At 72.3% G+C, this 112,702-nt stretch carries 106 protein-coding genes, 6 tRNA genes and 2 pseudogenes (2 of these 114 only partly in view); 81 read left to right on the top strand and 33 right to left on the bottom strand.

What is annotated here, in order from left to right; genetic code table 11:
• The 6 genes and pseudogenes from arc to prcA form a co-directional block, all read left to right on the top strand.
• Positions 1-577, top strand: partial view of a proteasome ATPase gene (gene arc, locus ACLIN4_RS07115; RefSeq protein WP_100047299.1) — the end only. 1,190 nt of this gene lie to the left of the window's left edge; only the last 577 of its 1,767 coding nucleotides appear in the window; its start codon lies beyond the left edge, outside the window; its stop codon occupies positions 575-577.
• A gap of 232 nt (positions 578-809) precedes the next feature.
• Positions 810-2,321 carry a depupylase/deamidase Dop gene (gene dop, locus ACLIN4_RS07110; RefSeq protein WP_354671089.1) on the top strand — a complete coding sequence of 504 codons (1,512 nt, stop codon included), beginning with the start codon at positions 810-812 and terminating at the stop codon, positions 2,319-2,321.
• 176 nt (positions 2,322-2,497) lie between these two features.
• A complete protein-coding gene (locus ACLIN4_RS07105; protein ID WP_053128307.1) occupies positions 2,498-2,716 on the top strand; it encodes a ubiquitin-like protein Pup in 219 nt (72 codons plus the stop codon).
• Positions 2,717-2,869: 153 nt separating this feature from the next.
• A pseudogene (locus tag ACLIN4_RS07100) lies at positions 2,870-3,067 on the top strand (endonuclease VII domain-containing protein); the annotation flags it as partial.
• Positions 3,019-3,864: a proteasome subunit beta gene (prcB, locus tag ACLIN4_RS07095; RefSeq protein ID WP_100047301.1), complete on the top strand. Its 846-nt coding sequence runs from the start codon at positions 3,019-3,021 to the stop codon at positions 3,862-3,864. The pseudogene ACLIN4_RS07100 and the gene prcB, both read left to right, overlap by 49 nt.
• Before the next feature lie 63 nt (positions 3,865-3,927).
• Positions 3,928-4,698 (top strand): proteasome subunit alpha, encoded by a 771-nt coding sequence (gene prcA, locus ACLIN4_RS07090; RefSeq protein WP_381913603.1) that lies wholly within the window; start codon positions 3,928-3,930, stop codon positions 4,696-4,698.
• A 57-nt stretch (positions 4,699-4,755) separates the two neighbouring features.
• Here the strand turns inward: prcA and ACLIN4_RS07085 are convergent, their stop codons facing one another.
• Positions 4,756-5,772: a LacI family DNA-binding transcriptional regulator gene (locus tag ACLIN4_RS07085; RefSeq protein ID WP_179342325.1), complete on the bottom strand. Its 1,017-nt coding sequence runs from the start codon at positions 5,770-5,772 to the stop codon at positions 4,756-4,758.
• A gap of 105 nt (positions 5,773-5,877) precedes the next feature.
• On the opposite strand from ACLIN4_RS07085, the gene ACLIN4_RS07080 reads away from it, so the two are divergent.
• The 16 genes from ACLIN4_RS07080 to ACLIN4_RS07005 all read left to right on the top strand — a co-directional run bounded on the left by ACLIN4_RS07080 (position 5,878) and on the right by ACLIN4_RS07005 (position 22,200).
• Entirely contained in the window at positions 5,878-7,137 is a 1,260-nt protein-coding gene (locus ACLIN4_RS07080; RefSeq protein WP_107476810.1) for an MFS transporter, read from the top strand.
• 9 nt (positions 7,138-7,146) lie between these two features.
• Positions 7,147-8,508 carry a Pup--protein ligase gene (gene pafA / locus ACLIN4_RS07075; protein WP_043374854.1) on the top strand — a complete coding sequence of 454 codons (1,362 nt, stop codon included), beginning with the start codon at positions 7,147-7,149 and terminating at the stop codon, positions 8,506-8,508.
• 167 nt (positions 8,509-8,675) lie between these two features.
• The gene (locus tag ACLIN4_RS07070; RefSeq protein ID WP_411576742.1) at positions 8,676-9,677 is read left to right on the top strand and encodes an FKBP-type peptidyl-prolyl cis-trans isomerase; all 1,002 of its coding nucleotides are present in this window, start codon (positions 8,676-8,678) and stop codon (positions 9,675-9,677) included.
• Positions 9,678-9,738: 61 nt separating this feature from the next.
• Positions 9,739-10,110: an FKBP-type peptidyl-prolyl cis-trans isomerase gene (locus ACLIN4_RS07065; RefSeq protein ID WP_100047305.1), complete on the top strand. Its 372-nt coding sequence runs from the start codon at positions 9,739-9,741 to the stop codon at positions 10,108-10,110.
• 161 nt (positions 10,111-10,271) lie between these two features.
• Complete coding sequence (locus tag ACLIN4_RS07060) at positions 10,272-11,225, top strand: helix-turn-helix transcriptional regulator (protein WP_107476812.1); 954 nt, start codon at positions 10,272-10,274, stop codon at positions 11,223-11,225.
• An 18-nt stretch (positions 11,226-11,243) separates the two neighbouring features.
• On the top strand, positions 11,244-12,290 hold the full coding sequence (locus tag ACLIN4_RS07055) for a helix-turn-helix transcriptional regulator (protein ID WP_100047307.1): 1,047 nt from the start codon (positions 11,244-11,246) through the stop codon (positions 12,288-12,290).
• A 20-nt stretch (positions 12,291-12,310) separates the two neighbouring features.
• The gene (locus tag ACLIN4_RS07050) at positions 12,311-12,580 is read left to right on the top strand and encodes a hypothetical protein (RefSeq protein ID WP_043377226.1); all 270 of its coding nucleotides are present in this window, start codon (positions 12,311-12,313) and stop codon (positions 12,578-12,580) included.
• 10 nt (positions 12,581-12,590) lie between these two features.
• The gene (locus ACLIN4_RS07045; protein ID WP_100047308.1) at positions 12,591-12,785 is read left to right on the top strand and encodes a hypothetical protein; all 195 of its coding nucleotides are present in this window, start codon (positions 12,591-12,593) and stop codon (positions 12,783-12,785) included.
• 226 nt (positions 12,786-13,011) lie between these two features.
• Positions 13,012-13,299, top strand: coding sequence for a Sec-independent protein translocase subunit TatA (tatA, locus tag ACLIN4_RS07040; protein WP_107476813.1), 288 nt, complete (start codon positions 13,012-13,014; stop codon positions 13,297-13,299).
• A 47-nt stretch (positions 13,300-13,346) separates the two neighbouring features.
• On the top strand, positions 13,347-14,297 hold the full coding sequence (gene tatC / locus ACLIN4_RS07035) for a twin-arginine translocase subunit TatC (protein ID WP_107476814.1): 951 nt from the start codon (positions 13,347-13,349) through the stop codon (positions 14,295-14,297).
• 89 nt (positions 14,298-14,386) lie between these two features.
• Complete coding sequence (locus tag ACLIN4_RS07030; RefSeq protein ID WP_100047311.1) at positions 14,387-17,239, top strand: DEAD/DEAH box helicase; 2,853 nt, start codon at positions 14,387-14,389, stop codon at positions 17,237-17,239.
• A gap of 375 nt (positions 17,240-17,614) precedes the next feature.
• Positions 17,615-19,234, top strand: a complete 1,620-nt coding sequence (locus tag ACLIN4_RS07025) for a sensor histidine kinase (protein WP_411575588.1) — start codon at positions 17,615-17,617, stop codon at positions 19,232-19,234.
• 26 nt (positions 19,235-19,260) lie between these two features.
• Positions 19,261-19,638 (top strand): roadblock/LC7 domain-containing protein, encoded by a 378-nt coding sequence (locus tag ACLIN4_RS07020; protein ID WP_370466402.1) that lies wholly within the window; start codon positions 19,261-19,263, stop codon positions 19,636-19,638.
• The gene (locus tag ACLIN4_RS07015) at positions 19,635-20,048 is read left to right on the top strand and encodes a DUF742 domain-containing protein (protein ID WP_411575587.1); all 414 of its coding nucleotides are present in this window, start codon (positions 19,635-19,637) and stop codon (positions 20,046-20,048) included. The genes ACLIN4_RS07020 and ACLIN4_RS07015 overlap by 4 nt, the downstream gene beginning before the upstream one ends.
• Complete coding sequence (locus tag ACLIN4_RS07010) at positions 20,029-20,649, top strand: GTP-binding protein (RefSeq protein WP_100047313.1); 621 nt, start codon at positions 20,029-20,031, stop codon at positions 20,647-20,649. The genes ACLIN4_RS07015 and ACLIN4_RS07010 overlap by 20 nt, the downstream gene beginning before the upstream one ends.
• A gap of 54 nt (positions 20,650-20,703) precedes the next feature.
• The gene (locus tag ACLIN4_RS07005; RefSeq protein ID WP_411575586.1) at positions 20,704-22,200 is read left to right on the top strand and encodes a cytochrome P450; all 1,497 of its coding nucleotides are present in this window, start codon (positions 20,704-20,706) and stop codon (positions 22,198-22,200) included.
• On the opposite strand, the gene ACLIN4_RS07000 is transcribed toward ACLIN4_RS07005, so the two are convergent.
• Positions 22,194-23,174, bottom strand: a complete 981-nt coding sequence (locus ACLIN4_RS07000) for an RluA family pseudouridine synthase (protein ID WP_107476818.1) — start codon at positions 23,172-23,174, stop codon at positions 22,194-22,196. The two genes, ACLIN4_RS07005 and ACLIN4_RS07000, sit on opposite strands and share 7 nt — an antisense overlap.
• 169 nt (positions 23,175-23,343) lie before the next feature.
• On the opposite strand from ACLIN4_RS07000, the gene ACLIN4_RS06995 reads away from it, so the two are divergent.
• Positions 23,344-23,925, top strand: coding sequence for a GNAT family N-acetyltransferase (locus ACLIN4_RS06995; RefSeq protein WP_107476819.1), 582 nt, complete (start codon positions 23,344-23,346; stop codon positions 23,923-23,925).
• Between the two features lie 69 nt (positions 23,926-23,994).
• Here ACLIN4_RS06995 and ACLIN4_RS06990 read toward each other — a convergent pair whose 3' ends face one another.
• Positions 23,995-24,840 (bottom strand): siderophore-interacting protein, encoded by an 846-nt coding sequence (locus ACLIN4_RS06990; protein WP_107476820.1) that lies wholly within the window; start codon positions 24,838-24,840, stop codon positions 23,995-23,997.
• A 184-nt stretch (positions 24,841-25,024) separates the two neighbouring features.
• Entirely contained in the window at positions 25,025-25,930 is a 906-nt protein-coding gene (locus tag ACLIN4_RS06985) for a 5'-3' exonuclease (RefSeq protein WP_078949161.1), read from the bottom strand.
• A 241-nt stretch (positions 25,931-26,171) separates the two neighbouring features.
• Here ACLIN4_RS06985 and ACLIN4_RS06980 point away from each other — a divergent pair, with 241 nt between their 5' ends.
• From ACLIN4_RS06980 to ACLIN4_RS06965, 4 genes are all read left to right on the top strand, one after another.
• Positions 26,172-27,260 carry a quaternary amine ABC transporter ATP-binding protein gene (locus tag ACLIN4_RS06980; protein ID WP_100047457.1) on the top strand — a complete coding sequence of 363 codons (1,089 nt, stop codon included), beginning with the start codon at positions 26,172-26,174 and terminating at the stop codon, positions 27,258-27,260.
• Positions 27,253-29,868, top strand: coding sequence for an ABC transporter permease/substrate binding protein (locus tag ACLIN4_RS06975; protein WP_100047458.1), 2,616 nt, complete (start codon positions 27,253-27,255; stop codon positions 29,866-29,868). Before ACLIN4_RS06980 ends, ACLIN4_RS06975 begins: the two co-directional genes overlap by 8 nt.
• A gap of 453 nt (positions 29,869-30,321) precedes the next feature.
• Positions 30,322-30,891, top strand: coding sequence for a helix-turn-helix domain-containing protein (locus ACLIN4_RS06970; protein ID WP_100047459.1), 570 nt, complete (start codon positions 30,322-30,324; stop codon positions 30,889-30,891).
• A 25-nt stretch (positions 30,892-30,916) separates the two neighbouring features.
• A complete protein-coding gene (locus ACLIN4_RS06965) occupies positions 30,917-31,636 on the top strand; it encodes a helical backbone metal receptor (RefSeq protein ID WP_107476822.1) in 720 nt (239 codons plus the stop codon).
• Here the strand turns inward: ACLIN4_RS06965 and ACLIN4_RS06960 are convergent.
• The gene (locus tag ACLIN4_RS06960) at positions 31,563-32,720 is read right to left on the bottom strand and encodes a TDT family transporter (RefSeq protein WP_100047461.1); all 1,158 of its coding nucleotides are present in this window, start codon (positions 32,718-32,720) and stop codon (positions 31,563-31,565) included. The genes ACLIN4_RS06965 and ACLIN4_RS06960 overlap by 74 nt on opposite strands.
• Positions 32,721-32,790: 70 nt before the next feature.
• Between ACLIN4_RS06960 and ACLIN4_RS06955 the strand changes: the two genes are divergently transcribed.
• Positions 32,791-33,759, top strand: a complete 969-nt coding sequence (locus ACLIN4_RS06955; RefSeq protein ID WP_269958404.1) for a LysR family transcriptional regulator — start codon at positions 32,791-32,793, stop codon at positions 33,757-33,759.
• A gap of 149 nt (positions 33,760-33,908) precedes the next feature.
• Here ACLIN4_RS06955 and ACLIN4_RS06950 read toward each other — a convergent pair whose 3' ends face one another.
• Both ACLIN4_RS06950 and ACLIN4_RS06945 read right to left on the bottom strand, forming a co-directional pair.
• Positions 33,909-34,601, bottom strand: a complete 693-nt coding sequence (locus tag ACLIN4_RS06950) for a gamma-glutamyl-gamma-aminobutyrate hydrolase family protein (protein ID WP_107480581.1) — start codon at positions 34,599-34,601, stop codon at positions 33,909-33,911.
• 85 nt (positions 34,602-34,686) lie between these two features.
• A complete protein-coding gene (locus ACLIN4_RS06945; RefSeq protein WP_179350428.1) occupies positions 34,687-35,421 on the bottom strand; it encodes a FadR/GntR family transcriptional regulator in 735 nt (244 codons plus the stop codon).
• Between the two features lie 73 nt (positions 35,422-35,494).
• Between ACLIN4_RS06945 and glnA4 the strand changes: the two genes are divergently transcribed.
• The 4 genes from glnA4 to ACLIN4_RS06925 are packed head-to-tail and all read left to right on the top strand — an operon-like array spanning position 35,495 to position 40,064.
• A complete protein-coding gene (gene glnA4 / locus ACLIN4_RS06940; protein ID WP_411575585.1) occupies positions 35,495-36,856 on the top strand; it encodes a gamma-glutamylethanolamide synthetase GlnA4 in 1,362 nt (453 codons plus the stop codon).
• Positions 36,857-36,863: 7 nt separating this feature from the next.
• Positions 36,864-38,282, top strand: coding sequence for an aldehyde dehydrogenase family protein (locus ACLIN4_RS06935; RefSeq protein WP_381913610.1), 1,419 nt, complete (start codon positions 36,864-36,866; stop codon positions 38,280-38,282).
• A complete protein-coding gene (locus tag ACLIN4_RS06930; protein WP_100047465.1) occupies positions 38,279-39,061 on the top strand; it encodes a 3-oxoacyl-ACP reductase in 783 nt (260 codons plus the stop codon). Before ACLIN4_RS06935 ends, ACLIN4_RS06930 begins: the two co-directional genes overlap by 4 nt.
• Positions 39,062-39,098: 37 nt before the next feature.
• Positions 39,099-40,064, top strand: coding sequence for a DUF2510 domain-containing protein (locus tag ACLIN4_RS06925; RefSeq protein WP_381913639.1), 966 nt, complete (start codon positions 39,099-39,101; stop codon positions 40,062-40,064).
• Between the two features lie 14 nt (positions 40,065-40,078).
• On the opposite strand, the gene ACLIN4_RS06920 is transcribed toward ACLIN4_RS06925, so the two are convergent.
• On the bottom strand, positions 40,079-41,281 hold the full coding sequence (locus ACLIN4_RS06920) for an amino acid deaminase/aldolase (protein WP_411575584.1): 1,203 nt from the start codon (positions 41,279-41,281) through the stop codon (positions 40,079-40,081).
• A 976-nt stretch (positions 41,282-42,257) separates the two neighbouring features.
• Between ACLIN4_RS06920 and ACLIN4_RS06915 the strand changes: the two genes are divergently transcribed.
• Together ACLIN4_RS06915 and mycP are read left to right on the top strand one after the other, a co-directional pair.
• Positions 42,258-43,280, top strand: a complete 1,023-nt coding sequence (locus ACLIN4_RS06915) for a hypothetical protein (RefSeq protein ID WP_411575583.1) — start codon at positions 42,258-42,260, stop codon at positions 43,278-43,280.
• Positions 43,277-44,455: a type VII secretion-associated serine protease mycosin gene (gene mycP, locus ACLIN4_RS06910; protein ID WP_411575582.1), complete on the top strand. Its 1,179-nt coding sequence runs from the start codon at positions 43,277-43,279 to the stop codon at positions 44,453-44,455. The genes ACLIN4_RS06915 and mycP overlap by 4 nt, the downstream gene beginning before the upstream one ends.
• Here mycP and ACLIN4_RS06905 read toward each other — a convergent pair.
• A complete protein-coding gene (locus tag ACLIN4_RS06905; protein WP_411575581.1) occupies positions 44,440-45,426 on the bottom strand; it encodes a serine hydrolase in 987 nt (328 codons plus the stop codon). The genes mycP and ACLIN4_RS06905 overlap by 16 nt on opposite strands.
• A 117-nt stretch (positions 45,427-45,543) precedes the next feature.
• Here ACLIN4_RS06905 and ACLIN4_RS06900 point away from each other — a divergent pair, with 117 nt between their 5' ends.
• Complete coding sequence (locus ACLIN4_RS06900; protein WP_100048144.1) at positions 45,544-46,275, top strand: SseB family protein; 732 nt, start codon at positions 45,544-45,546, stop codon at positions 46,273-46,275.
• A 21-nt stretch (positions 46,276-46,296) separates the two neighbouring features.
• On the opposite strand, the gene ACLIN4_RS06895 is transcribed toward ACLIN4_RS06900, so the two are convergent.
• Positions 46,297-46,662 carry a DUF1844 domain-containing protein gene (locus ACLIN4_RS06895; RefSeq protein ID WP_019325186.1) on the bottom strand — a complete coding sequence of 122 codons (366 nt, stop codon included), beginning with the start codon at positions 46,660-46,662 and terminating at the stop codon, positions 46,297-46,299.
• Between the two features lie 386 nt (positions 46,663-47,048).
• Here ACLIN4_RS06895 and infC point away from each other — a divergent pair, with 386 nt between their 5' ends.
• The 9 genes from infC (at position 47,049) to ACLIN4_RS06850 (ending at position 56,951) form a co-directional block, all read left to right on the top strand.
• On the top strand, positions 47,049-47,702 hold the full coding sequence (infC, locus tag ACLIN4_RS06890) for a translation initiation factor IF-3 (RefSeq protein WP_100048158.1): 654 nt from the start codon (positions 47,049-47,051) through the stop codon (positions 47,700-47,702).
• A gap of 110 nt (positions 47,703-47,812) precedes the next feature.
• The gene (gene rpmI, locus ACLIN4_RS06885; protein ID WP_003977225.1) at positions 47,813-48,007 is read left to right on the top strand and encodes a 50S ribosomal protein L35; all 195 of its coding nucleotides are present in this window, start codon (positions 47,813-47,815) and stop codon (positions 48,005-48,007) included.
• A gap of 97 nt (positions 48,008-48,104) precedes the next feature.
• Entirely contained in the window at positions 48,105-48,488 is a 384-nt protein-coding gene (gene rplT / locus ACLIN4_RS06880) for a 50S ribosomal protein L20 (protein WP_004002577.1), read from the top strand.
• A gap of 179 nt (positions 48,489-48,667) precedes the next feature.
• Complete coding sequence (locus tag ACLIN4_RS06875) at positions 48,668-49,516, top strand: TrmH family RNA methyltransferase (RefSeq protein WP_382052309.1); 849 nt, start codon at positions 48,668-48,670, stop codon at positions 49,514-49,516.
• Positions 49,517-49,566: 50 nt separating this feature from the next.
• Positions 49,567-50,706, top strand: coding sequence for a sensor histidine kinase (locus ACLIN4_RS06870; RefSeq protein ID WP_107479296.1), 1,140 nt, complete (start codon positions 49,567-49,569; stop codon positions 50,704-50,706).
• 171 nt (positions 50,707-50,877) lie between these two features.
• Positions 50,878-51,999 carry a phenylalanine--tRNA ligase subunit alpha gene (pheS, locus tag ACLIN4_RS06865; RefSeq protein WP_100048146.1) on the top strand — a complete coding sequence of 374 codons (1,122 nt, stop codon included), beginning with the start codon at positions 50,878-50,880 and terminating at the stop codon, positions 51,997-51,999.
• A complete protein-coding gene (gene pheT / locus ACLIN4_RS06860) occupies positions 51,999-54,521 on the top strand; it encodes a phenylalanine--tRNA ligase subunit beta (protein ID WP_411575580.1) in 2,523 nt (840 codons plus the stop codon). Before pheS ends, pheT begins: the two co-directional genes overlap by 1 nt.
• Positions 54,522-54,954: 433 nt before the next feature.
• Positions 54,955-56,295, top strand: a complete 1,341-nt coding sequence (locus ACLIN4_RS06855) for a transcriptional regulator (protein ID WP_100048148.1) — start codon at positions 54,955-54,957, stop codon at positions 56,293-56,295.
• A gap of 116 nt (positions 56,296-56,411) precedes the next feature.
• Positions 56,412-56,951, top strand: a complete 540-nt coding sequence (locus ACLIN4_RS06850; protein ID WP_100048149.1) for an NUDIX hydrolase — start codon at positions 56,412-56,414, stop codon at positions 56,949-56,951.
• On the opposite strand, the gene ACLIN4_RS06845 is transcribed toward ACLIN4_RS06850, so the two are convergent.
• A complete protein-coding gene (locus ACLIN4_RS06845) occupies positions 56,948-57,205 on the bottom strand; it encodes a hypothetical protein (RefSeq protein ID WP_100048150.1) in 258 nt (85 codons plus the stop codon). The two genes, ACLIN4_RS06850 and ACLIN4_RS06845, sit on opposite strands and share 4 nt — an antisense overlap.
• A gap of 198 nt (positions 57,206-57,403) precedes the next feature.
• Positions 57,404-58,276, bottom strand: a complete 873-nt coding sequence (locus ACLIN4_RS06840; protein WP_100048151.1) for a 3-hydroxybutyryl-CoA dehydrogenase — start codon at positions 58,274-58,276, stop codon at positions 57,404-57,406.
• 178 nt (positions 58,277-58,454) lie between these two features.
• Between ACLIN4_RS06840 and ACLIN4_RS06835 the strand changes: the two genes are divergently transcribed.
• Complete coding sequence (locus ACLIN4_RS06835; RefSeq protein WP_289909208.1) at positions 58,455-59,738, top strand: glycoside hydrolase family 10 protein; 1,284 nt, start codon at positions 58,455-58,457, stop codon at positions 59,736-59,738.
• A gap of 9 nt (positions 59,739-59,747) precedes the next feature.
• On the opposite strand, the gene ACLIN4_RS06830 is transcribed toward ACLIN4_RS06835, so the two are convergent.
• Together ACLIN4_RS06830 and ACLIN4_RS06825 are read right to left on the bottom strand one after the other, a co-directional pair.
• The gene (locus tag ACLIN4_RS06830) at positions 59,748-59,942 is read right to left on the bottom strand and encodes a DUF1918 domain-containing protein (RefSeq protein WP_100048153.1); all 195 of its coding nucleotides are present in this window, start codon (positions 59,940-59,942) and stop codon (positions 59,748-59,750) included.
• 41 nt (positions 59,943-59,983) lie between these two features.
• Complete coding sequence (locus tag ACLIN4_RS06825; RefSeq protein ID WP_100048154.1) at positions 59,984-60,910, bottom strand: DMT family transporter; 927 nt, start codon at positions 60,908-60,910, stop codon at positions 59,984-59,986.
• Here ACLIN4_RS06825 and ACLIN4_RS06820 point away from each other — a divergent pair.
• The 3 genes from ACLIN4_RS06820 (at position 60,909) to ACLIN4_RS06810 (ending at position 63,586) form a co-directional block, all read left to right on the top strand.
• On the top strand, positions 60,909-62,354 hold the full coding sequence (locus ACLIN4_RS06820) for a PLP-dependent aminotransferase family protein (protein ID WP_289909207.1): 1,446 nt from the start codon (positions 60,909-60,911) through the stop codon (positions 62,352-62,354). The two genes, ACLIN4_RS06825 and ACLIN4_RS06820, sit on opposite strands and share 2 nt — an antisense overlap.
• A gap of 139 nt (positions 62,355-62,493) precedes the next feature.
• Positions 62,494-62,934 carry a GNAT family N-acetyltransferase gene (locus tag ACLIN4_RS06815; RefSeq protein ID WP_289909206.1) on the top strand — a complete coding sequence of 147 codons (441 nt, stop codon included), beginning with the start codon at positions 62,494-62,496 and terminating at the stop codon, positions 62,932-62,934.
• 73 nt (positions 62,935-63,007) lie between these two features.
• Positions 63,008-63,586 (top strand): histidine phosphatase family protein, encoded by a 579-nt coding sequence (locus ACLIN4_RS06810; RefSeq protein WP_257101814.1) that lies wholly within the window; start codon positions 63,008-63,010, stop codon positions 63,584-63,586.
• A 15-nt stretch (positions 63,587-63,601) separates the two neighbouring features.
• Here ACLIN4_RS06810 and ACLIN4_RS06805 read toward each other — a convergent pair.
• Positions 63,602-64,039 (bottom strand): annotated as a pseudogene (locus ACLIN4_RS06805) (DUF6314 family protein); the annotation flags it as partial.
• Positions 64,040-64,187: 148 nt separating this feature from the next.
• Here ACLIN4_RS06805 and ACLIN4_RS06800 point away from each other — a divergent pair.
• Positions 64,188-66,662, top strand: a complete 2,475-nt coding sequence (locus ACLIN4_RS06800) for an alpha-L-arabinofuranosidase C-terminal domain-containing protein (RefSeq protein WP_411576741.1) — start codon at positions 64,188-64,190, stop codon at positions 66,660-66,662.
• Between the two features lie 25 nt (positions 66,663-66,687).
• Here the strand turns inward: ACLIN4_RS06800 and ACLIN4_RS06795 are convergent, their stop codons facing one another.
• Positions 66,688-67,887 (bottom strand): hypothetical protein, encoded by a 1,200-nt coding sequence (locus ACLIN4_RS06795; protein ID WP_411575579.1) that lies wholly within the window; start codon positions 67,885-67,887, stop codon positions 66,688-66,690.
• Between the two features lie 142 nt (positions 67,888-68,029).
• Between ACLIN4_RS06795 and argC the strand changes: the two genes are divergently transcribed.
• From argC to ACLIN4_RS06770, 5 genes are read left to right on the top strand one after another with little or no spacing between them, the layout of a single operon-like run.
• Positions 68,030-69,058 (top strand): N-acetyl-gamma-glutamyl-phosphate reductase, encoded by a 1,029-nt coding sequence (argC, locus tag ACLIN4_RS06790; protein WP_307653067.1) that lies wholly within the window; start codon positions 68,030-68,032, stop codon positions 69,056-69,058.
• Positions 69,055-70,206, top strand: coding sequence for a bifunctional glutamate N-acetyltransferase/amino-acid acetyltransferase ArgJ (gene argJ / locus ACLIN4_RS06785; protein WP_307653068.1), 1,152 nt, complete (start codon positions 69,055-69,057; stop codon positions 70,204-70,206). Before argC ends, argJ begins: the two co-directional genes overlap by 4 nt.
• Complete coding sequence (gene argB / locus ACLIN4_RS06780; protein WP_100049127.1) at positions 70,203-71,105, top strand: acetylglutamate kinase; 903 nt, start codon at positions 70,203-70,205, stop codon at positions 71,103-71,105. The genes argJ and argB overlap by 4 nt, the downstream gene beginning before the upstream one ends.
• 32 nt (positions 71,106-71,137) lie before the next feature.
• Positions 71,138-72,346, top strand: a complete 1,209-nt coding sequence (locus ACLIN4_RS06775) for an acetylornithine transaminase (protein ID WP_107479478.1) — start codon at positions 71,138-71,140, stop codon at positions 72,344-72,346.
• Between the two features lie 7 nt (positions 72,347-72,353).
• A complete protein-coding gene (locus tag ACLIN4_RS06770) occupies positions 72,354-72,893 on the top strand; it encodes an arginine repressor (protein WP_100049129.1) in 540 nt (179 codons plus the stop codon).
• A 228-nt stretch (positions 72,894-73,121) separates the two neighbouring features.
• On the opposite strand, the gene ACLIN4_RS06765 is transcribed toward ACLIN4_RS06770, so the two are convergent.
• The 5 genes from ACLIN4_RS06765 to ACLIN4_RS06745 form a co-directional block, all read right to left on the bottom strand.
• Positions 73,122-73,859, bottom strand: coding sequence for an FAD:protein FMN transferase (locus ACLIN4_RS06765; RefSeq protein WP_381913645.1), 738 nt, complete (start codon positions 73,857-73,859; stop codon positions 73,122-73,124).
• Positions 73,860-73,914: 55 nt separating this feature from the next.
• The gene (locus tag ACLIN4_RS06760; protein ID WP_411575578.1) at positions 73,915-74,691 is read right to left on the bottom strand and encodes an FMN-binding protein; all 777 of its coding nucleotides are present in this window, start codon (positions 74,689-74,691) and stop codon (positions 73,915-73,917) included.
• A 27-nt stretch (positions 74,692-74,718) separates the two neighbouring features.
• Positions 74,719-76,101 carry a ferredoxin reductase family protein gene (locus tag ACLIN4_RS06755; protein ID WP_307653070.1) on the bottom strand — a complete coding sequence of 461 codons (1,383 nt, stop codon included), beginning with the start codon at positions 76,099-76,101 and terminating at the stop codon, positions 74,719-74,721.
• 117 nt (positions 76,102-76,218) lie between these two features.
• Positions 76,219-76,929, bottom strand: a complete 711-nt coding sequence (locus ACLIN4_RS06750; RefSeq protein ID WP_289909197.1) for a L,D-transpeptidase family protein — start codon at positions 76,927-76,929, stop codon at positions 76,219-76,221.
• A gap of 3 nt (positions 76,930-76,932) precedes the next feature.
• Positions 76,933-77,520, bottom strand: a complete 588-nt coding sequence (locus ACLIN4_RS06745; protein WP_100049133.1) for a pyridoxamine 5'-phosphate oxidase family protein — start codon at positions 77,518-77,520, stop codon at positions 76,933-76,935.
• 323 nt (positions 77,521-77,843) lie between these two features.
• Between ACLIN4_RS06745 and argH the strand changes: the two genes are divergently transcribed.
• The 4 genes from argH to ACLIN4_RS06725 all read left to right on the top strand — a co-directional run bounded on the left by argH (position 77,844) and on the right by ACLIN4_RS06725 (position 82,502).
• A complete protein-coding gene (argH, locus tag ACLIN4_RS06740; RefSeq protein WP_307653072.1) occupies positions 77,844-79,271 on the top strand; it encodes an argininosuccinate lyase in 1,428 nt (475 codons plus the stop codon).
• Positions 79,272-79,354: 83 nt separating this feature from the next.
• On the top strand, positions 79,355-80,326 hold the full coding sequence (locus tag ACLIN4_RS06735; RefSeq protein WP_107478372.1) for an aldo/keto reductase: 972 nt from the start codon (positions 79,355-79,357) through the stop codon (positions 80,324-80,326).
• 94 nt (positions 80,327-80,420) lie between these two features.
• Positions 80,421-80,966 carry a TetR/AcrR family transcriptional regulator gene (locus ACLIN4_RS06730; protein WP_257101672.1) on the top strand — a complete coding sequence of 182 codons (546 nt, stop codon included), beginning with the start codon at positions 80,421-80,423 and terminating at the stop codon, positions 80,964-80,966.
• A gap of 3 nt (positions 80,967-80,969) precedes the next feature.
• Positions 80,970-82,502, top strand: a complete 1,533-nt coding sequence (locus ACLIN4_RS06725; RefSeq protein ID WP_307653073.1) for an MFS transporter — start codon at positions 80,970-80,972, stop codon at positions 82,500-82,502.
• Between the two features lie 85 nt (positions 82,503-82,587).
• On the opposite strand, the gene ACLIN4_RS06720 is transcribed toward ACLIN4_RS06725, so the two are convergent.
• Entirely contained in the window at positions 82,588-83,259 is a 672-nt protein-coding gene (locus ACLIN4_RS06720) for a lysophospholipid acyltransferase family protein (protein WP_100049552.1), read from the bottom strand.
• A gap of 406 nt (positions 83,260-83,665) precedes the next feature.
• Here ACLIN4_RS06720 and ACLIN4_RS06715 point away from each other — a divergent pair, with 406 nt between their 5' ends.
• From ACLIN4_RS06715 to ACLIN4_RS06705, 3 genes are all read left to right on the top strand, one after another.
• The gene (locus ACLIN4_RS06715; RefSeq protein ID WP_107478375.1) at positions 83,666-84,841 is read left to right on the top strand and encodes a glycerophosphodiester phosphodiesterase; all 1,176 of its coding nucleotides are present in this window, start codon (positions 83,666-83,668) and stop codon (positions 84,839-84,841) included.
• A 74-nt stretch (positions 84,842-84,915) separates the two neighbouring features.
• A complete protein-coding gene (locus ACLIN4_RS06710) occupies positions 84,916-85,410 on the top strand; it encodes an RNA polymerase sigma factor (protein WP_100049227.1) in 495 nt (164 codons plus the stop codon).
• Positions 85,411-85,467: 57 nt separating this feature from the next.
• Positions 85,468-85,965 carry a GNAT family N-acetyltransferase gene (locus ACLIN4_RS06705; protein ID WP_107478376.1) on the top strand — a complete coding sequence of 166 codons (498 nt, stop codon included), beginning with the start codon at positions 85,468-85,470 and terminating at the stop codon, positions 85,963-85,965.
• Positions 85,966-85,990: 25 nt separating this feature from the next.
• Here the strand turns inward: ACLIN4_RS06705 and ACLIN4_RS06700 are convergent, their stop codons facing one another.
• Both ACLIN4_RS06700 and ACLIN4_RS06695 read right to left on the bottom strand, forming a co-directional pair.
• On the bottom strand, positions 85,991-86,407 hold the full coding sequence (locus ACLIN4_RS06700) for a hypothetical protein (RefSeq protein ID WP_107478377.1): 417 nt from the start codon (positions 86,405-86,407) through the stop codon (positions 85,991-85,993).
• Position 86,408: 1 nt separating this feature from the next.
• The gene (locus ACLIN4_RS06695) at positions 86,409-86,768 is read right to left on the bottom strand and encodes a hypothetical protein (RefSeq protein WP_100049224.1); all 360 of its coding nucleotides are present in this window, start codon (positions 86,766-86,768) and stop codon (positions 86,409-86,411) included.
• Positions 86,769-87,387: 619 nt separating this feature from the next.
• On the opposite strand from ACLIN4_RS06695, the gene ACLIN4_RS06690 reads away from it, so the two are divergent.
• The 8 genes from ACLIN4_RS06690 to ACLIN4_RS06655 all read left to right on the top strand — a co-directional run bounded on the left by ACLIN4_RS06690 (position 87,388) and on the right by ACLIN4_RS06655 (position 98,964).
• Entirely contained in the window at positions 87,388-88,440 is a 1,053-nt protein-coding gene (locus tag ACLIN4_RS06690; protein ID WP_179342517.1) for a methionine ABC transporter ATP-binding protein, read from the top strand.
• The gene (locus ACLIN4_RS06685; protein WP_290014134.1) at positions 88,437-89,174 is read left to right on the top strand and encodes a methionine ABC transporter permease; all 738 of its coding nucleotides are present in this window, start codon (positions 88,437-88,439) and stop codon (positions 89,172-89,174) included. Before ACLIN4_RS06690 ends, ACLIN4_RS06685 begins: the two co-directional genes overlap by 4 nt.
• Positions 89,175-89,241: 67 nt before the next feature.
• Positions 89,242-90,069, top strand: a complete 828-nt coding sequence (locus ACLIN4_RS06680; protein WP_100049222.1) for a MetQ/NlpA family ABC transporter substrate-binding protein — start codon at positions 89,242-89,244, stop codon at positions 90,067-90,069.
• A 126-nt stretch (positions 90,070-90,195) separates the two neighbouring features.
• Positions 90,196-90,834, top strand: coding sequence for a GNAT family N-acetyltransferase (locus ACLIN4_RS06675; RefSeq protein WP_307653074.1), 639 nt, complete (start codon positions 90,196-90,198; stop codon positions 90,832-90,834).
• 116 nt (positions 90,835-90,950) lie between these two features.
• Positions 90,951-92,171 carry a precorrin-6y C5,15-methyltransferase (decarboxylating) subunit CbiE gene (gene cbiE, locus ACLIN4_RS06670; protein ID WP_381913630.1) on the top strand — a complete coding sequence of 407 codons (1,221 nt, stop codon included), beginning with the start codon at positions 90,951-90,953 and terminating at the stop codon, positions 92,169-92,171.
• Between the two features lie 347 nt (positions 92,172-92,518).
• Positions 92,519-96,703: a nicotinate-nucleotide--dimethylbenzimidazole phosphoribosyltransferase gene (cobT, locus tag ACLIN4_RS06665; protein WP_411575577.1), complete on the top strand. Its 4,185-nt coding sequence runs from the start codon at positions 92,519-92,521 to the stop codon at positions 96,701-96,703.
• Positions 96,704-96,911: 208 nt separating this feature from the next.
• A complete protein-coding gene (gene cobA, locus ACLIN4_RS06660) occupies positions 96,912-98,144 on the top strand; it encodes a uroporphyrinogen-III C-methyltransferase (RefSeq protein WP_411575576.1) in 1,233 nt (410 codons plus the stop codon).
• Between the two features lies 1 nt (position 98,145).
• The gene (locus ACLIN4_RS06655) at positions 98,146-98,964 is read left to right on the top strand and encodes a TrmH family RNA methyltransferase (protein ID WP_107478380.1); all 819 of its coding nucleotides are present in this window, start codon (positions 98,146-98,148) and stop codon (positions 98,962-98,964) included.
• Between the two features lie 240 nt (positions 98,965-99,204).
• Here ACLIN4_RS06655 and ACLIN4_RS06650 read toward each other — a convergent pair whose 3' ends face one another.
• Positions 99,205-100,665: a serine/threonine protein kinase gene (locus tag ACLIN4_RS06650; RefSeq protein WP_411576740.1), complete on the bottom strand. Its 1,461-nt coding sequence runs from the start codon at positions 100,663-100,665 to the stop codon at positions 99,205-99,207.
• A gap of 588 nt (positions 100,666-101,253) precedes the next feature.
• Between ACLIN4_RS06650 and ACLIN4_RS06645 the strand changes: the two genes are divergently transcribed.
• The 3 genes from ACLIN4_RS06645 (at position 101,254) to ACLIN4_RS06635 (ending at position 103,167) form a co-directional block, all read left to right on the top strand.
• Positions 101,254-101,436, top strand: coding sequence for a hypothetical protein (locus tag ACLIN4_RS06645; protein WP_043375017.1), 183 nt, complete (start codon positions 101,254-101,256; stop codon positions 101,434-101,436).
• A gap of 391 nt (positions 101,437-101,827) precedes the next feature.
• Entirely contained in the window at positions 101,828-102,772 is a 945-nt protein-coding gene (locus ACLIN4_RS06640) for a phosphotransferase family protein (RefSeq protein ID WP_290014124.1), read from the top strand.
• 101 nt (positions 102,773-102,873) lie between these two features.
• Positions 102,874-103,167: a zf-TFIIB domain-containing protein gene (locus ACLIN4_RS06635; RefSeq protein ID WP_107479796.1), complete on the top strand. Its 294-nt coding sequence runs from the start codon at positions 102,874-102,876 to the stop codon at positions 103,165-103,167.
• 123 nt (positions 103,168-103,290) lie between these two features.
• Here ACLIN4_RS06635 and ACLIN4_RS06630 read toward each other — a convergent pair.
• From ACLIN4_RS06630 to ACLIN4_RS06610, 5 genes are all read right to left on the bottom strand, one after another.
• Positions 103,291-103,362: transfer RNA gene (locus ACLIN4_RS06630), tRNA-Val, on the bottom strand.
• Positions 103,363-103,387: 25 nt separating this feature from the next.
• A tRNA-Val gene (locus ACLIN4_RS06625) sits at positions 103,388-103,459 on the bottom strand.
• A 19-nt stretch (positions 103,460-103,478) separates the two neighbouring features.
• A tRNA-Val gene (locus ACLIN4_RS06620) sits at positions 103,479-103,550 on the bottom strand.
• 1 nt (position 103,551) lies between these two features.
• Positions 103,552-103,625, bottom strand: a tRNA-Cys gene (locus tag ACLIN4_RS06615).
• A 38-nt stretch (positions 103,626-103,663) separates the two neighbouring features.
• Positions 103,664-103,736: transfer RNA gene (locus ACLIN4_RS06610), tRNA-Gly, on the bottom strand.
• A gap of 177 nt (positions 103,737-103,913) precedes the next feature.
• On the opposite strand from ACLIN4_RS06610, the gene ACLIN4_RS06605 reads away from it, so the two are divergent.
• From ACLIN4_RS06605 to ACLIN4_RS06595, 3 genes are all read left to right on the top strand, one after another.
• Complete coding sequence (locus ACLIN4_RS06605) at positions 103,914-104,960, top strand: chorismate-binding protein (RefSeq protein WP_411575575.1); 1,047 nt, start codon at positions 103,914-103,916, stop codon at positions 104,958-104,960.
• Positions 104,957-105,778, top strand: coding sequence for an aminotransferase class IV (locus tag ACLIN4_RS06600; RefSeq protein WP_411575574.1), 822 nt, complete (start codon positions 104,957-104,959; stop codon positions 105,776-105,778). The genes ACLIN4_RS06605 and ACLIN4_RS06600 overlap by 4 nt, the downstream gene beginning before the upstream one ends.
• 72 nt (positions 105,779-105,850) lie before the next feature.
• Complete coding sequence (locus ACLIN4_RS06595) at positions 105,851-106,675, top strand: GNAT family N-acetyltransferase (protein WP_179342708.1); 825 nt, start codon at positions 105,851-105,853, stop codon at positions 106,673-106,675.
• 196 nt (positions 106,676-106,871) lie between these two features.
• On the opposite strand, the gene ACLIN4_RS06590 is transcribed toward ACLIN4_RS06595, so the two are convergent.
• Positions 106,872-107,396, bottom strand: a complete 525-nt coding sequence (locus ACLIN4_RS06590) for a DsbA family protein (RefSeq protein WP_411575573.1) — start codon at positions 107,394-107,396, stop codon at positions 106,872-106,874.
• 189 nt (positions 107,397-107,585) lie between these two features.
• Between ACLIN4_RS06590 and ACLIN4_RS06585 the strand changes: the two genes are divergently transcribed.
• Both ACLIN4_RS06585 and ACLIN4_RS06580 read left to right on the top strand, forming a co-directional pair.
• The gene (locus ACLIN4_RS06585; RefSeq protein WP_289909233.1) at positions 107,586-108,035 is read left to right on the top strand and encodes a hypothetical protein; all 450 of its coding nucleotides are present in this window, start codon (positions 107,586-107,588) and stop codon (positions 108,033-108,035) included.
• A gap of 175 nt (positions 108,036-108,210) precedes the next feature.
• The gene (locus ACLIN4_RS06580) at positions 108,211-108,390 is read left to right on the top strand and encodes a hypothetical protein (protein ID WP_043375030.1); all 180 of its coding nucleotides are present in this window, start codon (positions 108,211-108,213) and stop codon (positions 108,388-108,390) included.
• An 80-nt stretch (positions 108,391-108,470) separates the two neighbouring features.
• Here the strand turns inward: ACLIN4_RS06580 and ACLIN4_RS06575 are convergent, their stop codons facing one another.
• Both ACLIN4_RS06575 and ACLIN4_RS06570 read right to left on the bottom strand, forming a co-directional pair.
• Positions 108,471-109,031: a CGNR zinc finger domain-containing protein gene (locus ACLIN4_RS06575; RefSeq protein ID WP_100047134.1), complete on the bottom strand. Its 561-nt coding sequence runs from the start codon at positions 109,029-109,031 to the stop codon at positions 108,471-108,473.
• A 352-nt stretch (positions 109,032-109,383) separates the two neighbouring features.
• Positions 109,384-109,797 (bottom strand): SsgA family sporulation/cell division regulator, encoded by a 414-nt coding sequence (locus ACLIN4_RS06570; RefSeq protein ID WP_004002642.1) that lies wholly within the window; start codon positions 109,795-109,797, stop codon positions 109,384-109,386.
• A gap of 191 nt (positions 109,798-109,988) precedes the next feature.
• Between ACLIN4_RS06570 and ACLIN4_RS06565 the strand changes: the two genes are divergently transcribed.
• The 4 genes from ACLIN4_RS06565 to ACLIN4_RS06550 form a co-directional block, all read left to right on the top strand.
• On the top strand, positions 109,989-110,444 hold the full coding sequence (locus ACLIN4_RS06565; protein ID WP_100047133.1) for a TIGR02611 family protein: 456 nt from the start codon (positions 109,989-109,991) through the stop codon (positions 110,442-110,444).
• Between the two features lie 79 nt (positions 110,445-110,523).
• Positions 110,524-110,595: transfer RNA gene (locus tag ACLIN4_RS06560), tRNA-Val, on the top strand.
• 355 nt (positions 110,596-110,950) lie between these two features.
• A complete protein-coding gene (locus ACLIN4_RS06555; protein WP_107479801.1) occupies positions 110,951-112,240 on the top strand; it encodes an ABC transporter substrate-binding protein in 1,290 nt (429 codons plus the stop codon).
• On the top strand, positions 112,240-112,702 hold the start of the coding sequence (locus ACLIN4_RS06550; RefSeq protein ID WP_411575572.1) for a carbohydrate ABC transporter permease. 539 nt of this gene lie beyond the right edge of the window; the window shows 463 of its 1,002 coding nt (coding positions 1-463); it begins with the start codon at positions 112,240-112,242; its stop codon lies off the right edge, out of view. The genes ACLIN4_RS06555 and ACLIN4_RS06550 overlap by 1 nt, the downstream gene beginning before the upstream one ends.

The raw sequence follows: 112,702 nt of genomic DNA, 5'->3' as shown, positions 1-112,702 counted from the left end.
CATGATCGACCCCGCCATCCTGCGGCCCGGCCGACTCGACGTGAAGATCAAGATCGAACGTCCCGACGCCGAAGCGGCCAAGGACATCTTCGGCAAGTACCTCACCGAGCGCCTCCCGCTCCACGTCGACGACCTCGCCGAACACGACAAGGACAAGGCGGCCACCGTCCAGAGCATGATCCAGACGGCGGTGGAACAGATGTACGCCGAATCCGAGGAGAACCGCTTCCTGGAAGTCACCTACGCCAACGGCGACAAGGAAGTCCTCTACTTCAAGGACTTCAACTCCGGCGCCATGATCGAGAACATCGTGGGCCGCGCCAAGAAAATGGCGATCAAGGACTTCCTGGAAAAGAACCAGAAGGGCCTTCGCGTCTCCCACCTCCTCCAAGCCTGCGTGGACGAGTTCAAGGAGAACGAGGACCTCCCCAACACCACCAACCCGGACGACTGGGCCCGCATCTCCGGAAAGAAGGGCGAACGGATCGTGTACATCCGTACGCTCGTCACCGGAAAGCAGGGCGCGGACACCGGACGCTCCATCGACACGGTGGCCAACACAGGTCAGTACCTGTAAAAGGCAGGGCGGCTGCGGGTCCCCTCAGCGGGTACCCGCAGCCGACTGCTTTCCGGAGCCCCGACTGGAGCAAGGCAATGCCGCAAATGATCTCCCCACCAGCGCAAAGGCGTTCTAGGCTCTTCCATACCGCCGAGTCGCGCAGTGCGGGGACGGGCACCGCACACGCATCGGAGCGCCAGCGGTACGCGAGCGGCGCCCACCACGGGCACCGCCGGGCAAGGAGGGCCGCATGACCGTACGGCGAGTAATGGGCATCGAGACGGAGTACGGCATCTCCGTCCCCGGCCACCCCAACGCCAATGCCATGCTCACCTCATCCCAGATCGTCAACGCCTACGCGGCGGCGATGCACCGGGCCCGCCGGGCCCGCTGGGACTTCGAGGAGGAGAACCCGCTGCGGGACGCGCGAGGCTTCGACCTCGCCCGGGAGGCCGCCGACTCCAGCCAGCTCACCGACGAGGACATCGGCCTCGCCAACGTCATCCTCACCAACGGAGCACGGCTCTACGTCGACCACGCCCACCCCGAATACAGCGCTCCGGAAGTCACCAACCCGCGCGACGCCGTGCTCTGGGACAAGGCCGGCGAACGCATCATGGCCGAAGCCGCCGAGCGGGCCGCCCAGCTGCCCGGCGCCCAGCCCATCCACCTCTACAAGAACAACACCGACAACAAGGGCGCCTCCTACGGCACGCACGAGAACTACCTGATGAAGCGGGAAACCGCCTTCTCCGACATCGTGCGCCACCTGACGCCCTTCTTCGTCTCCCGCCAGGTCTTCACCGGCGCCGGCCGCGTCGGCATCGGCCAGGACGGCCACGAACACGGCTTCCAGCTCAGCCAGCGCGCCGACTACTTCGAGGTCGAGGTCGGCCTGGAGACGACGCTGAAGCGCCCCATCATCAACACCCGGGACGAACCCCACGCCGACGCCGAGAAGTACCGGCGCCTCCACGTGATCATCGGCGACGCGAACCTGTCGGAGATCTCGACCTACCTGAAACTGGGCACGACCGCCCTGGTCCTCTCCATGATCGAGGACGGCTTCATCGCCGTCGACCTCGCCGTCGACCAGCCCGTACGCACCCTCCACCAGGTCTCGCACGACCCGACGCTCAAGCGCCTGGTCACCCTCCGTAGCGGCCGCACACTCACCGCGGTCCAGCTCCAGATGGAGTACTACGAGCTGGCCCGCAAATACGTGGAGGAACGCTACGGCGCCGACGCCGACGACCAGACCAAGGACGTCCTCGGCCGCTGGGAGGACACCCTCAACCGGCTCGAGAACGACCCGATGAGCCTCGCCGGCGAACTCGACTGGGTCGCCAAGCGCGAGCTCATGGAGGGCTACCGACGCCGCGACGACCTCGACTGGGACGCCGCCCGGCTCCACCTCGTCGACCTCCAGTACGCCGACGTACGGCCCGACAAGGGCCTCTACAACCGACTGGTGGACCGCGGCCGCATCAAGCGGCTGCTGGACGAGAACGAGGTCGAGCGGGCCCGCACGAAGCCGCCGGAGGACACCCGCGCCTACTTCCGCGGACGCTGCCTGGAGCAGTACGCGGACGACGTCGCGGCGGCCTCCTGGGACTCGGTGATCTTCGATCTTCCGGGCCGGGACTCCCTCCAGCGGGTCCCAACCCTGGAACCGCTTCGCGGAACGCGTAATCACGTCAAGGAGCTGCTGGACCGTTGCCGTACCGCGGAAGACCTGGTCAGGGTCCTGACCGGCGGGTGAGCGGACGGAACGGTACACGAACGAGACCGCCGGACGGGGTGGAAACCCACCCCGTCCGGGAACCATCGAGATGGCCCCCGTTCGTTGGAGAAACGCGGGGCCGATGTCGGACCCGGCTTGTAGGGTCTGATCTTGACCGAGCAACTGTGTCGGGCGAACCGAGCGGGGTGAGGGTTATGGCGACCAAGGACACCGGCGGCGGACAGCAGAAGGCCACGCGGTCCACCGAGGAGGTCGAGGAGCAGGCGCAGGACGCGCAGGCTTCCGAGGACCTCAAGGAACGCCAGGAGAAGCTGAACGACGACGTGGACTCCGTCCTCGACGAAATCGACGACGTACTCGAGGAGAATGCCGAGGATTTCGTGCGCTCCTTCGTCCAGAAGGGTGGCCAGTAGGCCGCATTCGCCTTCGAAATGAAGGTGTGCTGTGGGGGTTCGCAGGTGCGGGAGGGGCACGTGAGAAGCGCTGCTCGCGGTGCGGAGAGGTCACACCGCGGGCGGCCTTCGCCGCAGACCGAGCCAGGGTGAAGACTCCCGAGCGGACAAGGTCTTGCGGCTCCCGCCGCGCATGTGGATCACTGCCACGAGACGGGTAGGGTCCGTGGCGTACTGTGCTTCAGCTGCAACGCAGCCCTGGGGCAGTTCAAGGATCGGCCCGATGCCATAAGGCGGGCTGCAGCTTACGTGGAAGGAATCGCGTGGAAGCCAACACTCGTAGCACCGGGCGTCTACCAGCTGCCTTCCTGACGCCTGGGTCCTCCTCCTTCATGGACTTCCTCGGCGAGCACCAGCCGGAGCTGCTCCCGGGCAACCGGCAGCTGCCCCCGGTGCAGGGTGTCGTCGAGGCGCCGCACGGGACGACGATCGTGGCGGTGACGTTCCCCGGTGGTGTGGTCCTCGCCGGTGACCGGCGGGCCACGATGGGCAACATGATCGCCCAGCGGGACATCGAGAAGGTCTTCCCGGCCGACGAGTACTCGGCGGTGGGCATCGCGGGTACGGCGGGTCTGGCCGTGGAGATGGTGAAGCTGTTCCAGCTGGAGCTGGAGCACTTCGAGAAGGTCGAGGGCGCGCAGCTGTCCCTGGAGGGCAAGGCGAACCGTCTGTCGACGATGATCCGCTCGAATCTGGGCATGGCGATGCAGGGGCTGGCCGTGGTGCCGCTGTTCGCGGGGTACGACGTGGACCGTGGCCGGGGGCGGATCTTCTCGTACGACGTGACGGGCGGGCGGTCGGAGGAGCAGAGCTACGCGACCACCGGGTCGGGGTCGATCTTCGCCCGTGGTGCGATGAAGAAGCTCTACCGGGAGGACCTGACCGAGGAGCAGGCCACGACGCTCGTGGTGCAGGCGCTGTACGACGCGGCGGACGACGACTCGGCGACCGGTGGTCCCGACGTCGCGCGCCGGATCTACCCGATCATCACTGTGATCACCGAGGACGGCTTCCGCCGGCTGAGTGAGGACGAGGCTTCGGGGCTCGCCCGTTCGGTGCTGGAGCGGCGGCTGGAGCAGCCGGACGGTCCGCGGGCCGCGTTGCTGTAGCGGGCGCGGTCGGTCGTGTTGTCAGGTGGTTCAGTGACTTCTCCAGAAAGGGACGGATAACCGGTGTCGACGCCGTTCTATGTCTCACCCCAGCAGGCGATGGCGGACCGGGCGGAGTACGCCCGCAAGGGCATCGCCCGTGGCCGCAGCCTGGTCGTGCTGCAGTACGCCGACGGCATCGTGTTCGTCGGTGAGAACCCGTCCCGTGCGCTGCACAAGTTCAGCGAGATCTACGACCGGATCGGTTTCGCGGCCGCCGGTAAGTACAACGAGTACGAGAATCTGCGGATCGGTGGTGTGCGCTACGCCGACCTGCGTGGTTACACCTATGACCGGGATGATGTGACGGCCCGCGGTCTGGCGAACGTCTATGCCCAGACGCTGGGCACGATCTTCTCCAGCCAGGCCGAGAAGCCGTACGAGGTGGAGCTGGTCGTCGCCGAGGTCGGTGACAGTGCCGACGGGGATCAGATCTACCGGTTGCCGCACGACGGTTCGATCGTGGACGAGCACGGTTCGGTCGCGGTCGGGGGCAACGCCGAGCAGATCAGCGGGTACCTGGATCAGCGGCACCGTGACGACATGACGCTGGCCGAGGCGCTGAAGCTGGCGGTGCAGGCGTTGTCGCGGGACACGAACGGCAGTGAGCGGGAGATTCCGGCGGAGCGGCTGGAGGTCGCGGTGCTGGATCGTACGCGGCCGCAGAAGCGGAAGTTCAAGCGGATCGTGGGGGCTCAGCTGTCGCGGCTGCTGGCTTCTGGTGCCGGTGCCGGAGCTGCCGAAGACCTGTCTCTGCCGGACGAGGACGAGGGCGGGGACAAGGGCGAGGAGTAGCGGGCGGCCGCTGCGCGAGAGCCTTGGAGCGGCGTCGGGCCTTGTGCCCGGCGCCGTTCAGTCTTGCGGTGGCGGTGCCGTGGAGCCTCGTACGACCAGGTGTACCGGGATGTCGCCCTCCTGGGGCGTCCGTCCTTCCATGACCGCCAGCAGGGCGTGCATCCCGCGTTCGCCGAATAGTTCCGCGTCGAGGCGCACGGTGGTCAGCTCGGGGTCGATGGCGGTGGCGAGGCCGAGGTCGTCGAGGCCGGTGACGGACAGGTCGTCGGGGATGCGGAGCCCGGCGCGGCGGGCTGCTTTGTAGGCGCCTGCCGCCAGTTTGTCGTCGTCGCAGACGAGTGCCGTGGGTCGGGGTCCGGGGGCCGCGAGGGCGGTCTCCGTGGCGGCCCGGGCGCCTTCGATGGAGATGGGGGCGTGGGCCGTGCGCAGGGTGGTGCCGGGGGTGTCGGCGAGGCGTGCGGCCAGTTCGCGGGCGCGGATGTCGAAGGTCCAGGACGGGACGTCGGCGGCGAGGTGGAGGAAGCGGCGGTGGCCGAGGGTGAGCAGGTGTTCCGCGACCTGGCGGATGCCGTCAGTGATGTCGAGGTTGACCGTGGCGGCGCCCAGGCTGCCTTCCGGGTCGCTGTCGAGCATGACGAGGGGGAGTTGGTCGCCGCGGATGGCGGTGAGTGCGTCGGCGGCCATGGAGGAGGCGATCACGCCGTCGAGGGCGGCTTGGGCGGAGGCGAAGGGGTCTCTGGCGGGGCCGACGCCTTCGGGGGAGGGGTAGAGGACTACTCCGAAGCCGTGTTCGGCGGCGACGCGTGCGGCGCCGGTGTAGACCTCCGCGAAGAACTCGGTGGTGAGTGCGGGGACGACCAGGAGGACGGTGCGGGTGCGGCCGAGGCGGAGGTTGCGGGCGGCGAGGTTGGGCCGGTAGCCGAGCCGGTGGGCTGCGTCGCGGACCCGTTGGGCGGTGGGTTCCGAGACGCGGCCGCGCCATTTGTCGCCGAGGACGAGGGAGACGGCGGCCTGGGAGACGCCGGCGGCTTGGGCGACGTCCCGGCTTGTGGGGCGGGTGCTGCCTCGTGCCACCGTTCGCCTGCGCTTTCGTCTGGACTCGTGAACAGCCGCCATGGTACGTATGACGGGACACGTTATACGTAAAACTTCGCGGGGTCCGTTCGGAAGGGGCTGGTCGTGGTCGCCGGGTACCTGGACATTCTTCGGGCGCGGCACGCCGTCCGGCTGCTCGCCGGGACGCTCGTGGGGCGGCTGCCGAACGCGACGGCGGCGATCGCGATCGTGCTGTTCGTGCGGGCGGAGGGCGGTTCGTACAGCCTCGCGGGTGCGCTTGCCGCGGTGTACGGCGTCGCCAACGCCGTGGGCCAGCCCGTGCTGGGGCGGCTCGTGGACCTGTACGGGCAGCCGCGGGTGCAGTTGCCGGCCGCGGTGCTGTCCGCGCTGGCCATGGGCGGCTTCGCGTTCGCCGGGACCGGTCAGGTCGCCGTCGCGTACCTCGCCGTGGGTGCCGCGGGGCTGTTCACGCCGCCGTTGGAGGGCGGTCTGCGCGCGCTGTGGCCCAGCGTCCTGCGCAAGGAGGACCAGGTGCACACGGCGTACGCGATGGACGCGGTGGCGCAGGAGGTCATGTTCACCGTCGGCCCGCTGCTCGTGACGGTGTGCGTGTCGCTGTGGTCGCCGCAGGTGGCGCTGCTGGTGCTGAACGTGGTGGGCGTCCTCGGGGCGCTGTCCGTGGTGGCGTCGCCCCCTTCGCGTGCGTGGCGGTCGGCGCCGCGCGAGGCGCACTGGCTGGGTGCGCTGCGTTCGTCGGGGCTGCTGGCGTTGCTGGGTGCTTTCCTGTTCATCGGGATGGCGCTCGGTTCCATCACGGTCGCCTCCGTGCCGTATGCCGACGAGCACGGTGGCGACGCCGTGTACGGCTGGCTGATGGCGGCCCTGGGGCTCGGTGCGCTGATCGGGGGAGCGGTGTACGGGGCCCGGCAGTGGTCGGGTGACCCGGCGCGGCGGCTGCGGCTGCTGGTGGGTCTGCTGGCGGTGTGCTACCTGCCGTTGACGCTGACGCCGGGCGTGGTGGCCATGGTGCTGCTCACCGTGGTCGCGGGTGTCTTTCTGGCGCCGTGCATCGCCTGTGCGTTCGTCCTCGTCGACCTGCACGCGCCGCGGGGCACGGTGACGGAGGCGTTCTCGTGGCTGGTGACGACCTTCACGGTGGGCGCCTCGGTGGGGACGGGCCTGGCGGGGCCGGTCGTGGAGCACGGCGGGGCGCTGTGGGGGTTCGCCGTGCCCGCCGCGGCCGGCGGCGTGTCGCTGCTCGTCCTCCTGTGCACCGGACGGGTCCTCGCAGCTCCCGCGCGGCGGGCGGTGGTTGCGGCTTCATCGGAAAATGATCCGAACCGTGCCGTCGAACCCCGTTTCAGTTCGGGTCATCAGGCGTAATGTTCAGTCATGGACCGCCGCATTTTCGGGCTGGAGAACGAGTACGGCGTCACGTGCACGTTCAGGGGACAGCGCCGCCTGTCGCCTGACGAGGTGGCGCGGTACCTCTTCCGCCGTGTCGTGTCATGGGGCCGCAGCAGCAATGTCTTTCTGCGCAACGGGGCCCGCCTCTATCTCGACGTGGGATCGCATCCGGAATACGCCACACCCGAATGTGACAACGTGATCGAACTCGTCACCCACGACAAGGCGGGCGAGCGCATTCTCGAAGGACTCCTGGTGGACGCCGAACGACGCCTGCACGAGGAGGGAATCGCGGGCGACGTCTACCTCTTCAAGAACAACACCGACTCCGCGGGCAACTCCTACGGCTGTCACGAGAATTACCTCGTGGCCCGGCACGGGGAGTTCTCGCGGCTCGCGGACATCCTCATCCCGTTCCTGGTGACGAGGCAGTTGCTGTGCGGTGCGGGCAAGGTGCTGCAGACGCCGCGGGGCGCCGTGTACTGCGTCAGTCAGCGGGCCGAGCACATCTGGGAGGGCGTCTCCTCGGCGACGACCCGTTCCCGGCCCATCATCAACACGCGCGACGAGCCGCACGCGGACGCCGAGCGGTACCGGCGTCTGCACGTCATCGTGGGCGACTCGAACATGTCCGAGACGACGATGCTGCTCAAGGTCGGTGCCACCGACCTGGTGCTGCGGATGATCGAGGCGGGCACCGTGATGCGTGACCTCACGCTGGAGAACCCGATCCGGGCGATCCGTGAGGTCAGCCATGACATCACCGGGCGGCGGAAGGTGCGCCTGGCGAGCGGCCGGGAGGCTTCCGCGCTGGAGGTGCAGCGGGAGTACTACGAGAAGGCCGTGGACTTCTGCGAGCGTCGCGGTATCCGCACCGGCACCGTCGAGCGCGTGCTGGAGCTGTGGGGCCGGACGCTGGACGCGATCGAGACCGAGGACCTCGACCGCATCGACACCGAGATCGACTGGGTCATGAAGTACAAGCTGCTCGAGCGGTACCGGGCCAAGCACAACATGACCATGTCGCATCCGCGGGTCGCGCAGATAGACCTCGCGTACCACGACATCCACCGCCGTCGTGGTCTCTACTACCTGCTGGAGAAGAAGGGGCAGGCCGCCCGGGTCGCCAACGACCTGAAGATCTTCGAGGGCAAGTCCGTGCCGCCGCAGACCACTCGGGCCCGGCTGCGCGGTGACTTCATCCGGCGTGCTCAGGAGCAGCGTCGGGACTTCACCGTCGACTGGGTCCATCTCAAGCTCAACGACCAGGCGCAGCGCACCGTGTTGTGCAAGGACCCGTTCCGTTCGGTGGACGACCGGGTGGAGAAGCTGATCGCCGGGATGTGAGCCGGGCGGGCCGGGCGAAAGGGTGAGACGCCCGTTTCCCTCGTGAAGGGGCGGAACGTCACAGGGGCACCGTACGTTAGCCGTACGGTGCCCTTCTCACGCCGTAGAGTTGCGCGCACGCCGTCCATGACATGAACACCGATCGATACCGATACGAGGCCCCCACCGTGCGCCGACGCTCCCTCCTCATCGCCGTTCCCGCCGGACTGGTCACGCTCGCCGCCTGCGGCGACGAAGACTCCGGCTCGAGCAACGCCGGCGACAGCGCGACGCCCGAGGCGTCGGCCACCTCGGCGGCTCCGGCTCCGAAGATCGTCGACGGTCCGCTGCCGGCGATCACCGCGGGGACGAAGTTCGGTGAGAAGCCGACCGTCGCCAAGGGCAGCGGGGAGCCCTCCAAGGACCTCGCGGTGAAGACGGTCATCGCCGGCGGCGGCAAGGCCGTCGCGGAGAACGACTTCGTGTCGGCGGACTACCTGGGCCAGGTCTGGCAGAGCGCGAAGGTCTTCGACAACTCCTACGACCGCAAGACGCCTCTGATCATCCAGCTCTCCAAGGGCAGCATCATCGACGGCTGGCGGTACGCGCTCACCGGCAAGAAGACCGGCAGCCGCGTCCAGTTCTCCGTGCCGCCCACCTGGGGGTACGGGGAGCAGGGCAACGAGCAGGCGGGCATCAAGGGCGACGACACGCTGGTCTTCGTGGTCGACGTGCAGGACACCTTCAACGCCAAGAGCTCGGCCAAGGGCAAGAAGGTCCCCCAGGACGACGCCGCGCTGCCCGAGGTCGGCACCGATACCGACGGCAAGGCCCCCTCCATCGAGGTGCCGAAGGCCGACGCGCCGAAGAAGCTCGTCGCCGAGTACGTGCTGGAGGGCGACGGCGCGGAGGTCGGCGCCCAGGACACCGTGCTCGTGCAGTACAAGGGCGTGGTCTGGGACGGCGGCAAGGAGTTCGACTCGACGTACGGCAGGAAGCAGCTGACGTCGTTCTCGCTCCAGCAGGTCGTCAAGGGCTGGGCGCAGGGGCTGACCGGCAAGAAGGTCGGCAGCCGCGTCCTCATCGTCATCCCGCCGGACCTGGGGTACGGAGACAACCCGCCGCAGGGCAGCGGCATCGAGAAGGACTCCACGCTGGTGTTCTCCGTGGACATCCTCGCGAAGATGTGACGCCCCGGAGATGTAAGACTTGGGGACGTTGCCTTTCCGCAGACAAGCAGGAGCTGAACACGTGAGCATCGACAAGCCCGAGGTCGACTTCCCGGGCGGCGAGCCCCCGGCGGACCTCGAGATCAAGGACATCTGGGAGGGCGACGGCCCGGTTGCCGAGGCCGGTCAGACCGTGACCGTCCACTACGTGGGCGTGACCTTCAGCACGGGCGAGGAGTTCGACGCCAGCTGGAACCGCGGTACGCCGTTCCGCTTCCCGCTCGGTGGCGGCCGCGTCATCGCGGGCTGGGACCAGGGCGTGCAGGGCATGAAGGTCGGTGGCCGTCGTCAGCTGACCATCCCGCCCCACCTCGCCTACGGCGACCAGAGCCCGACCCCGGCGATCCCGCCCGGCTCGACGCTGATCTTCGTGGTCGATCTGCTCGGAGTCTGACCGGAGTCCGAAGTCCGACGTCCGATCGAAGTCCGAGGGACAGCGATCAGAGCCGGTCACCTGGGGTCCATGCCTGTCCGGGCATGGGCCCTCGGCTTTTGCCGGGCCACCGCGGGGCGGTACGGTCATCCGTCGTAAGCACCATAGGGAGAAGGGCGTCGATGGCCATTGCCAAGGCCGAGCGGCTGATGAACCTGGCGCTGTGCCTGCTGGGGACGCGGCGGCCACTGAGCAAGCGTGAGCTGCGCCAGTCCATTGAGGCCTACCTGGAGGCGGGCTCCGACGACTCCTTCAACCGGATGTTCGAGCGGGACAAGGACGACCTGCGGGAGCTCGGGCTGGTCATCGAGACCGTCGAGAGCCTCGAGGGCGAGGTGGGCTATCTGGCCCGCCGCGACAGCAACCGCCTGCCGCCGATCACCCTGGACGCCGAGGAGGCCGCCGCGCTGGGGCTCGCCGCCAAGGTGTGGCAGCAGGCCCGGCTGGCCGGTGCCGCCAGCGGCGCCCTCCAGAAGCTGCGGGCGGCCGGGCTGCCCGAGGACGTCGACCCGTACGAGGCGCACAGCGCGCTGGAGCCCCGTATCCCGGTGCACGAGGCGGCCTTCGAGCCGCTGATGCTGGCCTGCCGCGACCGCCGTCCGGTCGTCTTCGACTACCGCAAGGCCAACGCCGCCCAGCCGGAGCCCCGGCATGTGGAGCCGTGGGCGCTGGAGTGCTGGCGCGGCCACTGGTACCTGGCCGGGTTCGACCGCGACCGCGGTGCGGAGCGGGTGTTCCGGCTGTCGCGGATCACCGGCAGGGTGCGTTCGCGCGGCGCGCGGTTCACCGCGCCCGTGCCCGACGTCGTCACCGTCCGCGAGACGGTCGCGAGCTGGGCGGGGGAGACCGCCGACCGTTCCGCGCTGATCCGGCTGCGCACGGGCGCCGGCTACCCCCTTCGGGCGAAGGCCACCGCGGTGCGGGAACTGGGTGACGGCTGGGACGAGTTGGAGATTCCGTACGGGCACGGCCTGGACGCCTGGCTGGTGGAGTTCGGGCCGGACGTGGTGGTGCTGGAGCCGGCGGAGTTGCGCGCGGACGTGGTGGACCGGCTGCGTGCCGTGGCCAAGGGCTGAGGGGGAGCGGACAACACTGTGGCAGGCAAACCGGTCAGGCCCGTGAACGCCATCGACCAGACCCGACGGATGCTGTCCCTGGTGACGTATCTGCGTGAGCGTCCCGGCGCCCGCGTCGAGGACGTGGCGCGCGCCTTCGGCATCACCGAGGACGAGCTGGTCTCCGACCTCGACGTGCTGCCCATGTGCGGCACCAGCTTCCGCGGCGGCGATCTGCTCGACATCGACACCGACGGCGAGCGCATCTGGTGGCACAATCCGGCCGCCCTCGGCGCGGACGCCGCCGAGCCGCTGAGGCTGGCCGCCGACGAGGCGACCGCGCTGCTGGTGGCCGCCCGGGCGGTAGCGACTCTGCCCGGCCTGCGGGAGAGCGACCGGCAGGCGCTGCTGCGGGCGACGGCCAAGGTGGAGACCTCGGCCGGCGAGGCCGCGGGCGCCAGTTCCCGCCTGTCCGTCACCTTCGAGTCCGAGGGCGGCGTCTTCGCCGACGTCGACCGGGCGATCTCCGAGCGCCGCCGGCTGTGGATCCGCTACTACTCACCTGCCCGCGACGAGGTCACCGAGCGGGAGATCGACCCCATCCGGCTGGTCAGCGTGGGCCACACCTACGTCGAGGCATGGTGTCGCCGCTCCGAGGCGCGGCGCACCTTCCGGCTCGACCGGGTCGCCGAGATCCGCATCCTGGACGAGCCGTCCGCGCCGCCCGAGGTGGAGCTGCGGGACCTGTCGGAGGGGCTGGTGCAGCCGGCCGCCGAGGACCCCGAGGTCGTCGTCGAGGTCGGTCCCGGCGGACGCTGGGTGGCCGAGTACTACCCGCACGACAGCGCCGATGAACTCCCCGACGGCGGCCTGCGCATCACGCTGCGCACCCCCGACCCGGCCTCCCTGCGGCGGCTGGCGCTGCGGCTGGGGCGCGACGGCCGGATCGTCTCCCCGCCCGAGCTCGCCGACAGCGCACGGCAGGCGGCCCGCGAGGCGCTGGCGGCGTACGACGGGATCGAGGCGGTCGGGGCGCCGCGCGGGCCGGGCGAGGGGCAGCACGACAGGCAGGAGCGAGGACTGTGAGCGAGTCCGTGGGGCCGGGGATGCCGGGCATGACGGCGGCGACCGCGTTCGCCGGCATGAGACGCGTCTCGCCGGTCGTGTTCAAGGCCGGCTGCCCGGACTGCCGCGGCCGGTTCGAACTCGCCGCGAGCGCCCTGCGCCTGGCCATCGGCGCCACGAGCCGCACCACGTTCTACTCGTTCACGTGCCCCGAGTGCGGCTCCGCCGTCCGCAAGCCGGCGGGGGAGCGGGTCGTGGAGCTGCTCACCGGCGGCGGGGTCAGGACCCTGCGGCTGCACTCCACCGTCTAGGGTCGGCGTCATGTTCTGGCCGATGTTCGCCGTTGCCGTGGGTTTTCTTGGTCTCGCCGTCCTCGCGGTGCTCGCCGTGAAGGTGTTCGTGGAGGCGCAGCGTCTGGGGAGGCAGGTGACGGACTCGGCTCGGCGGATCGGCCGGGCCGCGGAGGACCTGGAACGGGCCACCGAGAGCGCCGCCCGCGCTGTGGACGCGCTGTGAGTCGCGAATCGGGGCACTTCGCCCTGTCACCTCGCAGAGGGCGCCAGGTACGCTGCTGGTCGCGGTCCGGAAAACGAGGCCCGGCCGCGGACGGGAGTATGCACAGGGATTGCCTCACGTTCACCCCTGAGCGTTACGATCGCTGCACAAGACGATCGATCGGGCACATGTCCGACCGGTCGGACAGCACCCCCACCCAGCCGCCTCGGTGAGAAGGTAAAGACTTATGTTCGGAAGGCTCGGCGCCCCCGAGATCATTCTCATCCTCGTCGTCATCATCCTGCTGTTCGGCGCGAAGAAGCTTCCGGACATGGCGCGCTCGCTGGGCAAGTCCGCCCGCATCCTGAAGAGCGAGGCCAAGGCGATGAAGAGCGAGAGCAAGTCCGACGACTCCGCTCCCGCCGACCCGCCGAACCCCGAGCAGACCGCGGCGAAGCGCACTATTCAGGCCGCCCCCGGCGACGTGACCAGCTCCCGGCCGGTCACCGAGCCGACGGACACGACCAAGCGCTGACGCAGGGCCGGTGACCTCCGGCCCGCCGCACGAGATGGGAACGTGGGTTGCTGAAGTCTGCCCGCAACAAGGAGAGGGACCCCGAAGGGCGGATGCCCCTCGCGGAGCACCTTCGTGAGCTCCGCAACCGGCTCGCGAAGGCGCTGCTGGCCATCGTCGTCGTCACCGTGGCCGCCGCCTTCTTCTACCAGGAGATCATCAACGTCCTCACCGAGCCGATCCTCGAGTCGATCGGCTGTGAGAAGTCGTTCGCGGAGCTGGCCCAGTCGCAGGCCGGCGCGGAGCCGTGTGCGCAGATCACCATCAACGGTCTGCTCGGCCCCTTCACCCTGGCTCTGAAGGTGTCCCTGACGGCCGGCATCGTGCTGGCCTCTCCGGTCTGGCTCTACCAGCTGTGGGCGTTCGTCGCCCCGGGCCTGCACAAGAGCGAGAAGAAGTACGCCTACGCGTTCGTCGGCACCGGCGCCCCGCTCTTCCTCGTCGGCGCCTACTTCGCCTACGCGGTGCTGCCGACCTCGGCGAAGGTGCTGATCGAGTTCACGCCGAGCGACGTCGACAACCTGCTGCCGCTGGACGAGCTGCTCGACCTCGTCACACGCATGGTCGTCGTCTTCGGCCTCTCCTTCGAGCTGCCCCTGCTGCTGGTCATGCTCAACCTCACCGGAGTGCTGACCGGCAAGCGGATGCTCGGCTGGTGGCGCGCCATGATCATGGGCATCACTCTCTTCGCGGCCATCGCCACGCCGAGCACCGACCCCCTGACGATGGTCATGCTGGCGGGACCGATCTGGGTGCTGTACTTCGCCGCGGTCACCATCTCCCTGCTGAACGACCGTCGCCGGGCCCGTCGCGAGGCCCTGGAGCCCGACGACGACGAGGCGTCCGAGCTGGACCTCACCCCCGACGACATCGGCGAGATCGAACCGGTGACGACCGCCCGCGCCCTGCCCGAGCAGGCCACGAAGGACCGGGTCAACGGCTACGACGACGTGACCTGAGGCACACCGGGGCGGTGGCGACGCGGGTCGCCGCCCCGCCGGAGCGCTCACGCAGCCTCCATGGAGCCCCCACGGGGCCGATCCGGATAATGATCGTCCTGTTGTCAGTGCGGCCCGGTACGCTCGAAAGCACGATGACAGAGGATCTCTCTCCGGCCGAGCGGTATGCGGCAGCGCGGCGACGCGCTGTCGAGCAGGCCACCGCGCTCGCTTCGTTCCGCGAGATGTACGACTTCGGCCTCGACCCCTTCCAGATCGAGGCCTGCCAGGCACTCGAGACCGGCAAGGGCGTGCTGGTCGCCGCGCCCACCGGCTCCGGCAAGACGATCGTCGGCGAGTTCGCCGTCCACCTCGCCCTCGAGCAGGGCAAGAAGTGCTTCTACACGACCCCCATCAAGGCGCTGTCGAACCAGAAGTACGCCGACCTGTGCCGCCGCTACGGCACGGACAAGGTGGGCCTGCTCACCGGCGACAACAGCGTGAACTCCGACGCCCCGGTCGTCGTGATGACCACCGAGGTCCTGCGGAACATGCTGTACGCGGGCTCGCAGACCCTCCTCGGTCTCGGGTACGTGGTCATGGACGAGGTGCACTACCTCTCCGACCGCTTCCGCGGCGCCGTCTGGGAGGAAGTGATCATCCACCTCCCCGAGTCCGTGACCTTGGTGTCGCTCTCGGCCACCGTGTCGAACGCGGAGGAGTTCGGCGACTGGCTGGACACCGTGCGCGGCGACACCCAGGTGATCGTCTCCGAGCACCGGCCCGTGCCGCTGTTCCAGCACGTGCTGGCCGGACGCCGGATGTACGACCTGTTCGAGGAGGGAGAGGGGCACAAGAAGGCCGTCAACCCCGACCTCATGCGCATGGCGCGCCTGGAGGCCAGCCGCCCCTCCTACCAGGACCGGCGGCGCGGCCGGCACATGCGCGAGGCCGACCGCGAGCGGGAGCGCAGGCAGCGCTCGCGCATGTGGACGCCCGGCCGGCCCGAGGTCATAGAGCGGCTCGACGCCGAGGGGCTGCTGCCCGCGATCACCTTCATCTTCAGCCGGGCCGCGTGCGAGGCCGCCGTGCAGCAGTGTCTGTACGCCGGGCTCCGGCTCAACGACGAGGAGGCGCGGCACAGGGTCCGCGCCCTCGTCGAGGAGCGCACCTCCTCCATCCCCACCGAGGACCTGCACGTCCTGGGCTACTACGAGTGGCTGGAGGGTCTGGAGCGGGGCATCGCCGCCCACCACGCGGGCATGCTGCCGACCTTCAAGGAGGTCGTCGAGGAGCTGTTCGTCCGCGGTCTGGTCAAGGCCGTCTTCGCGACCGAGACCCTCGCCCTCGGCATCAACATGCCCGCCCGCTCGGTGGTGCTGGAGAAGCTCGTCAAGTGGAACGGCGAGCAGCACGCCGACATCACCCCGGGCGAGTACACCCAGCTCACCGGCCGGGCGGGACGGCGCGGCATCGACGTGGAGGGCCACGCCGTCGTGCTGTGGCAGCGCGGCATGAACCCCGAGCACCTCGCGGGACTGGCCGGCACGCGCACGTACCCGCTGCGCTCCAGCTTCAGGCCGTCGTACAACATGGCGGTCAACCTGGTCGAGCAGTTCGGCCGGCACCGTTCGCGGGAGCTGCTGGAGACGTCCTTCGCGCAGTTCCAGGCGGACAAGTCGGTCGTCGGCATCTCCCGGCAGGTGCAGCGCAACGAGGAGGGACTGGAGGGCTACAAGGCCTCCATGACCTGCCACCTCGGGGACTTCGAGGAGTACGCGCGGCTGCGCCGCGAGCTGAAGGACCGCGAGAACGAGCTGGCCCGGCAGGGCGTCAACCAGCGGCGCGCCGAGGCGGCCGTGGCGCTGGAGAAGCTGAAGCCGGGTGACGTCATCCACGTGCCGACGGGCAAGTACGCGGGTCTCGCGCTGGTGCTGGACCCGGGCCTGCCCGCCGGGCGGTCCAACGGCCACCGCGGCTTCGAGCACCACGACGGGCCCCGCCCGCTGGTGCTGACCGCCGAGCGCCAGGTCAAGCGGCTGGCGTCGATGGACTTCCCGGTGCCGGTCGAGGCGCTGGAGCGGATGCGCATCCCGAAGTCCTTCAACCCGCGCTCGCCCCAGTCCCGCCGCGACCTCGCCTCCGCGCTGCGGACCAAGGCCGGGCACATCCCGCCGGAGCGGGCCCGCAAGAAGCGCTCCCAGGCCGCCGACGACCGGGAGGTCGCCCGGCTGCGCAAGGCCATCCGCGCCCACCCCTGCCACGGCTGCGACGACCGCGAGGACCACGCCCGCTGGGCCGAGCGCTACCACCGGCTGCTGCGCGACACCTCGCAGCTGGAGCGCCGTATCGAGGGCCGGACGAACACCATCGCCCGCACCTTCGACCGGATCGTGGCGCTGCTGACCGAGATGGACTACCTGCGCGGCGACGAGGTCACCGAGCACGGCAAGCGCCTCGCGCGGCTCTACGGCGAGCTGGACCTGCTCGCCAGCGAGTGCCTGCGCGAGGGCGTCTGGGAGGGCCTGTCCCCGGCCGAGCTCGCCGCGTGCGTCTCGGCGCTGGTCTACGAATCCCGGGTCGCCGACGACGCGATGGCCCCGAAGGTGCCCTCGGGCAAGGCCAAGGCCGCCCTCGGCGAGACCGTCCGCATCTGGGGCCGGCTCGACGCGCTGGAGGAGGAGTTCCGGATCAGCCAGACCGAGGGCGTCGGCCAGCGGGAGCCGGACCTGGGCTTCGCCTGGGCCGCGTACATGTGGGCGTCCGGCAAGGGCCTGGACGAGGTGCTGCGCGAGGCGGAGATGCCCGCGGGTGACTTCGTGCGCTGGTGCAAGCAGGTCATCGACGTCCTCGGCCAGATCGCGGCCGCCGCCCCCGGCGAGGGGTCGACGGTCCCGAAGAACGCGCGCAAGGCGGTCGACGGGCTGCTGCGCGGGGTGGTCGCCTACTCGTCGGTGGGCTAGTCACCGTCGCTTCCGGAGGCCCGGCGGTTCCACCGCCGGGCCTCCGCGCATAGCGGCGCCGCCGGACGCACGCACGCCTCTCTTTCCCTCATCACGGTGAGTGATTTTCGTATGGTCATTGACCATCACGCCGTGTGTTCGAATGATCTCTCACCGTGCAAATGGGTCCGAGGCTACTCCAGTCCCCACGCCCGTTTCAGGTGCTTGCTGAATATGACACGGCGATGATCCGCTCGGACTAAGCTCGCCCGCAGCGCACCGAGTTGGGGTGAAATCGCGCGCTTGTTCCCAATGGCGCCGAAGATCCCGACAACTCCCAGAGATACCCCGCTGCAAGCTTCCCCATCCCCGCCGATTCGTTTTCAGAGGGCCTACATGGTGAGTGTTGATTCCCCTCCAGGGCGCCGCGAACTTCCCTACGCGCGCACGCTGTTGCTGCCGGCCATACTGATGGCCGCGGCCACCGGGGCCGCCGTCGCCCTCGTGACGGAACCGGCCCGGCTCGCCGTCGGCCTGTGCGGCGCCCTCGCCACGCTGCTGGTGGTCCTCGCGGGCGTCGAAGTGGTGCGCCGCGGCCGTGCGATGCGGGTGATGCGCGAGGAGCACGCCCGTCACAACGCGTACTTGGAACGCCGGGCCGCGAGCCACTACGACGAGATGGTCCGGCTGGGGAGCGAAGTCATCCCCAACGTACTGGACTTCATGCGTTCGGGCAGCACCCCCCATGAGGTGATGCGCCGCCTCGGCGAGGTCGACCCCACCTACACCGAACTCGGCGAGCCCCAGCGCAAGCTGATCCGCATGGTGTGCGACATCGTCGACCACCAGGACTCCATGCGCGAGTCCGCCGAGCGTTCCTTCGTCGACATCGCCCGCCGGGTCCAGGCGATCGTCCACCAGCAGAACAAGGAACTCCGCGAGATGGAGGAGGACCACGGGCGCAACCCCGAGGTCTTCGACGACCTGCTGCGCATCGACCACGGCACCGCGCTGATCGGCCGCCTCGCCGACTCGATCTCCGTCATCGGCGGCGGCCGGCCCGGCCGCCAGTGGCCCGAACCGGTCGCCCTCTACAGCGTGCTGCGCGGCGCCATGTCCCGGATCCTGCAGTACGGCCGGATCAACCTCGCCTCCATCGCCAAGGTCAACATCAAGGGCACCGCGGTCGAGCCGGTCATCCACGCCGCCGCCGAACTCCTCGACAACGCCACCCGCTACTCGCCGCCCGGCGCCAAGGTGCACGTCACCGCGACCGAGGTGCAGAGCGGCGTCTGCATCGAGATCGAGGACGCGGGCGTCAGCCTCAGCGAGGAGTCCCGGGCCCGCATCGAGGGACTGCTGGAGGACGCCAAGCGCGGCACCGACGTACAGGACCTCGCCCAGCACCCGCGCCTGGGCCTGTCCGTCGTCGGCCGGCTGTGCACGCAGTTCGGCATGGACGTCTCGCTGCGCGCCTCCGCGTACGGCGGCGTCCGGGCCATCCTCATCGTGCCCAGCAAGATGATGACCACCGAGCCCGGCGTCGGCCTCGCCCACGGCATCGGCGCCACCTCCATCCCCACCCCCGGCCCGGACGCCCTCCCCGGCCCCGAGCGCCGGCCCAAGAAGCGCCGCCCCACCAGCCCCCGCATCCCGGCGGGCGTCCTGCTGGAGGACGACGTCCCGGAGGTCACCGAGTGGACGGCGGGCGGACTTCCGCAGCGCCGCAGCCGGGTCAAGATGCCGCTCAGCCAGCGCCTCGCCGAACAGGCCAAGTGGGAGCGCGAGGACGCCGAGCGCGAGGCCCGCCTGGTCGCCGAGCGGGCCCGCAACGGATTCCCGGCGCCCGCCCCGGAACCCGAACCCGAGAAGACCGAGGAACTCCCGCCGGGGCACTGGATCGGCGCCTTCTGGGAGGGCCTCAAGCAGCACCCGGGCATCACCCAGGCCCACCAGCAGTCCAGCAGCAGTGAGCCGGCCCACGCCCCGGCCGACGACGAGGGGAACCTCAAGTGATCGAGCAGCAAGGCAAGTTCGACTGGATGCTCAAGGATCTCTACGACGGGGTCCCGGGCATCGAGATGATCGTGGTGCTGTCCGCCGACGGCCTGCGCATCGCCCGCTACTCCGGTGATCCGGACGCCGCCGACCGGGTCGCCGCCGCCTGCGCGGGCCTGCAGAGCCTCGCGGGTGCGGTCGCCCAGGAGATCCCGACCAGCGACGGCGACATGAAGATGGTCCTGATCGAGATGAACGGCGGCTACTTCTACCTGATGGCCGCCGGCCCCAACGCCTACCTCGCGGTCCTCTCCGACGTCCGCTGCGAGCCCGGCCGGATGGGGCTCAGCATGGCTGACCTGGTCGCCCGGATCGGACCGCACCTGACCAGTCCCGCCAGGCGCAACGGGCAGACCGTATGACGCCTCCCCAGCGCCAGCGGCGATCCCCCGGGCAGGGGAACCCGGCCCCGTTACCCGCCTCCGGCACGGCCAAGGAAGGCGAGAACCGCAACCCCGAGCGGCTGTTCGTCATCGGCGGGGAAGGAGCCGGCGATCGCGCCGACATCGACCTGGTGACGCTGATCGTGGCCCGCACCGAGCCGCCGGTGTCCGCCACGCCGGAAGAGGCGGCCCTGCTGCGGCTGTGCGTGGCGCCCCTGTCCGCGGCCGAGCTGTCGGCCTACCTGAGCCTGCCGTTCAGCGTGGTGACCGTGCTGCTCACCGACCTGCTGGTGAGGGAACTGGTGCAGGCCCGCGCCCCGATCGTCCGCAAGACGGTCGCCGACCGAAACCTCCTCGAAGCGGTGATGCATGGACTTCAAAAACTCTGACACGATCCCGGGCCCGCGCACCGAGGACCGGCTGCCGCACACGGCCGAGGCCGCCGTGAAGATCGTCATCGTGGGCGGCTTCGGGGTCGGCAAGACCACCATGGTCGGTTCGGTCAGCGAGATCAGGCCGCTGACCACCGAGGAGACGATGACCCAGGCCGGCATCGGGGTCGACGACAACTACGGCTCCGCCTCCAAGACCGCCACCACGGTGGCCATGGACTTCGGCCGCATCAGCATCACCGACGAACTGGTCCTCTACCTCTTCGGCACGCCCGGTCAGGAACGGTTCTGGTTCCTGTGGAACGGGCTGTTCGAGGGCGCCCTCGGCGCGGTCGTCCTCGTCGACACCCGCCGCCTCGAGGTCAGCTTCGACGTCATGGGACGGCTGGAGGAGCGCGGCGTGCCCTTCGTCGTCGCCGTCAACTCCTTCCCCGACGCACCCCGTTACCCCATGGCGGAGCTCCGGACCGCGCTCGACCTGCCCGAGGAGATCCCCATCCTCGACTGCGACGTACGGCGCCGCGCCTCCAGCCGGGACGTCCTGCTGACCCTGATGCGCTTCCTGCACTCCCTCGCCTTGAAGGGCGCGCTCACCTGACCCGGCGAGGCCCGCCGACCCTCCTGACCCACACCTCTGTTGCGGAGCGACACTGTGACGCCTGAACGCCACGCCCCCACCGGAACGGGCGACCCCCTGCTCGAACCACCACCCGGCTGCCCCGCGCACGGCCTCGGGCCGGGCGGACTGCACCGGCTGCACGAGGCCGACGACCTGGACGAGCTGTACGAGAAGCTGCGCGAGCAGCACGGGCCGGTGGCACCGGCGCTGCTCCACGACGACGTACCGATGTGGGTGGTCCTCGGCCACGCCGAGAACCTGCACATGGTGAGCACACCCGCCCAGTTCTGCCGCGACAGCAGGATCTGGACCCCGCTCAACGAGGGCATGGTCAAGCCCGACCACCCGCTGATGCCCCACATCGCCTGGCAGCCCATCTGCTCCCACGCCGAGGGCGAGGAGCACAAGCGGCTGCGCGGCGCCGTCACCAGCGCCATGGCCGACATCGACTACCGGGAGCTGCGCCGCCACATCAAGCGGTACACCCAGCGCCTCGTCAACCGGTTCTGCGAGGAGGGCCGCGCCGACCTCGTCGGCCAGTTCGCCGAGCACCTGCCGATGGGCGTGATGTGCCACCTCCTCGGCATGCCGGACGCGTACAGCGACCGGATGGTGGAGGCGGCGCGGGACACGCTCAAGGGCACCGACACCGCGATCGCCAGCCACGCCTACCTCATGGAGTCCCTGGGCCGGCTCGCCGCCGAGCGCCGGGCCCGCCCCGAGGACGACATCGCCGGCCGGCTCGTCACCCACCCGGCCGGACTCACCGACGACGAGGTCAGGGAACACCTGCGGGTGGTGCTCCTGGCCGCCTACGAGGCGACCGTCAACCTCATCTCCAACGTACTGCGCGTGGTGCTCACCCACCCGGGCTTCCGAGCCCAGCTCAACGGTGGCCAGATGCCCGTGTACGAGGCGGTCGAGCAGTCCCTGTGGGACGAGCCGCCGTTCAGCACCGTCTTCGCCTACTTCGCCAAGCAGGACACCGAACTGGGCGGTCAGCGCATCCGCGCGGGCGACGGGCTGCTGCTCGGCATCGCGCCCGGCAACGTCGACCCGCGCATCCGCCCCGACCTGGAGGCGAGCATGCAGGGCAACCGCGCCCACCTCGCCTTCGGCGGCGGCCCGCACGAGTGCCCGGGCCAGGACATCGGGCGGGCCATCGCCGACGCGGGCATCGACGCCCTGCTGATGCGGCTGCCCGACGTGCAGCTCGCCTGCGACGAGGACGAGCTGAGGTGGCGCTCGTCGATCGCGTCCCGGCATCTGGTGGAGCTGCCCGTGCGGTTCGAGCCCAAGGCGCAGCAGGACATCAGGCAGCAGCCGAGCCACGCCCCGGCCCCGGCCCAGCGCACGGCCTGGCACGTCGGCATCCCGCGCCCGGAGGAGCGCCCGGAACCGAAGGCCCCCGCGCACCCGCCGGAGCCCGTGTCGTTCACGGCCGCGCAGCCCCAGCCGGGGTCCGAACCGCAACAGCCCCGTCCGCGCGGCGCCTGGCAGCGCTTCCTGCTCTGGTGGCGCGGCTACTGACGGTCCGGCACGTCGGCGTGCGCCGCCCAGTCGGCGTACGCCGTCCAGGCGCCCAGGGACCGGGTGCTGCGGAACAGGTGATCGCGCCCCGTGACCGGATCGGTGAACGCGAGCTCCCGCGCCAGCAGTTGCAGCGGGCGCCGGAAGTCGCCGGGCGGCACGGGCGGGGCGACCACGGGGTAGAGGGGGTCGCCGAGGATCGGCAGGCCGAGCGCGTTCATGTGGACGCGCAGTTGGTGGGTCTGTCCGGTGCGGGGCACGAGCCGGTACCGGCCCAGCGCGGGCCCGGGGCCGGTGCGGTGCTCGATCAGCTCCACGCGGCTGACCGCGTTCGGCTCACCCTCGACCTCGCGGGCGGCCAGGACGCCGCGTTCCTTCAGGATCCGGCTGCGTACGGTCCGGGGCAGGGCGAGCGCGGGGTCGTACGGGGCGACGGCCTCGTACGCCTTGCGCACCAGCCGGTCGCGGAACAGGCCCTGGTACGCGCCCCGCTCCTCGGGGCGCACCGTGAACAGCAGCAGTCCCGCGGTGAGCCGGTCCAGGCGGTGCGCGGCGCCGAGCGACGGGATGCCCAGCTCGCGGCGGAGCCGGGCGAGCGCGGTCTCGGTGACGTGCCCGCCGCGCGGGGTGGTCGCCAGGAAGTGCGGCTTGTCGACGACGACGATGTGCTCGTCGCGGTACACCGTCTCCAACGGGAAGGGCACCGGCACCTCGGCGGGCAGCTCCCGGTGGAACCAGAGGAACATCCCGGGTTCGAACGGAGCGTCCCCCGGCACCGGCCGCCCGTCCGCCCTCACGAACGACCCCGCCTCGAACATGCCGTCGACGACGCCGGGGCCCGCGCCGGACAGGCGCTCCGTCAGGTGGTCCCGCACCGTGGCCCACGGCCCGTCCGCGGGCAGCCGCACCCGCACCGCGTCGATCCCGTCGCGCTGGGGGAGGGGTGAGGGCGGGGGAGAGGTGCGGCGTCTCATCGCCTGCCAGCGTACGAGGCGGCGGGCCGGGGCCGGGAACCGGCGGGCCGAGGCCCGGGGGGAAACCGGTGGACGGTGCCGGGGATCCGGTGTGCCCGTCCGGGAGCCCGCTGGATCTGCCCCGGAAATCCACTGGGCCGTCGGCCGGCCCCGTTGGCAGGATGCGCCCATGCCCTACTTGACGAGTCCCGTCCTCCCCGCCGGCACCCTGTCCCGTACCCCGCAGCCCACACTCCCCACCGGCGACGGCTTGCTGCTGCGCCCGTGGCGGGCCGAGGACGCGCCCGCCGTCCACGCCGCCTTCCAGGACCCGGTGATGCACCAGTGGCACGTCCGGGCCGCCCACTCCGAGGAGGAGGTGCGCGGCTGGATCGCCGAGTGGCAGCGGTGCTGGCAGCAGGAGCGGAACGCCCAGTGGGCCGTCGCCGACGCGGCCGACGACCGGCTGCTCGGCCGGGTCGCGCTGCGGCAGGTGCTGCTGGAGGACGGGGTGGCCGAGGTCGCCTACTGGACCACTGCGGCGGCCCGCGGCCGGGGCGTCGCCGCCCGCGCCACCGAGGCGCTGGCCCGCTGGGCGCTGGACGACATCGGCTTCCAGCGCCTGGAACTGACCCACGCCGTCGGCAACGAGGCCTCCTGCCGGGTCGCCGCCAAGGCGCGCTTCACCCTGGAGGGCACCAAGCGCAGCGCCGGGCTGCACGCCGACGGCTGGCACGACATGCACCTGCACGCGCGGGTGCGCGGCGACTGACAGGCGCGGGTGCGCGGCGCCCGAGCGAGGGAGGCGGGCGCCGGTGTCACCGGGGCGGCACCCGGAGCGCTACGCAGCCGAGGCCGTGCCCTCCTGCTCCGCCTCGATGCGGGCGTTCCACTCCGGCTTCGACGCCTGCCAGCCGTCCTCGTTGTGGCCGAGGCGCCAGTAGCCGGAGATGGAGAGGTCCTCGCGCGGGATTTCCCGCTCCACCCGCAGGAGCCTGCGCAGCTCCTTCACGCAGGCCGCCTCGCCGTGCACGAAGGCGTGCACCCGGCCCTCGGGGAAGTCCAGGCCGCGCACGGCCTCGACCAGGGCCTGGCCCACCGGACGGTCGCCGCGGTGCAGCCAGACCACCTCCACGTCGGAGTCGATCTTCTGCTCCTCCTGCTCCCCCTCCACCTCGACGAAGGCGAAGGCGCGGGCGCCGTCCGGCAGTGCCTCCAGGGACCGGGCGATCGCCGGCAGCGCGCTCTCGTCACCGGCGAGCAGGTGCCAGTCGGCGGCGGGGTCGGGGGCGTAGGCGCCACCGGGGCCCAGGAAACGAACGGTCTCGCCCGGCCGGACGCGCTTCGCCCAGGGCCCGGCCAGCCCCTCGTCGCCGTGGATCACGAAGTCCAGCGTCATCTCGCGGTGCTCGGCGTCCCACTGGCGCACCGTGTACGTCCGGGTCACCGGCCACTGCTCGCGCGGGAACTCCTCACGGACGCGTTCCATGTCGAAGGGCTCCGGATAGGTCACGCCCTTGGGCGGGAACAGCAGCTTCACGTAGTGATCGGTGCAGGTGTCCGCCGAGAAGGCGGAGAGCTCCTCGCCGCCGAGCACCACACGCTGCATGTGCGGGGTGAGCCGCTCGGTGCGCACGACCTGCGCGGTGTGCGGCTTGCGCGGCTTGCGTCCCGGACGGTCTGCCATGACGGCCTCCCTGCTCCCTGCGTGAGGGCTCCCTGAGTTAGGTTTACCTAAGTTAGCATCCCCGTCCCGGTTGTCGCGTCATGTGCGAGGGGCTCAAAGCCCCCACCCGCACGCAAGGTACGGCTTCCCCTCCTCGGGACTCCGATTCACCGCGTCCGGCACCGCCCGCCCCGTACGGCACCGCTCAGGCGGCGAGTGTCGCCAGCAGCCGCTGGAGGGAGCCGCCCAGTCCCCAGCGCGCCGCCAGCCCGTCCAGCGCCGCTGCGTCGCGCGGCGCGCGCGGCAGCGCGGTGTCGACGTCCGGCAGCGGGACGTCGTCGGCGACCCGGACCACCTTCGGGGCGACCGCGAGGTACGGCTCGGCCTCGGTCAGCCGCTTGCGCTGCGAGGGCGTGAGCTTCGCCCGGGGGTCGTGGACGGCGGCCTGGATCCCGGCCAGGTCCCCGAACTCGGCGAGCAGTTTGGCCGCCGTCTTCTCGCCGATGCCCGCCACGCCCGGCAGGCCGTCGCTGGGGTCGCCCCGCAGCAGCGCCAGGTCGGCGTACCCGCGCCCGTCGACGCCGTACTTCTCCCGCAGTGCGGCCTCGTCGGTGAGGGCGAGGGTGCCGACGCCCTTGAGGGGGTACAGCACGCGCACGCCCCGCGCGTCGTCCACGAGCTGGTAGAGGTCCCGGTCGCCGGTGACGATGTCGACCGGGCCCGCGGCCCGCGCGGTGTAGGTGCCGATCACGTCGTCCGCCTCGTACTCCGGGACGCCGACGCGGGCGATGCCGAGCGCGTCGAGGACGGCCTCGATGACCGGGACCTGCGGCGAGAGGGTGTCGGGGACCTCCTCGGTGTCGGGGCCCGACGCCTGCTCCTCGGCGACGCGGTGCGCCTTGTAGGTGGGGATCAGCTCCACCCGCCACCGCGGTCGCCAGTCGGCGTCCATGCAGGCGACCAGGTGGTCGGGCCGGTGGTCCTTCACCAGGCGGTCGATGAAGTCGAGGAGTCCGCGCACGGCGTTCACGGGCGTGCCGTCGGGTGCCTTCACGGAGTCCGGCACGCCGAAGTAGGCGCGGAAGTAGAGGGAGGCGGTGTCGAGAAGCATCAGTCGTCCGGTCACGCCTCGCATCATGCCGCAGTGAGTGTGGGCGAGTGATGGAGGGTGTGTGAACTGGATCACTTAAATGTTTGCCCCATAAGGATCGGGGCAGGCGCGCAGCCGGGCCGAAGCTGGTTGATGCATTCAACTGTTAGCGAGTCTTCGTATCGACGATCCCTCGCTCGACGAGTCTGCGCATGAGCGAGTTTTCACGCCCCTGTCCCTGCCCCCGATCCAAGAGGTAAGCGTGTCAGCGAGGCTAGAGGCCGAGAACCTGTACAAGGTCTTCGGCAGAAAACCGGACCAGGCAGTCGAACGACTGCGCCAGGGAACCGACCGGAAGGAACTGCACGCCGGCGGCACCACGGCCGCCGTCATCGACGCGTCCTTCACCGTGGAGCCCGGCGAGATCTTCGTGGTCATGGGGCTGTCCGGGTCCGGCAAGTCCACGCTGCTGCGCATGCTCAACGGTCTGCTGGAGCCGACCGCCGGGCACGTCCGTTTCGGTGGTGAGGACCTCACCGAGATCAGCGGACGCCGGCTGCGCGAGGTCCGCTCCCGGAAGATCAGCATGGTCTTCCAGCACTTCGCCCTCTTCCCGCACCGCAGCGTCCGTGACAACGCTGCCTACGGTCTTGAAGTGCAGGGCGTGCCCCGCGCCGAGCGCGAACGCCGCGCCGACGAGGCGCTCGCCCTGTGCGGCCTGGCCGGCTGGGAGAAGTCCTGGCCGGACGAGCTGTCCGGCGGCATGCAGCAGCGCGTGGGCCTGGCCCGCGCGCTCGCCACCGACGCCGACCTGCTGCTGATGGACGAGTCCTTCAGCGCCCTCGACCCGCTGATCCGCCGCGACATGCAGGACCAGCTGATCGAGCTGCAGAAGACCCTGAAGAAGACCATCGTCTTCATCACCCACGACCTCAACGAGGCCATGCGCCTGGGCGACCGCATCGCCGTCATGCGGGACGGCCGGATCGTGCAGATAGGCACCGCGCAGGACATCCTCATACGTCCCGCCAACGAGTACGTCGCCTCCTTCACCCAGGACGTCGACCGCTCCCGCGTGCTCACCGCCGGTGCCGTCATGGACACGGAACTGCGCGGCGACGAGGCCGACTGCGCCTGCGAGACGGCGACGCCCGCCACCCCGTTCACCGAGCTGTGCGCGATCAGCACCCGCGTGCCCCACCCCGTCGCGGTGCTCGACGGCGACGGCGACCTCGTGGGCGTGGTTCCCTCCCGCCGCCTCATCGGCTTCCTGGGCGACGAGCAGGGCGAGGCCGGTACCTGCGACTCCCCGCGCGACAAGGGCGGCGAGAAGGTGATGACCCGTGCCTAGGATTCCGCTCGGCGACTGGGTCAACGAGGCCGTCGACTGGCTGCTCGAACACGTCGCGTGGCTCTTCGACTTCCTCAAGACCGTCTTCACCGGCACCTACGACGGCATCAACGCCGTTCTCCAGGCGCCCGAACCGCTCCTCCTCGTCGGCATCTTCGCGGTCATCGCCTTCTGGCTGCGCGGCACGCTCGCCGGTGTTCTCACCTTCCTCGGATTCGCGTTCATCGTCTCCATGGAGCTGTGGGAGAACGCGATGATCACCCTGGCGCTGGTGCTCGTCGCGACCATCATCGCGCTGGTCGTCGCGGTGCCCGTCGGCATCTGGGCGGCCCGCTCCGACCGGGTCAGCGGCATCGTCCGGCCCGTGCTGGACTTCATGCAGACGCTGCCCGCGATGATCTACCTCATCCCGGCGATCCTGTTCTTCGGCACCGGTGCCTCCGCGGGCATCGTCGCCACCCTGATCTTCGCGCTCGCCCCGGGCGTGCGCATGACCGAGCTGGGCATCCGCCAGGTCGACAAGGAACTGGTCGAGGCCGCCGAGGCCTTCGGCACCTCCCCCCGCAACACCCTGCTGCGCGTCCAGCTGCCGCTGGCTCTGCCCACGGTGATGGCGGGCGTCAACCAGGTCATCATGCTCGGCCTGTCCATGGCCGCGATCGCCGGCATGGTCGGCACGGGCGGCCTGGGCGGCGACGTCAACGAGGCCATCGGCCAGCTCAACGTCGGCCTCGGCTCCGAGTCCGGTGTCGCCATCGTGATCCTCGCGATCTACCTGGACCGCATGACCAGCGCCCTGGGCACCCAGGTCTCGCCGCTCGGCCGCCGCGCCGCCGCCAAGGCCCGCAGCATGGGCGGCATGAAGATCTGGTCCTACCGGCCCCGCCCGCAGGTCGCCGTCATCGGCGTCGTCATCCTCGGCCTCGTGGCCGGCGGCATGGGCATGTTCGGCGGCTCCGGCGACACCGAGACCGTCGCGAACGGCAAGAACGTCGGCCAGGGCAAGAAGATCACCCTCGGCTACGTCCCGTGGGACGAGGGCGTCGCCTCCACGTTCCTGTGGAAGGAGATCCTCGAACAGCGCGGCTACGAGGCGGAGGCCAAGCAGTTCGACGCCGGGCCGCTCTACACCTCCCTGGCCCAGGGCGACATCGACATCGTCACCAACGCCTGGCTGCCGACCACCCACGAGCAGTACTGGAAGAAGTACGGCGACCGGCTCGACGACCTCGGCTCCTGGTACGACGAGACGTCGCTGGAGCTGACCGTCCCCGCCTACATGAAGGACGTCAACACGCTGGCGGACCTCAAGGGCAAGGCCGACCTGTTCAAGGGCAAGATCACCGGCATCGAGTCCAGCGCCGGTGAGATGGCCCTGCTGAAGAGCAAGGTCATGGGCGCCTACGGCCTGGAGGACGAGTACAAGGTCGTCGACAGCTCCACCCCGGCGATGCTGGCCGAGCTGAAGAGGGCGATGAGCAAGAAGGAGCCCATCGTCGTCACGCTCTGGTCCCCGCACTGGGCGTACAACGACTACGACCTGAAGAAGCTGAAGGACCCCGAGGGCGCCTGGGGCAAGGGCGACGGCGTGCACACGCTCTCCCGCAAGGGCTTCGCCGCCGACGATCCCACCGCCGCCCGGTGGATGAAGGACTTCAAGCTCACCGAGAAGCAGCTCACCAGCCTCGAGGCCGAGATCAACAAGTCCGGCAAGGGCAAGCAGCAGGAGGCCGTGCGCACCTGGCTGAAGGCCAACCCGGGCCTCGTCGACAAGCTCGCCCCGGTCGAGGGCGGCTCCGGCGCCACCCCGGCCGAGGCCAAGCGTCCGCTGGACGTCGCCTGGTTCCCGTGGGAGGAGGACGTCGCCGTCACCTACCTGTGGAAGAACGTCCTGGAGCGGCGCGGCTACAAGCTGAACCTGAAGCAGATGGACGTCGGACCGGTCTACACCGGCCTGGCCACCGGCGACCTGGACCTCAACTTCGACGCCTGGCTGCCGCACGCCCAGAAGAACTACTGGGACAAGCACAAGAACAACCTCACCGACCTGGGCACCTGGTACGAGCCGACGTCCTTGGAGATCGCCGTCCCCTCGTACGTGAAGGACGTCAAGTCCCTCGAGGACCTCAAGGGCAAGGCCGACCTCTTCGACGGCAAGATCATCGGCATCGAGCCCGGCACCGGTCAGATGCAGCTGGTCAAGAACGACGTCATGCCGGCCTACGGCCTCCAGGACGAGTACGAGGTCGTCGACGGCTCCACGCCGGCGATGCTGGCCGAGCTCAAGCGCGCGCTGGCCAAGAAGGAGCCGGTCGCGGTCACGCTCTGGTCCCCGCACTGGGCGTACAGCGAGTACGAGCTGACCAAGCTGAAGGACCCGAAGAAGTCCTTCGGCGCGAACAACACGATCCACACCATCTCCAGCAAGGCGTTCCCCGAGCAGTACCCGCAGCTCACCGAGTGGATCAAGAACTTCCGCATGAGCGAGGACGAGCTCGGCACCCTGGAGGCGGAGATCAAGGACCGCGGCCAGGGTCACGAGGAGGAAGCCGTGGCCGCCTGGCTCGAGGAGCACCCGGACATGGTCGGCCGGATGACCCCTCAGTAGTACGACCGTGACGGCACCGGTACGGCCTCGCCGTACCGGCCGCCACGGGGGTGGGGCCCGCCCGCCACGGGGGTGGGCCCGGGACACGCTTCGCTTCGAAGACGCGTTCCGGGCCCACCCCTTTGACGTGCGGCCGGGACACGGTAAGGATTCGGTCAACCACGGAGCGCCAACCGACCGCCCGAGCCTCGCTCCACCGGGGCGGGAGAGGCTGGCGGGAACATGCGGGACCGTCCGGGCCTTGAACCGGTAAGGCGTCCGGCAGGGCGGACGGGAGGCCCGAGGGATGGCGAGAAACGTGAGGTCGCGGCCACCGCACCGTGACATCGATGTGACGGCCGCATGAAACGGTTTGCCGAACATGCGTAGGGTGCAGAGAACTCATCAGGGAGACGGCGCCCGCACCGGGGCACCGCGACGGTGCGACGACGGGTGAAGGAGGGAGCCGGAGCGATGGGCGACCACAAAGATCAGCAGCTGCGGGTGGGCGCGGCCGTACGGCGGCGGCGCCGGTCCCTGGAACTCACCCTCGCCGTCGTCTCCGAGCGCAGCGGCCTGTCCGTGCCCTTCCTGAGCCAGATCGAGAACGACCGGGCGCGGCCCAGCCAGAGCTCCCTGGAGAAGGTGGCCGACGCGCTGCGCACCACCGCCGTCGAACTGCTCGCCGCCGCCGACCCCGCGTGCAGCGTGGACGTGGTCCGGGCCGAGGATCCCGACCCGGAGCTGGCGCCCAGGGTGCGCTCGCTGGTGCGCGGACACCACCAGATGCACGCCTCGGAGTTCACCGGCGACCACGACGCGGGCCGTGAACTGCAGTACCGCAACGACCAGTTGATGTTCGTCGCCGAGGGCGCCGTGGAGATCGAGGCCGAGGGCCGCGCCTACCGGCTCGGACGCGGCGACACGCTGTACCTGACCGGCGGGGTGCGGCACCGCTGGCGGGCCACGGTGCCCGACACCCGGCTGATCGTGGTCGCCGTCGCCGAGCACATCGAGGCGGTACGGGGAGGACCCCGCCGGTGAACGCCACGCCGGAAAGGACGCGCGGGTGAGGGTCGTCTCCCTCGTGCCGTCGCTGACCGAGGCCGTGGCCCGCACGGTCCCGGGCGCCCTGGCCGGAGCCACCGACTGGTGCACGCACCCGGCGGACCTGGACGTCGTGCGCGTCGGCGGCACGAAGAACCCGAAGACCGACCGCGTCCTCGCCCTCGCACCCGACCTGGTGGTCGCCAACGAGGAGGAGAACCGCGCCCCCGACCTGGACGCCCTGCGCGCGGCGGGCGTCGAGGTGCTGGTGACCGAGGTGCGCACGGTGGCGCAGGCCTTCACCGAACTGGACCGGGTGCTCACCGCCTGCGGGGCACCGGCCCGACCGCGGTGGCTGGACGAGGCGGAGGCCGCCTGGTCCGCCCTGCCCCGCCCCGGGCGGCGCACCACGGCCGTCGTACCCATCTGGCGCCGGCCCTGGATGGTCCTGGGCCGCGACACCTTCGCCGGCGACGTACTGGCCCGCCTCGGCGTCGACCACCTGTACGCCGCTCACACCGAGCGTTACCCGAAAATCCCCGTCGAGGAAATGCGGGCGGCCCGCCCGGACCTCGTGGTCCTGCCGGACGAGCCGTACCGCTTCACCGCCGACGACGGCCCGGAGGCGTTCCCCGGCCTGCCCTGCGCCCTCGTCGACGGGCGGAGCCTCACGTGGTACGGGCCGTCGCTGGCCGAGGCGCCCCGGGTGCTGGGCGCGGCCCTGCGAGCAGCGCGCCGCTGAACAGGCCGCGCGCGGTGTGCACGGCGGCGACGGCCCAGGCGGCGACGAGGACGGCGTACAGGACGACGGTGAGCGCGTCGTAGGCGGCGAGCCCCGTGTGCCGGGCCAGTGCCTCGGCGCCGGTGACACAGGTGCCCACCGGGAAGGTGAACGACCACCAGGTCATCGAGAAGCCCATGCCCTCCCGCCGCGCCCGCACGACGTGCGCGACGGCGAGGCACAGCCACATCAGCGCGAAGCCCATCACCGGCACGCCGTACAGGACGGCGAGCACCCCGAAACCCTCCGCGTACGGGCCCGGCACGACCCCCGGGGCGACATCCGCGAACTTCCCGACGGCCGTCGTCGACTGCCCGAGCGGGCCCAGCACCAGGAACAGCGACGGGGTGAGCGCGAGCGGCAGCGGGCCGCCGGTGAGCAGCCGGCCGAAGATCACCGGCAGGGTCACCAGGGTCGCGAGCAGGCTCACCCCGAACATCGCGACACAGGCGAGCAGCAGCGTCTCGCGGGGCTGCCCCGGCGGGAGGTGCGGCACCAGCAGCGGCCCCACGGCCGCGGACACCATCGGCGCGACCAGCGGCAGCAGCCAGACGGGACTGGCCTGTCCCGGCTCGATCCGGTGCCGTACGGCCATCAGGTACGGCACGGCGACCGCCGCCGCCAGTCCGACGGCCGTACCGGCGGTGAACAGCACGGTGTCCAGCGCCACCGCGGCCGAGGTGCCGATCCAGTCCCGGCCGACGGTCACGGCGCCGCCGCCGACCGCCAGCAGGGCCATCGACAGACAGCCGTAGAACGGGGCCGCCGCCGGGTCGAGCAGATGGGCGCGGGCCTGGTCGCGGTGGTGGACCCAGTGCAGCGAGCGGGCCACCAGGAGGGCCGCCAGCAGGACCAGGGACAGTGCCCATACGGTGGTGCACGCGGTCCGCAGCCCGGGTACGTGCCGGGGGAGCGCGGCTCCCGCGGTGCCGACGATTGCGGTGCCCATGACGCAGGCGTACCAGTTGGGCCCGAGGTGACGGACCGCCGGGACGCGCCGGGCCGGGACGGAGGCGGACGACAGGGGCTGGGCTGCGGTGACCATGCGTCCACCGTCCCGGGGGCCGAAGCCTCTGACCAGGGACCATGTCCCTATGAGGGCATAAGCTGGGGTTATGAGCAGCAGTGCGGGCGGTACGAACGGTACGGGCGACACGGAGGGCGCGCAGGACGCACGGGGGCGGCATGTGACGGGCTCACTGGCCCACCGGGTACCGGATCTCGGGGCCCTGGAGCTGCTGCTGGCGGTGGCTCGCCTGGGCAGCCTCGGCGGGGCGGCACGCGAGCTGGGCATCACCCAGCCGGCCGCCAGCAGCCGCGTCCGCTCGATGGAACGTCAGCTGGGGGTCGCCCTGGTCGACCGCTCGCCGCGCGGTTCCCGGCTCACCGACGCCGGCGCGCTCGTCACGGACTGGGCGCGCCGGATCGTGGAGGCGGCCGAGGCGTTCGACGCGGGCGCGCAGGCGCTGCGGGACCGGCGGGACTCGCGGCTGCGGGTGGCGGCGAGCATGACGATCGCCGAGTACCTGCTGCCGGGCTGGCTGGTCGCGCTGCGCGCCCAACTGCCGGACACCGCGGTGTCGCTGCTCGCCGGCAACTCGACGGCGGTGGCGGAGCGCCTGCTGGCCGGCGAGGCCGACCTGGGCTTCGTGGAGGGGGTGAGCGTCCCGACGGGCCTCGACTCCGCGGTCATCGCCCACGACCGGCTCATCGTCGTGGCGGCACCGGGCCACCCGTGGACCCGGCGCCGGCGTCCGCTCGAGGCGGCGGAGCTGGCGGCGACCCCGCTGATCCTGCGGGAGAAGGGCTCGGGCACCCGGCAGGTCCTGGACGCGGCCCTGGGCGGCCTGGCCCGCCCCCTGATCGAACTCTCGTCGACCACCGCCGTGAAGGCCGCCGCCGTGAGCGGCGCCGGTCCCTCCGTCCTCAGCGAACTCGCCGTCGGCGAGGAGCTGAGCACCCGGCGCCTGGTCAGCGTGCCGGTCGCGGACGTCGCCCTGGCCCGCGACCTGCGCGCGGTGTGGCCCACGGGCCACCGCCCGACGGGCCCGGCCCGCCGGCTCCTGTCCCTGACCCGGGCGTAGGGCCGCGGGGCCCGTCCTCGACCCGGGCGCATGGCTGCCGGGCTGCGGGGCGCACGCCGGTGCCGGGCACCCGCGCGAGTCTCCGTCGGCCGCGGAGCGGGGGCGGTGCCGGCCCCACCTCGCCGCCTCCCGCCGGCAGCGGAGGCGGCTCAGGCCCCGCCCGCCGCCTCCACCAGCGCCCGCATCACCCGTACGTCCTCGCCCATCTCCGGGTGCCACTGCACCCCGAGGACCCAACCGGGGCCGGACGGCAGCTCCAGGGCCTCCACCGTGCCGTCCGCCGCGTGGGCCGAGGGGACCAGCCCCGCCCCGAGCCGGTCCACCGCCTGGTGGTGGTACGTGGGCACGAACACCTCCTCCGGCACGACACCGGCGTACAGCGTCCCGGGCACCGGAGCGACCGGGTGACCGCCGAAGACGCCCACCACCTCGGCGTGCCCGTCGATGTGCTGGACGAGGGTGCCGCCGAGCGCGACGTTGAGCAGCTGCATGCCCCGGCAGACGCCCAGCAGGGGGACGCGCGCGGCCAGGGCCGCCTCGATGAGCGCCAGTTCCCAGGTGTCCCGGGCCCGGGCGGGCGGGCCGGTGCGCGGATCGGGTTCGGCGCCGTAGCGGACCGGTTCCACGTCCGGGCCGCCCGCGATCACCAGCCCGTCGAGGCGGGCGACCGTGGCGGCGGCGTGCTCCGGCGCGTCCGGCGGGAGCATCGCGGCCAGTCCGCCCGCCCGCTGCACGAGCCGCGGATACCCGGCGGGCAGCAGCGCCGCCTCCAGCTCCCACACGCCCCAGCGCGCCCCGGACTCCAGATACGTACTGACGCCGATCAGCGGCCTGTCCGCCATCGTCCGACCTCCCGCGCCCTACCCGCAATGGACCGTAGGCATACCTTTGCCGGGGCAGGCTTCCGAGGCAAGACGCCCGCCCGCCTCACGCCAGGAACCCGCGCAGCAGCGCCGCCGTCCCCGCGCAGTGCTCCCGCGTGATCTCCCGCGCCCCGTCCGCGTCCCCGTCCAGCACCGCCTCCACCAGCGCCGCGTGCTGGCGCTGGGAGTGCTCCAGGTTGCGCACCAGCAGCGGGATGCAGTCCAGCAGGTCGTTCAGGGTGGCCCGGACCGCCGCGTACTGGGCGGCCAGCGCGGGCGAACCGCACAGCTCCGCCAGGGTGAGGTGCAGCATCGTGTCCAGCCGCCGGTACTCCGCCAGCGGCGCCTCCCGCGTGCCGGCCAGCGCCGCCCGCAGCCGCGCCGCCTGAGCACCGGTCAGCCCGTGCGCCGCGCACAGCCCGGCCGCGCCCACCTCCAGCACCTCCCGGAAGCGCAGTACGTCCTCGAGGTCGACCCCGGCGACCCGGCGCCGCAGTTCGTCCTCGCCGCCCGCGTCGGCCCGCGCCAGCACGAACGTCCCGCCGTACCGCCCCCGCCGCGCCTCCACCAACCCCTGGTCCTGGAGCACCCGCAGCACCTCGCGCAGCGTCACCCGGCTGATCCCCAGCCGCTCCGCGAGCTCCCGCTCGGCGGGCAGCCGCTCACCACCGGACACCAGGCCCAGCCTGACGACCTGGAGGATCTGCTCCAGCGCCTCCTCGAACCCGTTGCCGGCCCGCACCGGCCGCAGCACCGGCGCGAGCCGGTCCGTCACGCTCCCCGGGCTTTCCTCCGGCATGCGGCCGCGCCCCCTTTCCAAGCAATGGTCCCCGGCAATACCTTATGGCTCCCGGCCGAAGGAGGCTCCCCCCGTGGCAGCAGACCGCACACCCCCGCTCGCGGTCGAGGAACTGCACGCGCTCGTCGCCGCCGGTGACATCGACACCGTCGTCCTGGCCTTCCCGGACATGCAGGGCCGCCTCCAGGGCAAACGGTTCGCCGCGCGCTTCTTCCTCGACGAGGTCCTCCGGCACGGCACCGAGGGCTGCAACTACCTCCTCGCCGTCGACGCCGACATGAACACCGTCGACGGCTACGCGATGTCCTCCTGGGACCGCGGCTACGGCGACTTCGCCATGCACGCCGACCTGGCCACCCTGCGCCGCCTGCCGTGGCACGAGGGCACCGCGCTGGCCGTCGCCGACCTGGCCTGGGAGGACGGCTCCCCGGTGCTCGCCGCGCCCCGCCGGATCCTGCGCCGCCAGCTGGAGCGCCTCGCCGAACACGGCCTCACCGCGCAGGCCGGCACCGAGCTGGAGTTCATCGTCTTCCGGGACACCTACGAACAGGCCTGGGACGCGAACTACCGCGGTCTGACCCCGGCCAACCAGTACAACGTCGACTACTCCGTCCTCGGCACCGGCCGCGTCGAACCCCTGCTGCGCCGCATCCGCAACGAGATGGCCGGCGCCGGTCTCACCGTCGAGTCCGCCAAGGGCGAGTGCAACCCCGGCCAGCACGAGATCGCCTTCCGCTACGACGAGGCCCTGGTCACCTGCGACCAGCACGCGGTCTACAAGACCGGCGCCAAGGAGATCGCCGCCCAGGAGGGCATGTCCCTCACCTTCATGGCCAAGTACAACGAACGCGAGGGCAACTCCTGCCACATCCACCTCTCCCTCGCCGACGCCGACGGACGCAGCGTCATGGCCGACGGCCCCGGCATGTCCGAGGTCATGCGGCACTTCCTCGCCGGACAACTCGTGGCGCTGCGCGAGTTCTCCCTCCTCTACGCCCCGCACATCAACTCCTACAAGCGCTTCCAGCCCGGCTCCTTCGCCCCGACCGCCGTCGCCTGGGGCCACGACAACCGCACCTGCGCCCTGCGGGTCGTCGGCCACGGCCGCTCGCTGCGCTTCGAGAACCGGCTCCCCGGCGGCGACGTCAACCCGTACCTCGCGGTGGCCGGCATGGTGGCGGCCGGCCTGCACGGCCTCGAACAGCGGCTGGAGCTGCCCGAGCCCTGCCCCGGCAACGCCTACGCCGCCGGCTTCGAACACGTCCCCACCACGCTGCGCGAGGCCGCCGAGCTGTGGGAGAACAGCACCCTCGCCAAGGCCGCCTTCGGCGACGAGGTGGTCGCCCACTACCGCAACATGGCCCACGTCGAACTCGACGCCTACGACGCCGCCGTCACCGACTGGGAACTGCGCCGCTCCTTCGAACGCATGTGAGGCCCCCTTGTCCCACTCGCCCCACTCGCCCCACGAGCCGCATGAACTACGGGTACTGAACCCCGCCACCGAAGAGGTCGTCGCCACCGTCCCCGCCGCCTCCGCGGCCGACGTGGACGCCGCCGTCGTACGGGCCGCGCGGGCGCAGACCGCCTGGGCCGCCCTCGCCCCCGGCGACCGGGCCCGGCTGCTGCGCCGCTTCGCCGCCGCCGTCGACGACCACCTGGAGGAACTGGCCCGGCTGGAGGTCACGGAGGCCGGGCACACCCTCGGCAACGCCCGCTGGGAGGCCGGCAACGTCCGCGACCTGCTCGACTACGCCGCCGGGGGAGTGGAGCGGCTCACCGGCCGGCAGATCCCGGTCGCCGGCGGCCTGGACGTGACGTTCCTGGAACCGCTCGGCGTGGTCGGTGTCATCGCCCCCTGGAACTTCCCGATGCCGATCGCGGCCTGGGGCACGGCACCGGCGCTGGCGGCGGGCAACGCGGTCCTCCTCAAGCCCGCCGAGACGACCCCGCTGACCGCGCTCCGCCTGGCCTCACTCGCCCTGGATGCGGGTCTTCCCGAAGGACTGTTCCAGGTGCTGCCGGGACTGGGGCCGGTCGCGGGCGACGCGCTGGTCGAGCACCGGGGCGTCGCGAAGGTCGTCTTCACCGGGTCGACGGCCGTGGGCCGGCAGGTCGCCGCCAAGGGCGCGGCCCTCCTCAAGCCCGTCACCCTCGAACTCGGCGGCAAGAGCCCCAACATCGTCTTCGCCGACGCCGACCTGGAGGCCGCCGCGGCCGCCACCCCCATGTCCTTCCTGGACAACTCCGGCCAGGACTGCTGCGCCCGCACCCGCATCCTCGTCCAGCGCACGGTGTACGACCGCTTCCTCACCCTCCTGGCCCCCGCGATCGAGTCGGTCCGCGTCGGCGACCCGGCCGACGAGAGCACCGACATGGGCCCGCTCATCTCCCGCGCCCAGCTGGACCGCGTCCGCTCCTACGTCCCCGACGACGCCGACGGCATCCGCGGCAAGGCACCCGAGGGCGGGCCCGGATTCTGGTTCCCGCCCACCGTCCTCACCGGCGTCGACGCGCACGCGCCCGTGTCCGTCGAGGAGGTCTTCGGGCCCGTCGCCGTCGTTCTGCCCTTCGACGACGAGGCCGACGCGGTGCGCCTGGCCAACGCCACCGACTACGGCCTCTCCGGCTCGCTGTGGACCCGGGACGTCGGCCGCGCCCTGCGCGTGTCGAGCGCGGTGCGTGCCGGGAACCTGTCGGTCAACTCCCACTCCAGCGTGCGCTACTGGACGCCGTTCGGCGGCTTCAAGCAGTCGGGCCTCGGCCGGGAACTGGGGCCGGACGCGCTGACCGCCTTCACCGAGACCAAGAACGTCTTCATCAGTGACATCCCGTCGAGCACGGAGGACCCCGCACAGTGAGCGAAGACATCGTCTGCCGCAGGCTCGTGGACCGCACCGCCGTCGTCACCGGAGCGGGCAGCGGCATCGGCCTCGCGACCGCCCGCCGGCTCGCCTCCGAGGGCGCCCACGTCGTGTGCGGCGACGTGGACGAGACCCGGGGCAAGGCGGCGGCCGAGGAGACCGGCGGCACCTTCGTCAAGGCCGACGTCACCGACCCGGAGCAGGTGGAGGCGCTGTTCAGGACGGCGTACGACACCTACGGCAGCGTCGACGTCGCGTTCAACAACGCGGGCATCTCGCCGCCGGACGACGACTCCATCCTGGAGACCGGCCTGGAGGCGTGGAAGCGCGTCCAGGAGGTCAACCTCACCTCCGTCTACCTGTGCTGCAAGGCCGCCATCCCCTACATGCGGCGCCAGGGCCGGGGCTCGATCATCAACACCGCGTCCTTCGTCGCGCGGATGGGCGCCGCCACCAGCCAGATCTCTTACACCGCCTCCAAGGGCGGCGTCCTCGCCATGTCCCGGGAGCTGGGCGTGCAGTTCGCGCGGGAGGGCATCCGCGTCAACGCCCTGTGCCCCGGCCCGGTCAACACCCCCCTGCTGCAGGAGCTGTTCGCCAAGGACCCGGAGCGGGCCGCGCGCCGCCTGGTGCACATCCCGCTCGGCCGGTTCGCCGAGGCGGAGGAGATCGCCGCCGCCGTCGCCTTCCTGGCCAGCGACGACTCCTCGTTCGTGAACGCCACCGACTTCCTGGTGGACGGCGGCATCTCCGGGGCGTACGTCACACCGCTGTAGCCGGGCGCGGGCGGCGTCCTACAGTGCCGGGATGAGCATGTCGCCGCCGCCCGGCTGGTACCCCGATCCGTCGGCCCCGCACCAGGAACGCTGGTGGGACGGATCGGCCTGGACGGAGCACCGGCGCGTGCCCGGCGCCGCCGGGTACGCGGCCCCTCAAGCGCCGCCGCCGTCGCCCCTGCCGCCCTACGCGGGCGGCCCCGGGCAGCGTCGCCCCGCCGGCGGTACCGGCCGTGCGAAGGCGGTCGCCCTCACCACCGCCGCGGCCGTGCTGGTCGCGGCAATCGTCGGCGGAGTCCTCCTCCTCGGCGAGGACGACGGCGGCGCACCCGAGGCGCAGACGCCGCCGGTCTCGTCCCCGGCCACCGACCCGGCGCCGGTCAGCACCGCACCGACTCCCTCGCCGCCCCCTTCGGGGCCCTCCGCGGACGACCCGGCCGTGGTCGAGGACCCGCTCAACGGCATCACGTTCCCGCTCCCCGACGGCTGGGTGCGGCCCCGGTACGTCGCCGAGGACGACGTCATGATGACCACCGACGGCACCTACGACTGCCCCGGCGACGGCGGCGTCTGCCGGCACGGCCTGGTCATCTCCCGCACCGTCACGGGCAAGGCCGAGTCCTCCCCGAAGGCCCTCGCGGAGCAGGACATCGAGGACGCGGCCGACGACGCCTACGACCGCGACCCGGCCGGCGGCAAACCCTTCGGCGGCATCGAGTCCCACGAGCGGGTCGGCGCCGGGCCGGTCGCGGTCGCCGGACGCGCCGGGTACTACGTGCGCTGGCGGGTGACGACGGCGAAGGGCCCCGGCGGCTACGTGCAGTCGCTGGTCTTCCCCTCCACCGTCGGCACCGAGTCCCCGATCCTCGTCCGCTACGTCTTCGACGCGGGCGAGGAGGGACCGCCGCTCGCCACGATGGACGAGATCACCGACGGCATCCGCCCCGTCGGCGACGCGGACACGGGCGGCGGCGTGGGCAGCGGCATCGGCCCGACGGACTGAGCCGCCGGGCCGCGCTACAGGAAGGCGTGGCCCTCGCCCCGGTACGTCGGCACCGTCGCCGTCACCGCGTCCCCCTCCACCAGGTGCAGGGTGTCGAACCGCTCGCACAGCTCACCGGCCTTGGCGTGCCGGAACCACACCTTGTCGCCGATGAGCAGGTCGTCGGCGGGCGTGCCGAGCAGCGGCGTCTGCACCTCGCCGGCGCCCTCCTGGGGGTCGTAGCGCAGCCCCTCGGGGAGGTAGGGCACCGGCAGCCGGTCCCTCCCGGCCGCACCGGAGGCCGGGTAGCCCCCGCCGAGCACGGTCACGACCCCGACCCCGGGGCGCCGTACGACGGGCTCGGCGAACAGGGCCGCCGGACGGCCCCGGAACGACGTGTAGTTGTCGAACAGCCGCGGCACGTACAGTCCCGATCCGGCGGCGATCTCCGTGACCGCCTCCTCCGCGGCGGTGTGCTGCACGCTGCCCGTGCCACCGCCGTTGACGAACTCCAGGCCGGGCACCACGGCCCGGACCGCACGCACCACCGCGGCGCGCCGCTCGGCCAGCTCCCGGCGGGCCGCGGCCTGCATCAGCCGCACGGCACGCGAGCGCAGCGGCCGGCCCGCCACCGCGTCCCCGACACCGGCCACATGCCCCTCGTACGCCATGATGCCGACGACCTCGAACCCGGGCCTGCGGGCCACCGCACGGGCCAGGTCGGCGACCTGGGCGGGGGAGTGCAGCGGGGAGCGCCGGGCCCCGACCCGCACCCGCCCGCCGAACAGCTTCAGCGAGGTGTCCAATTCCAGGCAGACCCGCACGACTTCCCGGCCGCCGTCGCGCGCCGCGTCGATCAGGTCGAGCTGGGCCGGGTCGTCGATCATCACGGTGACGGCCGCGGCGAGCTTGGGGTCGGCGGTCAGCTCGGCGTACCGGGCGCGGTCGGCCGACGGATAGGCGAGCAGCACGTCCTCGAAACCGGAGCGCGCCAGCCACAGGGACTCGGCCAGCGTGAACGACATGAGTCCCGCGAAGCCGTCCCGCGCCAGGGCCCGTTCGAGCAGCGCACGGCAGCGCACGGACTTGCTGGCGATCCGGATCGGCTTCCCGCCGGCCCGGCGGAGCAGGTCGTCGGCGTTCGCGTCGAAGGCCTCCAGGTCCACGATCGCCACGGGGGCGTCCAGATGGGCGGTGGCCCGGTCGTAACGGGCCCGGTCAGCGGCGCGCGCAGTCATGACCGCAGCCTGCCAGACAGGATTACCGCGGGGTAGGGGGACGTTCCGGGCCAATGCCACGGGCGCGCGGACTGGTTCCCCGCCGAGCGGGGTCACGCCGTAGAGTGACGCGCACGCACGGTGGGACTACCCCGGCGGCCGGGGCTCCGGGCTCCGCGCCGGATGGGGCTCCTCCCGTGCGGGTATGCGTGCCCGGGACGGATCGTTCCGCGCCGGGCCGGGGCAGGAGACCACATCACCGGCCCGCGCCGGAGAAGCGGCCCGGGCTCGAGGAAACGGGGGGTGCATGAGCACGGAAGCGCGCCGCGCCTCCCAGCCCCCACGCCCCGCCGTACCCCCCGGACCCACGGCACCGTCCGCCCCCGCGACCCCGCCCGGCCCCGCGACTCCGCCCCGCCCCGCGACCCCGCCGCACGCGGACCTCCCGCCTCGCCAGGACGCTCCGCCGCACGCGAGCACCCCGCCGCGCCCGAGCACCCCGTCTCGCCCCGCGACCCCGCCGCACGCGGACCTCCCGCCTCGCCAGGACGCTCCGCCGCACGCGAGCACCCCGCCGCGCCCCGGGACGCCGCCCTCCGCGGAGGCGGTCCCGTCTCGCGCGGACGAAGGCCGGCACCCTGGGGACCGCGCGGGCGATCCGACCGCACCGCGTCCGGAGAGCGGTCCGGTCGCACCGCGTCGGCAGGGCGGCCCGGACACCGACGGGAGCGCCCGGCCCCGCTACCCGCGCTTCCGACTCGGCGACTGGCGGAGCGCCGCCGACGCGCCCCCGCCGCCCCGGGCATCCGCCCGCTTCCCGGACGTCCCGCCGACCGCCGGCCGCGAGACCCCCGGCGGGAGCGGCACGCCGCCGGTCCGCCGGTCAGCGACGCCCTCGTCAGGCCGTGCCGGCGACTCCTCGCCCGCCGGCTCCGGAGCGCCTGCCCAGCACCCGCGAGCAGGCACCGCGCCCACGACGCCACCCCACCGTCCGACCTTGCCCGCGGAGAACGCGTCCGAGACGACCAGGCGCCTCCGCCCGATCCCGGCGGAACCGGACCCGGAACCGGAACCGACACCCGCACCGGACTCCGCGCCGGGACCGCACAGCGCGTCCCGCCCGGCGGACAGCGTCACCGCCCCCGACCCCGCGCTGTCCTGGGCGGCCCCGAACGCCCCCACCGCCTCGGGCGACGCCCGCCCCCGGGTGACGTTCGGGGAGCCCGAGGGGTACGACGGACTCGCCCGGCCGCGTTCGCTCGGCGGGCGCGGGCGGGCACAGGCCATGGCCGCGGCGGTCTGCCTCGTGCTCGGGCTGGGACTGGTCACCGGTGCCGTCACCGGCAGCTGGCTCGCCGGGGACTCCGGGGACGACGGTGCGCACAGCGCGTTCACCGCGGCCGGGGACCTGTGGCACAGCGTGCCGGTCGACCAGCTCTTCCCGCCCACCGTCCGGGGACAGGGCGCCGGACCCGGTGGCGCCGACCGCACCTGGACCCGGGTCGCCGTCGCCCCGGACAGCGACTGCGCGGGTGCGTTCGACCCGCTGCTGGCCAAGGTCCTCGACCCGGTCGGCTGTGCGCGCCTGGTGCGCGCCACCTACGCCGACGCCACCAGGAGCCACGTCACGACCGTCGGCCTGCTCTTCGCCAAGGCCGACGCCGCCGCCATGACCGCGCTGGCCGGCCGGTTCGAGAAGGAGGACCTGGGCCGCCGCACGGACCTCATGCCCCTGCCGTACGCCGCCGAGGACACCGTCGCCGCCGGATTCGGCGCGCCGCAGCGGGCCTCGTGGACCGTCTCCGTCCTCACCGACGCCCCCGTCGTCGTCTACGCCGTCTCCGGCTGGGCCGACGGCCGCACCGTCGACGAACCCGAGCCCGCCGAGGAGGCCATGGAGACCGGCGCCACCTCGGCCCCCGCCCAGGCCGGCCTCGGCCACGAGGCGCAGGGCCTCGCCGACTGCGTCGAACGCGCCCTGCGCAAGAACGTCGGCACGCCCACGGAGCACCCCTCGTGAACACCAACGCGACCCGTACGACGGGAGCCCTGAGCCTCCTCCTCGCCGCCGCCCTCGTCCTGATCCCGGCACCGGCCGCGCACGCCGACGGCATCCGCGCCCAGCAGTGGGCCCTGGACGCCATGCACACCCAGGAGGCGTGGCGGACCACCAAGGGCGCCGGCGTCACCGTCGCCGTCCTCGACACCGGCGTCGAGGCCGACCACCCCGACCTGGCCGGCAACGTCCTCACCGGCAAGGACCTGGTCGGCTTCGGCGCGAGCGAGGGCGACCGCGCCTGGGCCCGGCACGGCACCGCCATGGCCGGGATCATCGCCGGCCACGGACACGGGCCGGGTAACGCCGAGGGCGTCATGGGCATCGCCCCGGAGGCGAAGATCCTTCCCCTTCGGGTGATCCTGGAGGACGGCGACTCCTCCCGCACCAAGGCCCGCAAGACCCGCGGCAACGCGCTGGCCGAGGGTATCCGCTGGGCCGCCGACCACGGCGCCGACATCATCAATCTCTCCCTCGGCGACGACTCCGCCTCCGCCCACCCCGAACCCGCCGAGGACGAGGCCATCCAGTACGCCCTGAAGAAGGGCGTGGTCGTCGTCGCCTCGGCCGGCAACGGCGGCGAGAAGGGCGACCACATCTCCTACCCCGCCGCCTACCCGGGCGTCATCGCCGCGACCGCCGTCGACCGCTACGGCACCCGCGCCTCCTTCTCCACCCGCCGCTGGTACGCCACGGTCAGCGCCCCCGGCGTCGACGTGATCATCGCCGACCCCGACCACCGCTACTACGAGGGCTGGGGCACCAGCGCCGCCTCCGCCTTCGTCTCCGGCGCCGCCGCCCTGGTGAAGTCGGCCCACCCGGACCTCACCCCGGCCCAGGTCAAGGACCTCCTGGAGGACACGGCCCGCAACGCTCCCGCCGGTGGCCGCGACGACTCCCGCGGCTACGGCTTCGTCGACCCCGCCGCCGCCATCGAGGCGGCCGGACGGCTGAAGCCGGAGGGCCTGAAGTCGGCGGCGTACGGCGAGAAGTACTTCGGCCCGGGCCCGGACGCCCCCGCCTCCGACGACGACCCCTCGGCCTGGGCGGGCCCGCTCGCCGGCAGCGCGGGCGGGGTCATGATCGTCGCGGCCGTCGTCCTGTGGCGCGGCCGCCGCGAACGCTACGACGACTTCTGACCGGCGCCGGCCCCACCGGCCTCCGCGAACACCGACACCGCCGCCCTCGCCGCCGCCTCCGTCAGCGCGATCCCCTCCGCCTGCGCAGCGCTGCCGCGAGAGACCACCGCCACCAGACGGTCCCGGCCGCCGGCCGTGACCCGCCCGATGCTGTTCACCACCCACAGCCCCGTGGTGCTGCGCCGCAGCCAGCCGTTCTTCAGCGCCCACGCCGAACCGTCCGCGCCACCGTCGGCCGCCGCCGACACACCCCACCGCTGACCGTCGACGACCGCCCCCATCAGCCCCCGCGCATACGCCCGTGAGGCCTCGCCCAGCTCCGAACCGTCCGCCACGAACACCTGCCGCAGCAGCGTGACCTGGTCGGCGGCCGTGGTCTGTGTCAGCCCCCACAGCGGTCCGTCGCCGCCCGCGGTGCCCGTGAGCCCGAAGCGCTCGTTCGCCGCGTCCAGCCCGTCCGCCTCGCCGATCGTCCGCCACAGCGCCGAGGCCGAGTCGTTGTCGCTCTTCTCGATCATGGCGGCGGCGTACGACTTCTCCGCGGCGGTCAGCGTCCGGCCCGCGTCCTCGGCCCGCAGCAGCAGCGCCGCCAGGATGTCGACCTTGACGATGCTCGCCGTGTCGAAGACCCCCGTGCCGTACGCGGCGCCCACGCCGGAGGCCGGGTCGAGCACCGCCACCGACACCTCGGCGCCGTCCGGCACGGTCACCGACGCCATGGCGGCGGCCAGCACCGCGTCCCGGTCCACGTCCGGCTCGACCGTCTCCACCGATGCCTCCCCGTCCGCACGCGCCGAGGCCGACGACGATACGGCGCCGCCGGCACCGGGGCGTGCGTGCCCCTGCCGGTACACGGCCCCGGCGGCCGTACCGCCCACGACGACGCACGCGACCAGGGCGGCACACACCCGCGCGCGCCGCCGCCGGACACGTCGGGCACGCCGGGAACGCCGGGTTACGGAAGGGGACATGCCCGCGATGCTGCAGGCGGTGGCTGTGCGTTCCTCGGGACGGACGTGAAAGGGCGGTCAGAGTTCCCTCAGAGGCCCGTGAGGAGTGTCCTGCGCTCCCCGATAGGCTCAGGGACCGTGGCGAACAAGAACATCCCCGACTCCGCCTTCTCCGACGACGACGGCTCCGCCGACCCCCGGCTGAGCACGGCGCTCGCCGCGTGGGCCGAGGACCGCACCGCCCTGGCACCCGTGCTGGAGGCGCTCAAGGGCGCTCGCCTGCTCGTGCCCGTGGTGGCCGTCCTGGGCGAGGTGGAGGAGGACGAGAACGGGCTGCGCCGCGAGAAGACCAGCGACATGGCCGTACCGACGCTGAAGGCCGGTGGCCGGACCGCGCTGCCCGCCTTCACGTCCACCGACTCGCTCGCCCGCTGGGACCCGAAGGCCCGCCCCGTCGCCGTACCCGTGCACCAGGCGCTCCAGGCCGCCGCGCACGAGAAGGCGGACACGGTCGTCCTCGACCTCGCCGGACCGGTGCCGTTCGAGCTGACCGGGCCGGTGCTGCTGGCGTTGGCGGAGGGCCGTACGACGACCGACCCGCTCGCCGACCCGGCCGTCACCGAGGCCGTGCGCGCCGCCCTCGCCGCCGAGCCCGCCGTGCTGCGGGCGCACCTCGGTCCGGGCCGGGCCGACGGCATCCTCGCGCTGCTCCTGGACCCCGGTGCCGAGCCGGCGCGGGCCGCCCGCGCCGTCGCCGAGCGGCTGGCCGCCGACGAGACACTGAGGGCCCGCCTGGTGCGCGGCCTCGACCTGGCACTGCTGCCGGCCGGGGCGACGCCGCCGGGCGAGCCCTTGTACGTGCGGGGATAGCTCCGGGTCGACCGGAGTCGTTCAGCTGTAGACCGGGCCGGTGTACTTCTCGCCCGGGCCCTGGCCCGGCTCGTCCGGGACCAGCGACGCCTCGCGGAAGGCCAGCTGGAGCGACTTCAGGCCGTCGCGCAGCGGCGCCGCGTGGAACGAGCTGATCTCGGTCGCCGTGGCGTCCAGTAGACCGGCCAGCGCGTGCACCAGCTTGCGGGCCTCGTCCAGGTCCTTGTGCGCCTCGCCCTCCTCGGTCAGTCCGAGCTTCACGGCGGCGGCGCTCATCAGGTTGACGGCGACCGTCACGATCACCTCGACCGCCGGCACCTCGGCGATGTCGCGGGTCATGGCGTCGAAGTCGGGATTCGCCGAGGATTCGGCAGGGGTCTCACTCATGCCGCTCACGATAGGCGCAGGACGGCCGGCCGCCCCACTCGGTCTCGGTTAGCCGTTCCCCCGCCGAGCTGCTAACCTTGTGTAACGACCGGTCGGACACGCACGCCCCACGGCAGCGGGCCCGGCCCACAAGTGGAGGCTCCGAACTCCCACCTGGCCGTCCTCAGGGCGGCGGGTCACCGGTCAGGCGGTCCCGTCCCGAGCGGCGGTGACCAGCCCGAAATCGCGCCCCGCGATCACACCGCGGCGGTGCTCCGGTAGTAATGAGGAGCCCCGCCTGTGATCGTCCGGGGCATTTTTGTTGCACCGGCGCGGTTAGGTCTATCGAACACAGACGTTACGCGGCTGTCCGCCAGACCGTCGCGTGGTGCTACCGAGGAGGATCCATCAGCGCCGAGCCCCGCATCAACGACCGGATTCGCGTTCCCGAGGTGCGACTTGTCGGTCCCAGCGGCGAGCAGGTCGGGATTGTCCCGCTTGCCAAGGCCCTGGAGCTTGCGCAGGAGTACGACCTCGATCTCGTCGAGGTCGCGGCGAACGCCCGTCCGCCCGTGTGCAAGCTCATGGACTACGGGAAGTTCAAGTACGAGTCGGCCATGAAGGCCCGTGAGGCGCGCAAGAACCAGGCGCACACGGTCATCAAGGAGATGAAGCTCCGGCCGAAGATCGACCCGCACGACTATGACACCAAGAAGGGTCACGTCGTCCGGTTCCTCAAGCAGGGCGACAAGGTCAAGATCACGATCATGTTCCGTGGTCGCGAGCAGTCCCGGCCGGAGCTCGGCTACCGACTGCTGCAGCGTCTCGCGGAGGACGTGGCCGACCTCGGGTTCGTGGAGTCGAACCCGAAGCAGGACGGCCGAAACATGATCATGGTCCTCGGTCCGCACAAGAAGAAGACCGAGGCGATGGCCGAGGCTCGCCAGGCGCAGGAAGCCCGCAAGGCGGAGGCGAAGGCCAACCCCGGCCGCTCGCAGAACGCCGCGGACGACGACGCCGTGAACGCCGAGGCTCCGGCCGAGGCTTCCGCCGAGGCGTGACTCCGGGGGACTCCGGTCCCCAGGACGTAACCGATACAAGAGCGACGCTCCACCGTGCCCGGTTTCACGACCGGGCATCGGAGCGCCACCGACGAGGAGATAACGGCGCTATGCCGAAGAACAAGTCGCACAGCGGTGCCAGCAAGCGCTTCAAGATCACCGGCTCCGGCAAGGTGCTCCGTGAGCGCGCCGGCAAGCGCCACCTGCTCGAGCACAAGTCGTCCCGCGTGACGCGTCGCCTCACCGGCAACGCCGAGATGGCCCCGGGCGACGCCGCGAAGATCAAGAAGCTTCTCGGCAAGTGACGTACGGGCGCCACTGAGCGCCGTACGGCAGGACCGGGACCCATTCGACACCGGGCCGCGTGAGGACAACCGCGGCCCCGCTACAAGGAGTTAAAAAGTGGCACGCGTCAAGCGGGCAGTCAACGCCCACAAGAAGCGCCGGGCGATCCTCGAGCAGGCCTCCGGCTACCGCGGTCAGCGTTCGCGCCTGTACCGCAAGGCCAAGGAGCAGGTCACCCACTCGCTGGTCTACAACTACAACGACCGCAAGAAGCGCAAGGGTGACTTCCGCCAGCTGTGGATCCAGCGCATCAACGCCGCTGCCCGCGCCAACGGCATCACGTACAACCGCTTCATCCAGGGTCTGAAGGCCGCCAACGTCGAGGTGGACCGCAAGATCCTGGCCGAGCTGGCCGTCAACGACGCGGGCGCGTTCGCCGCGCTGGTCGAGGTCGCGCAGAAGGCGCTGCCGAGCGACGTCAACGCGCCGAAGGCCGCGTGACGCCGCGCCGGCTCTAGCCGACGTCGAAGGGACCCGCAGGCTTGAGCCTGCGGGTCCCTTCGATTGCCGTTGTTCGGTCCGTTGTCTGCCGCGGGTGCGTTGTGGCTGGGCCGCAGTTCCCCGCGCCCCTGTGGGGCGCGTCGCAGCCAGCGTCTACATCAAATGTGAAGGTGAGCAAAGTGCCTCCCGTCAGCCCCGAGCTGATCTCCCCCCGTTCCCCCCGGGTCCTCGCCGCGCGGCGGCTGGCCAAGCGGAACTTCCGGGGGAAGGAGCGGCTGTTCCTGGCGGAGGGGCCGCAGGCCGTGCGGGAGGCCGCGGGGTACGGGGAGACGCTGGTCGAGCTGTTCGCCACCGTCGAGGCCGCCGAGCGGTACGCCGACATCATCGGGGCCGCCCGGGACGCCGGCGCCCGGGTCCACCTCGCCGCCGAGACGGTGATCGAGGACATCTCCACCACCGTCACGCCGCAGGGGCTCGTCGGGGTCTGCCGGTTCCTGGACACCCCCTTCGACGAGATCCTCGCCGCTCGCCCCAAGCTCGTCGCCGTCCTCGCCCACGTCCGCGACCCCGGCAACGCCGGCACCGTGCTGCGCTGCGCCGACGCCGCCGGCGCCGAGGCCGTCGTGCTCACCGACGCCTCCGTCGACCTCTACAACCCCAAGGCGGTGCGCGCCTCCGTCGGCTCGCTGTTCCACCTGCCCGTCGCCGTCGGCGTGCCCGTCGAGCAGGCCGTGGCGGGGCTCAGGGACGCCGGGGTGCGGGTCCTCGCCGCCGACGGGGCCGGCGAACACGACCTCGACGCCGAACTGGACGCGGGCACCATGGGCGGACCCACCGCCTGGGTCTTCGGCAACGAGGCCTGGGGGCTCCCGGAGGAGACCCGCGCCCTCGCCGACGCCGTCCTGCGCGTCCCGATCCACGGCAAGGCCGAGAGCCTGAACCTCGCCACCGCCGCGGCCGTATGTCTCTACGCGTCGGCGCGTGCACAGCGCGCCGCCGGAGGGTGCCGCTCCGTCACCGAGAGCTAGTAGGGTGACCAGCTCAGGGCCCCCGCACGGCTGAGAGGTGGGGTACGGGGATGAGCGTCGGCACGAGCAGCGCACCGGGAGCACGTCACGCGCCGCGTCCGCCCGCGCCCCGCACGCCCGGCGATCCCGTCGGCCTGGGCATCGACCCCGACCAGCTGCCCGACGGCCTCGTCGTCGCCGACGAGCACGGCCGCGTCATCTGCTTCAACGCCGCCGCCGCGCGCATCACCGCCGTCCCCGCGGCCGAAGCCCTCGGGCAGCCGCTGGAGAAGGCGCTGCCCCTGGAGGACCTGGAGGGCGGACGCTGGTGGCAGCTGACCGACCCCTACGGCGGCCTCGCCATCCGTGTCCGCCAGCCCGAGCGGAACCTGCTCCTGCCCGGAGGCCGCGAAGTCCTCGTCTCCGCGCGCTACGTCCGCACCGAACGCCTCGGCCCCGTCCACCGCGTCGTCGTCACCCTCCGCGACACCGAGGCCCGGCGCCGTACCGAGCGCAGCCACGCCGAGCTGATCGCCACCGTCGCCCACGAGCTGCGCTCCCCCCTCACCTCCGTCAAGGGCTTCACGGCCACGCTGCTGGCCAAGTGGGAGCGGTTCACCGACGACCAGAAGCGGCTGATGCTGGAGACCGTCGACGCCGACGCCGACCGGGTCACCCGCCTCATCGCCGAACTGCTCGACATCTCCCGCATCGACTCCGGCCGGCTCGAGGTGCGCCGCCAGCCCGTCGACATCGGCGCCGCCGTCGGCCGCCACATCCAGGCGTACGTCGCCGCCGGCCAGGAGGCCGACCGCTTCCTGCTCCGCATCGCCCAGCCGCTGCCCGACCTGTGGGCCGACCCCGACAAGATCGACCAGGTGCTCAGCAACCTGCTCGAAAATGCCGTGCGACACGGCGAGGGAACCGTCACCATTGACGTCACGCCCACGGCGTCCCCCCGCGAAGGGGAGGAAACCGGCACGTCGGTCACGGTGAGCGACGAAGGGGCGGGCATCCCGGAGGAATCCATGAACCGCGTCTTCACCCGCTTCTGGCGGGGCAGCAAGCGCGGCGGCACCGGCCTCGGGCTGTACATCGTCAAGGGCATCGTCGAGGCCCACGGCGGCACCATCACGGTCGGCCGCGCCCCCGGCGGCGGCGCCGAGTTCCGATTTACCCTGCCCGTGGCGGCACCGGCGTACCTCACCTGAGAAGCACCAGAGGCGGCCGACGACCCCCACGGGCGTAATCAGCGTTCCACAGCCCCGTTAGACTCGGTCTTTGGCACCTTTGCGTCCAGTTCCGAAGACGAAGCGTCTCCCGTTCCGTCTCCGGACCGTAGACGGGGCGTTCCAGCCAGCCAATCGGAAGCACGGGAAGAGATGTCGGCACCGAATAAGTCGTACGACCCTGTCGAGGTCGAGGCGTTGAAACCGGAAGAGATCGAGCGCATGCGGGACGAGGCGCTCGCCGCCTTCGCCGCCGCGGACTCCCTCGACGCGCTCCAGGAGGCCAAGGTCGCCCACACCGGCGGCACCTCCCCGCTGTCGCTGGCCAACCGCGAGATCGGCGCCCTGCCCCCGCACGCCAAGGCCGAGGCCGGCAAGCGCGTCGGCATGGCCCGCGGCGCCGTGAACAAGGCGCTGGCCGCCCGCCAGGAGGAGCTGGAGGCCGAGCGCGACGCGCGCGTCCTGGTCGAGGAGGCGGTGGACGTCACGCTGCCCCACGACCGCGTCCCGGCCGGCGCCCGGCACCCGCTCACCACGCTCTCCGAGCGCATCGAGGACGTCTTCGTCGCCATGGGCTACGAGGTCGCCGAGGGCCCCGAGGTCGAGGCCGAGTGGTTCAACTTCGACGCGCTCAACATCGGCCCGGACCACCCCGCCCGCGGCGAGGCCGACACGTTCTTCGTGCAGGGCCCGAAGGGCGGCACCGAGGCCGGCGTGGTGCTGCGCACCCACACCTCGCCCGTGCAGATCCGCTCCCTGCTCGACCGTGAGCTGCCGGTCTACGTGATCTGCCCCGGCCGCGTGTACCGCACCGACGAGCTGGACGCCACGCACACCCCCGTCTTCCACCAGGTCGAGCTGCTCGCCATCGACGAGGGCCTGACCATGGCGGACCTCAAGGGCACCCTGGACCACATGGTCCAGTCGCTGTTCGGCGCGGAGATGAAGACCCGGCTCAGGCCGAACTTCTTCCCGTTCACCGAGCCGTCCGCCGAGATGGACATGCTCTGCTACGTCTGCAAGGGCGCGTCCGTCGGCAACCCCGACCGGCCCTGCCGCACCTGCTCCAGCGAGGGCTGGATCGAGCTGGGCGGCTGCGGCATGGTCAACCCGCGGGTGCTCACCGCCTGCGGCGTCGACCCGGAGAAGTACAGCGGCTTCGCCTTCGGGTTCGGCATCGAGCGGATGCTGATGTTCCGCCACAACGTCGAGGACATGCGAGACATGGTCGAGGGTGACGTCCGGTTCACCCGGCCGTTCGGGATGGAGATCTGATGCGGATCCCGCTTTCTTGGCTGCGGGAGTACGTCGACCTGCCGGCGACGGAGACCGGCCGTGACGTACAGGCCAAGCTCATTTCGGCCGGGCTGGAGGTCGAGACCGTCGAGCACCTCGGCGCCGACCTCAAGGGCCCCCTCGTCGTCGGCCAGGTGCTGACCATCGAGGAGCTGGAGGGCTTCAAGAAGCCGATCCGCTTCTGCACGGTCGACGTCGGCCGGGCCAACGGCACCGGTGAGCCCCAGGAGATCGTCTGCGGCGCCCGCAACTTCGCCGTCGGCGACAAGGTCGTCGTGGTCCTGCCCGGCGCCACCCTGCCCGGCGGCTTCTCGATCAGCGCCCGCAAGACCTATGGCAAGACTTCCCACGGCATGATCTGCTCCAGCGACGAGCTGGGCATGGGCGACGACGGCACCCACGGCATCATCGTGCTGCCGCCGGAGACCGAGGTCGGCAAGGACGCCATCGAGCTGCTGGAGCTGGTCGACGAGGTCCTGGACATCGCCGTCACCGCCAACCGCGGCGACTGCCTGTCCATCCGCGGTGTCGCCCGCGAGACCGCCATCGCCTACGGCCTGCCGCTGCGCGACCCGGCCCTGCTGGACGTGCCCGCGCCGAACGCCTACGGCTACCCGGTGAAGATCGCCGACCCGAGCGGCTGCGACCGCTTCACCGCCCGCACGGTGACCGGCCTCAGCGCCGAGGCGCGCTCCCCGATCTGGCTCCAGCGCCGGCTCCAGAAGGTCGGCATGCGCCCGATCTCCCTCGCCGTCGACGTCACGAACTACGTGATGATGGAGCTGGGCCAGCCCCTGCACGCCTACGACCGCTCCCTGGTCCAGGGCACCATCGGCGTGCGCCGGGCCGAGGAGGGCGAGAAGATCGTCACCCTCGACGGCGTCGAGCGGAAGCTGCACGCCGAGGACCTGGTCATCACCGACGACCGCGGGCCCATCGGCCTGGCCGGCGTCATGGGCGGCGCCAACACGGAGATCGCGGACCACGACGCCGCCGAGAACGGCGGGAACGCGACGAGTGACGTGGTCATCGAGGCCGCCCACTTCGACCAGGTGTCCGTCGCGCGCACCGCCCGCCGGCACAAGCTGTCCTCCGAGGCGTCCCGGCGCTTCGAGCGCGGTGTCGACCCGCAGGCCGCCGCCGCTGCCGCGCAGCGCACCGTCGACCTGCTGGTGCTGCTCGCGGGCGGCACCGCCGAGGCCGGCGTCACCGAGATCAGCGCCCCGCCCGTGCCGCACACCATCAGCGTCCCGGCCGACCACCCGGACAGGGTCGCGGGCGTGGAGTACGGCCGCGAGACCGTCGTACGCCGCCTCCAGGAGGTCGGCTGCGACGTGTACGGGCAGGACGAGCTGATCGTCACCGTCCCGTCCTGGCGGCCCGACCTCACCGACCCCAACGACCTCGCCGAAGAGGTCATCCGCCTGGAGGGCTACGAGAACCTGCCCTCCACGCTGCCCAGGCCCCCGGCGGGCCGCGGGCTGACCGCCCGCCAGCGCCTGCACCGCCGCGTCGGGCGCGCCCTGGCCGGCGCCGGTTACGTCGAGGCGCTGAACTACCCGTTCGTCAGCGAGCAGGTCTTCGACCAGCTCGGGCTGGACGCCGACGACCCGGCCCGCCGCGTCGTCAAGCTGGTCAACCCGCTCAGCGACGAGGAGCCCGCGCTGCGGACCTCGCTGCTGCCGGGCCTGCTCGGCGCGCTGCGCCGCAACGACGGCCGGGGCTCGCACGACCTGGCGCTCTTCGAGACGGGCCTGGTCTTCCACCCCCGCGACGAGCAGCGCATCGCCGCGAACCTGCCTGTCGACCGGCGCCCCGGCGAGGACGACCTCGCCGCGCTGGACGCCGCGCTGCCCGACCAGCCGCGGCACGTCGCCGTCGTCCTGGCCGGCGCCCGCGAGCAGGCCGGCTGGTGGGGCAAGGGCCGTCCGGCCGACTGGGCCGACGCGGTCGAGTCCGCCCGCACCGTCGCCCGCGAGGCCCGCGCCGAGCTGGGCGTCCGCAAGGGCCAGTACGGGCCGTGGCACCCGGGCCGCTGCGCCGAGCTGTTCGTCACCGTGGACGGCGAGGACCGCGTCGTCGGGCACGCCGGTGAGCTGCACCCGCGTGTCGTGAAGGCGCTCGGCCTGCCCGCGCGCACCTGTGCGATGGAACTCGACCTCGACGCGGTGGCGGGGGTCGGCGACGACACCCCGCAGGCGCCGGGCATCTCCACGTTCCCGGTCGCGACGCAGGATGTCGCCCTGGTGGTCGACGAGTTCGTCCCGGCCGACGAGGTCGAGGCCGCGCTGCGCGAGGGCGCGGGCGAACTGCTGGAGTCCATCCGGCTGTTCGACGTCTACGGCAACGCGGAGCAGCTGGGTGAGGGGCGCAAGTCCCTGGCGTACGCGCTGCGCTTCCGGGCGGGCGACCGGACGCTGACCGTCGACGAGGCGTCGGCCGCCCGCGACGCGGCGGTCGCCCTCGCGGGGGAGCGGGTCGGAGCGGTGCTGCGCAGTTAGGGGTTGGCCCGAGGGGCGTGGGGTTTCCGCCGGTTCGGCGGCTGCGGGCGGTCGGTGGCCGGTCGCGCAGTTCCCCGCGCCCCTGGAGGGACGCCGCCCCGACGCCGACAAGGGGCGCGAGCACCACGACGTGCCCGCACCCGACATCGCGTCCGTCGCGCAAGGGCGTCGATCCGCCCCGCACGGCCGGCGGAGCCGTCCGCCCCGCCACGGAGTGTCGGGCAGGCAGCTGGGCGGACGGCGTGGAAACGGACCGCCGCACTGTACGAGGGGGAGCCGGCGGCCCGGCCGGCCTCTTTCGAGGCCCTTCAGTCAACCGGCCCGGGACTCTCCGCGACAGCGCGCGCACGCTGCGGATGCGCGTACTCCGTTCACACCCCGTGTGAAGACCGACGCACTACGCTGTCGGGCACCGAGTCACCGGGGGGCGCCCATGCAACCCAACACCCTGCTCGACGCGATCCTGGACGAGGCCGGGATCTCGCACGCGGGACTGGCCGCGCACGTCAACCAGGCCGGGCGGGCCCGTGGGCTCGCCCTGAGATACGAACACACCGCCGTCGCGCGGTGGTTGAAGGGGCAGCGGCCCCGCGGGCAGGTGCCCGACCTGATCTGCGAGGTCCTCGCGGCCCGGCTGCACCGGCCCGTCACCCTCGACGACATCGGCCTCGGCGTGCCCGGCGAACCCGCCGCCGCGCACACCGGCTCGCTGTCCGGCTTCGTGGAGCGGGCGACCGCCCTGTGGCGCTCCGACCAGCAAGAGCGCCCGCACATCCTCGGCGCCCCCGCGCTCACCGGCACGCCCGCCGTGATGCCGGTGTGGGAGTGGGAGAACCCGCCCGAGGACGTGGACGTCTCCCGCGGCGGGCGGCACCGGGTCACCCCGGCCGACCTGGAGATGCTGCGCTGTGCCCGCGCCCACTACGAGCAGATGTACCGCAAGGCCGGCGGCATGGCGACCCGCGCCCGCATCGTCGGGTTCCTCAACTGCGAGGCCGCCCCGCTGCTGCGCGGCGGCTACACCGACGCCACCGGCCGCCAGCTCCACCGGGCCACCGGAGGTCTCGTCGCGGTCGCCGGCATCTGCGCGTACGACTCCGACGCGCACGGACTCGCGCAGCGCTACTTCCACCAGGCCCTGCGCCTGGCGAAGGCCAGCGGGGACCGGGGCCTGGGCGCCTACGTCATCGCGCTGCTGGTCAACCAGGCACTGTTCATGCGGGAGCACCGGCAGGCCGTCGCCTTCGCCGAGGCCGCCCTGCGCACCGCCGGCCGGCACATCACCCCGGCGCTCGCCTCCGACCTGTACGCGATGCAGGCGAAGGCGTACGCCCACCTCGGCGACGGCACCAGCGCCCTGTCCTGCATCCGGCGCGCCGAGCAGGCCGCCGAGCGGATCCGGCGCGGGTACGAACCCGACGAGACCGGCTATGTCCAGCCCGGTCTGGTCAACGTCCAGGTGGCGGAGGCGCTGCTCAGCCTCGGCGAAGTGACGGCGGCGGCCGAACACGCCGCGGCGGCCGTCGACAACCCGGCGCACGACCGCGGCCGGGTGCACCGGCTCGCGATGCTCAGCACCGTCGAACTGCGCCAGGGCAACGCCGACAAGGCGGTGGCGACCGCCGTGCAGATGGCCGAACAGGCCCGGGGAATGGAGTCCCAGCGTCTGCGCGACAGACTCCGCGCGGTGCGCGAGCACCTGGTGCGCAGCGGTTGCGCGGGCACCGCGGAGGCGGCCGAACTCATCGACGGGGCCCTGCGCGTACCGCTCTGACGTCCCGGCCGGGGACCCGCTGCGCCACTGCTGCGCCCTGAGCGGCCACCGTGCGCCTGCTGCCGGCCCGCTCCTGCTGCGATATTGCCACCTACTCCAGGAAAGGTGGCAGAACCGTGCAGTGGACGAAACAGAACGAACAAACTGTGTATGCAAATCGCTGGTTCAGCGTCAATCTGGCCGATGTCGGGCTACCGGACGGCCGGCACCTCGACCACTTCCTGATACGGATGCGCCCCGTGGCCGTGGCCACCGTCGTCAACGAGGCCGACGAGGTTCTCCTGCTGTGGCGGCACCGCTTCATCACCGACAGCTGGGGCTGGGAACTCGCGGCCGGCGTCGTCGAGGACGGCGAGGACGTCGCGGTCGCGGCGGCCAGGGAACTGGAGGAGGAGACCGGCTGGCGGCCGGGACCCCTGCACCACCTCATGAGCGTGGAGCCGTCCAACGGGCTCACCGACGCCCGGCACCACATCTACTGGGCCGACGAAGGCACGTACGTCGGACACCCCGTGGACGCCTTCGAGTCGGACCGCAGGGAGTGGATTCCGCTGAAGGTCGTGCCCGACCTGGTCGCCCGAGGGGAGGTCCCGGCCGCCAACATGGCGGCCGCGTTACTCCTGCTGCACCACCTCAGGGCCCGGGACCGGGGCTAGTGTCCGAGGGCCTGCCACACGGCCACGGCCAGCGCGCCCAGTGCCGTGAGGACCGCGACCGAGGGCAGTGGCCAGCGGGCGTGTTCCAGGGCGGTCAGCCGGGTGCTCAGGTCCTCCAGCTCCTTGGCGCCCTCCTCGGTGCGGTGCGAGAGCAGGGCCAGTCCGCCCTCGACGCGGGCATGGGCCACATCGAGCCGGCGCCGTAACTCTGCGAGTTCTCCCAGATGGGCGGAACGCTCGGGATCGGCGGTCACGAAACCGCTCCTTTCCGTTGTCGTCTCACGTCCCTTGCATGTGCATGGTGAGTCAACCCGCCTGGTCGGCGCATGGGGAGAGTGTGCGATAGGCATATGCGAGCCCGGCATTCACACGCCGTGCGAACGCCACGGGCCCGGCACCCCGAAAGGTGCCGGGCCCGCAGGACGGTCACTGTGCGTGTCGACCGCGGTCGGTCAGCCGTAGGTGTAGAAGCCCGACCCGGTCTTCCGGCCCAGCCGGCCCGCGTCGACCATGCGCTGGAGCAGCGGGGGAGCGGCGTACAGCGGCTCCTTGTACTCCTCGTACATCGAGTACGCGACCGAGGCGACCGTGTCCAGGCCGATCAGGTCGGACAGCTTGAGCGGGCCCATCGGGTGGGCGCAGCCCATCTCCATCCCGTTGTCGATGTCCTCGCGGCTGGCGATGCCCGACTCGAACATCCGGATCGCGGAGAGGAGGTACGGGATCAGCAGCGCGTTGACCACGAAGCCGGAGCGGTCCTGGGCGCGGATGGAGTGCTTGCCGAGCACCTTCTCGGTGAACAGCTGCGCCCGGCTCAGCGTGCCCTCGGAGGTGGTGAGCGCCGGGATCAGCTCGACCAGCTGCTGCACGGGGGCCGGGTTGAAGAAGTGGATGCCGATGACGTGGTCGGGGCGCGAAGTGGCGACGGCCAGCTTCACCAGCGGGATCGAGGAGGTGTTGGAGGCCAGGATGGCGTCCGGCCGGGTCACGACCTGGTCCAGCACCTGGAAGATCTCGGTCTTGACCTGCTCGTTCTCGACGACGGCCTCGATCACCAGGTCTCGGTCGGCGAACTCGCCGAGGTCGGTGGTGAAGCTCAGCCGCGCCTGTGTCGCGTCCCGCTCCTCCTCGGTGATCTTCCCGCGCTCGGCGGCCTTGGTGAGCGAGTTGTACAGCCGGGTCCGGCCGATCTCCAGCGCCTCACCGGTGGTCTCGGCGACCATCACGTCCAGACCGGAGCGGGCGCACACCTCGGCGATGCCCGCTCCCATCTGACCGCAGCCCACCACGCCGACGCGTGCGATATCTCCCGAGATGCCGGTCACATCGTCCCTTTCGCTGACTTCACGGCTGTGGCAGCAGGCACGCCGGGGTCCCCGGTGCCTGCTCCGATCGAGCACGTTACCTCCGAATGGCCACGGATCCGTCCCCCGGGTCGGGCATGCTGAGGGCCCGTACACGATCCGTGACCGCGCGGATCCGCAGCGTTCAGGAGGTCTCCCCATGGGCGGTGTCTCGCGTCGTGCCTTCGCGGTGGCGGCGTTGTCGGCGTTCACGATGGCGCCCCGGGCGTCGGCCGCCCCGGTCCCCTCGGCCGCCCCGGCTCCGCCGGCCGCACCGGGCCCCGCCGCGGGAGCCCGCGCGGGCGGTGCCGTCACCGCCGGGATGCGAGGCATGTGGCTGGCCACGGTGGCGGGCCGGGACTGGCCCACCCGCGCGGGGCTGCGCGCGGCCGAGCAGCGCGCGGAGCTGATCGAGCACCTCGATGCGGCGGTGCGGCACGGCCTCAACACGGTGATCTTCCAGGTGCGGCCCACGGCCGACGCGCTGTGGCCCTCGGCACACGAGCCGTGGTCCGAGTACCTGTCCGGCAGCCAGGGCCGTGACCCGGGCTGGGACCCGCTGGGCACGGCCGTCACCGAGGCGCACGCCCGCGGACTGGAGCTGCACGCCTGGTTCAACCCGTACCGCGTCGCCACGCACGACGACCCGAGCCGGCTGGTGCCGTCCCACCCCGCGCGCGAGCACCCCGAGTGGGTGGTGCCGTACGGCGGGAAGCTCTACTACAACCCGGGGCTGCCCGAGGTCAGGGCCTTCGTCCAGGACGCGATGATGGACGCCGTCGAGAAGTACGCCGTGGACGGCGTCCACTTCGACGACTACTTCTACCCCTATCCGGTGGCGGGGCGGAGCTTCGGCGACGGCGGGACCTTCGGCACGTACGGCAGCGGCTTCACGACCAAGGCGGCCTGGCGGCGGAACAACATCGACCTGCTGGTGCGCGAGACCGCGGCCCGGGTGAAGAAGATCCGGCCCTCCGCCCGCTTCGGTGTCAGCCCCTTCGGCGTGTGGCGCAACGCGGCCACCGACGCCGAGGGCTCGGACACGAAGGCCGGCGTGCAGACCTACGACGACCTGCACGCGGACACCCGCAAGTGGGTGCGCGAGGGCTGGATCGACTACATCGTCCCGCAGCTGTACTGGAACATCGGCCTTCAGGCCGCCGACTACGCCAAGCTCCTCCCGTGGTGGGCCGAGGTCGCCAGGGGCAGCCGGACCGAGCTGTACGTCGGCGAGGCGCTGTACAAGGCCGGCGATCCGGCGCAGGGCGCCGCCTGGCAGGACCCGGCCGAACTCTCCCGGCACCTCACGCTCGCCCAGCGGTACCCCGAGGTCCGCGGGCACGTCTTCTTCTCCGCGAAGGACGTGGCGGACGACCGGATCGGCGCGATGGCACGGGTCGGCGCCGACCACTACGCGCGGCCCGCCCGTACCTCGCGCCGATAGGCGCTTCGGCTACAGCTGGATCTCCCTGTGCCGGATCTCCGAGTCGGGACCGGGCGAGCACACCGCCTCGTGCCCGTCCTCGAACCGGACCCGGTACGGGGGAGCGCCTTCCTTGCCCATGACTTCGACGATCTCCGCGACCTTGTCGTGCTCACCCACCACCCGGCCGTGCTGGATCAGCTGGTCGCCCTTGGTTGCGTGCATCTGTGAGGCCTCCTCACGCGTGTGCCGCGGGTGTGTGCCGCTCAGCCCCGGGCCCGCTGGGTGACCGCGATGCACACCAGCACCGCCGCGGCGGTCAGCGGAGCGGCCACCGTCAGGTGCTCGCCCAGGAGAAGTACCGACCACACCAGTGTGAGCAGCGGCTGGGCCAGCTGCAACTGGCTGGCCTTCGGGATACCGATGGCCGCCATGCCCCGGTACCAGACGACCAGCCCGAGGAACTGCGAGCCCACCGACACCCACAGCAGCCCGGCCACACCGTGCGCCGTCAGGTGCACCGGCTCGAACGACAGGGCCACGGCCGCCATCGGCACGGTCACCGGCAGGCACAGCACCAGCGCCCAGCCGATGACCTGCCAGCCCGGCATCACCCGGGCCAGACGCCCGCCCTCGGTGTAGCCGGCCGCGCACACCAGCAGCGCCCCGAAGAGATAGGCGTCGGCCGCGGTCAGCGCCCCGCCGCTCTGCTGCACCGTGAAGGCGATCACGGCCGCCGCGCCCGCCAGCGCCGCGATCCAGAAGGTGCGCGAGGGGCGGGTGCCGATGCGCAGGGCGGACAGCAGCGCGGTGGTCAGCGGAAGCAGGCCGACCACGACGGCGGCGTGCGCGGTGGTCGAGGTCTGCAGGGCGAGCGTGGTCAGCAGCGGGAAGCCGAGGACGACGCCCGCGCCCACCACCGCCAGCCCGAACCAGTGGCGCCGCTCGGGCACGGGTACGCGCAGGGCCAGCAGGCAGCCTCCGGCGATCACCGCCGCGAGGATGCTGCGCACGGCGATCAGGGACCAGGGGCCGAAGCCCTCCAGGCCCCAGGCGGTGGCGGGGAAGGTGAGGGAGAAGGCGACGACACCGAGGGCCGCCTGGAGGGTACCGAGGGAGCGGGCGCCGGACTCGGTGCCCGGGCCGTCCACTGCTATCGCCGTCGGGCCGGTAGCGCTACTCTGTGCTCTCATGCAAGAGCGTAGCAGTGTCGCTGACCTGGCGAACCAGCTGAGGAACGAGCTCGACCGCTACTCTCCCGGCGGAAAGCTCCCGTCCAGCCGGGCCCTCGTCGACCGCTTCCGGGTCAGCCCCGTGACCGTCTCCCGCGCCCTGGCGCAACTGGCCGCCGAGGGGCTGGTGGTCACCCGGCCCGGCGCCGGGGCCTTCCGGGCCCGGCCGCGCTCCTCCGCGACACCCGGCGGGGACACCTCCTGGCAGGAGGTCGCGCTCAGTGCCGACGGCGCCGCCGACCTCGTACCGCGCTCGGTGGACGCCTCCGGGGTCCTGGTCTCGCTGGCCGCCCCGCCGCCCGGCGTCGTCGAGTTCAACGGCGGCTACCTGCACCCCTCGCTGCAGCCGGAACGGGCGATGGCGGCGGCGCTGTCCCGGGCCGGGCGGCGGCCGGGAGCGTGGGGCAGGCCGCCGATGGAGGGGCTGCCGGAACTGCGGGAGTGGTTCGCGCGCGGCATCGGCGGCGCCATCACGGCGGCCGAGGTGCTGGTCACCTCGGGCGGCCAGTCAGCGCTGACCACCGCCCTGCGCGCCCTCGCCCCGCCCGGCACCCCCGTCCTCGTCGAGTCCCCGACGTACCCCGGCATGCTGGCCATCGCGCGGGCGGCCGGTCTGCGCCCCGTGCCGGTCCCCGTGGACGCCGACGGCGTGCGCCCGGCCCTGCTCGCCGACGCCTTCCGGGCGACCGGCGCCCGCGTCTTCGTCTGCCAGCCCCTGTTCCAGAACCCGACCGGCGCCGTGCTCGCCCCCGAGCGGCGCGGCGAGGTGCTGCGCATCGCCCGTGCGGCCGGAGCCTTCGTGGTCGAGGACGACTTCGTACGGCGGCTGGTGCACGAGGACGCGGGGCCGCTGCCCGCCCCGCTCGCCGCCGACGACCCGGACGGCGTCGTCGTGCACGTCGGCTCGCTGACCAAGGCGACCTCGCCGAGCTTCCGGGTGAGCGCTCTGGCCGCGCGCGGGCCGGTGCTGGAGCGGCTGCGGGCCATCCAGGTCGTCGACACCTTCTTCGTGCCCCGCCCCCTCCAGGAGGCGGCGCTGGAGCTGGTCGGCTCGCCCGCCTGGCCCCGTCATCTGCGCGCCGTCTCGGCGGAGTTGAAGGCCCGGAGGGACGCGATGACGTCCGCCCTGCGCCTGCACCTCCCCGAGATCTCCCTGGCCCACATCCCCTCCGGCGGCTACCACCTGTGGCCCCGGCTGCCCGAGGGCACGGACGAGGCCGCCCTCACCGCGGCCGCCCTGCGCGCCGGTGTGGCCGTCACCCCGGGCCGCCCGTACTTCAGTGCCGAGCCCCCGGCCCCCCACCTGCGGCTGAGCTTCGCGGCGGTGGCGGGCGCGGGGGAGATCGCGGAAGGGGTGCGGCGCCTGCGCGCGGCCTGCGCGGAGGTGTGGGGGCGGCACCCGTGAGCCGGCACCCGTGGGCCGGCACCCGTGCGTCGGCGCTCGTGAGCCGGCACCCGTGCGTCGGCGCTCGTCGGTCGGGCATCCATGGCCGCCGCCCCTTAATGGGTCGACGCCGTCCCACCGCCCCTGCGAGCATCCCCGCATGACCGCCACGCCGAGCCTCCCCGAGGGCTACGAGATCTCCACCGACCCGCAGCGGATCGACGCCGAGCGCGTGCACCGCTGGCTGTCCACCGACGCGTACTGGGCGCTCGGACGGCCCCGGGAGAAGCAGGCGCGCGCGATCGAGGGTTCGCTCAACTTCGGGATCTACGAGGGGCTGTCGGGCGAGCAGGTGGCGTACGCCCGGGTGGTCACCGACCGGGCGACCTTCGCCTGGCTGTGCGACGTGTACGTCGACCCCTCGGTGCGGGGAAAGGGTCTCGGCACGGCGCTGGTCGCGGCGGTGCGCGAGCACCTGCGGCCGTACGGGCTGCGGCGCGTCCTGCTGGCGACGCACGACGCGCACGGGGTGTACGAGAAGCTCGGGTTCAGGGGCCTGGACCGGCCGGACGAGTGGATGGCGTACACCTTCGGTCCGTGAGCCGGAGCGCACCCACGGTGACCCACAGGTAACACCCCTTGACCTGCGTACCCCTGCGCAGCACCATCACCGCATGGCGCTTCGGGTCACGTTCGTCGCGGCCGCGCGCAGCTCACCGCTGCTCGCGGAGCGCTTCGACGACGACCGGCCGCTGGACCGGGCCGGCTGGGACGAGGTACTGCGCGTGACGGGCGCCCTGCTGCCGCTCGCGGCGGCCGAGCTGCGCTACTGCTCGCCCACGCCCCGCAGCCGGGCCACCGGCGACGCCATCGGCGTCTCCCCGCTGGCCCAACTCGCCCTCAGGGAGTGCGACATGGGGCGCTGGCGCGGGCTGACCCTCGGCGAGGCCATGGCCCGTGAGCCGGCCGCCGTGGACGCCTGGCTCGCCGATCCGCGCACGGCACCGCACGGCGGGGAGTCGCTGTCGGCCTTCATCACCCGGGTCGGCGGCTGGCTCGACACGCGCCCCGGCGAGGACGGCGATCGCATCGTGGCCGTGGCCGAGCCGTCCGTGATCCGGGCCGCGCTGGTCCACGCCCTGAATGCGTCGCCGTCGACGTACTGGAACCTGGACGTCCGCCCCTTGTCGACCACTACGGTCACGGGCCGCGCGGGCCGCTGGAACCTCCGCTTCGAAAGCGCGGCGGCCTAGCTGGGCCGCGGCCTCCTCGCGCGTGTAGTCCGTGACCAGCAGCAGGTCCTTCGCCGGGCCGCCCACCCGCCACACGGTCCGCCAGCGGTCCGCGTCCCGGACGGTGAACTCGCCGCGGTACAGGTCGGCGGCGCACGGGTGGTCGGCGACGTGGTGGCCCGACGTCAGGTCCAGCCCGTGGAAGGGGCGGCCGTCCGCGAAGCGCACGTCGGCGGTGCCCGGCCCCGCTCCCGGTTCGTAGCGCAGCGTCCGCTCGGCGGGGCGGGTCACGCCCTGCCAGGTGAAGGCCCCGGCCTCCCGGCTCAGCAGCCCCCCGCCCGCGAGCGCCTCGAACGCCGTCGACCCCACGAAGCGCCCCTGGGCCCCGCTCGTCAGGTCCCGCACCGTCCGCTCGGTACGCCACCGGCCCGCGAGATACGCCAGCACGTCCGGCACCGGCCACAACTCGCCCATTTCCACCAGCTTTCCGCCTCCGGCCCCCTGGTTGCCGCGCGACCCATTGACGCGCCTCCACCCCCTACCTATCTTGCCGTTCGAAGTGCTGACCAGTGTCCGATATTTCGAACGACCTAGTGAGAGCCGCGGAGTATCCATGTCATCCATGTCAGGCACCCGCTGGAGACTCGGTCTCGGTGTCACCGCCCTCCTGACGGCATCGGCCCTGCTGCCGTCCCCCGCGCACGCGGAGGCCGCCGCCGACTACACGATCACCGTCGACCCGTCCGCCCGGGGCGCCGCGATCGACGACACGATGTACGGCGTCTTCTACGAGGACATCAACCGGGCCGCCGACGGCGGCCTGTACGCCGAGCTCGTGCAGAACCGGTCCTTCGAGTACTCGACCGCCGACAACGCCTCGTACACACCGCTCACCTCCTGGACGGCCGACGGCACCGCCGAGGTGCTGAACGACGCCGGCCGCCTCAACGAGCGCAACCGCAACTACCTCTCCCTGGGCGCCGGTTCCTCCGTCGCCAACAGCGGCTACAACACCGGCATCCACGTGGAGAAGGGCGAGAAGTACGACTTCTCGGTGTGGGCCCGCGCCGAGAGCGGCACGACCCTCACCGTCACGCTCAGGGACGCGGCGGGCGCGCTCGCGAAGGTGCGCGAGGTCGCCGTCGAGGGCAAGTGGCGCAAGTACACCGCCACCTTCACCGCCACCCGCACCAGCAACCGAGGCCGCCTCGCCGTCGCCACCACCGCCCCGGCCTCCCTCGACATGGTGTCCCTCTTCCCCCGCGACACCTACAAGGGCCAGCCCAACGGCCTGCGCAAGGACCTCGCCGAGAAGATCGAGGCCCTCAGCCCCGGCTTCCTGCGCTTCCCCGGCGGTTGCCTGGTCAACACCGGCTCCATGGAGGACTACAGCGAGGCGAGCGGCTGGGAGCGCGAGCGCAGCTACCAGTGGAAGGACACCATCGGCCCCGTCGAGGAGCGCGCCACCAACGCCAACTTCTGGGGCTACAACCAGAGCTACGGCCTCGGCTACTACGAGTACTTCCGCTTCGCCGAGGACATCGGCGCCATGCCGCTGCCCGTGGTCCCCGCCCTGGTCACCGGCTGCGGCCAGAACAGGGCCACCGACGACGACGCGCTGCTGAAGCGGCACATCCAGGACACCCTGGACCTCATCGAGTTCGCCAACGGCCCGCGCACCAGCGAGTGGGGCGCCAAGCGCGCCGAGATGGGCCACCCCAAGCCCTTCGGCCTCACCCACATCGGCGTCGGCAACGAGGAGAACCTGCCCCAGGAGTTCATGGCCCGCTTCAAGGAGTTCCGCGCCGCCATCGAGGCCGAGTACCCGGACATCACCGTCGTCTCCAACTCCGGCCCGGACGACTCCGGAGCGACCTTCGACACCGCCTGGCAGCTCAACCGCGAGGCCGGCGTCGACATGGTCGACGAGCACTACTACAACAGCCCGCAGTGGTTCCTGCAGAACAACGACCGCTACGACTCCTACGACAGGAACGGCCCCGAGGTCTTCCTCGGCGAGTACGCCTCCCAGGGCAACGCCTGGAAGAACGCGCTGTCCGAAGCCGCCTTCATGACCGGTCTGGAGCGCAACGCGGACATCGTCAAGCTCGCCTCCTACGCCCCGCTGCTCGCCAACGAGGACTACGTGCAGTGGAGCCCGGACATGATCTGGTTCAACAACCACGCGTCCTGGGGCTCGGCCAACTACGAGGTCCAGAAGCTCTTCATGAACAACACCGGCGACCGGGTCGTCCCGTCCACGGCGACCGGCACCCCGGCCGTCAGCGGCCCCATCACCGGAGCGGTCGGCCTGTCGACGTGGGCGACCAGCGCGGCGTACGACGACGTGCGGGTGACGTCGGCGGACGGTGAGACCCTGCTGTCCGACGACTTCTCCGGCGACGCCTCGCGGTGGACCCACACCGGCGCCGGCTCCTGGGCCGTCCAGGACGGCGCGTACGTCCAGACCGACACCGCCGCCGAGAACACCATGGTCACGGCGGGCGACCCGGCCTGGAAGGACTACGACCTGCACGTCAAGGCCACCAAGAAGTCCGGCAACGAGGGCTTCCTGATCGCCTTCGGCGTCAAGGACACCGGCAACTACTACTGGTGGAACCTGGGCGGCTGGAACAACACCCAGTCCGCCGTCGAACAGGCCTCGGACGGCGGCAAGTCGACGCTCCTGACGAAGGCCGGCTCGATCGAGACGGGCCGCGCCTACGACATCGACATCAAGGTGCGGGGCCGCCAGGTCACCCTCTACCTCGACGGGAAGGAGTGGGGCAGCTTCACCGACGACAAGCCGGCCGAGCCGTTCCGCCAGATCGTCACGGAAGACGAGCGCACCGGCGAGCTGATCGTCAAGGTCGTCAACGCCCAGGACACGCCGGCCCGTACGGCGGTCGACCTCGGCGGCGCGAAGGTCGCCCCCAAGGCCCGCGTCACCACGCTGGCCGCCGACCAGGACGCGGTCAACACGGAGACGGACACCCCGGTCACGCCGGTGAAGTCCACCTTCTCGGGCGTGGCGAGCGAGTTCAGCTACACCTTCCCGGCGAACTCGGTGACGTTCCTGCGGATCAGGCAGCGGTAGCCGACCGGGCGGGCCTGGGGCGGCCTCACCAGTACGCGCGGTCGTCCCAGGCCTCGAACCCGGCGAACTCCAGCGGGTCGTCCTCCTCGTCCGGGCCGGCCAGCCCGTGGGTGACGAGACGGCCGCGCTGCCAGGCGACGAGGGTGTCGACCAGGCCGCCCTCCAGCGGCGCCCCCTGCGGGGCGTGGCGCGGCCAGACGACCAAGGGCCACCCGTCGGGGTCGTCGCCCTCGGTGAGCCAGCCGAGGTGGTCGGCGTCGATGGAGTTGGCGAAGGGCAGGAAGCCGCCGGGCTCGGGCCAGAGGGCGAGCGGGTACTCCTCCGGGTACCCGTCCTGGAGGGAGCGGTACGCCCCCAGCACCTTCTCCACATGGGTGACGAAGCGCCGCTCGCCGGTCCGCAGGGGCGTCAGGAAGCGCAGCCACTGGCTCCAGCAGCCGGCGCCGTAGACGTCCATCAGCCGCGTGTACTCGCCCGGCAGCCGCGTACCCAGCTCCGCGAACAGTCCGTCCCAGGTGCCGCCGCCGAGATACGGGTGCTCGGGCGGCGGCGACAGCAGACGCAGGGCGGCCTGCCCGGTGCCGGTCTCCAGGGCGGCCCGCAGCTCCTCGGCGGTGAGCCGGGGCGCGGCGGGCTCGGGCGGCGTCCAGGGGGCGGCCGTGGGCAGGAAGGCGGTCCGGGCGACGCTGCCGGGGAGCGGGCCCATCAGCGGGCCGGGCGGCGAGGGCAGCTCCCAGCCGTCGCGGACGGCGTGCCGCAGGTACTCGGTGAGGGTGAGGTCGTACGCGTGCCAGTCCCGCAGTCCACTGCCCGGCACCGGGCCCTGGTGCCGCACGACGACGGTCCACTCGTCCGGGTCGGCGGAGACGGACGTGTCCCAGAAGAGCGTGTCGGAGCCACGGGTGACCCCCCAGGCCAGGAGCCCGCCCGGCTCGGGGTGGATCGCGTGGCGCTCCGCCTCCGGGAGGTCCCGCGCCTCGATCCGCGCCCCGCGGTGCGTCTCCCGCAGCCACTGTCCGTAGTCGAACCGGCCTTCCTGCACGCAGGGCACGTGGATCCAGAAGAACTCGCCGAAGTCCAGCGGCCCGTACCGGTCGGCGAGCCGCTTGTACTCACCCGGCAGCCGGACCCCGAGCCACTCCTCGACGGCTGCCCAGTCCACGGCCACGGGAGCGGGCGGCCGCTCGCCGTCGGGTTCGGTGAAGTCGGCGAGATCGACGGTCACACGGTCCTCCGGTGCACTGTGGTGATCGGCTGCGAAGCCCGCCGATCATCTCCCACGGTCACCGGTGGCAGGGGAAGCACCCCGCCAATTGCATAAACGTGCAGCGATACGTATAGTCATGCCATCAAGGATGGAGGATGTCATGGCGGTACGTGCGGCGGTGGCCGGAGCGAGTGGGTACGCGGGCGGTGAGCTGCTGCGTCTGCTGCTCGCACACCCCGAGGTCGAGATCGGCGCCCTGACCGGCAACTCCAACGCGGGACAGAAGCTCGGCGCGCTGCAGCCGCACCTGCTGCCGCTGGCCGACCGGGTGCTGGAGCCGACGACGCCCGAGGTGCTCGCCGGGCACGATGTCGTGTTCCTCGCGCTGCCGCACGGGCAGTCCGCCGCCGTCGCCGAGCAGCTCGGCCCGGACGTGCTGGTGATCGACATGGGCGCCGACTTCCGGCTGAAGGACGCCGGCGACTGGGAGAGGTTCTACGGCTCCCCGCACGCCGGCACCTGGCCCTACGGCCTCCCCGAACTGCCGGGTGCCCGCGCCGCGCTGGAGGGGTCCAAGCGTGTCGCGGTTCCCGGTTGCTACCCGACCGCCGTCTCCCTGGCGCTCTTCCCGGCGTACGCCGCCGCGCTCGCCGAGCCCGAGGCCGTGATCGTCGCCGCCTCCGGCACCTCCGGCGCGGGCAAGGCGGCCAAGCCGCACCTGCTGGGCAGCGAGGTCATGGGCTCCATGTCGCCGTACGGCGTCGGGGGCCTGCACCGGCACACCCCCGAGATGATGCAGAACCTCGGCGCGGTGGCGGGGGAGCCGGTCAGCGTCTCGTTCACGCCGACCCTCGCGCCGATGCCCCGGGGCATCCTCGCCACCTGCACCGCCAAGGCGAAGCCCGGCGTCACCGCCGAGACCGTCCGCGCCGCCTACGAGAAGGCCTTCGCCGACGAGCCCTTCGTGCACCTGCTGCCCGAGGGCCAGTGGCCCGCGACCGCGTCCGTCCACGGTTCCAACGCCGTATCGGTGCAGGTCGCGTACGACGACGCCGCCGGCCGCATCATCGCCATCAGCGCCATCGACAACCTGACCAAGGGCACCGCGGGCGGTGCCGTCCAGAGCATGAACCTCGCCCTCGGTCTCGACGAGACCACCGGACTGACGACGATCGGAGTCGCGCCGTGAGTGTGACGGCAGCAAAGGGATTCACGGCGGCGGGCATCGCCGCCGGGATCAAGGACAGCGGGAACCCCGACCTGGCCCTCGTGGTCAACAACGGCCCCCGACGCGCCGCCGCCGGTGTCTTCACCTCCAACCGCGTCAAGGCCGCGCCGGTCCTGTGGTCCGAGCAGGTGCTCAGGAGCGGGCATCTGTCCGCCGTCGTCCTCAACTCCGGCGGTGCCAACGCCTGCACCGGCCCCAAGGGCTTCCAGGACACCCACGCCACCGCCGAGAAGGCCGCCGAGGTGCTCGGCGTGGGCGCGGGCGAGGTCGCCGTCTGCTCGACGGGACTGATCGGCGTACTGCTCCCCATGGACAAACTGCTGCCGGGCGTCGAGACCGCCGCCGGTCAGCTCTCCGAGCACGGCGGCGAGAAAGCCGCGATCGCCATCAAGACCACCGACACCGTGCACAAGACCTCCGTCGTCACCAAGGACGGCTGGACCGTCGGCGGCATGGCCAAGGGCGCCGGCATGCTCGCGCCGGGCCTCGCCACCATGCTCGTCGTCCTGACCACCGACGCCGACCTGGAGGCCGACGCCCTGGACAGCGCGCTGCGCGCCGCCACCCGGGTCACCTTCGACCGGGTCGACTCCGACGGCTGCATGTCGACCAACGACACGGTGCTGCTGCTCGCCTCCGGCGCCTCCGGCGTCACCCCGGCCCACGACGACTTCGCCGAGGCCGTCCGCACCGTCTGCGACGACCTCGGGCAGCAGCTCATCCGGGACGCCGAGGGCGCCAGCAAGGACATCAAGGTCGAGGTCGTGAACGCCGCGACCGAGGACGACGCCGTCCAGGTGGGCCGCACCATCGCCCGCAACAACCTCCTCAAGTGCGCCATCCACGGCGAGGACCCCAACTGGGGCCGCGTGCTCTCCGCGATCGGCACCACCTCCGCCGCCTTCGAGCCGGACCGCCTCAACGTCGCCATCAACGGCGTCTGGGTCTGCAAGAACGGCGGCGTCGGCGAGGACCGCGAACTGGTCGACATGCGCTACCGCGAGGTCCACATCGTCGCCGACCTCGCCGCCGGCGACGCCACGGCCACCATCTGGACCAACGACCTCACCGCCGACTACGTCCACGAGAACAGCGCGTACAGCTCATGAGTACGACGAGGAAGCACACCGCGCTCCCCAAGGCCCAGATCCTCATCGAGGCGCTGCCCTGGCTGACCCGCCACCACGGCAAGACCGTCGTCATCAAGTTCGGCGGCAACGCCATGATCGACGAGGACCTGAAGGCCGCCTTCGCCCAGGACGTCGTCTTCCTGCGCCACGCCGGCCTCAAGCCCGTCGTCGTGCACGGCGGCGGCCCGCAGATCAGCAAGGCGCTCGACAAGGCCGGCATCGTCAGCGAGTTCAAGGCCGGGCTGCGGGTCACCACCGAGGACGCCATGGACGTCGTACGGATGGTGCTGGCCGGGCAGGTCCAGCGCGAGCTGGTCGGACTGCTCAACCAGCACGGACCGCTCGCCGTCGGCCTCACCGGCGAGGACGCGCACACCATCACCGCCACCAAGCACCGGCCCGAGATCGACGGCGAGTCCGTCGACATCGGACGGGTCGGCGAGATCACCGAGATCGACACCGGCGCCATCGAGGCGCTGCTCGCCGACGGCCGCATCCCGGTCGTCTCCTCGATCGCCCGTTCCCAGGACGACGGACATGTCTACAACGTCAATGCTGATACGGCGGCTGCGGCACTCGCTGCGGCACTCGGCGCCGAGACTCTCATGGTCCTCACCGACGTCGAGGGCCTGTACGAGGACTGGCCGAACTCGGACGAGGTGATCAGCCGTCTCACCGCCGCCCAGCTGGAGAAGCTCCTGCCCGAGCTGTCCAGCGGCATGGTGCCGAAGATGGAGGGCTGCCTGCACGCCGTACGCAACGGCGTGACCACCGCCCGCGTCATCGACGGCCGGGTCCAGCACTCGATCCTGCTGGAGATCTTCACCGACGAGGGCATCGGCACGATGGTCGTGCCGGACGGACAGGGGGAGTCGTGAGCAACACCGGGGGACCGAACACAGGGGAAGCCGTGGGCAACGAAGAGCTGACCGGGCGCTGGCAGGGCGCGCTGATGAACAACTACGGCACGCCACGCCTGCCCCTGGTGCGCGGCGAGGGCTCGCGGGTCCGGGACGCCGACGGCAAGGAGTACCTGGACTTCGTCGGCGGCATCGCGGTCAACGCGCTCGGCCACGCCCACCCGGCGGTGGTCGACGCGGTGAGCCGCCAGATCGCCTCCCTCGGCCACGTCTCCAACCTCTTCATCGCCGAGCCGCCCGTCGCGCTCGCCGAACGGCTGCTCCAGTGCTTCGGCCGCGACGGCAAGGTCTTCTTCTGCAACTCCGGCGCCGAGGCCAACGAGGGCGCCTTCAAGATCGGCCGGCTGACCGGGCGGCCGCACATGGTCGCCACCGACGGCGGCTTCCACGGCCGGACCATGGGCGCCCTGGCGCTGACCGGCCAGCCCGGCAAGCAGGCGCCCTTCCTGCCGCTGCCCGGCGACGTCACGCACGTCCCGTACGGCGACCCGCAGGCGCTGGCCGCCGCGGTCACCGAGGAGACAGCCCTGGTGATCATCGAGCCGATCCAGGGCGAGAACGGCGTCGTCGTCCCGCCCCCCGGCTACCTGAAGGCCGCCCGCGCCATCACCGCCGCCACCGGCGCGCTGCTCGTCCTGGACGAGGTGCAGACCGGCGTCGGCCGGACCGGGCACTGGTTCGAGTACCAGGCGCACGAGGGCGTCCTGCCGGACGTCGTCACCTTGGCCAAGGGCCTCGGCGGCGGGCTGCCGCTCGGCGCGACCGTCGCCTTCGGCCGTGCCGCCGAACTCCTCCAGCCCGGTCAGCACGGCACGACCTTCGGCGGCAACCCGGTCGCCTGCGCCGCCGGCCTCGCCGTCCTCGACACCATCGCGGACGAGGGGCTGCTGGACAACGTCAAGCGGCAGAGCGAGAAGATCCGCGGCGCGGTCGAGGCGCTGGGCCACCCGTTGATCGCCCACGTCCGGGGCGCCGGACTCCTCCTGGGTATCGTGCTCACCGAGCCGCTCGCGCCCCAGGTGCAGCAGACGGCTCAGGACGCCGGAATCCTGGTGAACGCGCCCGCCCCCGATGTCGTACGGCTGATGCCGCCGCTGAACCTCGGCGACGACGTGGTGGACGCGTTCCTCCGGGCACTGCCCGGCATCCTTGACCAAGCCGCCGACGCGGCCCACGGGGACGGACGATCCGGAGAATGAGACGACGATGAGCCAGGCGCAGGAGCACGAGCAGACCGCTGGGCCTGCCGTACCGCAGACCCGCACCGCACGCCACCGCCGGATCGTGGACATCCTCAACCGGCAGGCGGTGCGCTCGCAGAGCCAGCTCGCGAAGCTGCTCGCCGACGACGGGCTGACCGTCACGCAGGCGACGCTCTCCCGGGACCTGGACGAGCTGAACGCGGTCAAGATCCGCAACAACGACGGCGACCTCATCTACGCGGTGCCCAGCGAGGGCGGTTTCCGCACCCCGCGGGCGCCGCTCGGGGAGTCGGCGAAGGAGGAGCGGATGCGGCGGCTCTCCGCGGAGCTGCTGATCTCCGCCGAGGCGTCGGCGAACCTCGTGGTCCTGCGCACCCCTCCGGGGGCGGCGCAGTTCCTCGCCTCGGCGATCGACCAGGCGGAGCTGCACGACATCCTGGGGACGATCGCGGGTGACGACACGTTGCTGCTGATCAGCAGGGAGCCGACGGGTGGGCAGGCGTTGGCGGATCATTTGCTGAGGCTGGCTCAGAACGGGGGCTGAGCGCTGCGCGGCTTGCACCGGCGCGGTCGGGTGCGGGTGGTCGGTGGCTGGTCGCGCGGTTGCCCGCGCCCCTGGGGATCGCGGCGAGGCCGGCCACAGCGCCGGCGCCCCCCAGCTGCGGGCAGTCGTGCCTCCCCCAGTGCCTGAACGGCCTGGGAGGTGCCCCCATGGGCGGCACGGGTGGGCGCAGCGGCACCCGCCGACGCGGCGAGTGACAACGCCGGTACCTCAGCCCAAACGAGCCGCCAGCCCACCCGTGCACCGCACCTCGCCCCCCGCCGTCACCAGCAGCCCCTCCACCCCGTCCAGCGACTCCAGCCACCGCAACCCCTCCCGCACCCCCCTCGCGAACGCCGCCGTGGCCCAGCAGTCCGCCCACGTCAGCCGGGCCGCCACCACCGTCACCGACACCAGGTCGGTCACCGCGGGCCGCCCCGTGCGCGGATCGACGATGTGCGCGCCCCGCTCCGCCGAGCCGGACGTCGCCACGGCCAGCTCCCGCGCCCCCGCCGCCGACACGACCGCCGCGAGCCCACCCGGACGCAGCGGGTCCGACACACCGACCCGCCACGGCCGCCCCGTCCCCGGCGTACCGAGCAACTGAACGTCCCCGCCCCCGTTGACGCTGACGCCCGTCGCACCGGCCGCCGCGACCCGCCGGGCGGCGCACTCCACGGCCCAGCCCTTGACGATCCCGGTCGGATCCAGCCGCCCCCGGTACGCCGTGCTGAACCAGCCGTCGCTCACCCGCTCCGCCTCCGCGGCCAGCTCAAGCACCTCGGCGACCTCGGGCACGCACCGGGCGAGTGTCGTCTCACCGCGCGCCAGCCGGGAGACCTCGCTGTCCTCCCGGTAGGTGCTGAACACCTCGTCGACCCGGCGCAGTTCCGCCGCCGCCTCGTCCAGTGCGGCCCGTACGGCCGCGGGTTCCCCGCCGCGGACGTCGAAGGAGAAGACGGTCCCCATCGTCTCCTCCACCCGGCGCACCGCGGCGGGAGCCTGTGCGGACCCGGCCACGGGGTCAGCCACCGGCCTTGTCCAGCGCGGACTGCAAGGACTGCTTGTAGCCGGCGCTGGTGTAGGTGGCGCCGGAGACGGCGTCGATGTCGGCGCTGCCCGCGGCGACGGCGGCCCGGTTGAGTTCGGGTACGGCGTCGGCGGTGACCTGGTCGCTCTGCCCGCCCCTGGGCGCCCGCACCGCCTCCGCGCCCGTGATCTTCCCGCCGCTGACGGTGACACGGACCTGCACGGGCCCGTACTGGGTCTGCGCGACGGAACCGGTGAGCGTCCGCGTGCCCTGGCCGCCCCCTCCGCCCGCACCCGCGCCCGCGCCCTGCCCGTCGGACCCCGCCGCCTCCGCCACCTTGTCCAGCGCGGACTGCAAGGACTGCTTGTAGCCGGCGCTGGTGTAGGTGGCGCCGGAGACGGCGTCGATGTCGGCGCTGCCGGCGGCGACGGCGGCCCGGTTGAGTTTGGGTACGGCGTCGGCGGTGACCTGGTCGCTCTGTCCGCCCTCGGGCGCCCGCACCGCCTCCGCGCCCGTGATCTTCCCGCCGTTCACCGTGAGCCGGACCTGCACGGGCCCGTACTGGGTGTCGGCCGCGTCACCGGTGACCGTGCCGGCGCCCGCGCCCCGGCCGCCCTGCGGCGACTGCGCGGCCACCGGCGGGGCCGCGCCGCCCGCCGCCGAGGCGGAGCCCGGGTCGGACGCCGGTTTCAGCGACAGCAGCAGCACGATCCCGGACACGGTCGCGGCGCCGGCGAGCACGGCACGCCGAACGGGGTGGCTTTTCCTCATCTGTCCTGGACTCCTGATGTCCGTCGCTCACATCTCGAACGACTCGTGATGGATACGGCGGGCGGGGACTCCCGCGCCGCGCAGTGCCTCGTACACCGACTGGGCGAAGCCGGGTGGCCCGCACAGGAAGACGTCGTGGCGCTCGACGTCCGGGATCTTGCGGCTCAGCGTTTCCGCGGAGATGTCGGGGCGTTCCCCGTCCGGGCTGTTGACCGCGTACATCAGCCGGGCCCCGCGCTCGTCGGCGATCCCGGCGAGCTCGTCCCACAGCGCCAGGTCCTGGGTGCTGTTGGCCCGGTAGAGCAGGGTGATGTCGCCGGACGCGCCGGGCAGCGTCTCGAAGAGCGCCCGCATCGGCGTGATCCCCACCCCGCCCGCCACCAGCAGCACCTTGCCGCGGCTGCGGCGCTGCGCGGTCAGGGCGCCGTACGGGCCCTCCGCCCACACCCGGGTGCCGGGCTCCAGCTCGCGCAGCCGGGCGCTGTGGTCGCCGATCGCCTTCACGGTGATCCGCAGCATGTCCGGTCGCGGCGCTGCCGACAGCGAGTACGGGTGGGAGCTGAACCGCATCCCCGGTGCCAGGAACCGCCAGCGGAAGAACTGCCCCGCCTCCGCGCCCATCCGGTGCAGTCTGCGTCCGCCGATCAGCACCGACACGATGCCGGGCGTCTCCTCGATCACCGCCTCGACCCGCATCCGGTGCCGCAGGTTGAGGCGGAGGGGGGTCAGGACGCGGTACCAGAGCACGAGCGCGGTCACCGACCCGTACAGGGCGTACCAGACGGTCGCGGCGACCGGCTCGACGGCGAAGTCGTTCCCGGTGGTCAGCTGGTGCCAGAAGGTCAGGAACACCGCCACGTAGGTGAGCAGGTGCACGTGGTACCAGGCGTCGTACGGGATGCGGCGGCGGACCGGGCCGGCGGACAGCAGGCCGATGAGGACCAGCAGCCCGGTGCCGACGGCGGCCTTGCCCATGTCCGGCAGCTGGTTCACGGAGCTGATCGTCTGCTGCACGACGTCGCCCAGACCCTTGCCGGCCTGGGCGGCGTACCCCCACATGATGAGGAAGACGTGGGCGAGGACCAGGCAGAGGGTGTAGCGGCCCGTCATGGCGTGCCAGCGGGCGACCCGGTCGGAGCCCACCCGCCGCTCGAGCGCCGGCACGCGTGCCATCTGGAGCACCACCAGCGCCATCAGGTACCCGGCGAGCAGGCCCGTGATCCGGCCCGCGTTCAGGATCATGCCGCTCCGGTCGGAGATGGCGGGCGTGTTGCGCCACCACAGCCACAACACGCCCGCCGCGCCCGCCCACACGGCGAGCAGCAGGGGGACGGCGGGGGAGCGGCGCGGACGGATGCGCCGCATCGTCTGACGGCGGGCGGCACGGCCGCCGGCGAGCGTGGTGGTCACGGTTCCTCCGTGGGACTTGACCCTTGGCCCACAGATACGCGCCGTGCCGGCCGAGCGTTCAGCGTCCCCCGGCAGCGCCGTCGCCGTTGAAGGGCGTCCGACCGCCGTCGTCGTCGTTCAGTACCGCGTGATCGCCGTCGCCCCGCCCGAGGTGCCGATGGCGATGTGCGGACGTCGCGACGGCTCAGCCCACCGCAGGATGCGCCGCATCGCCTCCGCGGGCACCGACACGCAGCCCGCCGTCGCCCCGCGCCCGTCCACGTGCAGGAAGATGCCCGCGCCGCGGCCGCGCACCGGGCGGTGGTAGTTGAAGCCGACGACCAGCGCGTGGGCGTACTGCTCCGTGTAGGTGATCAGGTGCTCGGCCTCGGTGGCGCGGCAGTCGGCGGGGCGGGGTTCGGTCCAGCGGTTGTAGGCGCGGGAGGCGTTGTCCTGGCACCACCAGGAGTTCTCGCGGACCGGGCGGTACCGGTAGGCCGTCCCGCGCGGCGCGGGCTCGATGCCGAAGGCGTACGGCAGGTCGTACAGGCCGGTCGGGGTGGTGTTCGTGCCCTGTTCGCGCGTCGCTCCGTCGGTCAGCCCGCCCGCGCCGAAGCGGGCCGGCGCGGAACCGGCCTTCACCCACCGACCGCCGCCCCCGCGCTCCCACCAGGTCACCCGGCCGCCGGTCGAGCCGGTGCCCGGCGCGACCGCGGTGATCAGCTGGGTGCCGCCGCCGGTGTCCGCCATCCGGGCCGGCAGCGGCCGTGGACCGGACTCGCCGGCGGGCGCGGCACCGGGCACGAGCAGGGACGCGGAGAGGAGGGCGGCGACGACACCGGGGCGCATGGCTCAGACGGTAGAGGGGGGCAGCGGCAACGGCAGCCCGGGAAGGCCGTCCAGGCTCGTCGCGATGTGCTCCTTCTTGGTGAAGTAAGCGCTGAGCGAGGCGTCGTCCTCGCGGGCGAAACGCTTGCCGTGCAGGTCCCGGTCCGACTCGTACGCCATGAAGGGGACCGCGTAGCCGCAGGAGTCCCGGACGAGGTCGGCGGTCACGACGATGACGGCGCGCAGCCCGTGCGCGCTCGGGTCGATGTCCGGGAAGTGGGTGAGCAGTTCCGGGAAACGGGGGTCGTCGCGGAAGACCGGCTCGCCGCGGCCGTGCACCCGGACGATGTTCGGCGGCCCCTGGAAGGCGCACCACATCAGGGTGATCCGCCCGTTCTCACGCAGGTGGGCGATGGTCTCGGCGGTGGATCCGGCGAAGTCGAGGTAGGCCACGGTGAGTTCGTCGAGGACGGCGAAGCTGCCCGTGAGGCCCTTGGGGGACAGGTTGACCGTGCCGTCGCCGGACAGCGGCGCGGTGGCGGTGAAGAAGAGGGGCTGTGCCTCTATGAAGGTGCGGAGCCTGCCGTCTATGCGTTCGTAAGTCTTTCCCATGTCTAACGATTATGGGTGGCGGTCGTACGCCTGTCCGGGAATCCGGTCGGCGGTCCCGCCATCCGGACGCGAACCCTGGCAGGCTGTGCCCGCACCCGCACCCGCGCCCCCACCCGCACCGGGCGAAGCCGTGGCCGTCCCGGCCGGCGTTCCACGGGGCGGCCACGGCGACTGCGCCCGGCCAGGGGTACGGGCGTACGGCCCCGCGCATTCAACCGGTCACCGAATTGACGAATCATGCAGTGCTCTGCATACTCATGCATACCACCGGAGGCAACCGTGCGGAAGCGGTGGCACATCGACGGCCTTGAGGAGCGACCCAAGTGAGCAGCAACAGCGGTGACGTCCGGCTCTGGGGCGGCCGTTTCGCCGACGGTCCCGCCGAGGCGCTGGCGAAGCTGTCCGCGTCCGTCCACTTCGACTGGCGGCTCGCGCCCTACGACATCGCCGGCTCGCGTGCCCACGCGCGCGTGCTGCACAAGGCGGGGCTGCTCACCGAGGACGAGCTGACCCGGATGATCGCCGGACTCGACCGGCTGGAGTCCGATGTCGCCGACGGTTCCTTCACCGGCACCATCGCCGACGAGGACGTCCACACCGCCCTGGAGCGGGGGCTGCTGGAACGCCTCGGCCCCGACCTCGGCGGCAAGCTGCGCGCCGGCCGGTCCCGCAACGACCAGGTGGCGACCCTCTTCCGGATGTACCTGCGGGACCACGCCCGGATCGTCGGCGGCCTGATCGCCGACCTCCAGGACGCGCTGATCGGCCTCGCCGAGGCCCACCCGGACGTGGCGATGCCCGGCCGCACCCACCTCCAGCACGCCCAGCCGGTGCTCTTCGCCCACCACGTCCTCGCCCACGTCCAGGCGCTCGGCCGGGACGCGGAGCGGCTGCGCCAGTGGGACGAGCGCACGGCCGTGTCGCCGTACGGCTCGGGAGCGCTCGCGGGCAGCAGCCTCGGCCTGGACCCGGAGGCGGTCGCCGCGGACCTCGGCTTCGAGCGCGGCAGCGCCGGCAACTCCATCGACGGCACGGCCTCCCGCGACTTCGTCGCCGAGTTCGCCTTCATCACCGCGATGATCGGCGTCAACGTCTCCCGGATCGCCGAGGAGATCATCATCTGGAACACGAAGGAGTTCTCCTTCGTCACGCTGCACGACGCGTTCTCCACCGGCTCGTCGATCATGCCGCAGAAGAAGAATCCGGACATCGCCGAGCTGGCCCGCGGCAAGTCCGGCCGCCTCATCGGCAACCTGACCGGCCTGATGGCCACCCTCAAGGCCCTCCCGCTCGCGTACAACCGCGACCTCCAGGAGGACAAGGAGCCGGTCTTCGACTCCATCGACCAGCTGGAGATCCTGCTCCCCGCCTTCACCGGCATGATGGCCACCCTCACCGTGCACCGCGAGCGGATGGAGGAGCTGGCCCCGGCCGGGTTCTCGCTCGCCACCGACATCGCCGAGTGGCTGGTGCGGCAGGGCGTGCCGTTCCGCGTCGCGCACGAGGTGGCCGGCGAGTGCGTGAAGGTCGCCGAGGCCGAGGGCAAGGAGTTGGACGAGCTGACCGACGAGCAGTTCGCCAAGATCTCCGCCCACCTCACCCCCGAGGTCCGCGGCGTCCTGAACGTTCCCGGCGCCCTCGCCTCCCGCAACGGCCGCGGCGGTACGGCGCCCAGTGCCGTCGCCGTCCAGCTCGCCGAGGTGAAGGAAGACGTGGCCGCCCAGCACGCGTGGGCGAACGCCAAGAAGTAGCACCCTGTGTGCCCGAGGGGCATCGCGGTTACGTTGGTCAACAGCTTCAGCAGCTCAGCAGCCGACCGAACGGAGCCCCCGCGATGCCCTTCGCCCGCCTGGCCGCGGCGACCACCCCCACCTGCCACATCGGACTGGGTCTCGCCGCCGTCGGCCGCCCCGGCTACATCAACCTCGGCCGCGACCGGGACCTGCCGGCCGACCGCACCGTCGAGGCGATGCGCGAACGCACCCACGACCTCCTCGACGCCGCCTACGCCCAGGGCGTGCGCTACTTCGACGCCGCCCGCTCCTACGGCCGCTCGGAGGAGTTCCTGGCCGGCTGGCTCCGGGAACGCCCCGACGTCGACGACGTCGTCGTCGGCAGCAAGTGGGGCTACACCTACACGGCCGACTGGTCCGCCGACGCCGAGCAGCACGAGGTCAAGGACCACGGTGTCGCCACGTACGAGCGCCAGCGCGCCGAGAGCGACGCCCTGCTCGGCGACCGGCTGGACCTGTACCAGATCCACTCGCTCACCCCCGACAGTCCGGCCCTTACCGACAAGGACCTGCACGCGAAGCTGGCCGAGGCCGCCGCGCGCGGCGTCAGCGTCGGCTTCTCCACCAGCGGCCCCGCCCAGGCCGACGCCATTCGCGCGGCGCTCGCCGTGACCGTCGACGGCGAACCCCTCTTCCGCACCGTGCAGTCGACGTACAACATGCTGGAGACCTCCGCCGGGCCCGCGCTCGCCGAGGCGCACGACGCCGGACTCACCGTGATCGTCAAGGAGGGCATGGCCAACGGCCGCCTCGCGGAGCCGCACGCGCCCGAGGCGCTGAAGGCGGTGGCGGAGGAGACGAGCCTGGGCTGCGACGCGGTCGCCCTGGCCCTGATCCTGCGGCAGCCCTGGACCGGCGTGGTCCTCTCCGGCGCGGCGACCGTCAACCAGCTCGGCTCGAATCTGCACGCCGCCGTGGTCGACCTCGACGACGACCAGGTGGCGCGCCTCGGCGCACTCGTCGAGGACCCGCAGGCGTACTGGGAGCGGCGCGGGCAGCTGCGCTGGCACTGAACCTCGCCTCGTCGAGGCCGTGACTGACCCTGAGAGGTGAGTCACTCATGCCCAGCGTGAGACAAGAATGTCTCATGTGCGTTATCGTTGTCTCATGGCCGTCGATCGAGAACAGGTACTGCGCAGCGCCGCGGCCCTGCTGACCCGGAAATCCACCGCGACCATGGACGAGGTCGCCAGGGCCGCCGGGATCAGCCGGGCCACGCTCCACCGGCACTTCGCCGGACGCGACGCCCTCGTCCGGGCGCTGGAAGAACTCGGCATCGCCGAATGCGAGGCCGCCCTGGAGGCGGCCCGCACGGACGACGGACCGGCGGCCGACGCGGTGCGCCGGCTCGTGCGCGAGATCGAACCCGCCGCCGCGCTGCTCGCCTTCCTCTACACCGAGAACCAGCTGTTCGAGGGCGAGGAGCAGAACGCGGGCTGGGCCCGCATCGACGCCGCGCTCACCGACCTGTTCCGCCGGGGCCAGGAGAGCGGGGAGTTCCGCATCGACCTCACCCCGGCCTGGCTCACCGAGGCCCTCTACGGCCTGCTGGGCGCCGGCGCCTGGGCCGTGGCCGAGGGCCGCGTGGCCCGCAACGACTTCAACCACATGATCGTCGAGCTGCTGCTCGGCGGCGCACTTCGGAGAGAGTGAACCATGACCCGCACCCTGCAGTCGGCGCAGTCCACCGAGGCGGTGAAGCGCCCCGGCCGCTGGCTGGCGCTGTCCGTCCTCGTGCTGGCCGTACTGCTGGTGGCCGTCGACGCGACCGTGCTCGGTCTCGCGACCCCCTACATCAGTGAGGACCTCGCCCCCTCCGGCACCCAGCTGCTGTGGATCGGCGACGTCTACTCCTTCGTCATCGCCGGTCTGCTCGTCTCCATGGGCAGCCTCGGCGACCGCATCGGCCGCAAGCGGATCCTGCTCATCGGCGCCACGGCGTTCGGCGCGATCTCCGTCCTCAACGCCTACGCGCACACCCCCGAGCTGATGATCGTCGCCCGGGCCCTGCTCGGCGTCGCGGGCGCCACCCTGATGCCCGCCACCCTCGCCCTGATCCGCAACCTCTTCCACGACCCGCGCGAGCGCAGTCTCGCCGTCGGCATCTGGGGCGCCGCGGCCTCGGCCGGCGCGGCGGTCGGCCCGGTCGTCGGAGGCTTCCTGCTGGAGCACTTCTGGTGGGGCTCGGTCTTCCTCATCAACCTGCCCGTGATGGCCGTCCTGGTCGTCGTCGGCGTCAAGCTGCTGCCGGAGTCGCGCAACCCGAACCCGGGTCCGTGGGACCTGCTCAGCGTCGTGCTCTCGCTGGTCGGCATGGTCGGTGTCGTGTACGCCGTCAAGGAGGCCGCCGCGCACGGGTTCGCGTGGGCCACGCTCGCCGCGGGCCTGCTGGGCGCCGCCGCGCTCTACGGCTTCGTCCGCCGCCAGCTGACCATGCCGACCCCGCTGCTCGACATGCGGCTGTTCCGCAGCCGCGGCTTCAGCGGCGCGGTCCTGGCCGACCTGCTGACCATCCTCGGCCTGTCCGGGCTGGTGTTCTTCCTCTCCCAGTACCTGCAACTGGTGCAGGGCAGGAGGCCGTTCGAGGCGGGCCTGGCCGAACTGCCCGCCGCGATCGGCGCGGTGGTGGCGGGCCTGATCGCCGGTCGCGCCGCCCGGCGCTACTCGGTCCGCGCGGTCGTCTCCGGCGGACTGGCCGCCGTGGGCCTCGCGCTGGCCGCGCTGACCGTCATCGGCCAGCACACCGGGTACCCGCTGCTCGGCGCCGCCCTGCTGGTCGTCGGCGTCGGCGCCGGACTCTCCTTCACCGTCACCGCCGACGTGATCCTCTCCAGCGTGCCCAAGGAGCAGGCGGGCGCGGCCTCCGCGGTCTCGGAGACGGCCTACGAACTCGGCGCCGCCCTCGGCATCGCCGTGCTCGGCTCCATCGTGACCGGCGTCTACCGCGACTTCACCGGCCCGGCCGACACCCCGGCCGCGGCCCACGAGTCACTGGGCGGCGCGGTGGAGGCCGCCGCGCACCTGCCGGACCGGTCGGCCGGGGCCCTGCTGGACGCCGCCCGCCAGGCCTTCGTCGACGGCCTGACCCTCGCGGCGGGCGTCGGCGCGACGGTCCTGCTGGCGGCTGCGGTGGCCGCCTGGTTCCTGCTGCGGGGGCAGCGCCTGGAGGACGGGGTGGAACACCCGTAGCCGTACGGCGGCCGAAGGGCCGGACACGTGGACGGCGGGCCGCTCACCGAGCGGCCCGCCGTCCGTATGCGTCAGTTCCGCGGCCCTACGCCGCCTTCGCCTTGCTCGCGTACATGTCCACGTACTCCTGGCCGGACAGCCGCATGACCTCGGTCATCACGGAGTCGGTCACGGCCCGCAGGACGTAGCGGTCGCGGTCCATGCCCTCGTAGCGGGAGAACTCCATCGCCTCGCCGAAGCGGACGGTGACCTTGCCCGGCCGGGGCAGGCCCGCGCCGCCCGGCTGGAGCTTGTCGGTGCCGATCATGGCGAAGGGTACGACGGGAGCGCCGGTCATCAGCGTGAGCCGCGCGATGCCGGTGCGGCCCCGGTAGAGGCGGCCGTCGGGGGAGCGGGTGCCCTCCGGGTAGATGCCGAAGATTCTTCCCTCGTCCAGCACCCGGCGGCCGGTCATCAGCGCCGCGACCCCGCCCCGGCCGCCGTCGCGGTCGACGGGGATCATGCCGACGCCGGTGAAGAACCAGGCCATCAGCCGGCCCTTGAGGCCCTTGCCGGTGACGTACTCGTCCTTGCCGATGAAGAAGACCTGCCGGTCGCAGACGAGCGGCAGGATCATCGAGTCGATGAAGGTGAGGTGGTTGCCGGCCAGGATCACCGGGCCGTCGCCCGGAATGTTCTCCACACCCTCCACCCGTGGGCGGAACATCAGGCGCATGATCGGACCGAGCACTGCCTTGATGAGCGCGAAGCGGGACAACGGGTCCTCCGGTGTCGGGGATGCGGTATGAGTCTGTGCAGGTGAGGACATTACTCGCGGCCCAGGGGGTCGCGCACGTCGGGTCACCCGGGCGTCACGCCGTGTTGACATGCGTTCACCTGCGGTGCAGGGGCGTTGCGCGGAGGTGACGGCTGCCCGGGATGTGAGGCAGCTCGCTTCCACGGGCTCGCGAACCACCGTCACGACGGGACTCGCGGCCACCGACCGAGTACCCCGGACCGTCGCTCCGAAGCCGACGGCACGTCACCCGTCCCGCCCCACCGGCCACTCCACGCCCGTACGACATCCCGACGCACCCGCGTGTTCCCGCCGCGGTCTCCCACCCGTCATGTACGCGCCCCTACGATCGGCCCGCACCGACGGTCAAAACGACAGGGAGGCCCTGATGGGAACGCAGGAGTCGGACGAGCAGACGGGCGGCACCGGACGGCGGGCGCTCCTCGGGGCGGCGGTACTCGGCGCGGGCGGAGCCGTACTGGGCCTGTCCGGCACGGCGAGAGCCGCCGACCCCCGGCACGGCGGCGGTCGCGGCGGCGGTGTGAAGGGCCTGCCCGTGCCGACGGTCATCGGCCACCGCGGCGCCAGCGGCCACCGCCCCGAGCACACCTTCGGCGCCTACGAACTCGCCCTCGACATGGGCGCCGACATCGTCGAGGCCGGCGACCTGGTCCCCACCAAGGACGGTCACCTGGTCTGCCGGCACGAGCCGGAGATCGGCGGCACGACGGACGTCGCCGACCACCCGGAATTCGCCGACCGCAAGCGCACCAAGCTGCTCGACGGGGTCTCCACCACCGGCTGGTTCACCGAGGACTTCACGCTCGCCGAACTCAAGACGCTCCGCGCCACCGAGCGCATCCCGGCCAACCGCCCGCACAACACCCTCTACGACGGCCGCTGGGAGATCCCCACCTTCGAAGAGGTGCTCCGCTGGCAGAACGAGCAGACCCGCAAGCGCGGCAAGCAGGTCTGGATCTACCCCGAACTCAAGCACCCCACCTACTTCCGCAAGCTGGGCCTCGGTACGGAGGAACGCCTCGCGCGGCTCCTGCGCAAGTACGGCAAGGACCGGAAGAACTCGCCCGTCATCATCCAGTCCTTCGAGCCCACCAGCATCCAGCGGATGAACAGGCTCGTCGGCAACCCGCTGGCCGTCCTGCTCTCCGGCGCCAAGAGCCGCCCCTGGGACTTCGTGGAGAACGGCGACCCGCGCACGACCGCCGACCTCATCACGCCCGAGGGCCTGAAGGAGATCGCCTCCTACGCGCAGGGCATCGGCCCGACCCTGGACCTGATCATCCCGAAGGACTCCGCCGGGCGGCTCACCGAGCCGACCACGCTGGTCCGCGACGCGCACCGCGCGGGCCTGATCCTGCACCCGTACACGATGCGCAACGAGAACCCGTTCCTGCCCGCGGACTTCCGCAAGGGCAGCGACCCCGACGCCTACGGCGACGTGTTCGGCGCGTTCCGGGCCTACTTCGCCACCGGCATCGACGGTGTCTTCACCGACCACCCCGACACCGGCGTGCTGGCCCGCGAGGACTTCGTCAACAGCTGAGCGCACAACCCCGGTTGGGGTGACCTTCGGCCGCCCGGGCAACCCGCCGCCCGGGCGGCCGCGTCGATCCGCATATGACACCCGACCTGGTCGCCTCCCTGCGCCCCCTGCTCACCGCCGAGGCCTCGGCCGAGGCATATGCGTCCGGAACCGAGCCCGGCGACCTGGAACAGGCCGTCTGGCTGCGCCTCCTCGAACGGCTGGAGGCCGAAGGGCCTCCCCGCGACCCCCACGGCTGGCTGCGCAGCGCGGTCCGCCACGAGGCCCGCCGCAGCCGCCGAACCAGCCGCGACGAGCGGCCGTACGAGACCGAACCCGCCTGCGCCGCCGAGCAGGAGCCGGAACAGCTCGCCCTGGCCGCCGCCCGCCGCCGTGCCCTGCGCGACGCCGTGCGCCGGCTCCCCGGCCGCTGCCCCCGGCTGATCGAGGCCCTGCTGTCACCGAAAGACCTCACATACCGGGAGATCGCGGGGGAGTTGGGTATCTCACAGGGCAGTCTTGGACCGGAACGTTCCCGATGTCTGGGATGTCTGCGTCGATTGCTGACGCCGGAGGTTGCGGCCCGCTGAGGACGGGGATAGGAGTGGGGGACCACAGCGGATCAGGTGAGCGGGAGGCATGCACACATGGGCATGAGCGTGACCATCTCGGCGGCGACCGAGCAGGATGCCGAGCAGATCTTCCGGCTGCAGTACCTCTGCTTCCAGAGCGAGGCGGCGCTGTACGGCAACTACCGCATCGACCCGCTCGTCCAGACCCTCGACTCCGTGCGCGAGGAGGTCGCCGGCGACTGCGTCTTCGTCGCGCGGCTCGGCGACGAGGTCGTCGGCTCGGTGCGCGGGCGGGTGACCGAGGACGGGGCCGCGTCCATCGGCAAGCTCTGCGTCCACCCCCGGCTCCAGGGGCACGGCATCGGCGCGCGGCTGCTGCGGGCCGCGGAGTCGGCGCTCGCCGAGGAGCGCGGCGCCAAGCGCTTCCGCCTGCACACCGGGCACCGCAGCGAGAGCAACCTGCGGCTGTACCGGCGGGTCGGCTACGAGACGGTGGGGACCGCGCAGGGCGCGGACGGCGTACCCATGATCGTCCTGGAGAAGGCGGCCGGGGCCTACGCGACCACCGCCTGAGCGGCCCGCGCCACCGGGCCCGCCGTTACGCGGCGCGGGCCCGGCGCAGCCAGTACAGGGCCGACAGCGGCAGCAGCACCGGGATGAACAGGTAGCCCATCCCGAAGTCCGACCACACGGTCGCGTCGGGGAAGGCGGACGGCTCCACCAGCGTCCAGGTGCCCACCGCGAGGACGCCCACCAGCTCGGCGGCGCAGCACACCAGCGCCGCCTTGCGGGCCGTCTCGCCACCGCGCACCAGGGTGTAGGTGATGAAGCCGTAGACGACACCCGCGAGCGCCGAGAGCGTGTAGGCGAGCGGCGCCCGGTCGAACTCGGTCGCGATCTGGTACACCGAGCGCGACACCGCGCCGACGACCATCACCCCGTACAGCCACACCAGCAGGATGCCCGGGCCGCTGATCAGCCGCTGCCGGCCAGCCCGCTCTTCCGCCGCCGCCATCTCAGCCTCCCCAGATGTCAAAGAGCCGCACCTCGAGGACGGCGAGGACGACGCCGCCGGCCGCCACCGTCACCGAACCCCAGCGGGTGCGCTCCGCCAGCGACATGAAGCCCGCCGCCGGGACGCAGGCGAAGGCGCCCAGGAGATACGCCACGAAGATCGTGGTGCCCTGCTCCGGCTCCTCGCCCCGCGCCAGCAGCACGATCCCCGCGACCAGCTGGATCAGTGCCAGCACCGAGACCACGGCCATGCCGATGAAGTGCCAGTCCTTCGTCGGCTGGTCACGGTAGGCCGCCCAGCCGCACCAGGCGGCGAGCAGCAGCGCGGCGACGCCGGTCACCAGCATCAGGACGTCAAGCATGGCGCCGACCCTATTACGCCCCGGGAACCCCGCCGCCTCCGGCCCCGCCCGCACCGCCCCGCCCCGTACGCGTCCACCGTGGCGTTGGCCACAGACCGCCGGCCGCCGGACCCGCACCCCGCACGGCGGTCACCGACGCGCACGCCTTGTCGGCACTGGTCCTTCGCACCGGAGACCGGGGCCGGTGCCCCGTCCCGGCAGCGGCCCCGGCGTCCGGTCACCGCCCACGGCTGTCCAGCATCCGGACAGCCGTCTCCGGTCAGGACCGTCCGTCTGCTTTACTGATCGCATGAGCACGACGAGCGACCGCACCCCTGCGACCGAGGCGACGATGACGCCCGGTGCTCGTTGTATGTGTCGAATGTGCGCCTTCTAGAGGGCCCCTGCACCACCTGAGCCTCGCGCCCCGAAGCGAGCGCCCGCTCGAGTCCGTCCCCGCGCCCCGCGCCCGCGGCCGGGCCACGCCCCGCGCACACGTTTCTCCCCGGTTCACCGCCACCGCGCATCGCCACCGCGAGAACCGTGCCGCGTTCCGAAGGTCCCCAGAACCCCGAAGAACAACGCCCCCGTGCCCGGCGCACACCAGCGCGCCGCGCACTCGACAGTGACGGAAACCCACGTGATCACCACATCGGGCCTGACCAAGGTCTACCGCTCCCGCGGCCGCGAGGTCACCGCCCTGGACGGCGTCGACCTGCACGTCCGCGAGGGCGAGGTGTACGGCGTCATCGGCCAGTCCGGCGCCGGCAAGTCCTCGCTCATCCGCTGCGTCAACCTCCTGGAGCGCCCCACCGCCGGCACGGTCACCGTCGCCGGTCAGGACCTCACCGCGCTGGCGGGCCGCGGCCCCCGCGCCGGCAAGGAACTGCGGCAGGCGCGCAGCCGTATCGGCATGGTCTTCCAGCACTTCAACCTGCTCTCCTCCCGGACCGTGCAGGACAACATCGAGCTGCCGCTGGAAATCCTCGGCAAGACGGGGAAGGAACGTTCCCGCAAGGCGCTCGAACTGCTCGACCTGGTAGGACTCGCCGACAAGGCCAAGTCCTACCCCGCCCAGCTCTCCGGGGGACAGAAGCAGCGGGTCGGCATCGCCCGCGCCCTGGCCGGCGACCCCAAGGTGCTCCTCTCCGACGAGGCCACCAGCGCCCTGGACCCGGAGACCACCCGCTCCATCCTCCAGCTGCTGCGCGACCTGAACCGGCAGCTCGGACTGACCGTCCTGCTCATCACCCACGAGATGGACGTCGTCAAGAGCATCTGCGACTCGGCCGCCCTCATGGAGAAGGGGCGCATCGTCGAGTCCGGCACCGTGAGCGACCTGCTCGCGACGCCCGGCTCCGAACTGGCCGCCGCCCTCTTCCCGGTCGGCGGCGACCCGTCCGGGGACGACCGCACCGTCCTCGACGTCACCTTCCACGGCGAGGCCGCCACCCAGCCGGTCATCTCCCAGCTCTCCCGTACCTACAACATCGACATATCGATCCTGGGTGCCGCCATCGACACCGTCGGCGGACTCCAGGTCGGCCGCATGCGCATCGAACTGCCCGGCCGCTACGAGGACAACGTCGTACCCGTCGGCTTCCTGCGCGAGCAGGGCCTCCAGATCGACGTGGTGAACCACGACGCGGTCGGCGACGACCAGCCGCAGCTGGTGAAGGAAGGTGCCAAGTGACCTGGTCCGAGATGCAGCCCCTGCTCGAGCAGGCCGGTCAGGAGACCCTGATCATGGTCGGCTGGTCCACCCTGATCGCGGTCGTCGGCGGACTCCCGCTCGGCATCCTGCTGGTCCTCACCGACAAGGGCGGCCTGCTGCAGAACACCGTGGTGAACAAGGTCATCGGGCAGGTCGTGAACATCGGCCGCTCGCTGCCGTTCATCATCCTCATGGTCGCGCTGATGAGCTTCACCCGCTGGGTCACCGGCACCACCATCGGCAGCGAGGCCGCGATCGTGCCGCTCGCCATCGGCGGCATCCCCTTCTTCGCGCGCCTGGTCGAGACGGCCGTCCGCGAGGTCGACGGCGGACTCGTCGAGGCCGTCCAGGCCATGGGCGGCAACACCTGGACCGTGGTCCGCAAGGTCCTGGTCCCCGAGGCGCTCCCGTCGCTGATCGCGAGCACCACGACCACGATCATCGCCCTCATCGGCTACTCCGCCATGGCCGGCACCGTCGGCGGCGGCGGCCTCGGCGACCTCGCCGTCCGCTACGGATACAACCGCTTCGAGTCCGGCCTGATGTGGGTCACCGTCGCGATCCTCGCCGTCGCCATCTCGCTCATCCAGTTCGCCGGCGACGCCACCGCCCGCGCCCTGCACCGCCGCGGCGGACGCTCAGGAGCCGCCCCCCGGCTGCGGCTGCTGAAGGCCGAGGAGCCCGCCACGGCCGAGGTGAGCAAGGTCGCCTGAACGACCGCCCCCAAGACTCCCCGTATTACCCGAGACGGGGTCGCACCACCAAGGAAAGGCACTTTTCGTGCGTAACACCGCCAAGATCACCACCGCCGTCCTCGCCGTCGGAGCCCTCACCCTCGGGCTGTCCGCCTGCGGCTCGGACAAGGACGCCGCCTCCGACACCTCCGGACCGCTGGTCGTCGCCGCCAGCCCCGTCCCGCACGCCGAGATCCTCAACTACGTCAAGGACAACCTGGCGCAGAAGGCGGGCCTCGACCTGGAGGTCAAGGAGGTCACGGACTACGTCACGCCGAACACCTCCACGGAGGACGGCTCGGTGGACGCCAACTTCTTCCAGACCACCCCGTACCTCGACGACTTCAACAAGAAGCGCGGCACCCACATCGTGTCCGTCGTCGACGTGCACCTGGAGCCCCTCGGCCTGTACTCGAACAAGGTCGACAAGGCCGCGGACCTGAAGAACGGTGCGACCGTCGCCGTCCCGAACGACACCGTCAACGAGGGCCGCGCCCTCCAGCTGCTCGCCGCGAACGGCCTCATCACCCTCAAGGACGGCGTCGGCACCACGGCGACCCCCGCGGACATCACGAAGAACCCGAAGAACCTCGAGTTCAAGGAGCTGGAGGCGGCCACCACGCCGCGCTCCCTGGACGACGTCGACGCCGCGGTCGTCAACGGCAACTACGCCATCGAGGCCGACCTCAAGCCGGCCGAGGACGCTCTGGTCCTGGAGTCCGCCAAGGACAACCCGAACAACAACCTCCTCGCCGTCAAGGAGGGCAAGGAGGACGACCCGCGGGTGAAGAAGCTCGCGAAGCTCCTCACCTCGCCCGAGGTGAAGAAGTTCATCGAGGACAAGTACGACGGCGCCGTGCTGCCCTCGTTCTGACCCCCTCCACCCGCACACGGGGTCCGCTCCACCGGAGTGGACCCCGTGGTGCGGTTGAGTGCTTTCATGCTGCATGCTGGGCAGTTCGAGCAGGCCCTGACGGTTACACAGGTTACGGAGCGGCGCATGACGAGCACCTTCCCCAACATCTCCATCAGCACGGAGCGGTTGGTGCTGCGCCCCCTCGACGTGGACGACGTCGCCGCTCTCGCCGCCATGATGAACGACGAGCAGGTCGCCGCCTGGACCCACGTCCCGCAGCCCTTCACCGAGCAGCACGCCCGCACCTGGATCGGCGACCGCGCCCCCGCCGAGCGCACGGCGGGACGGGGACTCGACCTCGCCGTCACCGAGTTCCTCACCCAGCGCCTGGTCGGCGTCATCCAGCTCACCAAGACCAACTGGCACGTGAGGTCCACCGAGATGTCGTACATCGTCGCCCCCTGGGCGCGCGGCGAGGGTTATGCGTCCGAGGCGGCGCTCGCCACCGCCCAGTGGCTCTTCGGCGACCAGAAGTTCGAGCGCGTCGAGCTGCGCACCGCCGCCGACAACACCGCCTCCCAGCAGGTCGCCCAGAAGATCGGCTGCATCAGCGAGGGCGTCCTGCGCAACGCCTGCATAGCCCGCGTCCGCACCGACGACGAGGTGTGGACGGACGTACGCACCGACTTCATCGTGTGGAGCCTCCTGCCGGAGGACCTCGAAGGAGCGGCCGGGTCGCTGTCCGAGGACGGCGGTTTCGGCACCTTCCCCGACTGGAACTGATCCATGGGGCCGGCGGCGCCGACGCCCCGCCCCGAGTCCGCAGCGGGTACCCTCACGGGGCGCACCCGCGAACGGTTCCGCGACACGATCCGCAAGACCTCTGGAGACTGACGACGATGGCCGACCGGGTCACGGTGATCGGCTGGGACGGTTCGCCGCTGACCGACGCGGCGCGCTCCGCGCTGGGCGCGGCCAGCCTGGTGGCGGGCGCCGCCCACCACCTGGCACTTCCCGAGGTACCGCCCGCCGCGGAACGCATCCGTCTCGGCAGCGTCGCCCTCGCCGCCCGCCGCATCGCCGCCCACCGCGGCACCGCGGTCGTGCTCGCCGACGGCGACCCCGGCTTCTTCGGCGTCGTACGCACCCTGCGGGCCCCCGAGTTCGGCCTGGAGGTGGAAGTCGTCCCGGCCGTCTCCTCCGTCGCCACCGCCTTCGCCCGCGCGGGCATGCCCTGGGACGACGCCCACGTGGTCGTCGCCCACCCCCGCACCCTGCGGCGCGCGGTGAACGTATGCCGGGCCCACACCAAGGTCGCCGTCCTCACCTCCCCGGGCGCCGGTCCCGCCGAACTCGGTCTGCTCCTGGAGGGCATCCACCGCACCTTCGTGATCTGCGAGGAACTCGGCACCACTCGCGAACAGGTCACCGTCGTCACCTCGGAGAAGGCGGCCGACCACACGTGGCGCGACCCGAACGTGGTCATCGTCGTCGGCGGGAGCACCGGCCCGGGCGCGGCGGGCGACGGCACCGGCTGGATCGCCGGCCGGGGGCCCGCCGCCGGACCGCGCGGCTGGTCGCTGCCCGCCGAGGCGTACGGCGGTGACCTCGGCGAGGGAGAGACCGAGCTGCTCCGCACGGCCCAACTCGCCCGGCTCGGGCCCCGCCTCGGCGACCTCGTGTGGGACATCGGCTGCGGCGGCGGCGCCTTCGCCACCGAGGCCGCCCGCGGCGGCGCCGCCGTCATCGCCGTCGACCGGGACCCGGACGCCTGCGCCCGCACCGAGGCCACGGCCCGTCACTTCGGCGTCCAGCTCCAGATCGTGCACGGCACCGCCCCGCACGTCCTGGAGAACCTCCCCGAACCCGACGTCGTGCGTGTCGGCGGCGGGGGAGCGGCCGTGGTCTCCGCGGTCGCCGACCGCCGTCCGCAGCGCATCGTCGCGCACGCCGCGACCCGCGACGCGGCCGAACTCGTCGGCAGGGACCTGACGGAGCACGGCTACCGGGTCGAGTGCGCCCTGCTGCAGTCCGTCGGACTCGACACCCGGGCCTGGACGGAGACGGAGCGGAGCGTTGTGTTCCTGCTCAGCGGGGTACTCCCGGACCGCGCCCCGTGATCGGTTAGTCGTACCGCGCGGGGTAGGCTGGCGGATCGTTGTGCCGCACCCGGACACCCGGCCATTCATCGGTCGATGTCCGTAAAAGCCCGCCTGTTGCGGGGTTCGGTGTGGTACGGCAGAACCGGAGGACGCGCAACGTGGCGCAGTCCACAGCGGGCCGTCGCGGATCAAGCTGTCGTGACGGGGCAACGACCGCGACAATGCCACTCAATGGCTTTGTCGTCATTTCCGACGGGTCGTTCGTGCCGCTGGGCACGCACGCTCGTTCTCACTACGGGGCGGTCGGTGCGCCGTCCCGGGCGAGCTGGTCGTAGAAGCACTAACCGATGGGCGAGGGGTTACGCATGACCGACACCGGCCAGATCCCGGGCGAGGGGCTGCCGGAGAACGCAGGCATGGTGGAGCAGCCGGGCGTCCCCGCACCCGGCGCGTACACCTACCTCTCCGAGACCACCGCCGAGGACGAGGACCTGTTGTTGCTGCCGGGAGCCCAGAGCGCCTGGGGCAACGAGGTCGCGCCGCCCGCGCCGGAGCCGGTCGTCGAGACCGTGCACCAGCCGGGCCCGCACGAGATGTCCGGCCGCGACAGCGGCTCGGTCGACCTCGGCGGTGTCCGTCTGCCCGAGCCGGCGCACGAGCCCGTGTCCGCCCCCGCCCCGCCGCGCAGGCCCCTGCACCTCGGTCCGCCGATCCCCGACACCTCCGCCAGCCCGGTCCGCTCGCTCGCCGACCGCGGCCCCGCCGACGCGCCGGTGCGCCACGCCGGCCCGGCGACCTCCGGCCCCGAGTACCTCGACGTCCCTCAGACAGCCGCGACGCCTCCCCAGGGGGCGGCGCCCTGGGGCGCGCAGGCGTCCGCGCAGGCCCAGCAGCCGGCGGAGGTGCCGGTGGGCACCGGGACAGTGCGTGCGGAAACGGTTATTCCGGCAGCGGAACAGGCCCCCGAGCCGGTGGGCGCCGCCCAGGCCCTCGTGGCCCGCGTGGCGACGGAGGCCGTGGCGGCGACGGGCGGGGAGACCGGCGAGGCCGGGGCTCCGGCCGCGGACGCCCACGCCGAGGTCTCGGACCGGACCGGGGGTGCGCCGGGGGACGCGGACGGTGCCGACGTCGTGCCGGGTGACGGGGCGACGTACGGCCGGGAGACGCCGGCCGGCGGTGACGAGGCGCGGTCGGTCGTGGCCGAGCCCGTGGTGGGTGAGGCGCCCGTACCCGAGGCCGTGGCCGAGCCCGTCGCGGAAGAGGCCCCCGCGTCCGAAGCCGTGGCCGACGCCGGTGCGGGAGAGGCTCCCGCACCGGACGCCGTGCCGGGGCCCGAGGCCGAGCAGGCGAACGCGGCGACCCTCCCGGAGACGGGAGCGGAGAAGACCGCCGCGCCGGACCAGGCTTTCGACCCGGCTCCGGCTGACGAGGCGGGCCCCGTGGAGCCCGCGGTCGATGCCGTACAGCCGGTGGCCGATGCCGTCCAGCCCGTGGCCGAGGCCCCCGGGCCGTCGGCACCGGAAGCGGCCCAGGCCGCCGAGTCCGCCGAGTCCGCCGAGCCCGCCGAGGAGACCGCGCCTGAGCCCGTGCCGGCGGAGGAGCCGACCGAGGTCGACCAGGCCGTGCAGCAGGGTGCGCCGTCGCGGGACTCCGGCCCCGCGCAGCCGGTGGAGCCGGCCGGCGCTCCGGAGTCGGGGCAGGCGGTGCAGCGGGCCGAGACTCCCGAGGCCGTGCAGGATGCCGAGCCGACGCAGGTCTCCGGCCCTGCGCAGGCGGTCGAGGGGTCCCAGGCACAAGACGCCGCGGAGACGGCGGCCCAGTCTCCCGAGCCCGTACAGACGGGCGCCGAGCCGGCCGATGTTCCCCAGCCCGCACAGACGGCCGAGCCCACCGAGGCCCCCGAGCCGCAGGAAGCCCCGGCCGCCGAGGCGCCCGTGACCGGACCCGACCATGCCGTCTCCGTCGTCGCGGCCGGTCAGGCACCCGGCGAGTCCGCCGCCGAACCCGCCGGACACGAGCCGTCCCCGCAGACCGCGACCGCCACCGGGCAGTCCGCGACCGCCACTGGGCAGCCCGTAACCGCCAACGGGCAGCCCGCGACGGCGCCGGAGGCCACCGCACAGCCGACGGACACCGCACAGCCCGTCCAGGCAGTGGAGGACCACTCGCACGCGGACGTGCAGGCCGCACCCGAGCAGGACGCACCCCAGCCCACCGCACCCCAGGACGCCGTCGCGCACTCCGTCGCACACCAGCCGGGCTTCCCGCCCGCCGCCGATGTCCAGCCGGACGCCCAGGCGGACGCCCGGCCCGCCCCGGACAGCCAGTCCGCCGCGGGTGTCGCGCAGCCCGTTCAGGGCCCCCAGTCCCTCGCCGGCACCGACGTACCGCCGGAAGCGGACGCTTCGCACCCCGCGCCCGAACCGCCGGTGGCCGACGCGGGGTCGGCGGACGGTGTCCGGTCCGAGCCGCACCCGGACCAGCCCGCGCAGCAGGGTTCCGAGCAGCCCGTGGGCCAGTTCGTGCCGGTCGACGGCGGGCAGGTCCCGACCACCCCGCACCTCGCGCCGACGCCCCCCGAAGCGCTCGTCGTACCGCCGCAGACGTGGGAGAACCAGGCGGTTCAGGCACCTCTAGAGGCCCGGGGCACCCAGGACGCCCCGCAGGCCCCGGAGCCCGTGGCCCCGGTCCCCGCCCCGCGCGAGGCCGACCCCGAAGTCGCGCAGAACGCCGACGACCTGGACACCCGAGCCGCCGACCAGGAAGACGCGCACGACGTGAGCACGACCGCGGAGGCGGAAGCACGACAGCCCACCGGCCCGGCGGCCCCCGCCTACGCCGACGCCGAACGCGAGGCCGTCCTGAAGGTCATGCGCGAACGCCGCGACATCCGCAACGGCTTCCGCAGCGACCCCATCCCGCACGAGGTGCTGCTCCGCGTCCTGGAGGCCGCCCACACCGCGCCCTCCGTCGGCCACTCGCAGCCCTGGGACTTCGTCGTCATCCGCTCCGCCGACACCCGCCGCGCGATGCACGAACTGGCGATGCGTCAGCGCGACGCGTACGCGAAGTCGCTGCCCAAGGGCCGGGCCAAGCAGTTCAAGGAACTGAAGATCGAGGCCATCCTCGACACCCCGGTGAACATCGTCGTCACCGCCGACCCGACCCGCGGCGGCCGCCACACCCTGGGGCGGCACACCCAGCCCCAGATGGCGCCGTACTCCTCCGCGCTCGCCGTCGAGAACCTGTGGCTCGCCGCCCGCGCAGAGGGCCTCGGCGTCGGCTGGGTCAGCTTCTTCGACGAGCGGGAGATGGTGCGCGCCCTGGGCCTGCCCGAACACCTGGACATCGTCGCCTACCTGTGCGTCGGTTACGTCGACGAGTTCCCGGACGAGCCCGAGCTGATGCAGGCCGGCTGGTCCAAGCGCCGCCCGCTGTCCTGGGTGGTCCACGAGGAGACGTACGGCCGCCGCGCCCTGCCCGGAGAGGAACCGCACGACCTGCTCGCCGAGACCGTCGCACAGATCCGCCCGCTCGACGCCAAGGCGCTCGGTGAGGCCTGGGAGCGTCAGAAGCGCATGACCAAGCCGGCCGGGGCGCTCGGCATGCTGGAGATCATCTCCGCGCAGCTGTCCGGCCTGTCCCGCCAGTGCCCGCCGCCGATCCCGGAGCCCGCGGCCGTCGCGGTCTTCGCCGGCGACCACGGGGTGCACGCCCAGGGCGTCACCCCCTGGCCGCAGGAGGTCACCGCCCAGATGGTGGCCAACTTCCTGGGCGGGGGAGCCGTCTGCAACGCCTTCGCCACCCAGGTCGGCGCCGAGGTGTGCGTCGTGGACGTCGGGGTCGCCGCCGACCTGCCCGCGACGCCCGGCCTGCTGCCCCGCAAGGTCCGCGCGGGCACGTCCGACATGACGGCCGGCCCCGCGATGACCCGCGAGGAGGCCAAGCAGGCCATCGAGGTCGGCATCGAGACCGCCCGCGACCTGGTGGCGGCCGGTAACAAGGCGCTGCTCACCGGCGAGATGGGCATCGCGAACACCACCGCGTCCGCCGCGCTCATCTCCGTCTTCACCGGCGCCGACCCGGCCGAGGTCACCGGCCGGGGCACCGGCATCAACGACGAGACCCTGGTCCGCAAGACCGAGGTCGTGCGCCGGGCGATCGAGGTGCACCAGCCCGACCCGGCCGACCCGATCGGCGTCCTCGCCGCGGTCGGCGGCTTCGAGCACGCGGCCATGGTCGGCCTGCTGCTCGGCGGCGCCTCCCTGCGTACGCCGGTGATCCTGGACGGCGTCAGCGCCGGTGCCGCCGCACTGGTGGCCCGCGCGATCGCCCCCGAGGTGCTGGCGGCCTGCATCGCGGGTCACCGCAGCGCCGAGCCCGGGCACGTCGCCGCGCTCAACAAGCTCGGTCTGCGCCCCCTGGTCGACCTGGACCTCCGCCTCGGCGAGGGCACGGGCGCGCTGCTCGCGCTGCCGATGGTGCAGAGCACGGCGCGGGCGATGCACGAGGTCGCGACCTTCGACTCGGCGGGCGTCACGGAGAAGTAGCCACGGCGGGGGGGGGGGGGGCGCGCGACCGGCTGTCGCGCGCCGCCCGTCCCCCGGGCCCCGCCGTGCACCTGACCGGCCTCGTGCCGCCCGCGCCCGTCTCCTAGAATCCGCACGTATCCCACGTGTCCCCACGTATCCCCACGTCAGGGCCGCTCCGATGCCGCAGCGCCGCCCACCGCACCGCCAGGACGAGGAGCGCTCCCTCATGGCCGAACACCCCGCCTACCCCGTAGGCCTCCGCCTGACCGGCCGCCGCGTGGTGGTCCTCGGCGGCGGTCAGGTCGCCCAGCGCCGCCTCCCGGCCCTCATCGCCGCCGGCGCGGACATCCGCCTCGTGTCCCCCGACGCCACCCCCTCGGTCGAGGCCATGGCCGACGCGGGCGAGATCACCTGGGAGCGGCGCCCGTACGAGGAAGGCGACCTCGCGGACGCCTGGTACGCCCTGATCGCCACCAGCGACACCGCGGCCAACGCCGCCGCCTCCGCCGAGGCCGAACGGCACCGCGTGTGGTGCGTCCGCTCCGACGACGCCGACCGGGCCACCGCCTGGACCCCGGCGACCGGCCACAGCGAGGGCGTCACCGTCGCCGTGCTCACCACGAACGCCCGCGGCCGGGACCCCCGCCACACCGCCGCCATCCGGGACGCGGTCGTCGAGGGCCTGCGCGACGGCACCCTCGTCGCCCCGCACCACCGCACCCGCACCGCCGGAGTCGCCCTGGTCGGCGGCGGACCCGGCGACCCGGACCTGATCACCGTCCGGGGCCGCCGCCTGCTCGCCGAGGCGGACGTCGTCATCGCCGACCGGCTCGGTCCGCGCGACCTGCTCGCCGAGCTGCCGCCGCACGTGGAGATCATCGACGCGGCGAAGATCCCGTACGGCCGGTTCATGGCCCAGGAGGCCATCAACAACGCGCTGATCGAGCACGCCAAGCAGGGCAAGGCGGTCGTACGGCTCAAGGGCGGCGACCCGTTCGTCTTCGGCCGGGGCATGGAGGAGGCGCAGGCGCTCGCCGAGGCGGGCATCCCCTGCACGGTCGTCCCCGGGATCTCCAGCTCCATCTCGGTCCCCGGCGCCGCCGGCATCCCGGTCACCCACCGGGGCGTCGCCCACGAGTTCACCGTGGTCAGCGGCCACGTCGCCCCCGACGACGAGCGCTCCCTGGTCGACTGGCCGTCCCTCGCCAAGCTCACCGGCACGCTCGTGATCCTCATGGGCGTGGACAAGATCGGCAAGATCGCCGAGACCCTCGTCGCGCACGGCAGGTCCCCCGAGACCCCGGTCGCCCTCGTCCAGGAGGGCACGACGGCCGCCCAGCGCCGGGTCGACGCCACCCTCGGCACGGTCGCCGAGACGGTCGTCGCGCAGGAGGTCAAGCCCCCCGCCGTCATCGTCGTCGGCGAGGTCGTCGGCGTCGGCGCGCACGGGACGGCGTGACATGGCCGACCTCATCACGATCCACGACCCCGACGATCCGCGCCTGCACGACTACACCGGCCTGACCGACGTCGAGCTGCGCCGCCGCCGCGAACCCGCCGAGGGCCTGTTCATCGCCGAGGGCGAGAAGGTCATCCGGCGGGCCGGCGAAGCGGGCTACGCCATGCGCTCGATGCTGCTCTCCGCCAAGTGGGTCGACACCATGCGCGATGTCATCGACGAGGCCCCCGCACCGGTGTACGTCGTCGACCCGCAGCTGGCCGAACGCGTCACCGGCTACCACGTGCACCGCGGCGCGCTGGCCTCGATGGCGCGCAAACCGCTGCCCGCGGCGGCCGACATCCTGACCACCGCCCGGCGCGTGGTCGTCATGGAGTCGGTCAACGACCACACCAACATCGGCGCGATCTTCCGCTCCGCCGCCGCCCTCGGCATGGACGCGGTACTTCTCTCCCCGGACTGCGCGGACCCCCTCTACCGGCGCAGCGTTAAGGTCTCGATGGGCGCGGTCTTCTCCGTTCCCTACGCCCGCCTCGACACCTGGCCCGCAGGGCTGGCGACGGTGGGCGAGTCGGGCTTCACGCTCCTCGCCCTCACCCCCGACGAGCGGGCGAAGTCCCTCGACGAGGTCGCCCCGCACCGCATGGACAGGGTGGCCCTGATGCTGGGCGCCGAGGGCGACGGCCTGTCCCGGCGGGCCCTGGGGGCATCCGACGAACGGGTCCGCATCCCGATGTCCCACGGCGTCGACTCACTGAACGTGGGCGCGGCGGCGGCGGTCGCCTTCTACGCGGTGACGACGGGCCGGCCCACGGCGTAGCGTCGGCTGCGGGGTTCGTCCGGCGGCCCCACCGTCCGGCGTCGACCTGGGCGGAGGGACCCCGCCGGGCGGGGCGAGGCGCGCGTCCGAGGACGGCCTTTACCAGGGGACCGTCGACCAGGCCGACGGGGTGACGCGCCTACGGGCCGACGCGCAGACGGGCCGACGATCCGGCCCACGCGTCGCCCCCTGCACGGGGCCGCGTCATCCGACCCCCGGCCACCGGGCACATCCGGAGCCTCAGAGACCGGGCATCCGGCCCTGACCGGGCGTGTCGTCCCGTACGTCCACCCGCACCTGTGCCGTCCGCACCCTGTCCCGCTCGTCGCCGAGTCCCCGGGACGGCCCCTGACAGCCCTGCGCGGCGGCGATGCCGAGCGCGACCAGCAGCGTCACGACCACGAACACGAACAGGCGCTGCCGCAGCAGCCGCGGGTTCGCGGGCCGTCGCCAGCCGGTCCCCGTGGTCCGCGGCGCCGTACGGCCGGCCCCGCTGCGCGGCGCGGATCGGCCCTCGCTGTCGTGACGGGAGGCGCTCCCGTTCCGTCCCGTGTTGCTGCGGGAGGCGGGCGTGGGCCGCGAGCCGCCCCGGGAGCCCGTACCACCACCGCGCGAGGTGTTGCCGCCCCGGGCGGATGCCCCGCCCCGCGAGGGTGCGCCACCGCGCGAAGGCGTGCCGCCGCGCGACGCGTCGGCCCCGCGGGCGGCGGGGCCCCGGGACCCGGACGTGTTCCTCGGGGCGGGGGTGCCCTGCGCACCCGGTCGGCCCTGTGGACGCCGCTGCGCACGCTCCGGGTAGGTGTCGGCGAGCCGCCCCGTCGGCAGGTCCGCCTCCGCGCTGCGCGGCGCCGGCGGCCGTACGTCGGCCAGACCCTGGGCCTCCCGGGCGGCGATCTCCTTGAGCCGCAGCGACAGCTGCAGCGTGCTCGGGCGCTCCTCGGGGTCCTTGGCCAGGCACGCCCGCACCAGCGGGGCGAGGGCGTCCGGGACGCCGTCCAGATGCGCCTCCTCGTGCACCACGCGGTACAGCATCACCTCGGAACTGCCGTGCCCGAAGGGCGAGTCGCCCATGGAGGCGTACGCCAGTGTGGCACCGAGCGAGAACACGTCCGTGGCCGGTGTGACCGCCGCCCCGCGCACCTGCTCCGGCGCGAGGAACCCGGGGGAGCCGACCGCGGTGCCGACGTGCGTGAGCGTGGAGGCACCCGTGGCCCAGGCGATGCCGAAGTCGATGATCCGGGGCCCCTTCGGGGACAGCAGGATGTTGGACGGCTTCAGGTCCCGGTGGACCACCCCGGCCTCGTGCACCGCGACCAGCCCCTCGGACAGGGCGGCGCCCACAGCGGCCACGTCGGCCGCACCGAGCGGGCCTCCGTCGACGACCTTGTCGTGCAGGGAGGGGCCGGGCACGTACTGCGTCGCGAACCAGGGGCGGTCCGCCTCCAGGTCCGCGGCGACCAGCCGCGCGGTGCAGCCGCCCCGGATGCGCCGGGCCGCCGAGACCTCGCGGGCGAACCGCGACCGGAACTCCTGGTCCTCGGCCAGATCCGGCCGGATGACCTTCAGCGCGACCCGCTGCCCCTTCTTGTCGGAGCCCAGGTAGACCACGCCCATTCCACCCGCGCCGAGCCGCCTGTGAAGCCTGAACGAGCCGACGACGCGCGGGTCCTCGCGCCTCAGGCGCATCATCGCCATGTTCATCCCCGCTGCCCGGTCCCTGTGACGTGCCACAGCTTACGTTTCCATGGCCGCCCGCGCGCAGAGGCCGCGCCCTCTCGGGGCGAGGGATTGTCAGTACCGGGCGGGAGAGTTGAGGAGCGGTCAGGGAACGCGAGGTCCGACCGGCCGGGGTGCGCCGGTGTCCCCAACCGGCCGCCGCGGTGCGGGTATTGGGCCGGGCGCGGGTGAGCGGGCGGAAGCGGCGGGGGACCCCGTGGCGACGTCACGCGTCCGCGTCGTGGTGGCGGACGGGGACGTGCGGTGGAGGGAGGCGGGCGTACGCCGGGGCGTGACCGGAGTGAGCGATGTCACCGGACAGTACGGAGGAACCGGGACACACCGGGCGCCCCCTCCGGGAAGACCCCGAGGCCCGGGACCCGGTCTCCACCCAGGGGAGTACGTACCGGGGCATGGCTCATCCTCCGGGAGGCCCGGCAATCGGTACGAGGGCATGACGTCCGGTGGCCGCCGGACGCCTAGATTTGAGGTCAAGCGGCGGGTGCAGCACTCGTCCCCCGAGGTCAGACGCCCGCCGCTGCCAAGACAACGGAAACGGTCAGGAGAGGGACCATGGCCCAGACGGTACCGCGGACGCTGGTCCGCACACGCGGGAGCCGCCGTCAGGGACGCCGTCACCCCTTGGTGGCGACGGTCATGGCCCTGCCCCTGGCGGCCCTGCTCCTCCTCGTCTTCGACGGGTGGGAGACGGTGGCCACACAAGCGTCGTCCGTGGGTGTGATGCTGGGGCGCTGAGCGGCGACCCCAGGCCCGGAAGAGCGGTCCGGGTGGGGACATCCATCCATGAAACCCCGTGGGGACGGGGGTGCGGCGGACGGCAAAATGCCGGCGCAGCTGGGGAGCTGCGCCGGCATTGCTTTTCCCGCCCGGGAGTTCCGCGGCCCGTCGCCCGGTCCTCCCGGCGCCGCGAGCCGAGTGCGACGCGGCATCGGGGCTCTCCCTCGCCGCGCGGTCCCACTGTCCCCTGGCACGTCGTCCCCGAGGCCCCGCGCTCAGTCCGCGAGCCCGCTCTCCCTCCCCGGCAGCGCCCGGCGACGCGGACCAGCCCCTCACCAGCAGCGCCCGCGCCTCAGGCCCCCCGGTGGCCACGGGACCTGCCCGCGCGACACCTGCGTACGCTCACTCCGTGACAACAGACGCCCTCCTCTCCGCCCTGACGGCCCGCGTCAGGGAAGCGGCCCACGCCGGCACCCCGGCCTGTCCCTGCGGCGCGGCCGTCCCGGGCGACGCCACACTCTCCGACCGCCCCGACGGCAGCGTCGTCCGGCACGCCGGTACCGTCGCCAAGGCCCATGCCGCGGACACCGACGCCGCCGAGCTGGCCCCCCGTGTCACCGCCGCGGCCCGGCTTCCCGGCATCCTGCTGCCCCCGCTCCGACCGGCGCCGGTCGCCCTGCACGGGAGACTCGTCACCTACTGGCCGTACGGCACCCCAGTGGACCCGGAGGACCCGGACGCCGCCCCGTGGGAGGCCGCGGCCACTCTCCTCGCCCGCCTCCACCGGACCCCCGCCCCCACCGCCGTACCTCCCATGCGCGGCCCCGCGAAGGCGGCCCACGCCGTCGCCCGCCTCCGGAGCACCGCCCCGCACCACCCCGCGACCGCCCCCGTCCTGCGCGCCTGGGCCGCCCTCCCCGCGTGGGCCCGCGGTGAGGCCGCCGCGCCGGACGCGACCACCCTCTGCCACGGCGACTTCCACCTCGGCCAGCTCGTGCGCCACCCCTCGCCCACCGGTCCCTGGCTGCTGATAGACGTGGACGATCTGGGCACCGGTGTCCCGGCCTGGGACCTGGCCCGCCCGGCGGCCTGGTACGCGTGCGGACTTCTCCCGCCCGAGGAATGGGACCGCTTCCTGGCCGCGTATCGCGCGGCCGGCGGCCCGGCCGTTCCGCCCCGCGAGGACCCCTGGCCCGCACTGGACGTTCCGGCCCGCGCCCTCACCGCGCAGACCGCGGCCCGGGCCGTCACCAAGGCCGTCGCGGCGGGCCGCCTCCTGGACGAGGTGGAGCAGTCACTGGTCGACGCCTGCTCCCGCATGGCCGCCGTCCGCCCGGTCGCCCCGCCCGGTTGAACCGAATTTCCGCGACGTAGGGTGCAACCGACCCGCAGCCGGACAGAGTCTGTCCTGGCGATACGCGAAGCAGGACCGACCGGCGAGGAGCTGAGCCGACGATGCAGTGCCCCAAGTGCCGTGCACCGATGCACACCTACAACCGCAACGGCGTTCAGATCGAGCAGTGCAGCGGCTGCCGAGGGATCTTCCTCGACTACGGCGAGCTGGAGTCGCTGACTCGCCTGGAGGCTCAGTGGGCCCAGCCCGCGCCGCCGGCTCCGCCCGCCGCCCCGCAGGCCTACCCGGCCGCTCCGGCGCCCGCCTGGGGTGCCCCGCACGCCGGACATGGCCACCACGGTCACCACGGTCACCCCCGCCACAAGAGCTTCGGCCACATGCTCTTCTCCAGCTGAGCCGGCTGATCAGCGGATACCGCCGATACCGCGGATACAGCGGACCCGGCTGATCCCGCTGATCCCAGCGAAACCACGACGAAGCCCCCGGCCGTACGAGACGGCCGGGGGCTTCGGTGAGTGTGGACGATACTGGGATTGAACCAGTGACCTCTTCCGTGTCAGGGAAGCGCTCTCCCGCTGAGCTAATCGTCCTGGGAGCACCAGGTGCGGTACTGCGTGCGCGATACTGGGATTGAACCAGTGACCTCTTCCGTGTCAGGGAAGCGCTCTCCCGCTGAGCTAATCGCGCTGGGGATCCGAAGATCCAGTGGACGATACTGGGATTGAACCAGTGACCTCTTCCGTGTCAGGGAAGCGCTCTCCCGCTGAGCTAATCGTCCTTGGAGGTGGAGACGGGATTTGAACCCGTGTAGACGGCTTTGCAGGCCGTTGCCTCGCCTCTCGGCCACTCCACCAGGAGTGTAGGGGGCCCGGGAGGCCCCCAGTTCCTGCGAGCGGACGACGAGGCTCGAACTCGCGACCTCAACCTTGGCAAGGTTGCGCTCTACCAACTGAGCTACGTCCGCCTGTCGGTTCGGTCCGCTTGCGCGTCCCGGCGACGTGTTGAACTCTAGCGGATTCCGGGGCCAGTACAAAAACGCGTTTGTGCAGCGTGCTGCGGTGCCTGCGCTCGCGGGCCTGGTCAGGGCACCCGGAAGGACACGTTCGGGTCACCTCGGGGCCACCGTCCTAGACTCGGTCACGTGCTCGACCTCCCTCCCCTCGCCCGCTTCGGCGACCGTCTCGCCACCGGTCTCCTCGATGTCACGAGCGATCCCGCCGCCCTCGAATCCGAGGGCTTCTGGGCCGTCTGCGCGGACTTCGAGGGCCGCCTGACCTGCGCACGCTTCGCGGACGTACGGACACAGCCGGTACCGGCTCCGGTACCCGGCCGGTGGCGGGGGCCGGCCGTGGACGACTGGACCTCCTCCCTCGACCGTGCCGCGTACACGGCGGCCGTACGGCGCATACGCGAGCACATCGCCACCGGCGAGGTGTACCAGGCCAACCTCTGCCGGGTGCTCTCGGCGCCCGTCCGCCCCGGCGCCGACGTGGACGCCCTCACCGCCCTGCTGGCCCGCGGCAACCCGGCACCGTACGCCGGAACGATCCGGCTGCCCGGCCACGGCGTCGAGATCGCCACCGCCTCGCCCGAGCTGTTCCTGCGGCGGGACGGCCTGACCGTCGAGTCCGGACCGATCAAGGGAACCGGGCGCACCGAGGCCGACCTGCTGGAGAAGGACCACGCCGAGAACGTGATGATCGTGGACCTCGTCCGCAACGACCTCGGACGGGTCTGCGCCACGGGCAGTGTGACCGTGCCCGACCTGTGCGCCGTGGAGAAGCACCCGGGCCTGGTGCACCTGGTCTCGACCGTCCGGTGCGAACTGCGCCCGGACACCGGATGGCCGGAACTGCTCGCGGCGGCCTTCCCGCCCGGGTCCGTCACGGGCGCCCCCAAGTCCAGCGCCCTGCGGATCATCGACACCCTGGAGACCTCGCCCCGGGGCCCGTACTGCGGTGGCATCGGCTGGGTCGACGCCGACCGGGGCACCGGCGAGCTCGCCGTCGGCATCCGCACCTTCTGGATCGACCGCGCCGCGGGGCTGCTGCGCTTCGGCACCGGCGCCGGCATCACCTGGGGGTCCGACCCGGAAGGGGAGTGGCGGGAGACCGAACTGAAGGCGTCCCGGCTTCTCGCGGTAGCGTCGGGGACGTACGAGGTGAGTGGAGAGGGAATACAGGCGTGAAGATCTGGCTCGACGGCGGGCTGCAGGACATCGAGTCCGCCCGCGTCTCCGTCCTCGACCACGGGCTGACCGTGGGCGACGGCATCTTCGAGACGGTGAAGGCGGTGGACGGCAGGCCGTTCGCCCTGACCCGGCACCTCGACCGGCTGACCCGCTCGGCACGCGGCCTCGGCCTGCCCGACCCCGACCTCGACGAGGTCCGCCGCGCCTGCGCCGCCGTCCTGGACGCCAATCCCATGCCGTTGGGCCGGCTGCGCATCACGTACACCGGCGGCCACGGCCCGCTCGGCTCCGACCGCGGCGAGCACGGCACGACCCTCGTCGTCGCCCTCGGCGAGACGGGCCGGCGCCCCGACTCCACGGCCGTGATCACGGTGCCGTGGACCCGCAACGAGCGCGGCGCGCTCACCGGACTGAAGACCACCTCCTACGCCGAGAACGTCGTCGCCCTGGCCCGCGCCCGCGAACGGGGCGCCACCGAGGCGCTGTTCGGCAACACCGTGGGACAGCTGTGCGAGGGCACCGGGTCGAACGTGTTCGTCGTCCTCGACGGCGAGATCCACACCCCGCCGGTCGCCTCCGGCTGCCTCGCCGGAATCACCCGCGCCCTGGTCGTCGAGTGGACCGGCGCCCGGGAGACCGACCTCCCGATGGACGTCCTGGACCGCGCCGACGAGGTCTTCCTGACCTCCACGCTCCGGGACGTGCAGGCCGTGCACCGCGTCGACGACCGCGAACTCCCCGGCGCCCCCGGGCCGGTGACCGCCAAGGCCATGCGGATCTTCGAGGAGCGGTCCGGGGACGACCTGGACCCGTAAGCGCGCCGAAGATCCGGGAAGGCCTCGAAAATGAGGCTGACTCGCGGCCCTTCGCCGGGTAGAACACCCGTGATGACCACCACCCTGCGGCCGACCGAGCCGCTCCAGCGCGCCGCCGACGGGACGCGTTCGCGCCACTACCAGGTGTGCGTGAACAGCCGGCCCGTCGGCGCGATACACCTCGGCACCTCGCAAGCCTTCGGCGACTCGGTGGCCGTGATCCATCAACTGCGCATCGACGAACCGGACCGCCGGCGCGGCCGGGGCACGGTGGCGGCCCTCGCGGCCGAGGAGATCGTGCGGGGCTGGGGCTGCCGGCGGATCGAGACCAGCCTGGCCGCCGAGGCGGAGGCGGGCCTGCGGCTCACGGAGGCGCTCGGCTACGTCCTGCGCAACCGGGTCATGGTCAAGCCGCTCGGCGACACCGCGCCCGCACTGCCCGAGGGAAGCCGCGCGCGGCCGATGACGGCGGACGAGTTCGCCACCTGGCAGGCCCACGAGTCCGAGCAGTACGTCCGTACCTGGACCGAGCGGGGAGTCCCCGAGGCCGAGGCGCGCGCGAAGGCGCGCAGAGATCACGAACTGCTGCTGCCACAGGGGCCGGACACCGAGAACATGCTGTTCAGCGTGCTGGAGCACGAGGGCGTACAGGTCGGCGTCCTGTGGCTGGCGCTGCGCGAGGACCGTGCCTTCGTCTTCGACGTCGAGGCCGACGCGGCGCACCGGGGCCGGGGGCACGGCCGCACGCTCATGCTGCTCGCCGAGGCGCAGGCGGTCGCCGCCGGCCGGCGACTGATCGGCCTCAACGTCTTCGCGGGCAACACCGCGGCCGAACGGCTCTACGAGTCGCTCGGCTACGCGACCACGCGCTGCTACTACAGCAAACCGCTGCTGTAGGCGTGCGGGAAACCGCTGACCTCGGCGTGCGGTGAACCGCTGACCTCGGCGTACGCGAACGGCTGCCCCCCGGGGGGGGGGGGGGGGCGGGCCGCTGCCTTCGGGGTGAAGCCCTGCCTTCCAGGCCAACGGGCCAACACTGCCCCCGGTGCGGACCGGCCGCGCCGGACCGGCCCCGTGCCCGGCCGCCGGTCGGTCAGTCCTGCCGCTCGGCCAGCAGCCGGTCCGCGACCTGCTCGACGCGCTCGCGCAGCCCTTCCTGGCTCTTGCCGCCGTCGAGGCGCTCGCCACCGATCACGTACGTGGGGGTGCCGGTCACGCCGATCGCCTTGCCCTCGGCCTGGTCGGCGTCGACGATCAGGATGTGCCGGCCATCGATCAGGGCCGTGTCGAACTCCTCGGCATCCAGTCCCAGTTCACGGGCGACCTCGACCAGGAAGGGTTCCCCCTTGCGGTCCAGCTCCGCGACCCGGCTCAGCACGGCCTCGGCGTAGGGCCATCCCTGCCCCTGGGCCACGGCCTCCTCGGCGGCCTGCGCGGCGGCGAAGGAGTGCTTGTGCTTCTCCAGCGGGAAATGCCGCAGCCGCAGCTCCAGGCGGTCGCCGTAGCGGGCGCGCAGGGCGCGGAGGTCGTCCAGGGCGGTGCGGCAGTCCGGGCACTGGAGCTCGCACCAGACGTCGAGGACGGGTGCGGCGGGACGGGCGGGGGAGGAGTCGCTCATGGCGCCATTCTCCCAGCCCGGGCGGCGGCGTCCCGCACCACGTCGTACGGCGGCCTCCGGCACCTGGGGAGGAGCCGACCCGGAGATCTCCCTGATCTCCGGGTCGCGGCATGGCCCGAGGGCGTCCGGACGGTGCAGGATGGAAGGGACGAAGTACTCATGCCCGACCGACCTGCCCTGGAGGACCGGATGATTGCCGAGACCGTCTGCTCCGCGGTGTCCGCGGCCGGCCTGGGCATCGCGGCGGTCACCGCGTACCGCAGGCGCTTCCTCACCGCGGCCCGCATCGCCGCCTACTCGCTGATCCCCGTCGGCCTGGTGATGACCGGGATCGTCGAGTGGCTGGCGGACACGGCCTTCAGTCCCGTGGCCTGGGCCGGCTTCGGGGTGCTGGGCGTGGCGTGGGTGCTGTTCATGACCACCCGGGCCGTGGAGCGCCGCCGCGGCGGCACCCGCAAGGAGCGCAAGGAGGCACGGGCCGCGGCACGGCGCGACGCGGTGGCTCCGGCGTCCTCGGGGCCCTCCCTCGGTCCCGGTTCCCGCCCGGCCGCCCGGCCCGCGTCCCGACCGGCCAAGGCGTCCGGCGGCGAGGACGACTTCAGCGACATCGAGGCCATCCTCAAGAAGCACGGCATATGACCGCCGGCGCCGACGCCTACGTCGGGACCTGAAACGACACAGCGGTCCCAGGCCGTCAGAGCATGCTCCGTAATGATCAAGAACCGAACGGACATTGCGGAATTCAACGAACACCCGGTCCTTGCGGGCGTGTTGATCGCGTAGGTCCTGGTCACTGCGTCATCATCACGGCGAGATGCCGGACACCACTCAGCTGGATACCCAGCTGGACACGAGACAGAGCGAAACCACGCGGGTGCAGGACGAACCGCGCGGCTGCCTCTTCGCCCTTTCCCAGCCACCGCTCATGATCTTCCTTGCGGTGATCGGGTGTCTGCTGCTCATGGCTTCGTTGCACGATCTGCTGTTGCTGTGAGCCGTACCCGCGCTCCCCGGCGCCACCCGCCGGGGGCCGCGTCGCCACGACGGTGTGTCCCGGGGTGTGGCGGGCGGACCTCAGCCGGCCGCCTCCTTGCGACGTGCGCGGTACGCGGCCACGTGCAAGCGGTTTCCGCACGTGCGGCTGTCGCAGTACCGCCGTGAGCGGTTGCGGGAGAGGTCGACGAAGGCGCGCCGGCAGTCGGGTGCCTCGCACCGCCGCAGTCGTTCCTGCTCCCCGGCGACCACGAAGAAGGCCAGAGCCATCCCGCAGTCGGCGGCGAGGTGGTCGGCGACCGAGGCGCCGGGCGCGAAGTAGTGGATGTGCCAGTCGTAGCCGTCGTGGTCGGTGAGCCGTGGTGTGGTGCCGGCGGCGGCGACCAGGTCGTTGATCAGACCGGCGGCGGCACGCGCGTCGGGGGCGGCGAAGACGGCCGCGAACCGACCGCGGATCTTGCGCACCGCCGAGAGGTCGAGTTCCGAGAGCACGCCGACGTCGCTGATCTCGTGCGTTCCCACGAATTCCTCGAGGGCGGTGACGTCGGGCAGCCCGTCCAGCGCCGATTCGTCCTCCGGCACGGTGTTCACCAGATCCACCACGGTGTCGAGGGCACACCGGGTGTCGTGGGTGATCAGCACATCTCGCTCCCTGGCCTGGGGTCGGGCGGGCGCCCGCCGATGCTGGCCGATGGTAGTGGCTTCCAGCGCGGGCGGACCGGCTCCGAAGCCGCTCCCCGCCGCCGGATGTCCGTAGAACGACGGCTGTCCGGCTTCCGTTCCCGACGCGGGTGACAGCCGGTTGACAACGGGTGACAGCGCGAGCGAGCGGGCGGTGACGGAGCTGCGGTGAAGCGGCGGGCGCCGCGCACGCACCGGCGCCGCCCCCGCGGAGGACCGCGGCGACGACGCCGGTGTGTGCCGTTATGCGGTTGTCCGGGCCCGTGCCGTCACCCCGAGTCGACGGCGACGGGCGGCTTCACGGAGCGTCGCCCTAGCTTTCCGCCAGGATGTGCGACAGCTCCTGATCGAGATCGAAGTGCCGGTGTTCCGTGCCGGGCGGCACGGCGGCGTCTGTGCGCTTCAGGAAGGACTCCAGAGCCCGCGCCGGGGCCTCGAGCAGTGCCTCGCCCTCCGGGGAGCTCAGGGCGATGCACACGACCCCCTGGCCATGACTGCGGGACGGCCAGACACGGACGTCGCCGGTGCCGGTGGGGCGGTGGAGGCCTTCGGCGAGGAGGTCACGGGCGAACACCCACTCGACGGTCTCCTCGGCTCCGGTGTGGAAGGTGGCGTGCACGGCGTAGGGGTCGGCCGTGTCGTACCGCAGGCCTGCGGGGACAGGCAGGGAGGACTCGCTCGACACAACGAGGCGCAGGTGCAGCTCGCAGCTGACCGTGGTGTTCATAAGCGCCAGGGCCTTTCGCTCAGTGTGCGCTCGGGGATTCGCACGTCGGCGAAATCGACATGCCACCTACGGTGCCGTTGTAAACCCCTCTGAGTGTTTTGCGTGTGTTTAGGTAACTCTTCCGGCCGAGTGGTCGTTCGGGTCCTGCGCCCATTCCGGTGACAGGATTCGCTCCGGTAGTGTTTGGCCGTATGAACACGGGGAGTAACAAGCCCGGCGAGGCGGCCGTGGCGGAAGACCGTACGGGGACGGACGACGAGGCGGCGCCCGCGCAGGCGCTCGGTTCGCGTGCACCGGAATTCATCAAGGCGCGCCGCGCCCTGCACCTGAGCTGGCAGGTCGGCGTCTTCATCGTCGGCCTGGCGGTCGTCGCGGCCGGTGCCGCCATGCTCGTCCTGCCCGGACCGGGGTGGGTCGTGATCTTCGGCGGCATGGCGATCTGGGCGACCGAGTTCGTCTGGGCCCAGCTCGTCCTGCGCTGGACCAAGCGCAAGGTCACCGAGGCGGCCCAGCGAGCCCTCGATCCCAAGGTGCGGCGGCGGAACATCATCCTGACCTCGGTGGGGCTGGTGATCGTGGCCGCGCTGGCCGGGGTCTACCTGTGGAAGTTCGGCCTCCAGCTGCCCTGGAAGATCGAGGACCAGTGATCCGCGGCGGGGGTGCGGCCACCCGGCCCCCGCTGGTCACGGGCACCCCCTGACATGGGGTAATGTTCTTCCTGCGTCCGGGCGATTAGCTCAGTGGGAGAGCGCTTCGTTCACACCGAAGAGGTCACTGGTTCGAACCCAGTATCGCCCACCGGATCATCAGGCGGCCCGGCTCACGATCGTGAGCCGGGCCGCCTTCGTGTGCGGGGGCGTCCGGGTGGCCGGGCATTCCGCTTCCGCCCGCCTTCACTCAACCGTGACCTTCCGCGCCGCCCGCTCCGGCGGGCCCGCCCGTGTTCGGCCCGTCGGCCGCGCAGCGTCGACCTGGGTGTTCTCCTCGGCTGCCGGCCGGTGGGCCCGCATCGGGCGCCACCGCCGTCGCGGGCCGGTGTCCGGCAATTCCTGTCCGAATCATTGACGCGCCCCCGGGCCCTCCGTACCTTGTGCCAGCAAGCGCTTACTTGAAACGATTCATGAGGCGGACGCAACGTCGCGGGGAGGCTCATATGCAGCAGGGCAGGAATGTGGAGAGGCGGACGATCCTCAAAGCGGCGGGGGCCTCGCTGGCCGTCGCCGGGCTGGGGGCGACGGCCACCGCGTGCGGCGGCGGCAGCGGATCCGGGGACGGGACCGTGACGATCCGTTACTCGTGGTGGGGTGCCGAGGACCGGGCGGAACGCATCAACAAGACCATCGCGCTCTTCGAGAAGAAGTACCCGAAGATCAAGGTGAAGACCGACTTCCAGCCGTACACCGACTTCTGGAAGAAGTTCAACACCCAGGCCTCCGGCGGGAATCCGCCGGACGTCTTCCAGAATGCCATCGGATTTCTCCGGAAATACGACGCCAAGAATGTCCTGCTCGACCTGAGCGAGCAGGTGAAGGCGGGCAATCTCTCCATGGACGGCTTCCGCGCGGGCCTGGAGAAGTTCGGCGAGATCGACGGCAAGCTCCTCGGTGTGCCCGTCGGTTCGAACTCGATGGCACTCGTCATCGACAAGCCCGTCTACACCCGGGCCGGCGTCAAGCCCGAGCAGGGCTGGACCTGGGACGACTTCGACGACGCGATGACGAGCATCCGCGACAGGACGGGCCGGGCCGGCGACAGCGGCATGTACGGCGTCATGTACCTCTACGACCTGTACCTGCGTCAGAACGGCAAGGCCTTCTTCACCGAGGACGGACTCGGCTTCTCCGAGGCCGATCTGACCGCGTGGTGGACGAAGGCGGAGAAGGGCGTGAAGTCCGGCCTGTTCGCCGACCCGAAGAAGGTCGCCCAGATCAAACCGAAGTCGGCGCTCTCCGCCGAACTCGCCGGAAGCGAGTTCACCTGGGACAACTTCACCGTCCGCTACACCTCCGAAGGCAAGAGCGAGTACGGCCTCGCGCCCATTCCCACCACGGACGGCAAGAAGACCGGCCAGTACCTCGGTTCGCTGATGCTGAGTGGCTACAAGCGCACCCAGCACCCCAAGGAAGTCGCCCAGTTCATCGACTTCATGGTGCACGACCCCGAGGTCGCCAAGATCATGGGTTACGACCGCGGCGTGCCGACGACGCAGGCGCAGTACGACGCGTACCGGCCCACCGACCCGGTCAACAAGGCGATCGCCGCCTACGAGCAGTCCCTCGTCGACGCGGGTGTCCTGGAGACCATCACCCCGCACCCGAACGGCGCCGACATCTGCGAGGCCGCGTTCCTCCGCATCGCCGAGGAGATGGCCCTGGGCGAACGGTCCGTCGACGACGCCGTCAAGCAGTTCTTCACCGAGTCGAAGACGGCTCTCGCCGGCTGATGGGAAGCGCCGTGACACACGCCCCCGCGATGGAGGACCTGACCAAGGACTCCGAGCCGAGGCACGGTCCGGTGAAGTCCCCGCGCCCCGCCGAGCTGAAGCGGCGGGGCCGCCGGGAGAACCTGGCCGGCTACCTCTTCATGTCCCCCTGGATCGCCGGATTCCTGCTGCTGACGGCGGGACCGATGGTCGCCTCGCTCTACTTCGCGTTCACCGACTACAACCTCTTCGACGCGCCCAAGTGGATCGGCCTGGACAACTTCTCCGAGATGTTCGGCGACCCGCGCTGGCGCCACTCGGTCGAGGTCACCCTCTGGTACGTCGTCGTCGGCACGCCGATCAAGCTGCTGGCCGCGCTCGGTGTGGCCCTGCTGCTCGCGCAGAAGCGGCGCGGGCAGGCCTTCTACCGGGCCGCCTTCTACGCCCCGTCGCTGATCGGCGCGAGCGTGTCGGTCGCCATCG

This window comes from Streptomyces mutabilis, from assembly GCF_046628145.1.
GTDB classification, from domain to species: Bacteria; Actinomycetota; Actinomycetes; order Streptomycetales; family Streptomycetaceae; genus Streptomyces; species Streptomyces mutabilis.
Note: the sequence above shows the minus strand (reverse complement) of the source record. Positions and strands in the feature narration are given on the sequence as shown.

Coding starts and splice junctions, on each gene's coding strand:
- dop (WP_354671089.1), top strand. CDS start 810: ATGACCGTACGGCGAGTAATGGGCATCGAGACGGAGTACGGCATCTCC.
- ACLIN4_RS07105 (WP_053128307.1), top strand. CDS start 2,498: ATGGCGACCAAGGACACCGGCGGCGGACAGCAGAAGGCCACGCGGTCC.
- pafA (WP_043374854.1), top strand. CDS start 7,147: ATGGACCGCCGCATTTTCGGGCTGGAGAACGAGTACGGCGTCACGTGC.
- ACLIN4_RS07060 (WP_107476812.1), top strand. CDS start 10,272: ATGGCCATTGCCAAGGCCGAGCGGCTGATGAACCTGGCGCTGTGCCTG.
- ACLIN4_RS07050 (WP_043377226.1), top strand. CDS start 12,311: ATGCCGGGCATGACGGCGGCGACCGCGTTCGCCGGCATGAGACGCGTC.
- ACLIN4_RS07045 (WP_100047308.1), top strand. CDS start 12,591: ATGTTCTGGCCGATGTTCGCCGTTGCCGTGGGTTTTCTTGGTCTCGCC.
- tatA (WP_107476813.1), top strand. CDS start 13,012: ATGTTCGGAAGGCTCGGCGCCCCCGAGATCATTCTCATCCTCGTCGTC.
- ACLIN4_RS07030 (WP_100047311.1), top strand. CDS start 14,387: ATGATCGTCCTGTTGTCAGTGCGGCCCGGTACGCTCGAAAGCACGATG.
- ACLIN4_RS07025 (WP_411575588.1), top strand. CDS start 17,615: ATGGTGAGTGTTGATTCCCCTCCAGGGCGCCGCGAACTTCCCTACGCG.
- ACLIN4_RS07020 (WP_370466402.1), top strand. CDS start 19,261: ATGCTCAAGGATCTCTACGACGGGGTCCCGGGCATCGAGATGATCGTG.
- ACLIN4_RS07015 (WP_411575587.1), top strand. CDS start 19,635: ATGACGCCTCCCCAGCGCCAGCGGCGATCCCCCGGGCAGGGGAACCCG.
- ACLIN4_RS07010 (WP_100047313.1), top strand. CDS start 20,029: ATGGACTTCAAAAACTCTGACACGATCCCGGGCCCGCGCACCGAGGAC.
- ACLIN4_RS07000 (WP_107476818.1), bottom strand. CDS start 23,174: ATGAGACGCCGCACCTCTCCCCCGCCCTCACCCCTCCCCCAGCGCGAC.
- ACLIN4_RS06995 (WP_107476819.1), top strand. CDS start 23,344: ATGCCCTACTTGACGAGTCCCGTCCTCCCCGCCGGCACCCTGTCCCGT.
- ACLIN4_RS06990 (WP_107476820.1), bottom strand. CDS start 24,840: ATGGCAGACCGTCCGGGACGCAAGCCGCGCAAGCCGCACACCGCGCAG.
- ACLIN4_RS06985 (WP_078949161.1), bottom strand. CDS start 25,930: ATGCTTCTCGACACCGCCTCCCTCTACTTCCGCGCCTACTTCGGCGTG.
- ACLIN4_RS06970 (WP_100047459.1), top strand. CDS start 30,322: ATGGGCGACCACAAAGATCAGCAGCTGCGGGTGGGCGCGGCCGTACGG.
- ACLIN4_RS06960 (WP_100047461.1), bottom strand. CDS start 32,720: ATGGTCACCGCAGCCCAGCCCCTGTCGTCCGCCTCCGTCCCGGCCCGG.
- ACLIN4_RS06955 (WP_269958404.1), top strand. CDS start 32,791: ATGAGCAGCAGTGCGGGCGGTACGAACGGTACGGGCGACACGGAGGGC.
- ACLIN4_RS06950 (WP_107480581.1), bottom strand. CDS start 34,601: ATGGCGGACAGGCCGCTGATCGGCGTCAGTACGTATCTGGAGTCCGGG.
- ACLIN4_RS06945 (WP_179350428.1), bottom strand. CDS start 35,421: ATGCCGGAGGAAAGCCCGGGGAGCGTGACGGACCGGCTCGCGCCGGTG.
- ACLIN4_RS06925 (WP_381913639.1), top strand. CDS start 39,099: ATGTCGCCGCCGCCCGGCTGGTACCCCGATCCGTCGGCCCCGCACCAG.
- ACLIN4_RS06920 (WP_411575584.1), bottom strand. CDS start 41,281: ATGACTGCGCGCGCCGCTGACCGGGCCCGTTACGACCGGGCCACCGCC.
- ACLIN4_RS06905 (WP_411575581.1), bottom strand. CDS start 45,426: ATGTCCCCTTCCGTAACCCGGCGTTCCCGGCGTGCCCGACGTGTCCGG.
- ACLIN4_RS06895 (WP_019325186.1), bottom strand. CDS start 46,662: ATGAGTGAGACCCCTGCCGAATCCTCGGCGAATCCCGACTTCGACGCC.
- rpmI (WP_003977225.1), top strand. CDS start 47,813: ATGCCGAAGAACAAGTCGCACAGCGGTGCCAGCAAGCGCTTCAAGATC.
- ACLIN4_RS06870 (WP_107479296.1), top strand. CDS start 49,567: ATGAGCGTCGGCACGAGCAGCGCACCGGGAGCACGTCACGCGCCGCGT.
- pheS (WP_100048146.1), top strand. CDS start 50,878: ATGTCGGCACCGAATAAGTCGTACGACCCTGTCGAGGTCGAGGCGTTG.
- pheT (WP_411575580.1), top strand. CDS start 51,999: ATGCGGATCCCGCTTTCTTGGCTGCGGGAGTACGTCGACCTGCCGGCG.
- ACLIN4_RS06855 (WP_100048148.1), top strand. CDS start 54,955: ATGCAACCCAACACCCTGCTCGACGCGATCCTGGACGAGGCCGGGATC.
- ACLIN4_RS06835 (WP_289909208.1), top strand. CDS start 58,455: ATGGGCGGTGTCTCGCGTCGTGCCTTCGCGGTGGCGGCGTTGTCGGCG.
- ACLIN4_RS06830 (WP_100048153.1), bottom strand. CDS start 59,942: ATGCACGCAACCAAGGGCGACCAGCTGATCCAGCACGGCCGGGTGGTG.
- ACLIN4_RS06820 (WP_289909207.1), top strand. CDS start 60,909: ATGCAAGAGCGTAGCAGTGTCGCTGACCTGGCGAACCAGCTGAGGAAC.
- ACLIN4_RS06825 (WP_100048154.1), bottom strand. CDS start 60,910: ATGAGAGCACAGAGTAGCGCTACCGGCCCGACGGCGATAGCAGTGGAC.
- ACLIN4_RS06815 (WP_289909206.1), top strand. CDS start 62,494: ATGACCGCCACGCCGAGCCTCCCCGAGGGCTACGAGATCTCCACCGAC.
- ACLIN4_RS06810 (WP_257101814.1), top strand. CDS start 63,008: ATGGCGCTTCGGGTCACGTTCGTCGCGGCCGCGCGCAGCTCACCGCTG.
- ACLIN4_RS06800 (WP_411576741.1), top strand. CDS start 64,188: ATGTCAGGCACCCGCTGGAGACTCGGTCTCGGTGTCACCGCCCTCCTG.
- argC (WP_307653067.1), top strand. CDS start 68,030: ATGGCGGTACGTGCGGCGGTGGCCGGAGCGAGTGGGTACGCGGGCGGT.
- argB (WP_100049127.1), top strand. CDS start 70,203: ATGAGTACGACGAGGAAGCACACCGCGCTCCCCAAGGCCCAGATCCTC.
- ACLIN4_RS06770 (WP_100049129.1), top strand. CDS start 72,354: ATGAGCCAGGCGCAGGAGCACGAGCAGACCGCTGGGCCTGCCGTACCG.
- ACLIN4_RS06765 (WP_381913645.1), bottom strand. CDS start 73,859: ATGGGGACCGTCTTCTCCTTCGACGTCCGCGGCGGGGAACCCGCGGCC.
- ACLIN4_RS06760 (WP_411575578.1), bottom strand. CDS start 74,691: ATGAGGAAAAGCCACCCCGTTCGGCGTGCCGTGCTCGCCGGCGCCGCG.
- ACLIN4_RS06750 (WP_289909197.1), bottom strand. CDS start 76,929: ATGCGCCCCGGTGTCGTCGCCGCCCTCCTCTCCGCGTCCCTGCTCGTG.
- ACLIN4_RS06745 (WP_100049133.1), bottom strand. CDS start 77,520: ATGGGAAAGACTTACGAACGCATAGACGGCAGGCTCCGCACCTTCATA.
- ACLIN4_RS06735 (WP_107478372.1), top strand. CDS start 79,355: ATGCCCTTCGCCCGCCTGGCCGCGGCGACCACCCCCACCTGCCACATC.
- ACLIN4_RS06730 (WP_257101672.1), top strand. CDS start 80,421: ATGGCCGTCGATCGAGAACAGGTACTGCGCAGCGCCGCGGCCCTGCTG.
- ACLIN4_RS06725 (WP_307653073.1), top strand. CDS start 80,970: ATGACCCGCACCCTGCAGTCGGCGCAGTCCACCGAGGCGGTGAAGCGC.
- ACLIN4_RS06715 (WP_107478375.1), top strand. CDS start 83,666: ATGGGAACGCAGGAGTCGGACGAGCAGACGGGCGGCACCGGACGGCGG.
- ACLIN4_RS06710 (WP_100049227.1), top strand. CDS start 84,916: ATGACACCCGACCTGGTCGCCTCCCTGCGCCCCCTGCTCACCGCCGAG.
- ACLIN4_RS06705 (WP_107478376.1), top strand. CDS start 85,468: ATGGGCATGAGCGTGACCATCTCGGCGGCGACCGAGCAGGATGCCGAG.
- ACLIN4_RS06700 (WP_107478377.1), bottom strand. CDS start 86,407: ATGGCGGCGGCGGAAGAGCGGGCTGGCCGGCAGCGGCTGATCAGCGGC.
- ACLIN4_RS06695 (WP_100049224.1), bottom strand. CDS start 86,768: ATGCTTGACGTCCTGATGCTGGTGACCGGCGTCGCCGCGCTGCTGCTC.
- ACLIN4_RS06675 (WP_307653074.1), top strand. CDS start 90,196: ATGACGAGCACCTTCCCCAACATCTCCATCAGCACGGAGCGGTTGGTG.
- cbiE (WP_381913630.1), top strand. CDS start 90,951: ATGGCCGACCGGGTCACGGTGATCGGCTGGGACGGTTCGCCGCTGACC.
- cobT (WP_411575577.1), top strand. CDS start 92,519: ATGACCGACACCGGCCAGATCCCGGGCGAGGGGCTGCCGGAGAACGCA.
- cobA (WP_411575576.1), top strand. CDS start 96,912: ATGGCCGAACACCCCGCCTACCCCGTAGGCCTCCGCCTGACCGGCCGC.
- ACLIN4_RS06655 (WP_107478380.1), top strand. CDS start 98,146: ATGGCCGACCTCATCACGATCCACGACCCCGACGATCCGCGCCTGCAC.
- ACLIN4_RS06650 (WP_411576740.1), bottom strand. CDS start 100,665: ATGAACATGGCGATGATGCGCCTGAGGCGCGAGGACCCGCGCGTCGTC.
- ACLIN4_RS06645 (WP_043375017.1), top strand. CDS start 101,254: ATGGCCCAGACGGTACCGCGGACGCTGGTCCGCACACGCGGGAGCCGC.
- ACLIN4_RS06635 (WP_107479796.1), top strand. CDS start 102,874: ATGCAGTGCCCCAAGTGCCGTGCACCGATGCACACCTACAACCGCAAC.
- ACLIN4_RS06595 (WP_179342708.1), top strand. CDS start 105,851: ATGACCACCACCCTGCGGCCGACCGAGCCGCTCCAGCGCGCCGCCGAC.
- ACLIN4_RS06590 (WP_411575573.1), bottom strand. CDS start 107,396: ATGAGCGACTCCTCCCCCGCCCGTCCCGCCGCACCCGTCCTCGACGTC.
- ACLIN4_RS06585 (WP_289909233.1), top strand. CDS start 107,586: ATGATTGCCGAGACCGTCTGCTCCGCGGTGTCCGCGGCCGGCCTGGGC.
- ACLIN4_RS06580 (WP_043375030.1), top strand. CDS start 108,211: ATGCCGGACACCACTCAGCTGGATACCCAGCTGGACACGAGACAGAGC.
- ACLIN4_RS06570 (WP_004002642.1), bottom strand. CDS start 109,797: ATGAACACCACGGTCAGCTGCGAGCTGCACCTGCGCCTCGTTGTGTCG.
- ACLIN4_RS06565 (WP_100047133.1), top strand. CDS start 109,989: ATGAACACGGGGAGTAACAAGCCCGGCGAGGCGGCCGTGGCGGAAGAC.
- ACLIN4_RS06555 (WP_107479801.1), top strand. CDS start 110,951: ATGCAGCAGGGCAGGAATGTGGAGAGGCGGACGATCCTCAAAGCGGCG.